This window comes from Pseudomonas sp. Pseusp49 (assembly GCF_059491875.1).
In genome coordinates this window covers 5,511,532-5,624,915 of record NZ_CP168514.1, presented here as the reverse complement: position 1 = coordinate 5,624,915, position 113,384 = coordinate 5,511,532, and the positions used below count along the sequence as shown (strand labels likewise).

103 protein-coding genes (2 of these 103 only partly in view) are annotated in these 113,384 nt (G+C 60.3%); 51 read left to right on the top strand and 52 right to left on the bottom strand.

Going from position 1 to position 113,384, the window contains the following annotated elements; genetic code table 11:
- Positions 1 to 93, top strand: partial view of a tRNA (guanosine(37)-N1)-methyltransferase TrmD gene (trmD, locus tag ACEN83_RS24990; RefSeq protein ID WP_007897583.1) — the 3' end only. The gene continues 660 nt to the left of window position 1, outside the view; only the last 93 of its 753 coding nucleotides appear in the window; its start codon lies beyond the left edge, outside the window; it ends in the stop codon at positions 91 to 93.
- A 45-nt stretch (positions 94 to 138) separates the two neighbouring features.
- Positions 139 to 489, top strand: a complete 351-nt coding sequence (gene rplS / locus ACEN83_RS24985; protein ID WP_003175895.1) for a 50S ribosomal protein L19 — start codon at positions 139 to 141, stop codon at positions 487 to 489.
- 198 nt (positions 490 to 687) lie between these two features.
- Here the strand turns inward: rplS and ACEN83_RS24980 are convergent, their stop codons facing one another.
- Entirely contained in the window at positions 688 to 2,499 is a 1,812-nt protein-coding gene (locus ACEN83_RS24980; RefSeq protein WP_495578705.1) for a cation:proton antiporter, read from the bottom strand.
- Positions 2,500 to 2,606: 107 nt separating this feature from the next.
- Here ACEN83_RS24980 and xerD point away from each other — a divergent pair, with 107 nt between their 5' ends.
- From xerD to ACEN83_RS24950, 6 genes are all read left to right on the top strand, one after another.
- Entirely contained in the window at positions 2,607 to 3,503 is an 897-nt protein-coding gene (gene xerD, locus ACEN83_RS24975) for a site-specific tyrosine recombinase XerD (protein ID WP_495578704.1), read from the top strand.
- A gap of 252 nt (positions 3,504 to 3,755) precedes the next feature.
- Entirely contained in the window at positions 3,756 to 4,487 is a 732-nt protein-coding gene (gene dsbC, locus ACEN83_RS24970; RefSeq protein WP_007971283.1) for a bifunctional protein-disulfide isomerase/oxidoreductase DsbC, read from the top strand.
- A gap of 133 nt (positions 4,488 to 4,620) precedes the next feature.
- On the top strand, positions 4,621 to 5,925 hold the full coding sequence (locus ACEN83_RS24965) for a homoserine dehydrogenase (protein WP_495578703.1): 1,305 nt from the start codon (positions 4,621 to 4,623) through the stop codon (positions 5,923 to 5,925).
- Between the two features lie 104 nt (positions 5,926 to 6,029).
- The gene (gene thrC / locus ACEN83_RS24960; RefSeq protein WP_007971289.1) at positions 6,030 to 7,439 is read left to right on the top strand and encodes a threonine synthase; all 1,410 of its coding nucleotides are present in this window, start codon (positions 6,030 to 6,032) and stop codon (positions 7,437 to 7,439) included.
- A 119-nt stretch (positions 7,440 to 7,558) separates the two neighbouring features.
- Entirely contained in the window at positions 7,559 to 8,914 is a 1,356-nt protein-coding gene (locus ACEN83_RS24955; protein ID WP_495578702.1) for a transporter substrate-binding domain-containing protein, read from the top strand.
- A 161-nt stretch (positions 8,915 to 9,075) separates the two neighbouring features.
- The gene (locus ACEN83_RS24950) at positions 9,076 to 9,363 is read left to right on the top strand and encodes a DUF3509 domain-containing protein (RefSeq protein ID WP_007971293.1); all 288 of its coding nucleotides are present in this window, start codon (positions 9,076 to 9,078) and stop codon (positions 9,361 to 9,363) included.
- A gap of 170 nt (positions 9,364 to 9,533) precedes the next feature.
- Here ACEN83_RS24950 and ACEN83_RS24945 read toward each other — a convergent pair whose 3' ends face one another.
- Positions 9,534 to 10,502, bottom strand: a complete 969-nt coding sequence (locus ACEN83_RS24945; RefSeq protein WP_495578701.1) for a TIGR02285 family protein — start codon at positions 10,500 to 10,502, stop codon at positions 9,534 to 9,536.
- The gene (locus ACEN83_RS24940) at positions 10,456 to 11,655 is read right to left on the bottom strand and encodes a CaiB/BaiF CoA transferase family protein (protein ID WP_495578700.1); all 1,200 of its coding nucleotides are present in this window, start codon (positions 11,653 to 11,655) and stop codon (positions 10,456 to 10,458) included. The genes ACEN83_RS24945 and ACEN83_RS24940 overlap by 47 nt, the downstream gene beginning before the upstream one ends.
- A gap of 147 nt (positions 11,656 to 11,802) precedes the next feature.
- Between ACEN83_RS24940 and ACEN83_RS24935 the strand changes: the two genes are divergently transcribed.
- The 3 genes from ACEN83_RS24935 (at position 11,803) to ACEN83_RS24925 (ending at position 15,475) form a co-directional block, all read left to right on the top strand.
- The gene (locus tag ACEN83_RS24935) at positions 11,803 to 12,345 is read left to right on the top strand and encodes a YaeQ family protein (protein WP_007971297.1); all 543 of its coding nucleotides are present in this window, start codon (positions 11,803 to 11,805) and stop codon (positions 12,343 to 12,345) included.
- A 66-nt stretch (positions 12,346 to 12,411) separates the two neighbouring features.
- Complete coding sequence (gene recJ / locus ACEN83_RS24930; RefSeq protein ID WP_495578699.1) at positions 12,412 to 14,121, top strand: single-stranded-DNA-specific exonuclease RecJ; 1,710 nt, start codon at positions 12,412 to 12,414, stop codon at positions 14,119 to 14,121.
- Positions 14,122 to 14,368: 247 nt separating this feature from the next.
- Complete coding sequence (locus ACEN83_RS24925) at positions 14,369 to 15,475, top strand: NADH:flavin oxidoreductase/NADH oxidase (RefSeq protein ID WP_495578698.1); 1,107 nt, start codon at positions 14,369 to 14,371, stop codon at positions 15,473 to 15,475.
- 67 nt (positions 15,476 to 15,542) lie between these two features.
- Here the strand turns inward: ACEN83_RS24925 and glpD are convergent, their stop codons facing one another.
- The 4 genes from glpD to ACEN83_RS24905 all read right to left on the bottom strand — a co-directional run bounded on the left by glpD (position 15,543) and on the right by ACEN83_RS24905 (position 20,610).
- On the bottom strand, positions 15,543 to 17,081 hold the full coding sequence (gene glpD, locus ACEN83_RS24920; RefSeq protein ID WP_495578697.1) for a glycerol-3-phosphate dehydrogenase: 1,539 nt from the start codon (positions 17,079 to 17,081) through the stop codon (positions 15,543 to 15,545).
- 246 nt (positions 17,082 to 17,327) lie between these two features.
- Positions 17,328 to 18,083: a DeoR/GlpR family transcriptional regulator gene (locus ACEN83_RS24915; protein ID WP_007971301.1), complete on the bottom strand. Its 756-nt coding sequence runs from the start codon at positions 18,081 to 18,083 to the stop codon at positions 17,328 to 17,330.
- Positions 18,084 to 18,178: 95 nt separating this feature from the next.
- Positions 18,179 to 19,684, bottom strand: a complete 1,506-nt coding sequence (glpK, locus tag ACEN83_RS24910) for a glycerol kinase GlpK (RefSeq protein ID WP_495578696.1) — start codon at positions 19,682 to 19,684, stop codon at positions 18,179 to 18,181.
- A 74-nt stretch (positions 19,685 to 19,758) separates the two neighbouring features.
- Entirely contained in the window at positions 19,759 to 20,610 is an 852-nt protein-coding gene (locus ACEN83_RS24905) for an MIP/aquaporin family protein (RefSeq protein WP_495578695.1), read from the bottom strand.
- Positions 20,611 to 20,958: 348 nt separating this feature from the next.
- Here ACEN83_RS24905 and ybaK point away from each other — a divergent pair, with 348 nt between their 5' ends.
- Positions 20,959 to 21,429 carry a Cys-tRNA(Pro) deacylase gene (gene ybaK, locus ACEN83_RS24900; RefSeq protein WP_495578694.1) on the top strand — a complete coding sequence of 157 codons (471 nt, stop codon included), beginning with the start codon at positions 20,959 to 20,961 and terminating at the stop codon, positions 21,427 to 21,429.
- 94 nt (positions 21,430 to 21,523) lie between these two features.
- On the top strand, positions 21,524 to 22,306 hold the full coding sequence (locus ACEN83_RS24895; protein ID WP_495578693.1) for a PhzF family phenazine biosynthesis protein: 783 nt from the start codon (positions 21,524 to 21,526) through the stop codon (positions 22,304 to 22,306).
- A gap of 145 nt (positions 22,307 to 22,451) precedes the next feature.
- Here ACEN83_RS24895 and ACEN83_RS24890 read toward each other — a convergent pair whose 3' ends face one another.
- Positions 22,452 to 23,561: an ABC transporter ATP-binding protein gene (locus ACEN83_RS24890; protein ID WP_007971311.1), complete on the bottom strand. Its 1,110-nt coding sequence runs from the start codon at positions 23,559 to 23,561 to the stop codon at positions 22,452 to 22,454.
- On the bottom strand, positions 23,558 to 24,478 hold the full coding sequence (gene argF / locus ACEN83_RS24885) for an ornithine carbamoyltransferase (RefSeq protein ID WP_126050859.1): 921 nt from the start codon (positions 24,476 to 24,478) through the stop codon (positions 23,558 to 23,560). Before argF ends, ACEN83_RS24890 begins: the two co-directional genes overlap by 4 nt.
- Before the next feature lie 541 nt (positions 24,479 to 25,019).
- On the opposite strand from argF, the gene ACEN83_RS24880 reads away from it, so the two are divergent.
- Together ACEN83_RS24880 and grxD are read left to right on the top strand one after the other, a co-directional pair.
- A complete protein-coding gene (locus tag ACEN83_RS24880) occupies positions 25,020 to 27,128 on the top strand; it encodes a molybdopterin oxidoreductase family protein (protein ID WP_495578692.1) in 2,109 nt (702 codons plus the stop codon).
- A 97-nt stretch (positions 27,129 to 27,225) separates the two neighbouring features.
- Positions 27,226 to 27,567: a Grx4 family monothiol glutaredoxin gene (gene grxD, locus ACEN83_RS24875; RefSeq protein ID WP_007971318.1), complete on the top strand. Its 342-nt coding sequence runs from the start codon at positions 27,226 to 27,228 to the stop codon at positions 27,565 to 27,567.
- 173 nt (positions 27,568 to 27,740) lie between these two features.
- Here the strand turns inward: grxD and bfr are convergent, their stop codons facing one another.
- Complete coding sequence (bfr, locus tag ACEN83_RS24870) at positions 27,741 to 28,214, bottom strand: bacterioferritin (protein ID WP_116581125.1); 474 nt, start codon at positions 28,212 to 28,214, stop codon at positions 27,741 to 27,743.
- A gap of 200 nt (positions 28,215 to 28,414) precedes the next feature.
- Positions 28,415 to 28,633, bottom strand: a complete 219-nt coding sequence (locus ACEN83_RS24865) for a bacterioferritin-associated ferredoxin (RefSeq protein WP_007971322.1) — start codon at positions 28,631 to 28,633, stop codon at positions 28,415 to 28,417.
- Positions 28,634 to 28,944: 311 nt separating this feature from the next.
- Here ACEN83_RS24865 and ACEN83_RS24860 point away from each other — a divergent pair, with 311 nt between their 5' ends.
- On the top strand, positions 28,945 to 29,547 hold the full coding sequence (locus ACEN83_RS24860; protein ID WP_007971324.1) for a peroxiredoxin: 603 nt from the start codon (positions 28,945 to 28,947) through the stop codon (positions 29,545 to 29,547).
- Positions 29,548 to 29,728: 181 nt separating this feature from the next.
- Here ACEN83_RS24860 and rnt read toward each other — a convergent pair whose 3' ends face one another.
- Together rnt and pyrC are read right to left on the bottom strand one after the other, a co-directional pair.
- Positions 29,729 to 30,406: a ribonuclease T gene (gene rnt, locus ACEN83_RS24855; protein ID WP_111279785.1), complete on the bottom strand. Its 678-nt coding sequence runs from the start codon at positions 30,404 to 30,406 to the stop codon at positions 29,729 to 29,731.
- A complete protein-coding gene (gene pyrC / locus ACEN83_RS24850) occupies positions 30,403 to 31,449 on the bottom strand; it encodes a dihydroorotase (RefSeq protein ID WP_495578691.1) in 1,047 nt (348 codons plus the stop codon). Before pyrC ends, rnt begins: the two co-directional genes overlap by 4 nt.
- A gap of 159 nt (positions 31,450 to 31,608) precedes the next feature.
- On the opposite strand from pyrC, the gene ACEN83_RS24845 reads away from it, so the two are divergent.
- Both ACEN83_RS24845 and ACEN83_RS24840 read left to right on the top strand, forming a co-directional pair.
- A complete protein-coding gene (locus tag ACEN83_RS24845; protein ID WP_495578690.1) occupies positions 31,609 to 32,514 on the top strand; it encodes a flagellar protein MotY in 906 nt (301 codons plus the stop codon).
- A gap of 129 nt (positions 32,515 to 32,643) precedes the next feature.
- A complete protein-coding gene (locus ACEN83_RS24840; RefSeq protein ID WP_007972320.1) occupies positions 32,644 to 33,861 on the top strand; it encodes an argininosuccinate synthase in 1,218 nt (405 codons plus the stop codon).
- Positions 33,862 to 34,012: 151 nt separating this feature from the next.
- Here the strand turns inward: ACEN83_RS24840 and ACEN83_RS24835 are convergent, their stop codons facing one another.
- Positions 34,013 to 34,723 (bottom strand): hypothetical protein, encoded by a 711-nt coding sequence (locus tag ACEN83_RS24835; protein WP_495578689.1) that lies wholly within the window; start codon positions 34,721 to 34,723, stop codon positions 34,013 to 34,015.
- A gap of 473 nt (positions 34,724 to 35,196) precedes the next feature.
- Here ACEN83_RS24835 and ACEN83_RS24830 point away from each other — a divergent pair, with 473 nt between their 5' ends.
- The gene (locus ACEN83_RS24830; protein ID WP_007972324.1) at positions 35,197 to 35,823 is read left to right on the top strand and encodes a response regulator transcription factor; all 627 of its coding nucleotides are present in this window, start codon (positions 35,197 to 35,199) and stop codon (positions 35,821 to 35,823) included.
- An 80-nt stretch (positions 35,824 to 35,903) separates the two neighbouring features.
- Here the strand turns inward: ACEN83_RS24830 and ACEN83_RS24825 are convergent, their stop codons facing one another.
- The 8 genes from ACEN83_RS24825 to metG form a co-directional block, all read right to left on the bottom strand.
- Positions 35,904 to 36,083: a PA3496 family putative envelope integrity protein gene (locus tag ACEN83_RS24825; RefSeq protein WP_007972325.1), complete on the bottom strand. Its 180-nt coding sequence runs from the start codon at positions 36,081 to 36,083 to the stop codon at positions 35,904 to 35,906.
- Between the two features lie 106 nt (positions 36,084 to 36,189).
- Entirely contained in the window at positions 36,190 to 36,828 is a 639-nt protein-coding gene (gene nth, locus ACEN83_RS24820; protein WP_008053529.1) for an endonuclease III, read from the bottom strand.
- Between the two features lie 25 nt (positions 36,829 to 36,853).
- Positions 36,854 to 37,438: an Rnf-Nqr domain containing protein gene (locus ACEN83_RS24815; protein WP_495578688.1), complete on the bottom strand. Its 585-nt coding sequence runs from the start codon at positions 37,436 to 37,438 to the stop codon at positions 36,854 to 36,856.
- Positions 37,431 to 38,042 carry an RnfABCDGE type electron transport complex subunit G gene (locus ACEN83_RS24810; protein WP_495578687.1) on the bottom strand — a complete coding sequence of 204 codons (612 nt, stop codon included), beginning with the start codon at positions 38,040 to 38,042 and terminating at the stop codon, positions 37,431 to 37,433. Before ACEN83_RS24810 ends, ACEN83_RS24815 begins: the two co-directional genes overlap by 8 nt.
- Positions 38,039 to 39,025, bottom strand: a complete 987-nt coding sequence (locus ACEN83_RS24805; protein WP_495578686.1) for an RnfABCDGE type electron transport complex subunit D — start codon at positions 39,023 to 39,025, stop codon at positions 38,039 to 38,041. Before ACEN83_RS24805 ends, ACEN83_RS24810 begins: the two co-directional genes overlap by 4 nt.
- Positions 39,012 to 40,025, bottom strand: a complete 1,014-nt coding sequence (gene rsxB / locus ACEN83_RS24800; protein WP_495578685.1) for an electron transport complex subunit RsxB — start codon at positions 40,023 to 40,025, stop codon at positions 39,012 to 39,014. Before rsxB ends, ACEN83_RS24805 begins: the two co-directional genes overlap by 14 nt.
- Entirely contained in the window at positions 40,022 to 40,591 is a 570-nt protein-coding gene (locus tag ACEN83_RS24795) for an electron transport complex protein RnfA (RefSeq protein ID WP_495578684.1), read from the bottom strand. Before ACEN83_RS24795 ends, rsxB begins: the two co-directional genes overlap by 4 nt.
- Before the next feature lie 183 nt (positions 40,592 to 40,774).
- The gene (gene metG, locus ACEN83_RS24790) at positions 40,775 to 42,826 is read right to left on the bottom strand and encodes a methionine--tRNA ligase (protein WP_495578683.1); all 2,052 of its coding nucleotides are present in this window, start codon (positions 42,824 to 42,826) and stop codon (positions 40,775 to 40,777) included.
- 200 nt (positions 42,827 to 43,026) lie between these two features.
- Between metG and apbC the strand changes: the two genes are divergently transcribed.
- Entirely contained in the window at positions 43,027 to 44,121 is a 1,095-nt protein-coding gene (apbC, locus tag ACEN83_RS24785; protein ID WP_495578682.1) for an iron-sulfur cluster carrier protein ApbC, read from the top strand.
- Positions 44,122 to 44,216: 95 nt separating this feature from the next.
- Here apbC and ACEN83_RS24780 read toward each other — a convergent pair whose 3' ends face one another.
- Positions 44,217 to 44,975, bottom strand: a complete 759-nt coding sequence (locus ACEN83_RS24780; RefSeq protein ID WP_126047359.1) for an SDR family oxidoreductase — start codon at positions 44,973 to 44,975, stop codon at positions 44,217 to 44,219.
- A gap of 166 nt (positions 44,976 to 45,141) precedes the next feature.
- On the opposite strand from ACEN83_RS24780, the gene ACEN83_RS24775 reads away from it, so the two are divergent.
- From ACEN83_RS24775 to groL, 4 genes are all read left to right on the top strand, one after another.
- Positions 45,142 to 45,873 carry a HugZ family pyridoxamine 5'-phosphate oxidase gene (locus ACEN83_RS24775; protein ID WP_007978561.1) on the top strand — a complete coding sequence of 244 codons (732 nt, stop codon included), beginning with the start codon at positions 45,142 to 45,144 and terminating at the stop codon, positions 45,871 to 45,873.
- A gap of 66 nt (positions 45,874 to 45,939) precedes the next feature.
- Positions 45,940 to 46,416 carry an FxsA family protein gene (locus tag ACEN83_RS24770; protein WP_218482088.1) on the top strand — a complete coding sequence of 159 codons (477 nt, stop codon included), beginning with the start codon at positions 45,940 to 45,942 and terminating at the stop codon, positions 46,414 to 46,416.
- A gap of 248 nt (positions 46,417 to 46,664) precedes the next feature.
- The gene (locus ACEN83_RS24765; RefSeq protein ID WP_007978564.1) at positions 46,665 to 46,958 is read left to right on the top strand and encodes a co-chaperone GroES; all 294 of its coding nucleotides are present in this window, start codon (positions 46,665 to 46,667) and stop codon (positions 46,956 to 46,958) included.
- A gap of 49 nt (positions 46,959 to 47,007) precedes the next feature.
- The gene (groL, locus tag ACEN83_RS24760; RefSeq protein ID WP_102698443.1) at positions 47,008 to 48,654 is read left to right on the top strand and encodes a chaperonin GroEL; all 1,647 of its coding nucleotides are present in this window, start codon (positions 47,008 to 47,010) and stop codon (positions 48,652 to 48,654) included.
- A gap of 147 nt (positions 48,655 to 48,801) precedes the next feature.
- On the opposite strand, the gene ACEN83_RS24755 is transcribed toward groL, so the two are convergent.
- Together ACEN83_RS24755 and ACEN83_RS24750 are read right to left on the bottom strand one after the other, a co-directional pair.
- On the bottom strand, positions 48,802 to 49,545 hold the full coding sequence (locus ACEN83_RS24755; protein ID WP_495578681.1) for a phosphatase PAP2 family protein: 744 nt from the start codon (positions 49,543 to 49,545) through the stop codon (positions 48,802 to 48,804).
- 54 nt (positions 49,546 to 49,599) lie between these two features.
- Positions 49,600 to 51,549, bottom strand: a complete 1,950-nt coding sequence (locus tag ACEN83_RS24750; RefSeq protein ID WP_495578680.1) for an LTA synthase family protein — start codon at positions 51,547 to 51,549, stop codon at positions 49,600 to 49,602.
- A 202-nt stretch (positions 51,550 to 51,751) separates the two neighbouring features.
- Here ACEN83_RS24750 and colR point away from each other — a divergent pair, with 202 nt between their 5' ends.
- The 5 genes from colR to ACEN83_RS24725 all read left to right on the top strand — a co-directional run bounded on the left by colR (position 51,752) and on the right by ACEN83_RS24725 (position 55,470).
- On the top strand, positions 51,752 to 52,435 hold the full coding sequence (gene colR / locus ACEN83_RS24745; protein ID WP_007978572.1) for a two-component system response regulator ColR: 684 nt from the start codon (positions 51,752 to 51,754) through the stop codon (positions 52,433 to 52,435).
- Positions 52,425 to 53,699 carry a sensor histidine kinase gene (locus ACEN83_RS24740; RefSeq protein ID WP_495578679.1) on the top strand — a complete coding sequence of 425 codons (1,275 nt, stop codon included), beginning with the start codon at positions 52,425 to 52,427 and terminating at the stop codon, positions 53,697 to 53,699. Before colR ends, ACEN83_RS24740 begins: the two co-directional genes overlap by 11 nt.
- Positions 53,700 to 53,853: 154 nt before the next feature.
- Positions 53,854 to 54,522, top strand: coding sequence for a class I SAM-dependent methyltransferase (locus ACEN83_RS24735; RefSeq protein WP_033048233.1), 669 nt, complete (start codon positions 53,854 to 53,856; stop codon positions 54,520 to 54,522).
- A 4-nt stretch (positions 54,523 to 54,526) separates the two neighbouring features.
- Positions 54,527 to 55,240: a lipopolysaccharide kinase InaA family protein gene (locus tag ACEN83_RS24730; protein WP_495578678.1), complete on the top strand. Its 714-nt coding sequence runs from the start codon at positions 54,527 to 54,529 to the stop codon at positions 55,238 to 55,240.
- Between the two features lie 2 nt (positions 55,241 to 55,242).
- Entirely contained in the window at positions 55,243 to 55,470 is a 228-nt protein-coding gene (locus tag ACEN83_RS24725; protein WP_015096670.1) for a hypothetical protein, read from the top strand.
- A gap of 238 nt (positions 55,471 to 55,708) precedes the next feature.
- Here ACEN83_RS24725 and ACEN83_RS24720 read toward each other — a convergent pair whose 3' ends face one another.
- The 7 genes from ACEN83_RS24720 to ACEN83_RS24690 form a co-directional block, all read right to left on the bottom strand.
- The gene (locus ACEN83_RS24720; RefSeq protein ID WP_495578677.1) at positions 55,709 to 58,735 is read right to left on the bottom strand and encodes a multidrug efflux RND transporter permease subunit; all 3,027 of its coding nucleotides are present in this window, start codon (positions 58,733 to 58,735) and stop codon (positions 55,709 to 55,711) included.
- Positions 58,736 to 58,748: 13 nt separating this feature from the next.
- Entirely contained in the window at positions 58,749 to 59,897 is a 1,149-nt protein-coding gene (locus ACEN83_RS24715) for an efflux RND transporter periplasmic adaptor subunit (protein ID WP_495578676.1), read from the bottom strand.
- Between the two features lie 178 nt (positions 59,898 to 60,075).
- Entirely contained in the window at positions 60,076 to 61,176 is a 1,101-nt protein-coding gene (locus tag ACEN83_RS24710) for a DUF1513 domain-containing protein (RefSeq protein ID WP_495578675.1), read from the bottom strand.
- A 14-nt stretch (positions 61,177 to 61,190) separates the two neighbouring features.
- Positions 61,191 to 62,255: an imelysin family protein gene (locus ACEN83_RS24705; RefSeq protein WP_495578674.1), complete on the bottom strand. Its 1,065-nt coding sequence runs from the start codon at positions 62,253 to 62,255 to the stop codon at positions 61,191 to 61,193.
- Positions 62,256 to 62,282: 27 nt separating this feature from the next.
- Positions 62,283 to 63,710, bottom strand: coding sequence for a di-heme oxidoreductase family protein (locus ACEN83_RS24700; RefSeq protein ID WP_495578673.1), 1,428 nt, complete (start codon positions 63,708 to 63,710; stop codon positions 62,283 to 62,285).
- Between the two features lie 291 nt (positions 63,711 to 64,001).
- Positions 64,002 to 65,345: an imelysin family protein gene (locus tag ACEN83_RS24695; protein ID WP_007978592.1), complete on the bottom strand. Its 1,344-nt coding sequence runs from the start codon at positions 65,343 to 65,345 to the stop codon at positions 64,002 to 64,004.
- Between the two features lie 231 nt (positions 65,346 to 65,576).
- Positions 65,577 to 67,628: a putative bifunctional diguanylate cyclase/phosphodiesterase gene (locus ACEN83_RS24690; RefSeq protein ID WP_116581104.1), complete on the bottom strand. Its 2,052-nt coding sequence runs from the start codon at positions 67,626 to 67,628 to the stop codon at positions 65,577 to 65,579.
- Positions 67,629 to 68,667: 1,039 nt separating this feature from the next.
- On the opposite strand from ACEN83_RS24690, the gene ACEN83_RS24685 reads away from it, so the two are divergent.
- A complete protein-coding gene (locus tag ACEN83_RS24685) occupies positions 68,668 to 68,931 on the top strand; it encodes a DUF6124 family protein (RefSeq protein WP_116581102.1) in 264 nt (87 codons plus the stop codon).
- Positions 68,932 to 69,110: 179 nt separating this feature from the next.
- On the opposite strand, the gene ACEN83_RS24680 is transcribed toward ACEN83_RS24685, so the two are convergent.
- The 3 genes from ACEN83_RS24680 to ACEN83_RS24670 form a co-directional block, all read right to left on the bottom strand.
- The gene (locus tag ACEN83_RS24680; protein WP_008022038.1) at positions 69,111 to 69,707 is read right to left on the bottom strand and encodes a superoxide dismutase; all 597 of its coding nucleotides are present in this window, start codon (positions 69,705 to 69,707) and stop codon (positions 69,111 to 69,113) included.
- A 164-nt stretch (positions 69,708 to 69,871) separates the two neighbouring features.
- Positions 69,872 to 70,474 (bottom strand): LysE/ArgO family amino acid transporter, encoded by a 603-nt coding sequence (locus ACEN83_RS24675; protein WP_015096661.1) that lies wholly within the window; start codon positions 70,472 to 70,474, stop codon positions 69,872 to 69,874.
- 6 nt (positions 70,475 to 70,480) lie between these two features.
- A complete protein-coding gene (locus tag ACEN83_RS24670) occupies positions 70,481 to 70,882 on the bottom strand; it encodes an ACT domain-containing protein (protein WP_495578672.1) in 402 nt (133 codons plus the stop codon).
- 96 nt (positions 70,883 to 70,978) lie between these two features.
- Here ACEN83_RS24670 and ACEN83_RS24665 point away from each other — a divergent pair, with 96 nt between their 5' ends.
- From ACEN83_RS24665 to ACEN83_RS24650, 4 genes are all read left to right on the top strand, one after another.
- Positions 70,979 to 71,878, top strand: coding sequence for a LysR family transcriptional regulator ArgP (locus ACEN83_RS24665; protein WP_116581099.1), 900 nt, complete (start codon positions 70,979 to 70,981; stop codon positions 71,876 to 71,878).
- A 96-nt stretch (positions 71,879 to 71,974) separates the two neighbouring features.
- Positions 71,975 to 72,967: an NAD-dependent epimerase/dehydratase family protein gene (locus ACEN83_RS24660; protein ID WP_015096658.1), complete on the top strand. Its 993-nt coding sequence runs from the start codon at positions 71,975 to 71,977 to the stop codon at positions 72,965 to 72,967.
- Between the two features lie 116 nt (positions 72,968 to 73,083).
- Complete coding sequence (locus ACEN83_RS24655; protein WP_116581097.1) at positions 73,084 to 73,956, top strand: ATPase; 873 nt, start codon at positions 73,084 to 73,086, stop codon at positions 73,954 to 73,956.
- Between the two features lie 298 nt (positions 73,957 to 74,254).
- Positions 74,255 to 75,103 carry a cache domain-containing protein gene (locus ACEN83_RS24650; protein WP_495578671.1) on the top strand — a complete coding sequence of 283 codons (849 nt, stop codon included), beginning with the start codon at positions 74,255 to 74,257 and terminating at the stop codon, positions 75,101 to 75,103.
- A 124-nt stretch (positions 75,104 to 75,227) separates the two neighbouring features.
- Here ACEN83_RS24650 and ACEN83_RS24645 read toward each other — a convergent pair whose 3' ends face one another.
- Together ACEN83_RS24645 and pobA are read right to left on the bottom strand one after the other, a co-directional pair.
- Positions 75,228 to 76,745 (bottom strand): MDR family MFS transporter, encoded by a 1,518-nt coding sequence (locus ACEN83_RS24645; RefSeq protein WP_495578670.1) that lies wholly within the window; start codon positions 76,743 to 76,745, stop codon positions 75,228 to 75,230.
- Between the two features lie 78 nt (positions 76,746 to 76,823).
- The gene (gene pobA, locus ACEN83_RS24640) at positions 76,824 to 78,008 is read right to left on the bottom strand and encodes a 4-hydroxybenzoate 3-monooxygenase (RefSeq protein WP_217838466.1); all 1,185 of its coding nucleotides are present in this window, start codon (positions 78,006 to 78,008) and stop codon (positions 76,824 to 76,826) included.
- A gap of 191 nt (positions 78,009 to 78,199) precedes the next feature.
- On the opposite strand from pobA, the gene ACEN83_RS24635 reads away from it, so the two are divergent.
- Entirely contained in the window at positions 78,200 to 79,096 is an 897-nt protein-coding gene (locus ACEN83_RS24635; protein ID WP_116581093.1) for a helix-turn-helix domain-containing protein, read from the top strand.
- Positions 79,097 to 79,105: 9 nt separating this feature from the next.
- Here the strand turns inward: ACEN83_RS24635 and ACEN83_RS24630 are convergent, their stop codons facing one another.
- Complete coding sequence (locus ACEN83_RS24630) at positions 79,106 to 79,282, bottom strand: hypothetical protein (RefSeq protein WP_007986083.1); 177 nt, start codon at positions 79,280 to 79,282, stop codon at positions 79,106 to 79,108.
- Positions 79,283 to 79,431: 149 nt separating this feature from the next.
- Positions 79,432 to 80,337, bottom strand: a complete 906-nt coding sequence (locus ACEN83_RS24625) for a LysR family transcriptional regulator (RefSeq protein WP_218279149.1) — start codon at positions 80,335 to 80,337, stop codon at positions 79,432 to 79,434.
- A gap of 105 nt (positions 80,338 to 80,442) precedes the next feature.
- Here ACEN83_RS24625 and ACEN83_RS24620 point away from each other — a divergent pair, with 105 nt between their 5' ends.
- A complete protein-coding gene (locus tag ACEN83_RS24620) occupies positions 80,443 to 81,327 on the top strand; it encodes an MBL fold metallo-hydrolase (RefSeq protein WP_495578669.1) in 885 nt (294 codons plus the stop codon).
- 224 nt (positions 81,328 to 81,551) lie between these two features.
- The gene (locus ACEN83_RS24615) at positions 81,552 to 82,166 is read left to right on the top strand and encodes an NAD(P)-dependent oxidoreductase (RefSeq protein WP_495578668.1); all 615 of its coding nucleotides are present in this window, start codon (positions 81,552 to 81,554) and stop codon (positions 82,164 to 82,166) included.
- Positions 82,167 to 82,273: 107 nt separating this feature from the next.
- On the opposite strand, the gene ACEN83_RS24610 is transcribed toward ACEN83_RS24615, so the two are convergent.
- The gene (locus ACEN83_RS24610; RefSeq protein ID WP_007978506.1) at positions 82,274 to 83,155 is read right to left on the bottom strand and encodes a LysR substrate-binding domain-containing protein; all 882 of its coding nucleotides are present in this window, start codon (positions 83,153 to 83,155) and stop codon (positions 82,274 to 82,276) included.
- 159 nt (positions 83,156 to 83,314) lie between these two features.
- Here ACEN83_RS24610 and ACEN83_RS24605 point away from each other — a divergent pair, with 159 nt between their 5' ends.
- The 6 genes from ACEN83_RS24605 (at position 83,315) to ACEN83_RS24580 (ending at position 90,856) form a co-directional block, all read left to right on the top strand.
- Positions 83,315 to 84,952, top strand: coding sequence for a 5-guanidino-2-oxopentanoate decarboxylase (locus tag ACEN83_RS24605; RefSeq protein WP_429561592.1), 1,638 nt, complete (start codon positions 83,315 to 83,317; stop codon positions 84,950 to 84,952).
- Positions 84,949 to 86,397, top strand: coding sequence for an aldehyde dehydrogenase family protein (locus ACEN83_RS24600; RefSeq protein ID WP_495578667.1), 1,449 nt, complete (start codon positions 84,949 to 84,951; stop codon positions 86,395 to 86,397). The genes ACEN83_RS24605 and ACEN83_RS24600 overlap by 4 nt, the downstream gene beginning before the upstream one ends.
- Positions 86,398 to 86,718: 321 nt before the next feature.
- Positions 86,719 to 87,822: an ABC transporter substrate-binding protein gene (locus tag ACEN83_RS24595; protein ID WP_104449254.1), complete on the top strand. Its 1,104-nt coding sequence runs from the start codon at positions 86,719 to 86,721 to the stop codon at positions 87,820 to 87,822.
- Between the two features lie 206 nt (positions 87,823 to 88,028).
- Entirely contained in the window at positions 88,029 to 88,937 is a 909-nt protein-coding gene (locus tag ACEN83_RS24590; protein ID WP_007978497.1) for an ABC transporter permease, read from the top strand.
- Positions 88,934 to 89,782 (top strand): ABC transporter permease, encoded by an 849-nt coding sequence (locus tag ACEN83_RS24585; RefSeq protein ID WP_007986104.1) that lies wholly within the window; start codon positions 88,934 to 88,936, stop codon positions 89,780 to 89,782. The genes ACEN83_RS24590 and ACEN83_RS24585 overlap by 4 nt, the downstream gene beginning before the upstream one ends.
- Before the next feature lie 18 nt (positions 89,783 to 89,800).
- Entirely contained in the window at positions 89,801 to 90,856 is a 1,056-nt protein-coding gene (locus ACEN83_RS24580) for an ABC transporter ATP-binding protein (RefSeq protein ID WP_495578666.1), read from the top strand.
- A 147-nt stretch (positions 90,857 to 91,003) separates the two neighbouring features.
- Here the strand turns inward: ACEN83_RS24580 and ACEN83_RS24575 are convergent, their stop codons facing one another.
- The gene (locus ACEN83_RS24575; protein WP_218482113.1) at positions 91,004 to 91,933 is read right to left on the bottom strand and encodes an AraC family transcriptional regulator; all 930 of its coding nucleotides are present in this window, start codon (positions 91,931 to 91,933) and stop codon (positions 91,004 to 91,006) included.
- Positions 91,934 to 92,295: 362 nt separating this feature from the next.
- Here ACEN83_RS24575 and ACEN83_RS24570 point away from each other — a divergent pair, with 362 nt between their 5' ends.
- Positions 92,296 to 92,649 (top strand): putative quinol monooxygenase, encoded by a 354-nt coding sequence (locus ACEN83_RS24570; RefSeq protein WP_495578665.1) that lies wholly within the window; start codon positions 92,296 to 92,298, stop codon positions 92,647 to 92,649.
- A gap of 41 nt (positions 92,650 to 92,690) precedes the next feature.
- Positions 92,691 to 92,921, top strand: coding sequence for a hypothetical protein (locus ACEN83_RS24565; protein WP_102698409.1), 231 nt, complete (start codon positions 92,691 to 92,693; stop codon positions 92,919 to 92,921).
- On the opposite strand, the gene ACEN83_RS24560 is transcribed toward ACEN83_RS24565, so the two are convergent.
- From ACEN83_RS24560 to ACEN83_RS24530, 7 genes are all read right to left on the bottom strand, one after another.
- A complete protein-coding gene (locus tag ACEN83_RS24560; protein WP_116581085.1) occupies positions 92,922 to 93,551 on the bottom strand; it encodes a flavin reductase family protein in 630 nt (209 codons plus the stop codon).
- 283 nt (positions 93,552 to 93,834) lie between these two features.
- Positions 93,835 to 94,026, bottom strand: a complete 192-nt coding sequence (locus ACEN83_RS24555; RefSeq protein WP_218482116.1) for a hypothetical protein — start codon at positions 94,024 to 94,026, stop codon at positions 93,835 to 93,837.
- A 223-nt stretch (positions 94,027 to 94,249) separates the two neighbouring features.
- Positions 94,250 to 95,569: an MFS transporter gene (locus tag ACEN83_RS24550; RefSeq protein WP_007978480.1), complete on the bottom strand. Its 1,320-nt coding sequence runs from the start codon at positions 95,567 to 95,569 to the stop codon at positions 94,250 to 94,252.
- A 242-nt stretch (positions 95,570 to 95,811) separates the two neighbouring features.
- Positions 95,812 to 97,143, bottom strand: coding sequence for a sigma-54-dependent transcriptional regulator (locus ACEN83_RS24545; protein ID WP_495578664.1), 1,332 nt, complete (start codon positions 97,141 to 97,143; stop codon positions 95,812 to 95,814).
- Positions 97,137 to 98,903: a sensor histidine kinase gene (locus ACEN83_RS24540; protein WP_495578663.1), complete on the bottom strand. Its 1,767-nt coding sequence runs from the start codon at positions 98,901 to 98,903 to the stop codon at positions 97,137 to 97,139. Before ACEN83_RS24540 ends, ACEN83_RS24545 begins: the two co-directional genes overlap by 7 nt.
- A 478-nt stretch (positions 98,904 to 99,381) precedes the next feature.
- Positions 99,382 to 99,600 carry a hypothetical protein gene (locus ACEN83_RS24535; protein ID WP_007978473.1) on the bottom strand — a complete coding sequence of 73 codons (219 nt, stop codon included), beginning with the start codon at positions 99,598 to 99,600 and terminating at the stop codon, positions 99,382 to 99,384.
- Between the two features lie 163 nt (positions 99,601 to 99,763).
- Positions 99,764 to 101,287: a fumarate hydratase gene (locus tag ACEN83_RS24530; protein ID WP_116581080.1), complete on the bottom strand. Its 1,524-nt coding sequence runs from the start codon at positions 101,285 to 101,287 to the stop codon at positions 99,764 to 99,766.
- Between the two features lie 446 nt (positions 101,288 to 101,733).
- Between ACEN83_RS24530 and ACEN83_RS24525 the strand changes: the two genes are divergently transcribed.
- From ACEN83_RS24525 to ACEN83_RS24515, 3 genes are all read left to right on the top strand, one after another.
- Positions 101,734 to 102,840, top strand: coding sequence for a GGDEF domain-containing protein (locus tag ACEN83_RS24525; protein WP_116581078.1), 1,107 nt, complete (start codon positions 101,734 to 101,736; stop codon positions 102,838 to 102,840).
- Positions 102,833 to 103,768, top strand: coding sequence for an iron-sulfur-binding ferredoxin reductase (locus ACEN83_RS24520; protein ID WP_495578662.1), 936 nt, complete (start codon positions 102,833 to 102,835; stop codon positions 103,766 to 103,768). Before ACEN83_RS24525 ends, ACEN83_RS24520 begins: the two co-directional genes overlap by 8 nt.
- 146 nt (positions 103,769 to 103,914) lie before the next feature.
- Positions 103,915 to 104,664 (top strand): enoyl-CoA hydratase-related protein, encoded by a 750-nt coding sequence (locus ACEN83_RS24515; protein WP_495578661.1) that lies wholly within the window; start codon positions 103,915 to 103,917, stop codon positions 104,662 to 104,664.
- 142 nt (positions 104,665 to 104,806) lie between these two features.
- On the opposite strand, the gene pyk is transcribed toward ACEN83_RS24515, so the two are convergent.
- On the bottom strand, positions 104,807 to 106,258 hold the full coding sequence (gene pyk / locus ACEN83_RS24510; protein WP_493726962.1) for a pyruvate kinase: 1,452 nt from the start codon (positions 106,256 to 106,258) through the stop codon (positions 104,807 to 104,809).
- A gap of 170 nt (positions 106,259 to 106,428) precedes the next feature.
- On the opposite strand from pyk, the gene ACEN83_RS24505 reads away from it, so the two are divergent.
- Positions 106,429 to 106,812 (top strand): tetratricopeptide repeat protein, encoded by a 384-nt coding sequence (locus ACEN83_RS24505; RefSeq protein WP_015096630.1) that lies wholly within the window; start codon positions 106,429 to 106,431, stop codon positions 106,810 to 106,812.
- Between the two features lie 234 nt (positions 106,813 to 107,046).
- Entirely contained in the window at positions 107,047 to 107,406 is a 360-nt protein-coding gene (locus ACEN83_RS24500) for a PilZ domain-containing protein (RefSeq protein WP_007978460.1), read from the top strand.
- Positions 107,407 to 107,424: 18 nt separating this feature from the next.
- On the opposite strand, the gene ACEN83_RS24495 is transcribed toward ACEN83_RS24500, so the two are convergent.
- The 3 genes from ACEN83_RS24495 to ACEN83_RS24485 form a co-directional block, all read right to left on the bottom strand.
- Entirely contained in the window at positions 107,425 to 108,747 is a 1,323-nt protein-coding gene (locus tag ACEN83_RS24495; RefSeq protein WP_495578660.1) for a DUF58 domain-containing protein, read from the bottom strand.
- A 215-nt stretch (positions 108,748 to 108,962) separates the two neighbouring features.
- Positions 108,963 to 109,964, bottom strand: coding sequence for an AAA family ATPase (locus ACEN83_RS24490; RefSeq protein WP_116581073.1), 1,002 nt, complete (start codon positions 109,962 to 109,964; stop codon positions 108,963 to 108,965).
- 264 nt (positions 109,965 to 110,228) lie between these two features.
- Positions 110,229 to 110,831 (bottom strand): class I SAM-dependent methyltransferase, encoded by a 603-nt coding sequence (locus ACEN83_RS24485; protein ID WP_007978448.1) that lies wholly within the window; start codon positions 110,829 to 110,831, stop codon positions 110,229 to 110,231.
- Positions 110,832 to 111,229: 398 nt separating this feature from the next.
- On the opposite strand from ACEN83_RS24485, the gene ACEN83_RS24480 reads away from it, so the two are divergent.
- A protein-coding gene (locus tag ACEN83_RS24480; RefSeq protein WP_495578659.1) for an SPM autocatalytic domain-containing protein crosses the window boundary here: on the top strand, positions 111,230 to 113,384 show its 5' end (the start). The gene runs 5,267 nt beyond the window's last position; only the first 2,155 of its 7,422 coding nucleotides appear in the window; the start codon lies at positions 111,230 to 111,232; the stop codon falls past the right edge of the window.

The window sequence follows — 113,384 nt, the reverse complement described above, 5'->3', positions numbered from 1 at the left end:
GAACGACGCGCCGATCTTCTGGAAAGCCGCTCGCTTTCTGGAGAAGAGAAGAAGCTGCTCGAGGAATACATCCGCGAGCGGGACGATAGTTAACAACGTATCGATGGTAGATCCGACGATTTACCTTAGGAGCACAGCATGACTAACAAAATCATCCTTGCACTCGAAGCAGAGCAGATGACCAAAGAGATCCCTACCTTTGCCCCGGGCGACACCATTGTCGTTCAGGTGAAAGTGAAGGAAGGCGACCGTTCGCGTCTGCAAGCGTTCGAAGGTGTTGTTATCGCCAAGCGTAACCGCGGCGTAAACAGTGCATTCACCGTTCGTAAAATCTCCAACGGTGTTGGCGTAGAGCGTACTTTCCAGACCTACTCCCCGCAAATCGACAGCATGGCTGTCAAGCGTCGCGGTGACGTACGTAAAGCCAAGCTGTACTACCTGCGCGACCTGTCGGGTAAAGCAGCTCGCATCAAGGAAAAACTGGCTTAAGTCCAGCTTCCGATGCAAAAAAAGCAGCCTGCGGGCTGCTTTTTTGTTGTCTGCGATTTAATGAGTTCTCCGGTTCATGGCCTGACGCAAGACCGAGTCGCGGCCATCGCGAGCAAGCTCCCACAGTGGATCTTCAGTGAGCGCAATATCTGTGAGCACTAAAGATCATTGTGGGAGTGAGCTTGCTCGCGATGGGATTTAGCCGGCGCCAACAGTCTCCGGCTGAATCAACGCCAACAACGTCCAGCCCGCCGCGGGCTTGATCGTGCTCTCCGGCGTCACCACATGCACCCAACCGCTGTCATCGCGCACGAACAGCAACGTCGCTCGCTCACCATGCAGTGCCTGGTAATCATCCCAGCCGAAGCCATCCGTCAATGTTGTGCTGTACAGTTCGGCCCCCTGGCTCAACTGGCTGGCGAGTTTGGCGTAGGTCAGCGCTTCGCTGCCCAGTTGATTGCCGCGATGTTCCAGGCTGGTGCGATGCTTGTCGGTGCGACGGCTTTCCTGGCCGCTACCCAGGCCGAACATGCGCTGATGGCCCAGTTCATGACGAAAGCGCATCAGCGCCAGGGTGTTCATTTCACCGGAGGGTGACAGCGCCAGCAAGTGCCCGAGGCCGACCAGGTCCAGGTGCGCATCGGCATGTTGCGACGCCGGATTGCCAAAATAGGTCGGCAAGCCTTCCATCCGGGCTGCGCGAATGTTTTCCCAGCTCGAATCTGTCAACAGTACGCGACTGCCCAGTTGCTGCAGGGCCTTGCCCAGTGTGCGAGCGGGTCCGTTGGCGCCGATGATCAGGAAGCCGCTCGGTGCCGGTTCCGCCACCTTCAGCAGGCGTGCCAGCGGTCGTGCCGTCGCGCTTTGCAACACCACCGTGCCGATGATCACCGCAAAGGTGAGCGGCACCAGCAGCAGTGCCCCCTGATGACCGGCCTCATGCAGGCGGATGGCGAAGATTGCCGACACCGCCGCTGCCACAATGCCCCGCGGGGCGATCCACGCCAGCAGCGCCCGTTCGCGCCAACCCAGGCTGGAGCCCGCCGTGCTCAGCAACACATTCAATGGGCGGGCGATGAACTGAATGACCAGCAACAAAATCAGCACCAGTGGCCCGAGGCCGATCATGGCGTTCAGGTCCAGTCGTGCCGCCAGCAGAATGAACAGGCCGGAGATTAGCAATACGCTGAGGTTTTCCTTGAAGTGCAGGATGTGCCGCACGTCGACGCCTTTCATGTTCGCCAGCCACATGCCCATCAGTGTCACGGCGAGCAGTCCGGATTCGTGGGTGACTTCGTTGGACGCAATGAAAATGCCCAGCACTGCCGCAAGCGCTGCCAGGTTGTGCAGGTATTCCGGCAACCACTGACGACGAATCAGGGTGCCCAGCAACCAGCCGCCAAAAATGCCGAAGAGGCTGCCACACAAGATTACGCCGCCGAAGGTCAGCAGACTTTCCTTGAGCCCGTTACCTTCGGCGCTGGCGATGATGAAGCTATAGACGACCACCGCCAGCAGTGCGCCGATGGGATCGATGACAATGCCTTCCCAGCGCAGGATGTTGGCAATCGAGGCTTTCGGTCGCACGACACGCAGCATCGGTACGATCACGGTCGGCCCGGTCACCAGGGTCAGGCTGCCGAACAGGATGGCGAGCATCCAGTCGAAACCCAGTAGCCAGTGAGTGGCGAGCGCAATGACCGCCCATGTGGAGAGCGCGCCAATCGTGACCAGGCGGTGGACGACGCTGCCGATCTCGCGCCATTCGGACAAGTGCAGGGTCAGGCTGCCTTCGAAGAGGATCAGCGCCACTGCCAGGGACACCAGCGGCATCAGCAATGGCCCGAACATTTCCTGAGGGTCGAGCAAGTGCAGCACGGGGCCGACCAGAATGCCGGTCAACAGCAGGAAAAGGATCGCCGGCAGTTTCAGGCGCCAGGCCAGCCATTGACAGAGCAGCGCCGCCGCACCGATTCCACCCAATGCCAGTAAGATCTGCTGTTCGCTCATTGCTGCTCCCTGTTCCTTGATTTGGCGGCCTATGAAAGACTAGCGGCCGTTTCCATGTCTGTTTCTAATTTTGTGCGCAGTCTCAAGGCTGCGTGATTTGAGTGCCCATGCCTGCCATCGATCACCCGCTGATAGACCAATTTCTCGATGCCTTGTGGCTGGAGAAGGGCCTTTCCGATAACACCCGCAATGCCTATCGCAGTGACCTGGCGCTGTTCAACGGCTGGTTACAGGACAAAGGACTGGAGCTGGTCAATGCCGGGCGCGAGTTGATACTCGACCACCTGGCGTGGCGCCTGGAGCAAAACTACAAGCCTCGGTCCACTGCGCGATTTCTCTCGGGGGTGCGTGGCTTCTATCGCTATCTGTTGCGGGAAAAGATGATCGCCGTCGATCCAACGTTACGGGTTGATATGCCGCAGCTCGGCAGGCCATTGCCGAAATCCTTGTCAGAGGCCGACGTCGAAGCGCTGCTGGCGGCGCCGGACTTGAGCGAAGCCATCGGTCAGCGTGATCGGGCCATGCTTGAAGTGCTGTATGCCTGCGGCTTGCGGGTGACCGAGCTGATCAGTCTGACGCTGGAGCAGGTCAATTTGCGTCAAGGCGTGTTGCGGGTGATGGGCAAGGGCAGCAAGGAGCGGTTGGTGCCGATGGGCGAGGAGGCGATTGTCTGGGTCGAGCGCTATATGCGCGATGCCCGCAGCGAACTGCTTGGCGGGCGTCCCAGCGATGTGTTGTTCCCTAGTCAGCGTGGCGAGCAAATGACCCGCCAGACCTTCTGGCACCGGATCAAGCATCAGGCCAAGGTCGCCGGGATTGGCAAGTCGCTGTCGCCGCACACGTTGCGCCATGCCTTCGCCACGCATCTGCTCAACCATGGCGCCGATTTACGGGTGGTGCAGATGCTCCTTGGCCACAGCGATCTGTCGACTACCCAGATTTACACGCACGTCGCCCGCGCCCGCTTGCAAGACCTTCACGCCAAACATCATCCGCGCGGATGACGGTGTTCCCCTGTAGGAGCTGCCGAAGGCTGCGATCTTTTGATCTTGAAAAAAACAAATCAAAAGATCGCAGCCTTCGGCAGCTCCTACAGAGAGCCTCATGTGTCGAGGTCAAAATGTCTTGCGTCAGGCGCATTCGGTCATGCGAACCTTATGTGATAGGCTTGGCCGGTTTGCACGATGGGCGGTTATGACCCGGTGTTTCGGCACGGGCGTTCTGATCGTCCCATATGTTCGCCTTCAGGAGTTCTCATGCGTCTGACCCAGATTTTCGCCGCTGCAGCCATTGCGTTGGTCAGCACCTTTGCCGTCGCCGATGACGCGGCCGACAAAGCCATTCGTAAAAGCCTGGAAAACCTCCAGCTCGAAGTGCCGGTAGAGACCATCACCGCCAGTCCGTTGCCGGGCCTGTACGAAGTCAAGCTCAAGGGCAGCCGTGTGCTGTACGCCAGCGCCGACGGCCAGTACGTGGTGCAGGGCTACCTGTTCGATCTCAAGGACGGCAAGCCGGTCAACCTGACCGAGAAGACCGAGCGCCTGGGCATCTCCAAGCTGATCAACGATATTCCTGTTGCGGAAACCGTGGTGTACCCGGCCATTGGCGAAACCAAGTCGCACATCACCGTATTCACCGATACCACCTGCCCGTACTGCCACAAGCTCCACGCCGAAGTGCCGGAGCTGAACAAGCGCGGCATCGAAGTGCGTTACGTCGCGTTCCCGCGCCAGGGCCTGGGCTCGCCGGGTGATGAGCAGCTGCAAGCCGTGTGGTGCTCGAAAGACAAGAAAGCGGCCATGGACAAAATGGTCGACGGCAAGGAAATCAAGGCCGCCAAGTGCGATAACCCGGTTTCCAAGCAGTTCGCTCTTGGCCAGTCGATTGGCGTGAACGGCACACCGGCCATCGTTTTGGCCGACGGACAGGTCATTCCGGGCTACCAGCCTGCGCCACAAGTCGCCAAACTGGCGCTGGGCGCGAAGTAAATTCGCATCGTCACGGGCAGCCATTGACGATCATGGTCCGGCAGCGACATCGCCGGGCCATTAATAGAGAGCCGCGAGCATGCGGCTGTTTTCACGGCCGGCCTTGAGTCGGCCGTTTTATGGGGAGTTCACAGTGAAACCGGTCAAAGTAGGCATCTGTGGGTTAGGGACCGTCGGTGGCGGTACCTTCAACGTACTTCAGCGCAACGCCGAGGAAATTGCTCGTCGTGCCGGGCGTGGGATCGAAGTGGCACAAATTGCCATTCGCACGCCAAAGCCTCAGTTCCAAACGACCGGTATTGCGATTACCAACGATGTCTTCGAAGTGGCCACGAACCCTGAGATCGACATCGTTATAGAGCTGATGGGCGGCTACACCGTTGCCCGCGAGCTGGTACTCAAGGCCATCGAGAATGGCAAGCATGTGGTCACCGCGAACAAGGCGCTTATTGCTGTTCACGGTAATGAAATTTTCGCCAAGGCACGCGAGAAAGGCGTGATCGTTGCGTTCGAAGCGGCGGTGGCTGGTGGCATTCCGGTGATCAAGGCGATCCGCGAAGGCCTGTCCGCCAACCGTATCAACTGGGTGGCCGGCATCATCAACGGCACCGGCAACTTCATCCTGACGGAAATGCGCGAGAAGGGTCGCACCTTCGAGGACGTATTGGCCGAAGCCCAGGCTCTGGGGTACGCCGAAGCCGATCCGACCTTCGACGTTGAGGGAGTCGACGCTGCTCACAAGCTGACGATCCTGGCGTCCATCGCATTCGGTATCCCGCTGCAATTCGACAAGGCTTACACCGAAGGGATCACCAAGCTGACCACCGCTGACGTGAACTACGCCGAAGCGCTGGGTTACCGCATCAAGCACCTGGGCGTGGCGCGCAGCACCGCGGCCGGTATCGAGCTGCGCGTGCACCCAACGCTGATCCCGGCCGATCGCCTGATCGCCAACGTCAACGGCGTGATGAACGCAGTGATGGTCAATGGCGACGCCGCCGGTTCGACCCTGTTCTATGGTGCCGGTGCCGGCATGGAGCCGACCGCTTCGTCGGTGATCGCCGACCTGGTGGACGTGGTCCGTGCCATGACGTCCGATCCGGAGAACCGCGTGCCGCACCTGGCGTTCCAGCCGGATTCGCTGTCGGCTCACCCGATCCTGCCGATCGAAGCCTGTGAAAGCGCCTATTACCTGCGCATTCAGGCCAAGGACCATCCGGGCGTATTGGCTCAGGTCGCGAGCATCCTCTCGGAGCGCGGCATCAACATCGAGTCGATCATGCAGAAGGAAGCCGAGGAGCACGACGGCCTGGTGCCGATGATCCTGCTGACCCACCGCGTGCTGGAGCAGCACATCAACGATGCCATTCAGGCACTGGAGGCTCTCCAGGGTGTGGTTGGACCGGTAGTCCGGATTCGCGTCGAACATTTGAATTAACACAGCGGCAAGCGGCAAGCTTCAAGCGGCAAGTTGAAAGCAGTTCGGCTTTTACTTGCAGCTTGAAACTTGAAGCTTGAAGCTCAAACCGAAGGTTTGCCCCTATGCGCTACATCAGTACCCGCGGCCAGGCACCGGCCCTGAATTTCGAAGACGTCCTGCTGGCAGGCCTTGCCACCGACGGCGGTCTGTACGTCCCGGAAAACCTGCCACGTTTCACCCAGGAGGAAATCGCTTCCTGGGCCGGCCTGCCGTATCACGAACTGGCCTTCCGAGTCATGCGCCCGTTTGTCACCGGCAGCATTCCAGACGCTGATTTCAAGAAAATCCTTGAAGAAACCTACGGTGTGTTCGCCCACAGCGCCGTCGCGCCGCTGCGTCAGCTGAACGGCAACGAATGGGTGCTGGAGCTGTTCCACGGCCCGACCCTGGCGTTCAAGGACTTCGCCCTGCAACTGCTTGGTCGCCTGCTCGACTACGTGCTGGAAAAGCGCGGCGAGCGCGTGGTGATCGTCGGTGCCACCTCCGGTGACACCGGTTCGGCTGCCATCGAAGGCTGCAAGCACTGCGAAAACGTCGACATCTTCATCCTGCACCCGCACAACCGCGTGTCCGAGGTGCAACGTCGGCAGATGACCACCATCTTCGGTGAGAACATCCACAACATCGCCATCGAAGGCAACTTCGATGACTGTCAGGAAATGGTCAAGGCCAGCTTTGCCGACCAGGGCTTCCTCAAGGGCACTCGCCTGGTCGCCGTGAACTCGATCAACTGGGCGCGGATCATGGCCCAGATCGTTTACTACTTCCACGCAGCCCTGCAGTTGGGCGGCCCGGCGCGCTCGGTGGCGTTCTCGGTTCCGACCGGCAACTTCGGCGACATCTTCGCCGGTTACCTGGCACGCAACATGGGCCTGCCGATCAACCAGTTGATCGTCGCCACCAACCGCAACGACATCCTGCACCGCTTCATGAGCGGCAATCAGTACGTCAAGGAAACCCTGCACGCCACGCTGTCGCCGTCCATGGACATCATGGTGTCGTCGAACTTCGAACGCCTGCTGTTCGACCTGCATGGCCGCAACGGCGCGGCAATCGCCGGCCTGATGGATTCGTTCAAGCAGGGCGGAGGTTTCAGCGTCGAGCAAGAGCGCTGGACCGAAGCCCGCAAGTTGTTTGACTCGTTGGCTGTGGATGATGCGCAAACCTGCGAAACCATCGCCGAAGTCTACGAGCAGACCGGTGAAGTGCTCGACCCGCACACGGCCATCGGGGTGAAAGCTGCACGCGAATGCCGCCGTAGTCTGGACATTCCAATGGTGATCCTGGGTACCGCCCACCCGGTCAAATTCCCGGACGCCGTGGAAAAAGCCGGTGTAGGAAAAGCGCTCGAACTGCCCGTACATCTTTCTGATTTGTTTGAGCGAGACGAACGTTGCACCGTATTGCCAAATGACCTGAAGGCCGTGCAGGCCTTTGTCAGCCAGCATGGCAACCGTGGCAAGCCGTTGTAAACGGTCAGCGCTGTTACATTTTGAAGCCCGTCTCCTGACGGGCTTTTTCATTTCTGCATGCACACTTGTCGTGTTCTCGCCGCGAAGGGACAGGCGAGTGGATCACCAAGGACATGGGAATGCGGTTTACAAGTGTGTTCAAGCCAGTCGCGCGCTGGCTGGTTTTATTCTGCATCGTGGGAGTCGTCGAATGGGGAGGGGCAAGCCCTGCATCGATTCAGGAGCGTGGGAAGGCTGCTGCCAGTTCAGCGGTCGTGCTGGATGAGCAGGAGCTGCAGTGGATAGCCAGCCATCCACGGGTCGTGGTCACGGCGCTGGAATACCCGTTGTACCAGTTCAAGGATGAGCATGGGCAATGGACGGGCCTGAACAGTGACCTGCTCAAGCGCATCAGTGACATGACGGGGTTGCAGTTCGTTTACGAAGAGTCTTTTTCCGTTGATCAGATGCTGGCTCGTCTGGAAAGCGGCGCGGCGGATTTGAGCACCACGCTGTCAATGAATGACGAACGCCGGACGTTTCTCGATTTCAGCCATGCGTACGGCGGTGCAGGATGGGTCTTTGTCGGGTTGGCCGGGGCACCGCCGGTGCAGTCGCTGGAGGATCTGGCGAAGCGGGTATTGGTGCTGCCGACCCGACATGCACTGGAAGCGATGATCCGTCGCGATTTTCCGTCCATCGAATTGCGTTCGGTCAAAACCTACGCCGAAGCCCATGCCTGGGTTGAAAGCGGCGAAGCCTATGCCACCATCGAAAGCGAAATCGGCGCCCGGCTTTTTCCGTCGGGCCGACTGCAGATCGGAGCTACGGTGCCGGACAAATGGGATGCGGATTATCTGGCGGTGCGCAAAGGTCAGCCGCAGTTGTTGAGCATCCTCAACAAGGCGCTTGAGGCCTTTCCTGCTCAGGAGTTGCGCGATCTTCGCCGCAAGTGGTTCGGTGGTGCTACCACGGTACAGGCGCCTGGCCTCTGGCAGCGGCTTGACCAGTGGGTCTGCTGGGGCATGTTTGTACTCAGCCTGTTCGGCCTGTTGTCCCTGCTCTGGAACCGACGGTTGGCGGTGGTCGTCAGGCAGCGGGTCGAGGCCCAAAGGAGCCTGCGCGATCAGCTTGCATTCCAGCATGCCCTGATGGATGCCATGCCCGACCCGATGTTTGTCCGTGACCTGCAAGGGCGCTTGATCATGTGCAACAAAAGTTATGAGGACGCCTTGTCGACACGTTTTGACCGGATGCAGGGGCGGCAGTTGGTCGAGGTCGATGTCATGCCCAGACAAACCGCGGAACTGTTGCATGCCGAGTTCATGGCGCAGTTGAGTACGCGCAGGACGCGCTTCTTCGAACGTCAATTGCTGTTCAAGGAGGGTGTCCGGGATATCTACCAGTGGACCGTGCCGTTTTACACGGCGGATGGCCAGATGAAAGGCTTGTTGGGAGGCTGGGCCGACATCGCCCGGCGTACCCGACAAACGTGACGGCCGGGTTTTTTCTCTGTCATGTTCGCCGTGCATGCTCTCTTGACTGCACGGCAGGTTCGCCTGCAGTCAGTCTCCAGAACTTTCTTCTCGGGCAAGTGGTCATCTGTTACAGGCATGCCCCTGGCACGTTGTTTTCGGACTAATGAGTGGTGATCGGGATGGAAAGTATCAGTCTGTTGCTCGGTGAAGCGCTGAGCCCGTATCAGGTCACATTGACCCCGTCAGGCATTCGTGGCGAATGTCGGGTGACCCTGAAAAATGCTATCGGCGCGACCGTGGTCGAGCGCGAGTTCAATCAGGCCCAGTTGAATGACAAGCGCCTGCTGACGGATGTGGTCGATGGTTTGCATCGCGACGTGCTGATCGCTGAAGGTCGCCTTGAGCCTTGTGTCATTGCGGCATTGCGTAATGCTGCCCGGGACAAGCTTCTGGCCAGCCGCAATTGAACGGATTTTTGTGGGAACCTTCCCACGCCCAGGTCAGTCAGACTTTGTAACAGCAGGATCAAGCATTGTGCTCCGGTGCTTGTAGCTTGCTGCTACTGGTCTCCAAGCAGACCACGTTTAACCCCGAGTCGTTTCCCCACTTCTCGGGGTTTCTTTTTGCCCGGGATTGATCATGGCTGCGCCAGATTGTCGAAAAACGCCTTGGTGTCTTTCAGGTATTCACTGCGGCTTTGCGGATCCAGCCAGGCGGCATAGGCCTCGTCCAGGCGCTCGCGGGGCAGGGTACGCAGCACCTGATTGATTTCGACAATGGCCTGTCGGCCCTTTGGCGTGTCGGTGCAACCGATGTAGCCGGACAGGTATTTGCCCGTGCCCCGGATTGGATAGAACTGCAATTCATCCTCGGCGATACCTTGCAGCGAAGCCTGGTAGCGGATCTCCGGGCGATAGCCCAGCAGCAGGCGCAAACGCCCAAGGCGCTGCATTTGCAGGAGGCTGCCCAAGGCGTCGTCGCCATAATGAGGTGTCAGCACGTCGGCGGGTGCTTGCTTGAGCAACCCGTCGAGGTATTCGCCGTAATTGCGCTCGGCGACGATCCCCAGTTTTTCGTTGCCGCTGGCGAGCAACTTTGCGAGGTCCACTTCGCCATCTTTGATAAAGGGGGCCAGTACCTTCTGGTCAGCGCGCCGCACGGCCAGGCCATTGCTCATGGCACGGAAGACCGGGATGGAAAAGGCGATCCACTGTTCCCGTTCCTTGCTCCAGTTCAGCGCCGCGTCGCAGACGAGGGACGGTTCGTGAAGCATTTGCAGGCCACGCGCACGATTGACCCTCATCACGCTGTGCTGGTACTGCGGCATGCCGGCAATCAACAGGGGAAGCAGTTGATCGATGACGCCCTGGCCCTTTTTCGGTCCGTCGAAGATCGTCAACGGCGGCAGGTCGCGTTTGAGCCAGATCAGGGTTTCCCTGGATTGCGCCAGGGCTGACGGGACCGGTTCAATGAGCAGGAGCAAGGTCGCCAGCACGCAAAGCAAGCAACCGGCCCGAGACCGGCAGTACCGAATGGCCCATGCAGGCAGTCGCCTCAGCTCAGATGGCTCCGTCTTTGCGCAACTGTGCGATCTGCGTCGCGTCATAGCCAAGTTCCTGGAGTACCTGTGCGTTGTGCTCACCCAGTTGTGGCCCGACCCATTCACATTCACCGGGTGTCTCTGAGAGTTTCGGCACGATTCCCGGCATCTTGAAGTCTTTACCGTCCGGCAGTTTGGCCTGCAGGAACATTTCACGCGCCAGGTACTGAGGGTCATTGAACATATCTTCGGCGCTGAAGATCCGGCTGGCCGGCACGTCGGCCTGATTGAGCAGCGCCAGCACCCTGTCCAGCGGCAGCGAATTGACCCAGCGATCGATGACGCCATAGAGCTCGTCGCGCCGCGCATCACGACCATCGTTGCTGGCAAGCAGAGGGTCATTGGCGAGGTCTTCCCGGCCAATGATCAGCATGAAACGTTTGAAAATGGCGTCGCCATTGGCGCCGATCTGCACGTGCTTGCCGTCGGCGCTGGTGTGGATCGAGGACGGGGTGATGCCCGGCATGATATTGCCCGTGCGTTCGCGGATAAAGCCGAACACGTCGAATTCCGGGACCATGCTTTCCATCATGGCGAAGATGGCTTCGTACAGCGCCACGTCCACCACTTGCCCCTGGCCGCCGTTGACCTCGCGATGACGCAGGGCCATCAATGCGCCGATCACGCCCCAGAGCGCGGCAATCGAGTCACCGATGGAAATGCCGGTGCGCACCGGTGGCCGGTCTTCGAAGCCGGTGATGTAGCGCAGGCCGCCCATGGACTCACCGACCGCGCCAAAGCCGGGCTGGTCTTTCATCGGGCCGGTCTGGCCGAAACCCGACAGCCGTACCATGACCAGTTTCGGGTTCAAGGCGTGCAGGACGTCCCAGCCCAGGCCGAGTTTTTCCAGGACGCCGGGACGAAAGTTCTCGATCAGAATGTCGGCTTCACCGAGCAACTGTTTCAGGATCGCCTGACCGTCGGGGTGCTTGAGATTGAGGGTCAGGGACTTTTTGTTGCGCGCCTGGACAAACCACCACAACGAAGTGCCTTCATACAATTTGCGCCATTTGCGCAATGGATCACCGCCGTCCGGGGATTCGACCTTGATCACATCGGCACCGAATTCAGCGCAAATGCGCGAAGCAAACGGGCCGGCAATCAAGGTGCCCAATTCGATGACTTTCAGACCGGAAAGCGGTTTGGCGGTGAACGGCATGCGGGATCCTGCTGGACAAGGGATGGGCGAATACAGCGTTTTAACATAGCCGACTGTCAGGCGCTTCAGGTTGATCACCTTCAATTCGTTGATTGCCCGTCGCATCGGTTAGACTTGCCGCCTTTCCTCGTATCAAGAAGCCCGTTCATGGCCCAGCCGTCCACGACCTACAAGTTTGAACTGAACCTCACCGACCTCGACCGCAGCGTCTATGAGAGCGTGAAGCAGACCATCGCCCGTCACCCTTCGGAAACCGAAGAACGCATGACTGTGCGCCTGCTGGCCTACGCCCTCTGGTACAACGAACAGCTGTCGTTCGGCCGTGGCCTGTCGGAAGTGGATGAACCGGCCTTGTGGGAAAAAAGCCTGGATGACCGCGTCCTGCACTGGATCGAAGTCGGCCAGCCGGATGCCGAGCGCCTGACCTGGTGCTCGCGCCGCACCGAGCGCACCAGCCTGCTGGCCTACGGCAGCCTGCGGGTGTGGGAAGGCAAAGTGGTGCCTGCGGTGAAAAACCTGAAAAACGTCAATATCGCTGCCGTGCCTCAGGAAGTCCTGGAGACCCTGGCCAAAGACATGCCACGCGTCATCAAGTGGGACGTGATGATCAGCGAAGGGACGATCTTCGTCACCGACGACCGTGGTCAGCACGAAGTTCAGTTGCAGTGGCTGGCCGGTGAGCGCGGCTGATTTCTCGCCGCTTCAGCGCGTCACCCGGTTTTATCCTACGTATTGAAGAGAAGCATCTTTCACCCCATGCGCATCGAACCTCGCCTGCTGCCCGACACCCTGCCATTCCTCGGTGATATTCCGCCACTGCTAACCCGCCTGTATGCGGCGCGGGGCGTGCAATCCGAGGCGGAACTGGACAAGAGCCTGGCGCGGCTGATTCCGTTTCAGCAGCTCAAGGGCATTGATGCCGCCGTGGATTTATTGGTGACGGCGCTCGAACAGCGCCAGCGCATCCTGATCGTCGGCGACTTTGATGCCGACGGCGCAACGGCCAGCACCGTGGGCACGCTGGGTCTGCGTTTGCTGGGGGCGGCGCATGTCGATTATCTGGTGCCGAACCGTTTCGACTACGGCTACGGCCTCACCCCGGAAATCGTCGCGGTCGCGCTGGAGCGCCAGCCGCATTTGCTGATTACCGTGGACAACGGCATCTCCAGCGTCGAAGGCGTGGCAGCGGCGAAAAAGGCCGGGCTCAAGGTACTCGTCACCGACCACCACTTGCCCGGCGACGAACTGCCGTTGGCCGACGCCATCGTCAATCCGAACCAGCCAGGTTGCGCGTTCCCGAGCAAGGCCCTGGCCGGTGTCGGGGTGATTTTCTATGTGTTGATGGCCCTGCGTGCGCGATTGCGCGAGCTCGGCTGGTACGCCAGCAAGCCGCAGCCGAATATCGGCGAACTGCTCGATCTGGTGGCCTTGGGCAGCGTGGCCGACGTGGTGCCGCTGGATGCCAACAACCGGATTCTGGTGCATCAGGGCCTCGAGCGGATTCGCGCCGGACGTGCCCGACCGGGAGTCAAGGCGATCCTCGAGGTGGCCAAGCGTGACCATGCGCGCATCACCTCCACCGACCTGGGTTTCATCGTCGGTCCACGCCTGAACGCCGCAGGGCGCCTGGATGACATGAGCCTGGGCATCGAATGCCTGTTGACCGAAGACGCAGCCCTGGCCCGTGAGATGGCGGCTCAACTGGACGGCATGAACCAGGATCGCAAGTCCATCGAGCAGGGCATGCAGCGCGAAGCGCTGGCCCAGCTCAAGGATCTGCCGGTGGAGTCGATGCCGTTCGGCTTGTGCCTGTTCGATCCCGAGTGGCATCAGGGCGTCATCGGCATCCTCGCGTCACGGATGAAAGAGCGTTATTTCCGCCCGACCATCGCCTTTGCCGATGCCGGTGACGGCCTGCTCAAGGGGTCTGGGCGTTCGGTCCAGGGCTTTCACATCCGCGACGCCCTGAGCGTGGTGGCGGCGCAGCATCCGAATCTGATTACCAAGTATGGTGGCCACGCAATGGCGGCCGGCCTGACGCTGCCGGAAGCGAATTTTCCCTTGTTCGCCGAGGCCTTTGACGCTGAAGTGCGCCGCCAACTGCGCGAAGAAGACCTGACTGGCCGCTTGTTGTCGGACGGCACCCTGGCAGTGGAGGAGTTTCACCTGGAACTGGCCCGCGCCCTGCGGCATGCCGGCCCTTGGGGGCAGCACTTCCCGGAACCGTTGTTTCATGGGGTGTTCCAGTTGGTCGAGCAGCGCGTGGTGGGCGAACGGCACCTCAAAGTGGTGCTGAAAAGTGAATGTGGTTCGGTGAAGCTCGACGGCATTGCCTTCGGGATCGACCGCGACATCTGGCCGAATCCGACCATCAAGTGGGTGGAACTGGCCTACAAGCTCGACCTCAACGAGTTTCGTGGCAACGAGACGGTTCAACTGATGATTGCCCATATCGAACCGCGATAAGACATTTAAGATCAAAAGATCGCAGCCTTCGGCAGCTCCTACAGGGGTATGTCGATCCATGGAGGAGCTGCCGAAGGCTGCGATCTTTTCGCCATTGTCGACTAGGCTCTAATCACTGCTTGATTTTGGTCTTGTGACGTCTTGTCGAATTTTTTGCCCGCGGGGGCGGGTGTTGTACCTTTTTCCTGTCACTCGTCGACTATTCAAACAGAACCTGGAGCCTGCCCACTGATTCGAGAGGTGCCCCATGAGTCTGCTGCTTGAACCCTTTACCCTTCGCCAATTGACCCTGCCCAACCGCATCGCGGTATCGCCGATGTGCCAGTATTCCAGCGCCGACGGCCTGGCCAATGACTGGCACCTGGTCCACCTCGGCAGCCGCGCAGTCGGCGGGGCCGGGCTGGTGTTTACCGAAGCCACGGCGGTCACCGCCGACGGACGTATCACGGCTCAGGACCTCGGTCTGTGGAATGACGAGCAGATCGAACCCCTGCAACGCATCACCCGTTTCATCAACGCCCAGGGTGGCGTTGCCGGCATTCAACTGGCCCATGCCGGGCGCAAGGCCAGTACCTATCGGCCATGGCTTGGCAAGCACGGCAGCGTCAAACCCGACGAGGGCGGCTGGGTGCCGGTCGGGCCTTCACCGATTGCGTTCGACCCACAGCACACCCAACCCAGACAACTGGATGAAGGCGAGATCGCCCAAGTGATCCAGGCCTTTGTCGATGCGGCAAAGCGCTCGCTGACGGCCGGTTTCAAGGTGGTCGAAGTGCACGCCGCCCATGGCTACCTGCTGCATCAGTTCCTGTCGCCGTTGAGCAATCAGCGTCGCGATCAATATGGTGGTTCGTTCGAAAATCGCATTCGGCTGGTGCTGCAAGTCACCGAAGCGATACGTGCGGTCTGGCCTGAAGAGTTGCCGGTGTTTGTCCGGGTATCGGCCACCGACTGGGTCGAAGACGGCTGGAACCCCGATGAAACCGTGGAACTGGCGCGTCGCCTCAAAGCCTTGGGCGTGGACCTGATCGACGTCTCGTCGGGCGGAACGGCGGTGAATGCCGAAATTCCTACAGGCCCCGGTTACCAGACCCGCTTCGCCGAACGTGTGCGCAAGGAGTCGGGCATGGCCACCGGCACGGTCGGCATGATCACCGAGCCGGCCCAGGCCGAGCACATCCTGCGCACCTGCCAGGCGGATATCATCTTCCTGGCCCGTGAATTGTTGCGCGATCCCTACTGGGCGCTGCATGCCGATGATGACCTGGGCGGGCACAAGGCCGTGTGGCCGGCGCAGTATCAGCGGGCGACTCACCGTGAGCAGCCGATTCACGAATCGGATTTGCGCGACTGAAATCCATCGATACGAAAAAGCCCCTGAATCGCGAGATCCAGGGGCTTTTGTTTATGCCGGTGACCGATCAGGCCGCTTCGATCTTGCTGCGGTTCTGCTCGACCTGGTTCAGGTAGTCCTTGAGCTTGTCCTGCTCGGCTACTGTCGTGAACAAGCCGAGCTTGCTGCGACGCCAGAGGATGTCTTGGGCGCTGGTGGCCCACTCCTCGCTGCACAGGTAGTCGACTTCACGGGTGTAGAGGCCGCCGCCGATATGCTCGCCCATGTCGCTGAGGTCTTGTACACCTTCAAGCATGCGCCAGGTACGGCTGCCGTAGGTGGTGGCCCAGCGGCGCGCGATCTCGCTCGGTACCCAGTCGAACTGGTCGCGGATACGCGAGCTCAAGGCTTGCGGGGTGGTCATGTCTTCACCGCCCGGCAGCGGGGCGCTGGCGGTCCAGCTCGGCTTGATGTGCTTGAAGTACGGTGCCAGTTGCGCCAGCGCCGACTCGGCCAGTTTGCGATAGGTGGTGAGCTTGCCGCCGAACACCGACAGCAATGGGGCTTCCTCGCCACTGCCCGACAGCGCCAGGGTGTAATCGCGGGTCACGGCCGATGGGTTGTCGGATTCGTCGTTGCACAGCGGACGCACACCGGAATAGCTGTGCAGGATGTCGTCGCGGCTGATCTGCTTTTTGAAATGGGCGTTGACCACGTTCAACAAGTAGTCGGTTTCGCCGTCGGTGATTGCAACGGCAGCCGGATCGCCGGTGTACTCGCGGTCCGTAGTGCCGATCAGGGTGAAGTGGTTCAAGTACGGAATGGTGAACACGATGCGCTGATCTTCGTTTTGCAGGATGTGCGCGTGTTCGCCGTCATACAGCTTCGGCACGATCAGGTGGCTGCCCTGGATCAGGCGGATGCCGTAAGGCGATTCCATCTTCAGGTCGTCGCGAATGAACTTGGCGACCCATGGCCCGGCCGCATTGACCAATGCCTTGGCGCGAATCGAAAACAGGCTGCCATCGCTACGTTCCAGATGCAGGTGCCACAGGCCCTTGGTTCGGCGTGCGCTGACGCAGCGGGTTTGAGTGTGAACGTGGGCGCCTTGTTCCCGGGCGGCCATGGCGTTCAACACCACCAGGCGCGCATCGTCGACCCAGCAATCGGAGTATTCGAAACCTTTGGTGATCTCGCTTTTCAGCGCGCTGTCGGGGCCGAACTTCAGGCTTTTCGAGCCCTGGAGTTGCTCGCGCTTGCCCAGGTTGTCATAGAGGAACAGCCCGGCGCGGATCATCCATGCCGGACGCAGATGCGGGCGGTGTGGCAACACGAAGCGCATTTGCTTGACGATGTGCGGTGCCTTGGCCAACAGCACTTCACGCTCGGCCAGGGCTTCACGCACCAGGCGAAATTCGTAATGTTCGAGGTAGCGCAGGCCGCCGTGGATCAACTTGCTGCTGGCCGACGAAGTATGGCTGGCCAGATCATCCTTTTCGCAAAGGAACACCGAAAGACCGCGACCGGCGGCATCTGCTGCGATCCCCACGCCATTGATCCCGCCACCGATGACGGCGATATCGTAGACCTCGGCGAGAGGGGGCGTAGGCAAGGTGGAAGTGGGCATCGGCAAGGCCTCGGAATTCTTTGATGTTCTGTATTTGAATTCGAACATTAATGTTCATTTGCGAAAATACTAGCCCATAAAGAGGCGCGCAGCCAGTCGACTTCGATTGAAAATACTCATCGAAGGGCCGTTAAAGGAAAATTTACGAACATAAAAGCAAAAGATCGCAGCCTTCGGCAGCTCCTACAGAATTGAGTGCATCTGTAGGAGCTGCCGAAGGCTGCGATCTTTTAAGGCCGAAAGGGCTTAAACGACTTCCAATCGAACCTTGTGCTGGTTCAACAGTTGCGCCAGCGCCGGGGAAGGCTGCTGATCGGTGACCAGGCAATCGACCAGGCTGATCGGTCCCAGGCGAATCATGGCATTGCGCCCGAATTTGCTGGAGTCGGCCGCGAGTATCACTTGTCGGGCATTGGCGATGATCGCCTGGGATACCCGCACTTCCTGATAATCGAAGTCCAGCAGGCTGCCGTCCTCATCGATACCACTGATGCCGACCAAGGCAAAATCGACCTTGAACTGGTTGATGAAGTCGACACTGGCCTGACCGACCACGCCGCCGTCGCGCCGCACGTTGCCACCGGTCAGCAGCACGTCGAAGTCGTCCTTGGCGCTGAGCATGGAGGCCACATGCAGGTTGTTGGTGATGATCTTCAGGTGGCTGTGGTTGAGCAGCGCCCGGGCGATGGATTCGGTGGTGGTGCCGATGTTGATGAACAACGAGGCATGGTCGGGAATCTGCGCGGCGATGGCTTCGCCGATACGCTGTTTTTCATCGCGCATCTGATCGGCGCGCATGGCGTAGGCGGTGTTTTCGACACTGGAGTCATAGGCGGCGCCACCGTGGTAGCGACGCAACAGGTTGGCTTCCGCGAGCTGATTGATGTCGCGGCGGATGGTCTGCGGTGTAACGACGAACAACGTGGCCATTTCCTCGATGCTGACATAGCCGCGTTCGCGAACCAGCTCGAGGATTTGCTGCTGACGGGGAGGCAGATTCATGGGGCGTCCTTTGGGCTGCCGTGCAAAATTTGCCCATGATGCCGCAGGAATCCACTCCCTACCAGTTACATGCAGATACGAGCCCGTATCCCGGCTTATTCAGCCTCGTCTTCAACCGCCCAATCGCGGGTACGGCTGACGGCTTTTTTCCACCCGGCGTAGAGTTTTTCCTTCGCCGCTTCATCCAGCGTCGGCTCGAACCGGCGCTCGATCACGGCCTTGCCACGCAACTCTTCCAGGCTGCCCCAGAAGCCACAGGCCAGGCCTGCCAGGTAAGCGGCGCCGAGTGCTGTGGTTTCGCGCATTTGCGGGCGCTCGACCTGCGTGCCGAGGATGTCGGCCTGGAATTGCATGAGGAAGTTGTTGGCCACCGCGCCGCCGTCCACGCGCAGCGCTTTCAGACGCTCTCCGGAGTCCTGCTGCATGGCGTCCAGCACGTCGCGGGTCTGGTAGGCAATCGACTCCAGCGCGGCACGAATGATGTGGTCCACGCGAACGCCGCGGGTCAGGCCGAACAATGCGCCTCGGGCGTACGGGTCCCAGTACGGTGCGCCCAGACCGGTGAAGGCCGGCACCAGGTACACGCCGTTGCTGTCCTTGACCTTGTTGGCGAAGTATTCGGTGTCGTGGGCGTCGTTGATGATCTTCAGCTCGTCACGCAGCCACTGCACGGTGGAGCCGCCGTTGAACACTGCACCTTCCAGTGCATAAGCCACTTCGCCGCGAGGGCCGCAAGCGATGGTGGTCAGCATGCCATGCTTGGATTTCACCGCTTTGTCACCGGTGTTCATCAGCAGGAAGCAGCCGGTGCCGTAGGTGTTTTTCGCCTGGCCTGGTTCGACGCACATCTGGCCGAACAGGGCGGCCTGCTGGTCACCGGCGATACCGCCGATGGCGATGCCGCTTTTGGTGTGGCCGTAGATTTCCGAGGACGATTTAACTTCCGGGAGCATTTCGCGTGGGATATCCAGCACCTCCAGCATCTTCGCGTCCCACTCCAGGGTGTGGATGTTGAAGAGCATGGTGCGCGAGGCGTTGGTGTAGTCGGTGACGTGCACCTTGCCGCCGGTAAATTTCCAGATCAGCCAGCTGTCGACGGTGCCGAACAGCAGTTCGCCGTTGCGCGCACGTTCGCGGCTGCCTTCGACGTTATCGAGAATCCACTTGAGCTTGGTGCCGGAGAAGTAGGGGTCGGTGACCAGGCCGGTGGTGTCGCTGATGTATTGCTCGTGGCCGTCGCGCTTGAGCTGCTGGCAGATCTCGGTGCTGCGTCGGCACTGCCAGACGACGGCGTTGTAGATCGGGCGACCGGTGTTCTTGTCCCAGACCACGGTGGTTTCGCGCTGGTTGGTGATGCCGATGGCCGCTACCTGGTCGTGGTGCAGGCCGGCTTGTGCCAGGGCCTCGACCATCACGGCGCTTTGGGTGGCGAAGATCTCCATCGGGTCATGCTCGACCCAACCGGCTTGCGGGTAATGCTGGGCGAACTCCCGTTGGGCGGTGCAGACCACGTTCGCGTCGCGGTCGAAAATGATCGCGCGGGAGCTGGTCGTACCCTGATCGAGGGCAATGATGTAGTTCTTATTCTGTGTGTCGGTCATGTCGATTGCCTTGGACGAAAAAAGGGAGTGAGGTCTGGCGCGTGATCAAAGGGCAGGGGCACGCGCCAACGGTATCAGGACGTTCTGGGTTTGCCGTCAATGGCAGGTCGCTCATCCTTTGTAGCAGGTACGGCGCCGGGCAGATGGCGGGCAATCAGCCCGCGATAGGCGACGGCGCCGAGGCAGGCACCGACAATCGGCGCAAAAACAGGAATCAGGAAGTACGGAATATCGCGTCCGCCAGTGAAGGAAATTTCACCCCAGCCAGCGAAGAAAGTCATCAGTTTAGGGCCGAAGTCCCGCGCAGGGTTCATGGCAAAACCGGTCAGCGGTCCCATCGAGCTACCGATCACCGCGATCAACAGGCCGATCAGCAGCGGTGCCAACGGGCCTTTTGGCAGGCCATTGTTGTCGTCGGTCAGGGACATGATTACGCCCATCAGGATGGCCGTAATGATCACCTCCACCAGAAATGCCTGGGCGGTGGTCAGCGCAGGATTCGGGAAGGTGGAGAACACGGAGGCCAATTCAAGGCTGGCTTGCGTGCCACGAACCATGTGCTGCGTTTGTTCGAATTCGAAGAATAGATTGCTGTAGAGCGTGTAAACCAACAACGCGCCACAAAAGGCGCCTGCCACTTGGGCGAGTACGTAGAAAGGCAGTTTGCGCTTTTCGAAGTCCGCAAAAATGCTCAGGGCAATGCTGACGGCAGGGTTCAGATGAGCCCCGGAAACCCCGGCGGTGAGGTAGATCGCCATGCTGACGCCGACGCCCCAGATAATGCTGATTTCCCACAAACCAAAACTGGCACCCGCGACCTTGAGCGCGGCAACACAACCGGTACCAAAAAAGATCAGCAGCGCCGTACCCAGAAACTCGGCCATGCATTGGCTCGAGAGCGACGGTTGTTGTAAAGCAGTAGTCATTGAAACCTCATTTTTTTTGTTGTCTGGCGCGTTCTTGCCTTCATGGTCAACGCGCGTTTTTCACCGAGGCAGGATCCCCATCCTGGTCGCGGTTTACTGCCGGGTACAGCGGTAGGACGTTTCGTGCAGTTTCAGAAACGAAAAAATATAGACAAGAAACGCTGCTGTCAAAGGTCGAAAGTGAACCGTCAGTCACAAAAAAACTATTCGTTGCTTGAATGAATGAGTCATTGCGCAATGGGATGGCCAGGCAATGGCGTTATGAATGCGCCGCCGTAGAGCCTTTTGACGATCAATGTCCTAGAATCCGGCGCAGTATTTTCTTCTGCCGCCCAGTCTGGAGCTGCCATGACCCCCGCATTGGATTTATTGAAAAAGGTTCGGGCCGAACATCGCGTACACAGTTACGAACATGACCCGAAGGCCGCTTCCTATGGTCTGGAGGCCGCGGAAAAACTCGGGCTCGACCCGGCGCAGGTGTTCAAGACTTTACTGGCGGCCAGCGAGAAAGGTGAGTTGCTGGTGGCTGTGGTGCCGGTTGTCGGTAGCCTGGACTTGAAAGGGCTGGCCCAAGCCGCTGGCGTGAAGAAGGTCGAAATGGCCGATCCGGCATCAGCACAGCGCTCTACGGGTTATCTGTTGGGCGGGATCAGCCCGCTGGGGCAGAAAAAGCGTTTGCGTACCTTCATTGATAACTCGGCCCAGCCCTTCGCCAGCATTTTTGTCAGTGCTGGCCGGCGTGGACTGGAAGTCGAACTGGCGCCGGCCGTGCTGGCCGAACACACCCAGGCGAAGTTTGCCGATATCGGCCGTGCGTGAGCGCAGCGCTGTATGGTGAAAATCAGCCGGTTCTGTCACTGGTGCCGGTTAGGTCGACGCTGCATGCTCGGCGATCTGACAAAGGGAGAAGGTTATGCAGTTGGAGTTTCATCAGGTCGACGCGTTCAGCAATCAACCATTCAGCGGCAACCCGGCGATGGTCTATCGGCTCGATACCTGGCTCGCCGATGAATTGATGCAGAGGATTGCCGCCGAGCACAACCTCGCCGAAACGGCGTTTGTCGTGCGCGAAGGGCAGGGCTGGCACATCCGCTGGTTTACACCGACCACCGAGGTACCGTTGTGCGGTCACGCGACACTGGCCAGTGCCCATGTGTTGTTTGAGGTCTATAAAGAGCCGGTCGAGCGCCTGGACTTTATCTGCAAATCCGGCCCGTTGAGCGTGACCCGTGAGGATGGACGACTGTGGCTGGATTTCCCGTCGATCACTGCGTCGCCGGTGAGCGTAACCTCGGACATCGAGCGTGCACTGGGCGTGAAGGCTGTCGAGGTACTGGCTTCGAATGAGCTGTTCGTGGTGCTGGAGTCGGAACAAGCCGTGCTCGACTGCAAGCCGGACATGGTGGCCCTGGCGAAACTGCCATGGTTGGGTGCTATCGTGACGGCGCGGGGCGAGCAGCACGATTTCGTGTCCCGGTACTTCGCCCCGGCGATCGGCATCAATGAAGACCCGGTGACCGGATCGACCCATTGCCTTCTGATTCCGTATTGGTCGAAGCGATTGGACAAGTCGAACCTGACGGCCTGTCAGCGTTCGACGCGAGGCGGGGAGTTGTTCTGTCGACTGGAAGGCGAGCGGGTGAAGATCGGCGGGGATGCGACGCTGGTTGCCAGTGGTACGCTGATGCTGGGCTAACTCAAATCCAATTGTGGGAGCGGGCTTGCTCCGGGCGGCGTTCCGACGAAGGCGGACTGTCAGTTAACATCATCATCGACTGACACTCCGCCTTCGTCGGAACGCCGCCCGGAGCAAGCCCGCTCCCACATTTGATCCATGTTTGTCAGTTGGCCGTGCTGTAGCGCCGGACACCCGATTCAACGGCGGGAATCTGCGCAGCCGTGCTGCCGGACGCCTGGAACAACACCAGGTGTTCAGCCGCGACACGAATGCCCACATCCGCCCCGACCTGACGATCGACATGGCTCGGGAAGATCGATTCCAACTGCGCGCCTGTCGGCAGCTGCAAGCGATATAGGGTGGATGCACCGAGGAACGTCTTGCCGGCGATTCGCGCCTTCAGTGCGCTGTCCGGCGCATAGACGATATCGTCCGGACGCAGCAGCACGTCCACGGCGCCGCCTACCGGCCAGGTGTAGGCCCGGTTGCCGCGCAATTCACCCAGCTCGGTTTGTACCGACTCCGGGCTGCTCAACTGACCGCGAATGAAATAGCCCTGGCCGATGAAGCTGGCGACAAAGGGCGTCAGTGGTTCGTGATACAGGTTGTAGGGCGTATCCCACTGTTCCAGTCGACCTTCCTTGAACACGCCAACGTGGTCGCTGACCGCGAAGGCTTCTTCCTGGTCGTGTGTCACCAGAATCGCGCTGGTGCCACGGGCCTTGAGGATGTCACGTACTTCATGGCTGAGCTTGCGGCGCAATTCGCCATCGAGGTTGGAGAACGGCTCGTCGAGCAACAGCAGTTGCGGTTCCGGCGCCAGTGCGCGGGCCAGGGCGACACGTTGCTGCTGCCCACCGGAAAGCTCGTGGGGGAAACGCTTGCCGAGGTTCTTGAGGTTGACCAGTTCCAGCAGCTCTTCGGTCACGCGATCCTTTTGCGGATGCTTGCGAATGCCGAAGGCGATGTTGTCGGCCACGCTCAAGTGCGGGAACAGCGCGTAGTCCTGGAACACCATGCCGATGCGGCGTTTCTCCGGGGCGAGGGTGAAGCCGGCGCTGGAGATGGTCTCGCCGGCCAGCTGGATTTCGCCTTCGTGTACCGGTTCGAAACCGGCAATCGCCCGCAGAGTGGTGGTTTTGCCGCAGCCGGAAGAGCCCAGCAGGCAACCGATGTCACCGGCGTTCAAATGCAGGTTCAGGTTCTGCACCACGCGTTGGTCTTGATAGCCGCAGGCGAGGTTGCGCAGGTTAAGCAGTAATGGCTGGCTCATGCGTGGTGATACGCCGGTTCGACGAGGAATTCGAGCAGGGCTTTTTGCGCATGCAGACGGTTTTCGGCTTGATCCCAGGCCACCGAGCGTTTGTCGTCGAGCAGGTCGACGCTGATTTCCTCGCCACGGTGCGCCGGCAGGCAGTGCATGAACAGCACGTCGTCAGCGGCCAGGTCGAGCAGGGCGCGATTGACCTGGTACGGTGCGAACAGCTCCAGGCGCTTGGCGGTTTCCTCTTCCTGGCCCATGGAGGTCCAGACGTCGGTGCTCACCAGGTGTGCACCGCGCACGGCGTCTTTCGGGTCGCGAACGATGGAGACCCGATCGCCGGCCTTGGCCAGGAACACCGGGTTGGGCTCGTAGCCTTCCGGGCAGGCAACGCGCAACTGGAAGTCGAACTGGATCGCCGCTTCTATATAGCTGTTGCACATGTTGTTGCCATCGCCGATCCAGGCCACGGTCTTGCCCTGGATCGAGCCGCGGTGTTCGAGGAAGGTCTGCATGTCGGCCAGCAACTGGCACGGGTGCAGGTCATCGGACAGGCCGTTGATCACCGGTACGCGGGAGTTGGCGGCGAATTCGGTCAGGTTGCTGTGGGCAAAGGTACGGATCATCACCGCGTCGAGCATGCTCGACATGACGATGGCACAGTCGCCGATCGGTTCGCCACGGCCCAGTTGGGTATCACGTGGCGACAGGAAGATCGCCTGGCCGCCGAGCTGGATCATGCCGGCCTCGAAGGAGATCCGGGTGCGGGTCGAGGATTTCTCGAAAATCATCCCCAGGACGCGGTTTTTCAGAGGCTCGAACAGTACGCCGCGGTTACGCAGGTCCTTGAGCTCAACGCCTCGACGGATCACGCTGACCAGCTCTTCGGGCGTGCAATCCATCAGGGAGAGAAAGTGCCTTGCGCTCATCATTGACTACCTTTTTGCTACAAACCGCAGATGCTCAAAGCCTTGTTTGACGGAACAACGGGCGAGACCTGCGGCGTAAGCCGCACGGGGCGACGAAATAGGGGAAGGCGCGATCTTATAATTAAATGTCGCGTCTTACCAATAGGGCTACAGTTTTTAGGGAGTTTCAGAGGTGCTACGGATTCACCGAGGTAGCGCTTTTGAAGCCTGTTTCCTGAAAGCAGCGGTTCATTTGTACACCGGCCTCTCGGGGCTTGGCAATCAGGCGGGGCGGCAATGGTGCGCTGACAGTCGGTTTCTGACCTGTCATTCATCCCTGCCGGGCCCGACGAACATTGGTCCCTGATCGGCGAGCCGACCCTTCAGGGCATCCAGTTGCAGGGCGCCGCCCAGGCTACCTTCGAACTGGGCTCTGGCGGCCATCGGCTGGCCTGATAACCCTCGATTCACAAGACGAACGTCGCTGGCGTGGCGTCGGGTCTGGCGCCATAGTTTTGTTTCCGCGGCCATCGGTGCCCGCCCATGACAAGACAGACTGGCCATGACCAAGACTCTCCATCACCGTGCGTGCCATTTGTGCGAAGCCATCTGTGGCCTGACCATCGAAACCACCGAGGTCGAAGGCGGCAGCGTGCAGATCACGTCGATCAAGGGCGATCCCCAGGACGCGTTCAGCCGTGGCCACATTTGCCCCAAGGCCGTGGCCCTGCAAGATATCCAGAACGATCCGGACCGGCTGCATCAGCCGATGCAGCGGGTGGGCAATGAATGGCAGCCCATCGAGTGGGACGCGGCATTCAACCTGGTGGCCGAGCGCCTGGCGGCGATTCAGGAGCGCCATGGGCAAAACGCCGTGGCGGTCTATCAGGGCAACCCGAGCGTGCACAATTACGGGCTGATGACCCACAGCAATTACTTCCTCGGCCTGCTGAAAACCCGCAACCGGTTTTCCGCGACGTCGGTCGATCAATTGCCCCATCACCTGACCAGTCATTTGATGTACGGCCACGGTTTGCTGCTCCCGATCCCGGACATCGATCACACCGATTTCATGCTGATCCTGGGCGGCAACCCGCTGGCTTCGAACGGCAGCATCATGACCGTGCCCGACGTGGAAAAGCGCTTGAAGGCGATACAGGCCCGGGGTGGCAAAGTGGTGGTGGTTGACCCTCGCCGCAGTGAAACGGCGGCGATTGCCGATCAGCATCTGTTCGTGCGCCCGGGCGGTGATGCTGCGCTGTTGTTCGGGTTGCTCAACACCTTGTTCGCCGAAGGCCTGACCCGCGACGGCCATCTGCCGGTAGACGGTCTGGAGGACGTGCGGGAGGCTGTCGCGCCGTTCACCGCCGAGGCCATGAGTCCGTTGTGCGCCGTGCCGGCCGAACAGATCCGCCAATTGGCGCGAGACTTCGCCGCGGCGCCCTCGGCTGTCTGTTATGGCCGCATGGGCGTCTCGACCCAGGCCTTCGGAACACTTTGTCACTGGGCGGTGCAGTTGATCAATCTGGTCACCGGCAACCTCGATCGCGTGGGTGGTGCCTTGTGCACTGAACCGGCGGTGGATCTGGTGGCGACGACTTCGGGCGGGCATTTCAATTTGTGGCAGAGCCGGGTTTCCGGGCGTCCGGAATACGCCGGAGAGCTGCCAGTCTCGGCGCTGGCCGAAGAAATGCTCACCGAAGGACAAGGGCAAGTCCGGGCGCTGATCACCGTGGCGGGCAATCCGGTGCTGTCCACGCCCAATGGCCGACAGCTCGAGCAGGCACTGGACGGGCTGGATTTCATGGTCAGCATCGACCTGTACATCAATGAAACCACGCGCTACGCCGACCTGATCCTGCCGTCCACATCGGCGCTGGAAAACGATCATTACGACACCACATTCAACCTGTTCGCGGTGCGTAACGTCAGTCGTTTCAACCGCGCAATCCTCGCCAAGCCCGAAGGGGCATTGCACGACTGGGAGATCTTCGTCGGGCTGGCCAAGGCGTTTGCCGCCAGGACCGGCAAAGAGTTGAAACCTACCATCGCCCCGGCGCAAATGATCGATCGCGGCCTGCGCATGGGAATGTACGGCGACACCTCGGAGCACAAGCTATCGCTGGCGACTTTGTTCGATCATCCCCATGGCGTCGATCTTGGTGCGCTCAAGCCTAACCTTGCACCGCGCCTGAAGACTGCCAATCAACGCATCCAGGCCGCGCCTGCGGCGATTCTCGCTGACCTGGCGCGCTTCGCCGCCTTGAAGGCGCCGGCCGCCGACGAGTTGTTGATGATTGGCCGCCGGCATGTACGCAGCAACAACTCATGGATGCATAACTATCATCGGTTGGTGAAGGGCAAGCCACGACACCAGTTGTTGATGCATCCGGACGATCTGGCCAGTCGCGGGCTCAGTGACGGACAGCGCGTTCGGGTCAGTTCGCGGGTGGGTGTGATCGAGGTCGAAGTGCTGGGCAGTCTTGATATGATGAAAGGCGTGGTCAGCCTGCCGCACGGCTGGGGCCACGCGCGGCCGGGCGTGCAGATGTCGATTGCCAGCAGCCAGCCCGGCTCCAGCGCCAACGACCTCACCGACGAATGCCGGATTGACGAATTGTCGGGAAATGCCGCGCTCAATGGCGTGCCAGTGACCGTGGCGGCGGCTTGAATCAGTCTGACGGAGAGACCGAGCAGGGCGCTCGGCTTTCCGTTACAATGCGCCACCGTGCCGACCCATGAGTCGGAAAGTTCAGCCGAGGTGCTCCATGGATATCATCGAAACGATTAAAGAGCAGATTGCCAACAACACCATTCTGCTTTACATGAAAGGCTCGCCAAATGCCCCGCAGTGCGGCTTCTCCGCGAAAGCTGCACAGGCCGTGATGGCGTGTGGTGAAAAGTTTGCGTACGTGGACATCCTGCAGAACCCGGAAATCCGCGCCAACCTGCCAAAATACGCCAACTGGCCAACCTTCCCGCAACTGTGGGTTGCCGGTGAGCTGGTCGGCGGTAGCGATATCATGACTGAAATGGCTGCTGACGGTTCGCTGCAGAGCCTGATCAAGGACGCCGCCGCCAAGGCCGCTGCTCCAAAGACCGAAGCCTGATTCGGGCGGCTCCCCTGTAGGAGCTGCCGAAGGCTGCGATCTCTTGATCTTCAGCATTAAAAAAGCCCCGCCACTCGAAAGAGGGCGGGGCTTTTTATTGTGTCTGTTGGGGCTGTCGCCGACGGCGATCTTTTGATCCTGCAAAATCAAAAGATCGCAGCCTGCGGCAGCTCCTACTCTTCGCCCATCTGCGATTGCAGATAGTTTTCGATACCGATCTTGTCGATCAGGCCCAATTGGGTTTCCAGCCAGTCGATATGTTCTTCTTCGGACTCGAGGATATCTTCAAGCAGCTCACGACTGCCGAAGTCGCCAACTGTTTCGCAATGCGCGATGGCTACCTTCAGGTCGGCATGGCCGGTTTTCTCGATACGCAGGTCGCACTCCAGCATTTCCTTGGTGTGCTCGCCGATGTGCAGCTTGCCAAGGTCCTGGACGTTCGGCAGGCCTTCAAGGAACAGGATCCGCTTGATCAGCTTGTCCGCGTGCTTCATCTCGTCGATGGATTCGTGGTACTCGTGCTTGCCGAGCTTGTTCAGGCCCCAATCTTCGTACATGCGCGCATGCAGGAAGTATTGATTGATCGCGACCAGCTCATTGGCAAGGATCTTGTTGAGATGCTGGATGACTGTAACGTCGCCTTTCATGATGGGGTCCTGCCCTTTATTAGCTGTCAATAGAACAGAGAGTTTGAGCCGCGTATTTAATAGTGTCAAACCTAAGTTATTGAAACTTAAATGAAAATTAATCGGAATAAGAATGTTTGTGTTCCGCGTCTAGAGCATAACTAGTTGATTTTGAGACATAAAAAAACCGGACATATGTCCGGTTCTTTGAAATTCGATAGTTAAGCCGCTGTAAATTCTGCTGGATAGGGAATTGCAGCCTGGGCCGTTTGCAGTTTGGTCAGGGTCTCGCGGACCACTTCCTTGGCAAGGCAGGCACATTTTCCGCATTGACTGGCAACGCCGGTAGCCGCACGGACTTCCTTGTAGCTGCAGCATCCTTCATAGATCGCATCGCGGATTTGACCGTCGGTGACGCCAGTGCAAAGGCAGACATACATAAGGAAGGACCGTCGCTGATTGTGACTCAATTGCGATGGATCTTAATGTTAACGAGAATGATTGTCAAAGTGGTTTCAGAGTACTTTTCGTCATAAGCGAGGGTGGCTGACGAACGGTCTATACGGCAAACCGGTGATACAAAACCGTCGGGGATTTCATCGTACCGGGAAAAAACAGCTAAGCCAGCTCAAATACGCGGTGTATGATGACCGGTCTTTTGCGACCGGGGTTCGTGTCACAGGGCTGTCGCCTCAGGGTGGCAGGCTGATGCGAACCCTGTTTCTCACGCTATTACACCAGGAGATATCCAATGAGCGTACTCGTAGGCAAACAAGCCCCTGACTTCACCGTACCGGCCGTACTCGGCAATGGCGAGATCGTAGACAGCTTCACCCTGTCTTCGGCGATCAAAGGCAAATACGGCCTGGTGTTCTTCTACCCGCTGGACTTCACCTTCGTTTGCCCGTCCGAGCTGATCGCTCTGGACAACCGCATGTCTGAGTTCAAGGCGCGCAACGTTGAAGTGGTCGCCGTGTCGATCGACTCGCACTTCACCCACAACGCCTGGCGCAACACCCCGGTCAACAATGGCGGTATCGGCGAAGTCCGTTACACCATGGCTGCCGACATCAAGCAGGAAATCATGAAGGCCTACGACGTTCAGTCCGCTGACGGCGTGGCGTTCCGTGGCGCGTTCCTGATCGACGACAAAGGCGTTGTCCGTTCGCAGATCATCAACGACCTGCCGCTGGGTCGTAACATGGAAGAGCTGCTGCGTCTGGTCGACGCTCTGCAATTCCACGAAGAGCACGGCGAAGTCTGCCCTGCCAACTGGAAGAAAGGCGACAAAGGCATGAACGCTTCGCCAGAAGGCGTTGCGGCTTACCTGACCGAGCACGCTGCCGCTCTGTAAGGCGCACGCTGCAGGTAAAAAAAACCGGCCATCGAGGCCGGTTTTTTTATGTGCGGGATAAGCTTGGAACACCTGTAGGAGCGAGCTTGCTCGCGATGGACTCAAGAACACCGCGGGGAGCCAGAACGCCCGCGTCATCGTTAACGACCATCGCGAGCAGGCTCGCTCCTACAGAAAGCCATCAATCGTCGAAGTCTTCCCAGCCACCCATCTGTTTCCAGCGATTGACGATGCCGCAGAACAGCTCTGCCGTCTTCTCGGTGTCATAGCGCGCCGAGTGGGCCTCGCGACCGTCGAAGTCGATGTCCGCTGCCTGACACGCCTTGGCCAGCACGGTCTGGCCATAGGCCAGGCCAGCAAGCGTCGCGGTATCGAAACTGGAGAACGGATGGAACGGATTGCGCTTCATGTCCAGACGCGCAACCGCCGCGTTCAGGAAGCCCAGGTCGAAGCTGCTGTTATGCCCGACCAGGATCGCCCGTTTGCAACCGTTGGCCTTGAGGGCCTTGCGCACGCCGCGGAAGATATCGTTCAGGGCAGACTCTTCACTCACGGCCATGCGCAGCGGGTGATCGAGCTTGATCCCGGTGAATTCCAGGGCCGCCGCTTCAATGTTCGCGCCTTCGAATGGCTCGACACGGAAGAAGTAGGTGTGATCCGGGTAGACAAAACCCTTTTCATCCATGGCGATGGTGGTCGCGGCGATTTCCAGCAGGGCGTCGGTGGCCGAGTTGAAGCCACCGGTTTCTACGTCGACGACAACCGGCAGGTAACCACGAAACCTGGCAGCCATTGGATGACGGGAGCCGCCACCGCCGCCATTACCTTCCAGTTCGTCGTCGAAATGGTCTTCACTCACGCGTGTTCCTCCAGCAGGCGCCAGCGCAGTTTTTCACCGGCGCGCAGCGGGATAACGGTCAGCTCGCCAAACGGCAGGCTGGCAGGGGCGGTCCATTCTTCGCGGACCAGGGTGATGCGATCGGTGTTGGCCGGCAGGCCATAGAAACGCGGGCCGTTGAGGCTGGCGAAGGCTTCGAGCTTGTCCAGCGCATTGCGCTGTTCGAATGCTTCGGCGTACATCTCGATCGCCGCATAAGCGGTGTAGCAGCCGGCGCAACCGCAAGCGGCTTCCTTGGCGTGCTGGGCGTGGGGGGCCGAGTCGGTGCCGAGGAAGAATTTTTCGCTGCCGCTGGTGGCGGCGTCGAGCAGGGCTTCCTGGTGCGTATTGCGCTTGAGGATCGGCAGGCAGTAGAAATGCGGCCGAATCCCGCCCACCAGCATGTGGTTGCGGTTGTACAGCAGGTGATGCGCAGTGATGGTCGCGCCCACGTTGGCCGAAGCCGAGTTGACGAACTGCACGGCGTCAGCGGTGGTGATGTGTTCGAACACCACCTTGAGCGCCGGGAAACGCTCGACCACACGACGCATGTGCTCGTCGATGAAGATTTTCTCGCGGTCGAACACGTCGACATCGCCACGGGTGACTTCGCCGTGGATCAGCAGCGGCATCCCGACTTCGGCCATGGCCTCGAGTGCAGGAAAAATCTTGTCGATGCTGGTAACACCAGAGTCCGAGTTGGTGGTCGCGCCGGCCGGGTACAGCTTGGCGGCGTGCACGAATCCGGTGGCCTTGGCCTCACGGATCTCTTCAGGCTGGGTGCGGTCGGTCAGGTACAGGACCATCAGCGGCTCGAACGGGCTGCCGGCCGGGCGGGCAGCGAGAATCCGCTGGCGATAGCCGTCGGCTTCAGCCGCGTTGCGCACCGGTGGAACCAGGTTGGGCATGATGATGGCGCGGCCAAAGGTGCGCGCGACATCCGCGACGGTATTGGTCAACACGGCACCATCGCGAAGATGAATGTGCCAGTCGTCGGGACGCAGCAGGGTCAGGCGGTCGGACATGAGGGGATTCCAGGCGGGTCAAACTCAAGGGAATGCTACCGGAAAAGACTCTTGCAGGCACTCGCTATCAAGTTTTGCCGCCAGCTTCCGATATCCAACAGGTATGCCGTAAACATGTGTGTGTCGGTCTTTTTGTTGTAGAAGCCAGTGGAGCCTCCCGTGCGCCAGCGTTATTTAGCCTTGCTCAGTGTGTTTGCCAGCCTTCCCGCGATGGCGCTCACTTTTCAGACCCGCCTGGAGAGCATTGAGTGGACGGTCGAAGGCGACAAGTTCGAATGCCGCCTGGCGCAGCCGATTACCGACTTCGGTTCGGGTGAGTTCGTGCGCAAGGCCGGTGAGCAGGCAACATTTCGTCTGAAAGCCTATAACCCGATGATGGGCGGAGGTTCGGCGACCTTGCTGGCCGCTGCCGCACCCTGGCAACCGGGGCGTGACGATATCAACCTGGGCACGGTAAGAATCGGCAGCGGCAACGTGTTGTTCAACAGTTCACAGGTGCAGGCCGGACGCCTGATCAGCGGTCTGATGGACGGTCGCAGCCCGGTGGTTCGCCATTCATCGGGAGATGGCCGGGTGTCGGAAGTGCGCTTGCTGCCGGTCAGGTTCACCCAGGCGTTTGCCGATTATCAAGGCTGCGTGGCCAAACTGTTGCCGCAGAACTTCGAGCAGGTGAAACAATCCCAAATCGGCTTCCCTGGTGGCGGTATCGAGCTCGACAATGCCGCGAAAGCCAAGCTGCAGGTCATGCTGGAGTACATGAAGGCTGATCCGACGGTCAACCACATCGAGCTCGACGGTCACTCCGACAACAGCGGCAACCGCCTGACCAATCGCGACCTGTCGCGGCGCCGGGCCCTGGCAGTGATGGAGTTCTTCAAGGCCAACGGCATCCAGGAGTCGCAAATCACCTTGCGTTTCCATGGTGAACGTTATCCGCTGGCGCCCAATACCAACAATGCCAACCGTGCGAAGAATCGTCGGGTAGCGGTACGCCTGGAGCGGGGAGCGCCCGCGGAACAAGTCGCCCCGCAAGCAACGAAAACGGCCAATTCGGCAACTTCCTGACTCTTCGGTCATCGTCGCGCTCTCGACAGATTCTGTCGCTTGGTCGTCATAAGCTGTCGCGCCTCTGTAAATTATCCTGCATGAGCGGTAGACTTCCCGGCTTTCCGTAGAACCCCGTGGAGTGATGGCATGGCGGACGTAAACAAGGTCGTTCTGGCGTATTCCGGCGGCCTGGACACTTCGGTGATCCTCAAGTGGCTGCAGGATACTTATAACTGTGAAGTGGTGACCTTCACCGCTGACCTGGGTCAGGGCGAAGAGGTCGAACCTGCACGCGCCAAGGCTCAGGCCATGGGCGTCAAAGAGATCTACATCGACGACTTGCGCGAAGAGTTCGTGCGCGATTTCGTTTTCCCGATGTTCCGCGCCAACACCGTCTACGAAGGCGAGTACCTGCTGGGTACTTCCATCGCTCGTCCGCTGATCGCCAAGCGCCTGATCGAAATCGCCAACGAAACCGGCGCTGACGCCATTTCCCATGGCGCCACCGGCAAGGGCAACGACCAGGTTCGTTTCGAATTGGGCGCGTACGCCTTGAAACCTGGCGTGAAAGTGATTGCCCCCTGGCGTGAGTGGGACCTGCTGTCCCGTGAAAAGCTGATGGACTACGCCGCGAAGCACGCGATCCCGATCGAGCGTCACGGCAAGAAGAAGTCCCCGTACTCCATGGATGCCAACCTGCTGCACATTTCCTATGAAGGCGGCGTGCTGGAAGACACCTGGACCGAGCACGAAGAAGACATGTGGCGTTGGACCGTTTCCCCGGAAAACGCTCCAGACAAGCCGCAGTACCTGGAACTGACCTACCGCAACGGCGATATCGTCGCGCTGGATGGCGTCGAAATGACGCCGGCCACCGTGCTGGCGACCCTGAACCGTATCGGTGGCGAGCACGGTATCGGTCGTCTCGACATCGTCGAGAACCGCTATGTGGGCATGAAGTCCCGTGGCTGCTACGAAACCCCTGGCGGCACCATCATGCTGCGTGCCCACCGTGCGATCGAATCGATCACCCTGGACCGCGAAGTGGCTCACCTCAAAGACGAGTTGATGCCCAAGTACGCCAGCCTGATCTACACCGGCTACTGGTGGAGCCCTGAGCGTCTGATGCTGCAACAGATGATCGATGCGTCCCAGGTCAACGTGAACGGCGTTGTGCGCCTGAAACTGTACAAGGGCAATGTGATTGTCACTGGCCGCAAGTCCGACGACTCGCTGTTCGACGCCAACATTGCTACTTTCGAAGAAGATGGCGGCGCGTACAACCAGGCGGATGCTGCGGGCTTCATCAAGCTCAACGCCCTGCGCATGCGCATTGCGGCGAACAAAGGCCGGAAGCTGTTCTGAGACCTTTGAACTCGTGATGGAAACCTGACCTCGTCCTCGACGAGGTCAGGCACCTGAAAACGGGGTGTGTTGCCAGTTACTGCGTTGTCGGTGATATTCGTTGCCGCTGACGGTTTCCTGTCTCTTGCTCCTTCCGATGGCCTGTCCTGTTCTACGCGTTGTTGTTTGCCGGTTGTCCGGCTTGATCAATGACCGTCAACCGGTGCGAGACCGGATCGTAGGCAATGTAAAAGGCGGGGCAGTGCTTCCTGGTCTGCCTGGAATGCTTGAGCGCACTGGCCTTCAGTAAAGTCTCTGAAATGGCACAAGTGACAAACAGAATCACGTACGCCATCTTTTCCCGCGGCTTCTGGATTTTTTCCAGCAGCGTTTCAAATTCGACCTCCTGGCTCATCCAGCGTGTATCAACGATGCAAAGGTCTTTTACATATTCCGGTAACTGAAGTTGATGCTGAACGTAGACGGTGCTGTGCAGACCTATCTCCGTTGGCGGGTCCTGTGCACCGCAGGGCGACCGAGCTGACGACTGGCCATTTGTTGACGTTTCCATAGCGGGATTCGCAGGCGGCTTCCCGGATACTTTTTTTTCCGATCGCCCAGCATCTTCCATTACCTTCATGAAATGTTTTCCCTTTTCAAAGTCGGAGGGCGCATACAGTGATCGGTAGTTGAAGTTAAGTGTCGCGAAAAAAAGCAAAAGTAAATAAAACGGAAAGCTGATCAGAAACCAGACATAGAGTTCTCTTTCCTCTTGGTTAAGGAAGGGCAGAGAAACGGCGGCCGAGGTTTCAGAGAGTGCTGCGAATATCGCAATGATAGTCATTGGGTTGGTGATTAGCTTTCTGTCATGTTCTGTGCTCATGTTGAATTCTCATTTATTGAATGTTTTTGAGGTGTGGTTGATGTAGTTGCTTTAGAGTTTTTTTGAGGATTACTGGTGGTGTTTTAATGATTGCTCAAAAAATATAATTTGCTGTAAGAGTAATTGGATGTCTGGTGTGTGATATTTCTGGTGTGAATGTTGAGTGTGTAAATATCAGTTACGTTTTAGCGCGGAAGTAGATACTTGTGTTTGTCAGGGCGCAGCTTTTTACGCTGGCTTTTGGAAAATTCTGGTTGTAAATCGATAGGGCCGATTGCTGAAAACTGCGCCGCCATGACGCTGATACAGTTTTCAACTCATTCCGTTCGAGGGATTTTTGTAGGAGAAATCCGTGTTGTTTGTAGGGTATGTCTCTTGGTGTGGGTGGTTGGAAGGGGCGACATGCCATGGGTGAAACGACTAGGCTATTGTGCGGGCTCTAAAAATTCGAACAGCGAAAATTGGACTTGCCCATGAATAAAGTGCTGATCGTGGATGATCACCCCGTCATTCGTCTTGCGGTACGTATGCTAATGGAACGTCATGGCTACGAAGTTATTGCAGAAACCGATAATGGTGTGGATGCACTGCAACTAGCTCGTGAACTTACGCCGGATATTGTCATTCTGGATATCGGGATTCCGAAGCTGGACGGATTGGAAGTCATCGCGCGTTTGTCGTCGACCTCAATGCCGATGAAAGTGCTGATCCTGACTTCCCAGGCACCGGGGCATTTTTCCATGCGTTGCATGCAATCCGGTGCAGCCGGTTATGTCTGCAAACAGCAAGACCTGACGGAGTTGCTCAGTGCAATAAAGGCCGTGTTGTCAGGCTACAGTTACTTTCCCAATCAAGCCTTGCATACCGTGCGTTGCAGTTTGGGGAACGCCAGTGAGGCCGACATGGTTGATCGGTTGTCGGGGCGGGAAATGATGGTCTTGCAGCAATTGGCCAGAGGGAAGACCAATAAGGAAATTGCCGATGGAATGTTTTTGAGCAATAAAACAGTCAGTACTTACAAGACCCGCCTGTTGCTCAAGCTCAATGCACGGTCCCTGGTCGATTTGATCGAACTGGCACAACGCAATGGTCTGGTGTGATGGCGCATCTGCGCGACGAGGGGTGTTTACCGAAGTATGGCACTAAAAAAAAAGCCTCCGTTTCGGGAGGCTTTCAGGTGTCATAAGTCAAAATCGTAGTCGGCCAATTGCTTTTGCAGTCGGCGCTCCTCCAGCAGATTGTCGATGGTGCGGCGTTTGCTCAGATTAGTTTTCGCTACTTCAACCACCGGCTCGGCGTCATCGGTTTCGGCGGTGGTGAAGTCGTCTTCTACGTCCAATTGCTCTTTGCCAGTACTCATTTAGTTACTCCAGGCTAAGAAGGCCTTTGGCGCTCCTTATATCGACAATCTCCCGGCGGGTAAAAAAGATTTTTTCAATCGACAAATCAATAATCCTAATAGCGCCTCAATCATCGGAGGTTTTGTGCTTGTATTCGCACAAGTCTTCGATCCGGCAGCTTCCGCATCGGGGCTTGCGGGCGAGGCAGACATAGCGGCCGTGAAGGATCAGCCAGTGATGGGAGTCGAGCAGGTACTCCCTGGGCACGAATTTCATGAGTTTTTTCTCGACTTCCACCACATTCTTGCCAGGCGCAATGCCGGTGCGGTTGCTGACCCTGAAAATGTGTGTGTCGACAGCCATGGTCAGCTGACGGAATGCCGTATTGAGTACCACATTGGCGGTTTTGCGGCCGACGCCGGGCAGCGCTTCCAGCTCTTCGCGGGTTTGCGGCACTTCACCGGCATGACGCTCGACCAGCAAGCGGCAGGTTTCGATCACGTTTTTCGCTTTGCTGTTGTACAGGCCGATGGTCTTGATGTATTCCGACAGTCCCTCGACACCCAGGGCATGGATCGCTGCCGGGGTATTGGCGACCGGGAACAGTCTGGCGGTGGCCTTGTTGACGCCGACATCGGTCGACTGCGCCGAGAGAATCACGGCAATCAGCAATTCGAACGGTGAGGAATAGGCCAGTTCGGTCTTGGGTTCCGGGTTGTCTTCGTGCAGCCTGCGGAAAATTTCCAGACGTTTTGCGGCATTCATGGGCAGTGCGTTTCCTCGTGGGCAATCAATGGGTGGGTTTGGGGCGCCAGGCCTGCCAGGCGGCGATCAGGAGTCCGAGCAGAATGAACCCGCCAGGGACCAATGTGGCCAGGTGCAGACCGCCATCGGCCACCAGCACCCAGCCTTGCCAGTCAGCTTGCGTTGCACCGGACAGCCACGACAGTCGGTTTCCGAGGGTTGCGTTGCCGATGAGTTCGCGCAGCAGTCCCATAGCGATCATCAGCGTGACAAACAGGCCACTGAGTTCCAGGCGCTGGCGCCAGCCGTTCTGAAAGTACCCGGTGTGCTCCAGTACGACGCATTGCAAGGCGATCATGGCGCCATAAAACCCCAGATGCTGCTGCCATTGCAGCGACCAGGCTTGTGCCATGAGTTCCGCGCAACTGGTGAGCGTGGCGGCCAACAGAACGCTGGCCGTCAAGCGGGCCGCCGGGACCAGTCGGGGGCGCAGGACGCCCATGGCCAGGCTGAACAACTGGGTCACCACCATGAACATCAGGCACAGGCCAAGTGCGGCCATCAGCGAGTGGGTGGCGCCGATCAGCGGCGTCAGCATCAGGGCGTTGCGCAGCGTCGATGAGTTATCCATGGGCAGGGTCCCCGAGCAGTTGTTGCCGGTGTTCATCAAAGTAGCGCAAGGCGTCGTGCACGGCATTGATCACCGCTCTTGAGGTGATGGTTGCGCCTGCGATCTGATCGAACTGCCCCTGATCCTTTTTCAGCGCCCAGCCGCTGTCAGCGGGTTCTGTTCGGGATTTTCCGGAAAAAATCTGCAGCCAGCCATTGGGCCAGTCGGCGATCCGTGCCCCCAGCCCAGGTGTCTCCGACTGTTTGAGGGTTTTGACGCCCAGCAACCTGCCATTGGCATCGACAGCGATCAGTAGCTCGATGGCACCGGTGTAGCCGAGGGTTTGACTGCGCAGCAACAGCGCGACGGGTTGCTCGCCCCGGGTCGCCAGATAGCCACCCAACAAGGTGCTGTTTGCCAGGGTGGTTGTTTCGATCCAGATGGGGTGGTCGAGTGGTTGATTGTCGTAGCTGTCTGACGGTATCAAGTCGAGCAGATTCCGGCTGTCGAGCAGGTGCTGTTCGGCTGCAATGCGCGGCGCGCTGCCGAGTTGCACGAAGTACGTCACACCCATGCCCAGTGCGGCCAAAAAAACCAGAAGCGCGATGCTTGATGTCCGGCTCATGACGCCTCCGGCTGTTGTCTGGCCGCCACGAACCGCTCCAGCGCCGGCACGCACAGGTTCATCAACAGCACGGCAAAGGCGATGCCGTCCGGATAGCCGCCCCAGGTACGAATCAGATAAGTCAGGAGCCCGACGCCGACGCCGAACAGCAGTTTTGCCCCAGGGCTTCTGGCGCCGGACACCGGTTCGGTAATGATGAAGAACGCCCCCAGCATGGTCGCGCCGGTCAGCAGATGAAACAGCGGCGAGCCATGGGAATCGGAGCCCGAACCGTTCCAGCACAGCAGGCTGATGACGAACAGACTGGCCAGCATGCCGACCGGGGCATGCCAACTGATCACTTTTCGTTGCAGGAGAAACATTCCGCCCGCCAGAAACGCCAGGTTCACCCACTCCACACCGCGTCCGCCGTAGTGGCCGAATGCCGGATTGCCGGCAAACAGTTCATCCATGGTCAGGCTTTTGTTGATCCGCAGGCTGTCCAGTGCCGTGGCCTGCACCCACGCATCCGGTGCCTGGCCGACACCGAACACTTGCTGCAAGCCACTCAACAGGTCCATGACATGGGGCGATGGCCAATGGGTCATGGGTTGGGGGAAGGCCACCAGCACCAAAGCAAATCCGAGCATCGCCGGGTTGAAGGGATTTGAGCCGACGCCGCCATACAAGTGTTTGCCAAAAATCATCGCAAAGGCAGCGGCACTGAGGGGCAGCCACCATGGGCAGTAGGGCGGCAGCGCCAGGGCCAGCAAGGTGGCACTGACCAGCGCGCTACCGTCACTCAGGGTTGGCACCAGCGGTCGCTTGCGCCATTGCACGACGGCCGCTTCAACGGCCAGCGCAGCAGCGGCCGCCAGAACCAGGTTGATCAACACGCCCCAGCCGTATAGCCAGAACGCGGCGAGCACTCCCGGCAGCGTAGCCAGCAGTACCAGCTTCATGGCCTGCTGCAGGCGCTCATCAACGGTTTCAAGGGCTGGCATGGGCGTTCACCTGGCGTTCGGCTTCGCCGAGTGCGCGCTCCAGGGCTTCGATGTGCTCCGCCGGTGCTTCGTTGGCCTGAGCCTTCTTGAGTTCGGCACGGCGCATGGCCAACTGGATCTTGGCCCGTTTCAGATCGGCATCATTTGCCGACACCGTTGCGACCGTCGGCGCAGTGGCAGGTGGCGCGGCGCTTTCCAGTTGCGCCAGGTTTAGTTCGGCGTCTTCGAACTGCTGTTGCAGGACAATCAACTGCGATTGCTGTTCGAAGGTCGGTGGATGTCCGAAGGCTTTCAGCGACTTGTGCAGCTGCGCCCGACTCATCGCCACATCGATCTTCGCCTTTTTCAGCGCGGCATCGGCAGTGGCGGCTTTCTGTGCGCGGACGCGCTCGAGGGCGGCCTGTACCGGGTCGACTGTCGCTTCGCTAGGTTGCGTGGCACGTTGTCGGGCCTGGCGTTCGGCGATTTTCTGTTGCTCTTCGCGCTGCAAGCGGGCATTGCGCTGTTCGAAGCGGCGCCGCGCGTGATCGCGCTTGAGGGCACGGGCCTGCTGCGCTTGCGGTGTGAGGGCCAGGCCCCCGACCACCGGCAATACAGTGTCCAGCGGCAGCGGGCGCATTTCGATGCAGTCTACCGGGCAGGGTGCTACGCAGAGGTCGCAACCGGTGCACTCATCGATGATCACCGTGTGCATCAGTTTGGCCGCCCCGACGATGGCATCGATCGGGCAGGCCTGAATGCACTTGGTGCAACCGATACACTCGGCTTCGCGGATATAGGCGATCTGTGCACGTGCCGAGCCGCGGGTGATGTCCAGCTCCAGTACCGGCACCTTCAGCAACTCGGCCAGGGCCGCGATGGTTTCGTTGCCGCCGGGCGGGCACTTGTTGATCGGCTCGCCGCTGGCAATGCCTTCGGCGTAGGGCTTGCACCCGGGGTGGCCGCACTTGCCGCATTGGGTTTGCGGCAAGAGTGCGTCGATGAGTTGAATCAGACTCATGTTTTGATCAGTCCGCTGAATCCGAGAAAAACCACTGCGATCAGGCCGGCACCGATCAGGTCGATCGGCAGGCCGCGAAAGGGCAGGGGCACATCGTTGTCGGTCGTGCGTTCACGCAAATCAGTGAACAGGCTCAACACCAGCCAGAAACCCAACCCGGAACCCAGGCTCAAGGCTGTGGCGTGAAACAAGCCTTTGTCCTCCTGAACATTGAGCAAGGCCACGCCGAGTACGCCGGCATTGCCCAGCAGCAACGGCCAGAGGCCTTCGAACGACAGTGTCGAAAACACCCGCGCCAGCAGCTTCAGCAACGGGCCGATCAGCAACACGCTCAATGGCAGAAACACAAACAGACGCAGCGCCGTCAATTGCAGCGGCATCAGCAGCCAGTGATAGAGCGCGTAACCGAGCATGCCCACGATCAGCATCAGGCACGTCGTCGCAATGCCCAAGGCATGGACCTGACGGCGCTGGCCGGCCAACAGCGGATCGACGCCCAGCGGCCAGTGCAACACGAGGTTGTTGATCAAGGCTGCACTGATAAGCGTCAGAAGCGTTTCGGTCATGATCGTCCCTATCCGATGCTGGATAACTCTGCAGGAGCTGCCGCAGGCTGCGATCTTTTGATCTTGCTCTTACAAAAGCCAAGATCGCAGCCTGCGGCAGCTCCTACAGGAGTCAGTATGGGCCAGACATGAAAATCCCACAGTCGCGCCAGGCACGACTGTGGGATCGGTTTGCCGCAGATCTTACTTGATGCGCTGACCCGGCTTGGCGCCGCTGTCAGGGCTGAGCAGGTAGATCTCTTCACCGCCAGGACCGGCTGCCATCACCATGCCTTCGGAGATGCCGAACTTCATTTTCCGTGGCTTGAGGTTGGCGATCATCATGGTCAGGCGGCCATCGAGCTTGGACGGGTCCGGGTACGCGCTCTTGATCCCGGAGAACACGTTGCGTTGCTCGTCACCGATGTCCAGGGTCAGGCGCAGCAGCTTGTCGGCGCCTTCCACGTGTTCGGCCTTGACGATCAGCGCGACGCGCAAATCGACTGCCGCGAAGGTGTCGAACTCGATTTCCGGCGACAGAGGATCCTTGGCCAGTTCGCCATTGCCGGCAGGTGCGGCTGCGCCGGTGTCGGTCTGGCTGGCGGTCAGGTCTTCTTTCGAGGCGTCGGTCATGGCTTGTACCTTGATCGGGTCGATGCGGGTCATCAGCGGCTTGAACTCGTTCAACTGATGGTTGGCGAGCAAGGTCGCGTGGTCGTTCCAGGTCAGCGGTGCGACGTTGAGGAACGCCTCGGCGTCGGCGGCCAGCAGCGGCAGCACAGGCTTGAGGAAGATCACCAACTGGCGGAACAGGTTGACGCCGGTGGCGCAGATCGCCTGGACTTCATCCTGCTTGCCTTCCTGCTTGTTCAGCGACCACGGAGCCTTGTCGGCGATCCAGGCGTTGGCGCGGTCGGCCAGGCCCATGATCTCGCGCATGGCGCGGGCGAAGTCGCGGGCTTCGTAGGCGTCGGCAATGCCTGGCGCGGCGGCCAGGAATGCGTCGGTCAGTTCAGGTGCGGCGTTGGTGTCGACCATTACGCCAGCATTGCCTTTGTGAATGAAGCCGGCGCAACGGCTGGCGATGTTGACGACCTTGCCCACCAGGTCGGAGTTGACCTTCTGCACGAAGTCCTCGAGGTTCAGGTCGAGGTCGTCGACGCCACGGCCGAGCTTGGACGCGTAGTAGTAGCGCAGGTATTCCGGCGACAGGTGATCCAGGTAGGTGCGGGCCTTGATGAACGTGCCGCGGGACTTGGACATCTTCTGGCCGTTGACGGTCAGGTAGCCGTGCACGTTGATCCCGGTCGGCTTGCGGTAGCCGGCGCCTTCGAGCATGGCTGGCCAGAACAGGGCGTGGAAATTGACGATGTCCTTGCCGATGAAGTGGTACAGCTCGGCGGTGGAGTCCTTGCCCCAGAACGCGTCGAAGTCCAGTTCCGGCGTGCGGTTGCACAGGTTCTTGAAGCTGGCCATGTAGCCGATCGGCGCATCCAGCCACACGTAGAAGTATTTGCCCGGCTCGTCGGGGATCTCGAAACCGAAGTACGGCGCATCGCGGGAGATGTCCCACTGTTGCAGGCCGGCATCCAGCCATTCGGCGATCTTGTTGGCCACGGCATCCTGCAGGGTGCCGCTGCGGGTCCAGGTTTGCAGCATGGCCTGGAAGTCCGGCAGCTTGAAGAAGAAGTGCTGGGAATCCTTGAGCACCGGGGTGGCGCCGGAGATCGCCGACTTCGGATCCTTCAGGTCGGTTGGCGCGTAGGTCGCGCCACATTTTTCGCAGTTGTCGCCGTACTGGTCTTCGGTGCCGCATTTCGGGCAGGTGCCCTTGATGAAGCGGTCGGCCAGGAACATTTTCTTTTCCGGGTCGAAATACTGGGTGATCGAGCGCGTGGCGATGTGCCCGGCGTCACGCAGCTTCAGGTAGATCTGGCTCGACAGCTCACGGTTTTCTTCGGCGTGAGTGGAGTGGAAATTGTCGAAGTCGACCAGGAACTCGGCAAAGTCGGCGCTGTGTTCGGCCTGGACGTTGGCGATCAGTTGTTCCGGGGTGATGCCTTCCTTTTCCGCGCGCAGCATGATCGCCGAACCGTGGGCGTCGTCGGCGCAGACATAGATGCATTGATTGCCGCGGTGCTTCTGGAAGCGCACCCACATATCGGTCTGGATGTATTCCAGCATGTGGCCAAGATGGATCGAACCATTGGCATAGGGCAGGGCGCTGGTGACGAGGATCTTGCGTGGCTCGGACATGGGGCTCGGCTACTTGATGAAACGGAGGTCGGCCACTATAAAGCGCTGGCGCATATTTTTCATCCTGTGAGCCTGTTTCATTGGATGAGCAGCCAGAAAAGATCGCAGCCTTCGGCAGCTCCTACAGGAGCTGCCGAAGGCTGCGATCTTTTGAGGTACGATAGCCATCATCTTTTCCAGTCCCGTTTTCGGAGTTGCCCATGAGCGCCGTCAATCGCGCAGCGGTGGAAGCCGTCCTTCGCCAATACACCGACCCTTACCTGAACCAGGACCCGGTCAGCGCCGGGTGCGTGCGCAACATCGACATCCAGGGCGACCGCGTCAGCGTCCAGCTCGAATTGGGTTACGCCGCCGGTCTGTTCAAGAGCGGCTGGGCGCAGATGCTGGAAATGGCCATTCAAGGTCTGGATGGCGTGTCGAGTGCCAAAGTCGATATCACCAGCGTGATCGCCGCGCACAAGGCCCAGGCGCAGATCCCGGGGCTGGCCAACGTCAAGAACGTCGTGGCCGTGGCGTCCGGCAAGGGTGGCGTGGGCAAATCCACCACCGCGGCCAACCTGGCCCTGGCCCTGGCCCGCGAAGGCGCCAAGGTCGGGATTCTCGATGCGGACATCTACGGTCCGAGCCAGGGCATCATGTTTGGTATCCCGGAGCGCACCCGACCTGAGGTCAAGGATCAGAAATGGTTCGTTCCGCTCAAGTCCCATGGCGTCGAAGTGATGTCCATGGCCTTCCTCACCGATGACAACACACCAATGGTCTGGCGTGGTCCGATGGTCTCCGGTGCCTTGCTGCAACTGGTGACCCAGACCGCGTGGGGCGATCTGGATTACCTGGTCATCGACATGCCGCCGGGTACCGGTGACATCCAGCTGACCCTGGCGCAGAAAGTGCCGGTGGCCGGTGCGGTCATCGTGACCACCCCGCAGGACCTGGCTTTGCTGGACGCGCGCAAGGGCGTGGAAATGTTCCGCAAGGTCAACATTCCGGTGCTGGGCGTGGTGGAAAACATGGCCGTGCACATCTGCTCCAACTGCGGACATGCCGAGCATCTGTTCGGTGAGGGCGGTGGCGTGAAGCTGGCCAACCAGTATGGCGTCGAGCTGCTGGCCTCGTTGCCGCTGTCGATGGTCATCCGCGAACAGGCCGATGGCGGCAAGCCGACGGTGATCGCCGAGCCTGACAGCCAGATCTCCATGGTTTACCAGGAGCTGGCCCGTCATGTCGGTGCACGGATCGTATTGCAGGAAGCTTTGACGCCGGCGATGCCGAACATCAGCATCAGCGACGATTGATTCCTGTTAAAAGATCGCAGCCTGCGGCAGCTCCTACAGGGGATTGATGTTCACCCTGTAGGAGCTGCCGAAGGCTGCGATCTTTTGATCTTGCCTTAGATCCGCAACCCGCCATCCATCTCCAGAATCCGACCGGTGTAATAGTCGTTCTCGAAGATGTACGCCGCCGAATGGGCGATCTCTTCCGGCTTGCCCATACGCTTGAGCGGAATGCCGGCAGTCATTTTTTCCAGCGCTTCAGGCTTCATGCCCAGGGTCATCTCGGTTTCGATGAAGCCCGGTGCAATGCCGGCCACGCGAATGCCGTAGCGCGCCAGTTCCTTGGCCCAGGTCACGGTCGCCGCAGCGACACCGGCCTTGGCCGCCGAGTAGTTGGTCTGGCCGATGTTGCCGGCACGGGAAATCGACGAGATATTGATGATCGCGCCGCTGTTGTTCAGCTCGACCATTTTCGCCGCGACTTCACGGGTGCACAGGAACACGCCGGTCAGGTTGACGTCGATGACCGACTGCCACTGGGCCAGGCTCATCTTGGTCATTTCGCCATCCTTGACCTTGAGCAACAGGCCGTCACGCAGGATCCCGGCATTGTTGATCAGGCCGTGGATCGCGCCGAAATCTTCGGCGACCTGGGCGACCATGTGGGTCACTTGCTCTTCGTTGGCGACGTTGCACAGGTAAGCTCGGGCTTCGACACCCTTGGCCTTGCAGGCCGCGACAGCGGCGTCGAGTTTTTCCTGATTGAGGTCGACCAGGGCGAGCTTCGCGCCCTTGCCGGCGAAATACTCGGCCATGGAGCGACCTAAACCCTGGCAACCGCCAGTGATAATGATTACTTTGTCAGTGAGTTGCATTCGCATGTCCCCCGGTAGCAGGTCTGAGTGGTTTCCTTGTAGAGAGCCTCTCGATCTGCGCCTGATGTGGCCCGGCTGCACATGAGAACTGCCCCCGATGGCATGCTGGGACTTTCACCAGCAGCTTGTCCGTTTTTATGACGGATTCTATTTAAGGAGTCATAAATTGAGCGTTGAAGCGGCTAAGCATGCACGAGAATTGCTCCTCAAGGAATACCGTGGAGTGCTCTCGACGCACTCCAAGTCAATGCCCGGTTTTCCGTTCGGCTCCGTGGTTCCGTACTGCCTGGATGAGCAGGGCCGGCCGCTGATCCTGATCAGCCGCATCGCCCAGCACACGCATAATCTGCAGAAAGACCCGAAATGCTCGCTGTTCGTGGGTGAGCGTGGGGCTGAGGATGTGCAAGCCGTTGGTCGCCTGACCTACCTGGCTGAGGCACAGCAGCTCGAAGACGAAGCCGCCATAGAAGCCGCCTCCGAGCGTTACTACCGCTACTTCCCGGAGTCGCAGGGTTATCACAAGGCCCACGATTTCGACTTCTGGGTGCTCAAGCCGGTGCGCCACCGTTACATCGGTGGTTTTGGCGCGATTCATTGGGTCAACGACCTGACCCTGGCCAACCCGTTCGCCGGCAAGGCCGAAGTGAGCATGGTCGAGCACATGAACGCGGATCACGCCAAGGCCATCGCCCATTACGTCGAGCTGGCCGGGCTGCCGAAAAACGTGCCGGCGCAAATGGCCGGCATCGATACCGAAGGCATGCACCTGCGTATCGGCCAGAGCCTGTACTGGTTGCCGTTTCAAGCTCCTTGTAATACGCCGACACAAGTCCGCGAAGCCTTGGTTTCTCTGGCTCACGCCGAACATTGGCCGAAAAATGAAGTGGCCGACGCTTGAATTCACGAAACGGCGACGTCATCTAAGGTGAACTGGCAAGGCATTCTTGCGTTGAGGAACCATTTGATGCGCCCTTTTTTGTTGCTCTTTCTGCTGTTCCCGGTGTTGGAGCTGTTCGTATTCGTCAAGGTGGCAGGGTCCATCGGGTTTTTCCCGGCCCTGCTGCTGATCATTCTCGGCTCGATGTTCGGTGTGTTCGTGCTGCGCATCGCCGGCCTGGCCACGGCCCTGCGTGCCCGTGAAAGCCTGAACCGCGGTGAGTTGCCGGCCCAGACCATGCTCGAAGGCCTGATGCTGGCTTTGGCCGGTGGCCTGCTGATTCTTCCGGGTTTCATCAGCGATGTGATCGGCCTGATCATGCTGCTGCCGTTCAGTCGCCGTCTGCTGGCGGGCAAGATGCGCCAGCGCGCCGAAGAGCAGGCCATGCGTCAGCGCGCGTTCGCCGACGACCTCCAGGCCCGTGGCGGTCCAGCCCCCCGCGAGCCTTTGGGGCGTGAACCGAATGTGATCGAAGGCGAGTTCGAACACCGCGACACCAAGTAAAACGCCCATCGACACGGCACCTTCGGGTGCCGTGTTCGTTTGCGGGGCATCGAGCTGAAAATTTTTCGCTGCCCGCCCTTGTAATAAGCTTATGCGCCCTTATGTAACGGTCACCGCAAGGTTTCTGGCGAACACGCCAGACAGACTTCCGCGGTTCGCTTGACGAACCGCAACCGGCACCGCCGGCCTTTGTTAAACCCGCCGGGACTACACCGGCCGATGAAAACCACAATTAGGAGAGATCGACAATGAAGCTTCGTCCTCTGCATGACCGCGTCGTCATCCGTCGCAGCGAAGAAGAAAAGAAAACCGCTGGCGGTATCGTCCTGCCAGGTTCGGCTGCTGAAAAAGCCAACAGCGGCGAAATCCTCGCTGTAGGCACCGGCCGCGTACTGGAAAGCGGTGAAGTGCGTGCACTGTCCGTGAAAGTGGGCGACAAGGTTGTGTTCGGTCCTTACTCCGGCAGCAACACTGTGAAAGTCGACGGCGAAGACCTGCTGGTAATGAGCGAGAACGAAATCCTCGCTGTTATCGAAGGCTGATTACCCGCTCATTTTCCCGCTACTTCAAAGTATTTAAGGAATATCGATCATGGCTGCTAAAGAAGTTAAATTCGGCGATTCCGCCCGCAAGAAAATGCTCACCGGTGTCAACGTCCTGGCTGACGCAGTAAAAGCGACCCTGGGCCCGAAAGGCCGTAACGTGATCATCGAGAAGAGCTTCGGCGCTCCGACCATCACCAAGGACGGCGTTTCCGTAGCCAAAGAAATCGAACTGGAAGACCGTTTCGAAAACATGGGCGCGCAACTGGTCAAAGACGTTGCCTCCCGTGCCAACGATGACGCAGGCGACGGCACCACCACCGCTACCGTTCTGGCTCAGTCGATCGTCAACGAAGGCCTGAAAGCCGTCGCTGCCGGCATGAACCCGATGGACCTCAAGCGCGGTATCGACAAAGCGACCATCGCGATCGTCAAAGAGCTGAAAGCCCTGTCCAAGCCATGCGCCGACACCAAGGCTATCGCTCAGGTAGGCACCATCTCCGCCAACTCCGACAACTCCATCGGCGACATCATTGCCGAAGCCATGGAAAAAGTCGGTAAAGAAGGCGTGATCACCGTTGAAGAAGGCTCGGGCCTGGAAAACGAACTGTCGGTTGTTGAAGGCATGCAGTTCGACCGTGGCTACCTGTCCCCGTACTTCGTCAACAAGCCAGAGACCATGGTCGCTGAGCTGGACGGCCCGCTGATCCTGCTGGTCGACAAGAAGATCTCGAACATCCGCGAAATGCTGCCAGTACTGGAAGCCGTTGCCAAAGCCGGCCGTCCACTGCTGATCGTGGCCGAAGACGTTGAAGGCGAAGCCCTGGCGACTCTGGTTGTGAACAACATGCGTGGCATCGTCAAAGTCGCAGCCGTCAAGGCGCCAGGCTTCGGCGACCGTCGCAAGGCCATGCTGCAGGACATCGCCGTTCTGACCGGCGGTACCGTGATCTCCGAAGAGATCGGCCTGAGCCTGGAAAGCGCAACCCTGGAAAACCTGGGCAGCGCCAAGCGCGTGACCCTGTCCAAGGAAAACACCATCATCGTTGACGGTGCTGGCGTACACGGCGACATCGAAGCACGCATCGCTCAGATCCGTGCCCAGGTTGCCGAGACTTCCTCGGACTACGACCGTGAAAAACTGCAAGAGCGTCTGGCCAAGCTGTCCGGCGGCGTTGCAGTGATCAAGGTTGGCGCTGGTTCCGAAGTTGAAATGAAAGAGAAGAAAGCCCGCGTTGAAGACGCCCTGCACGCTACCCGTGCAGCCGTCGAAGAAGGCGTGGTACCTGGCGGTGGCGTGGCCCTGATCCGTGCTCTGGAAGCACTGACCGAACTGAAAGGCGACAACGCCGATCAGGACGTGGGTATCGCTGTTCTGCGTCGCGCTGTTGAAGCGCCACTGCGCCAGATCGTTGCCAACTCCGGCGACGAGCCAAGCGTAGTCGTCGACAAGGTCAAGAACGGCGAAGGCAGCTTCGGCTACAACGCTGCGACTGGCGAATACGGCGACATGATCGAAATGGGCATCCTGGACCCAACCAAGGTTACCCGTTCGGCTCTGCAAGCTGCAGCCTCGATCGGCGGTCTGATCCTGACCACCGAAGCTGCTGTTGCTGATGCACCGAAGAAAGACGGCGGTGCTGGCGGCGGTATGCCAGACATGGGCGGTATGGGCGGCATGGGCGGCATGATGTAAGTCAGCCTTACCCCTGTACGAAAAAACCCCGCCTGCGAAAGCAGGCGGGGTTTTTTATTGCCGGTCAAAAGATCGCAGCCTTCGGCAGCTCCTACAGGAACGCGATCCCCTGTAGGAGCTGCCGAAGGCTGCGATCTCTTGATCTACTCAGGCGGTGACCGGTGCCGCTTCGGTTATCTGCTCAGTCTTTAATCCCGGCCGATACAGAATCCAGTAATACGACCCCAGGCAAATCAGCCAGCAGAACACCGCCGTCCACACGTTATGTGAGAAAAAGTGCGCCCCCTGCATCATCCGCCCGATGGAAAACACTGAACCCAGGGCAAATGCAAAGACAAATGCCGCACGAGCCATGCGCGGGCGACGGTCACGCAGTACGAAAAACAGGGCAAACAGGGTGAAGCCGGTGGCCGCATGGCCGCCAGGCCAGCAGCGTCCCGGTTTAGCGGTATGCGGGCGAGGGCTCAACAGTTCGCTGTACGTCTCATGACCGCCGAATTGCTCAAGGCTCCATGGGCATTGCACCGCCGTCACCGCTTTCATTGGCGTGACAAAGGAGGTCGCCAGGCCCAGGGACAACACCAGGCAACCCAGTTCCCGCTTGTACGGTTTGAGCCTGGCCATGAAGAACGAGGCGATGAAGCCGAGGACGGCAAACACCGAGAAGGCGATGACGACTTGCTTGGCGCGATCGTGCAGGATGTTTTCCAGGAAGTAACTGTGCCGTCCGATGAAGTCACCCGCGACCGGGTCGTAGAACAGCTTGGCAAGGTCCATGTCCAGTGAGGTCAGTTCGAGCAACACGAGAATGATCGCCGCAACGGCGGGAACCCCCAGGCACACCCAGAAGTTGAGTGGGCGCGGGGCAGGGCGGACAGCGGTTGATGACATGGTGGATCCTGAACAAAGGAAAAAGCCCCGGGGCATCAGCCCGGGGCGATTCGGTTAACGTTCGCCGACTTGACCGGCACCCTCCTTGGGCGCCTTCCAGCCAAGTAGCTGTTGCTTGAAGCCATAACTGGCGGTTTGGTAATAAGTGATGGCGCGGGTGATCAACGGGTCATTGGCGGTCGACCGGGACTCGCGGCTTTCGGTCAGCGCGTCATCGTGGCGACGCAATCCCTGGCGAGGGCTCAAAATCGCCAGGTCCTTGCCGTCGAACAACCCCAGGTGCTGGTAGTTACCGACGACCACCCGTGGCGGCAGCGGGTTATCCTGCAACAGGTTACGTCCAAAGAATGTCGATTCATAATCCAGATTGAGCAGGCCGAGCAAGGTCGGCGCCAGATCGATCTGGCTGGCCAATTGTGCAGTTTCCCGAGCCTCGATCAACTTGGGTGCATAGATGAACAGCGGAATCTGATAGTTGGCGATGGGCAAGTCTTCCTTGCCGGCGCTGCCTGCGGTGTGGTCCGCGACAAAGACGAAGATTGTATTGTCAAACCAGGGTTTCTGACGCGCCTGATCGAGAAACCGACCGATGGCGTAGTCGGTGTATTTCACCGCGCCGTCACGGCCGTTGCCGGACTTGATGTCGATCCGGTTGTCCGGATAGGTGTAAGGGCGATGGTTGGACGTCGTCATCAACTGCAGCAGGAATGGCTGCTGTTTGGCATAGTCGGCATCGGCCAGTTTCAGTGTCTGATTGTAGAGATCTTCGTCTGCCATGCCCCAGGCATTCTTGAAGTGAATCTCCGACTCCTCGACGCTGCTCTGGTCTACGACGCGATAACCATTGCCACTGAAGAACGCATTCATGTTGTCGAAATAACCGCGGCCGCCGTAAACAAATACGCTGTCATAGCCCACGGCATTGAGTTGCTGGCCAAGGCTGGCAAAACCGCTTTCACGACCCACACGCTTGACGATCGAGCGACCGGGCGTTGGCGGAATCGCCAGAGTGATGGCTTCCAGGCCGCGATCGGTGCGGGTGCCGGTGGCGTAGAAGTTATTGAAATACAGGCTCTGTTGGCGCAAGGCATCAAGGTTGGGCGTCAGGTTGCGGGTGTCGCCGTTGCTGCCCATGTACTTGGCGCTGAAACTTTCAATGGTGACCAGCACGATGTTGGGCTTGCGCAACGTGCCCGGGTTATCGATTTGCCGACGGATGTCCTGCGGGTCCTGACCCACGAAGCGGGCATCGGGTTCTGCCAGTTCTGTACGAATCTGCTGGGCAACCACTGCCGACGGCAGCGTGCTGTAGAACTGTGGGTAGTCCAGTTCGTTGTTACGGAACGCGGCGAAAAACTGGTAGGGACCGTTGCTCGCCAGTTCGTTCTGATAGGCGTTGCCGCCCTGGGCGCGCGGGGCGTCCTGGCTGAGCAGTTGCAGGCTCAGGCCGGCGACGATCAACAAACCGAGAGCATTGAGCAGGCGGCCACGCAGCGGCGGTAACGGCGCATCGAGTGCAGCGTTGAAAGCTTTACGCAATACAAGACTCAGGACCACGGCCAGCACGGCGAGGATGCTCAGCAGCGTGCCGATCGGGTACGACTCCAGCAGGTTGTTCAGTACTTCGTCGGAATACACCAGATAGTCGACGGCGATGAAGTTGAAGCGCACGCCGAACTCATCCCAGAACAGCCACTCGGCCACCGCGGTGAACAGCATCGCGAACAGACTGACGGTCAGCAGACCTTGAAGGAACCAGCGATGGCCACGGGTGCGCCAAAGAGCCGGCGGGCACAGCAACAGGTAGAGCCCCATGGGCAGTGCCGCGTAGGCAATGAAACCAAGGTCGTAGAGCAGCCCGATACCGAACACCGACAGAAATCCGCTGCCGGCCTCATCCAGATGCGTGAGGAGCAGGACTGTTCGAGTCAGAAAAAATATCGCCAGCCAGGTGCCGCTGACCAGTAACAAAAAGCGCATGGGGGCTGTCTTCAAATAGTCCATTTTTTTTATTCCTTATTATCAATCGCGTGACAGTCTTCACCGGCCGCTGTTGTCAGCGCGTGAATCGATAGTGAAAAACTTGTCAATCATACATTTTGGTTGAGCAAATTGATTCACCCACAGCCTTCCCCTAGCCGTGAGCCACACTTGGCCTTAAGCTGCGCGGGCCACGACGGCCGTTACTGTGGACGGAGAGATACCCATGCGAATTCTATTGGTTGAAGACAACCGCGATATCCTGGCCAACCTGGCCGATTACCTGGGGCTCAAAGGCTATACCGTGGATTGCGCTCAGGATGGTCTGTCGGGCCTGCATCTGGCGGCCACCGAGCATTACGACTTGATCGTGCTCGATATCATGTTGCCCGGCATCGACGGCTACACCTTGTGCAAGCGCCTGCGCGAAGATGCCCGCCGCGAAACGCCGGTGATCATGCTCACGGCTCGCGATCAACTGGACGACCGTCTGCAAGGCTTCAAGTCCGGCGCCGATGATTACCTGATCAAGCCGTTCGCCCTGTCGGAACTGGCAGCGCGTATCGAAGCGGTCATGCGCCGGACCCAGGGCGGCGGGCGGCGGACCTTGCAGGTCGGCGACCTGAACTATGACCTCGACACCCTGGAAGTCACCCGCGAAGGCCGATTGCTGAAACTCAATCCGGTTGGCCTGAAATTGCTCGCCGTGTTGATGCAGAAAAGCCCGCATGTGTTGCGTCGTGAAATTCTTGAAGAGGCGCTGTGGGGGGACGATTGTCCGGACAGCGACAGCCTGCGCAGCCATGTCCACCAACTGCGCCAGGTGATCGACAAGCCGTTCGCCAAGCCATTGCTGCAAACCGTGCACGGTGTGGGATATCGCCTGGCCGAGGGGCGTGATGGAGTTTAAGCAGAGCCTTTCCCAACGCATCATCATTGCCTTTGCGCTGATGAGCGCACTGGTGGCGGGTGCCTTTGCCATGGGCATCGTGGCGACCGTGCACCTGGTGGAGGAAAAACTGATTTCGGCAGGCCTGGGCGGTGATTTGCAGCGCCTGTTGCTGATGGACAACGTCACGGACTGGAGCCATCGTCCCGAACCCGACCAATTGTTCTACTTCAGCAACGGGCCCGGCGATTTCAGGTTGCCCAAGGATTTGCGCCATCTGGAGCCGGGTTTTCACGAAGTCTTCCGTGAAAACCTGTCGTACCACGCCATGGTCGAGATCGTCGACGGCCGACGTTACGTGCTGTTGCAGGACCAGAGCGACTTCGAAGAGCGCGAGCGGGTGCTGTTTGCCGTGGTGCTGGTGGGTTTTGTACTGAGCCTGGCGCTGGCCGTGTTTCTCGGCTGGGTCCTGGCACGCAAGGTCATGGCACCGGTGGTGCGGCTGGCCCGCCAGGTACGCCATCGCGATCAACTGCTCGGCCTGGCCCCCCCTTTGGCCCCGGATTATGCCGCCGACGAAGTGGGCGAGTTGGCCGTGGCCTTCGACGCTACCCTCGGGCGCTTGCGTCAGGCCCTGACCCGTGAGCGCTTGTTTACCAGCGACGTCAGCCACGAATTGCGCACGCCCCTGATGATATTGGCCAGTTCCTGCGAGTTGTTGCTGGAAAACCCTGGTCTCGATCAGCGTGGCCGCGCCCAGGTCGAGCGCATTGCCCGGGCATGTGAAGAAATGCGTGAGCTGGTGCAAACCTTCCTGATGCTGGCCCGTGCCCAGCGCGAAGACGCCAGCATGTCGCCGCAGCAGTCCCTGGGACAGGTGGCCGAGGGATTGCTCGGCCTGTGGCGCGAGCCCATTGAAAGCAAAGGGTTGAAGCTGATTTTCGAACCGGGCAAGCCTGAGCCCAAGGGCTACAATGCAACACTGCTGCACGCTGTGATGGGTAACTTGCTGCGCAACGCCTTGCATTACACCGAACGGGGCTTCATTCGCCTGAGCCTGACGGGTACGGGCTTTGTGGTCGAGGACAGTGGGGTGGGGATTCCCGAGGAGAAACGCGAGGCGATGTTCGAACCTTTTGTTCGAGGCAACGAAAAGCGTGGGGAAGGTCTGGGTCTTGGGCTTTCACTGGTGCAGCGGATCTGTGAAAACCAGGGCTGGAGCGTCAGCCTGACGACGATGGAGCCCAGTGGCTGCCGTTTTCAGGTGGAGCTATCCCGAACTTGATCCGTTGAGTCGGCCGTCCAGAAAACCCCATCTATTCAGTAAAACCCTGTAATAATTGCGGGTTTCCCATAACGATATTTTCACAAATGGATGACCAGTCGCCGACACCGCAAAATCTAAGGTAGTTGCTATCAGAAGTTCAGGAGACCTGATGATGGACGGCCCGATCAAACTCGATTTTTCAGAAAAGTACGACGATCAACACGCGCAACGCTATTTGCGCAAACACCAGGAAGGTCTCGGCCGTCGATTGTCCCATTGGCGTGACGAACAACTGGCGCGCAAGGCGCTGGCCTTGGTTGGCGAGCCTGGTCTGGTCCTCGATTTGCCTTGTGGTGCAGGGCGTTTCTGGCCCTTGTTGGCGGAAAAATCCAACCGTGTGATCATCGGTGCCGATAATTCGGAATCCATGCTGAAGATCGCAACCCAGGCGCAACCGGCCGATGTGGTGAAGCGGGTACAACCCTTGCACACATCGGCATTCGACATCGCCTTGCCGGACAACGCCGTCGACAGCATTTTTTGCATGCGCTTGCTCCACCACATCGGTGAAGCCGAGCATCGCATGGCTATCCTGCGTGAATTCGAGCGGGTTTCCCGCGACAGCGTGATCATTTCGCTGTGGGTCGATGGCAACTTCAAGGCCTGGAAACGCAAGCGTTCGGAGAAAACCCGTGGGCAGGAAGGTTACCAAAACCGGTTTGTGTTACCGGCCGCTACCGTAGAGAAGGAATTTGAGCAGGCGGGTTTCCGCATCCAGGAACAACTGGACTTTTTGCCGCTCTATGCCATGTGGCGAGTTTACGTATTACGCAAGAGGTAACAGGATGGCAGTGCAGTGTGCAGCAGAAACGGAAGTCGTTCCCCAGGACCGCTTCGATTACTTCTGGAATCAGCGCGGTGAATGGGTGGAAGAACCCAACGTCCGTCGCGGCGGGGAAAGCGGTGTTCAACGCCTGATGGGCAGTGATGGTCAACTGCTCTACGTCAAGCGCCAGACCGGGCATATCCATCGTAGCTGGCAGCACCCTTTCGGGCGGCCTACGGTACTGCGCGAGCATACCGCGCTCACCGGTGTGACGGTGCTTGGCGTACGGGTTCCGGAAATCGTTTTCTGTGGGGCACAGCGCGATCCCGTGCACAAATGGCGTGCCTTGCTGGTCACCAAGTCGCTGGACGGCTTCGAGGAAATCGATCGCTGGTACGCCGCTGGTGGTCGCGAGCGTCATGGTGAGGCCATTCACGACCGAGTGCTCAAGGACCTGGCTGAAAACCTGGCTCGCATGCACAAGGGCCGCTGGCAGCACGGTTGCCTTTACGACAAGCACGTATTCGTTCGCGTGACCGGTGAGGGTGAGACGGCCAAGGTCGAAGTGGCCCTGATCGATCTGGAGAAATGCCGACAGCGTTTGACGGCCCGTCGCGCAGCTCTCCATGACATGAAACAGTTGCGTCGCCACTCGTCGTTCAGCGATGCAGACTGGAAAAAGCTCGTCTACTTTTATGAGACGGCGTTTGGCAGCGCTATCAAGGGTTTATAGCGATGAAACTCGAAATTGCACGAGGTTTGTTTCTGGTAGGAGCCTTGGCAGTTGCATCGATCGCGATGGCAACCTGGGAGCAACCACGCCCCCAGGTTCTCAGCTCGATAAGCGCAGAAGAACATTGTCCGTTGCCGCGGGTTGCGAAGGCATCCGTGGCCACTCGACCCGATCATGATTTATTGTTATTCATGTTCGGACTTTCTCAGGGATTGAGGCCGCAAAGTTGAATCGATTGAAGCCAAAATGAAAGGCCTCGCAATTGCGAGGCCTTTTTTTTGGGTTCTTCACGCAATCGCGGGAACACCAATATAGGGTTGCCGGATTGCCCACTGCGCAGAGCATGCATTCCCCTGTAGGAGCTGCCGCAGGCTGCGATCTTTTGATCTTGATCTTCAGCAATCTCCAGATCGCAAAAGCAAGATCAAAAGATCGCAGCCTGCGGCAGCTCCTACAGGTTTTTCTGAATCAGGGTTTATCCGGTTTGGCCAGCATCGTATAGATGCAAGGCAACACAAACAGGGTGAACAACGTGCCGATCGACATGCCGGTCGCGATGACCGTGCCGATGTCGAACCGGCTGACCGCGCCAGCACCGGTGGCGATGATCAAGGGCACCATGCCGAACACCATCGCCGCGGTGGTCATCAACACCGGACGCAGGCGGATGGCCGCCGCTTCCTCCACGGCTTCCCGCGCCGTCAGGCCCTTGTCCTTGCGTAGCTGGTTGGCGAACTCGACGATCAGAATGCCATGCTTGCTGATCAACCCGATCAACGTCACCAGACCGACCTGGGTGTAGATGTTCATGCTCGACCACCCCAGGAACAGCGGAATCAACGCGCCGCAGATGGACAGGGGCACGGTGACCAGGATCACCAGCGGGTCGCGGAAGCTTTCGAACTGCGCCGCCAACACCAGGAAAATGATCGCCAGTGCCAGGGCAAAGGTGACCCACAGGGCGCTGCCTTCCTGTACGTACTGCCTCGACGCGCCGGCGTAGTCGAAGGCAAAACCGACCGGTGCTTCTTCGCGGGCGATCTGGCGCACGAGGTCGATGGCTTCCCCCATGCTCACCAGCGGCACGCCGGACAGGATGGCGGAGTTGAGTTGCTGGAACTGGTTCAGCTGTCTCGGTCGAGCGCGGTCGGTGACGGTGATCAGGGTCGACAATGCCAACAGCTCGCCCTGGGTGTTTTTCACGTAGTAATTGTTCAGCCAGTCCGGATTGTCGCGGAACGTTCGCTCGACCTGGGCAATGACCTTGTAGCTGCGACCTTCGATGGTGAATCGGTTGATCTCGCCTTCACCCAACAGAGTTGCCAGGGTTCCCCCCAGATCCTGCATGGAAACCCCCATTTGCGCTGCCTTGGCGCGGTCGATGTCCACCACCACTTCCGGCTTGTCGAAGGCCAGGTCAACGTCGACAAAGGCAAACTTGCCGGATTCCATCGCCCGTTTTTTTACCCGGTCGACCACTTGCAGCAGCAGTTCGTAATCGTTGGAGGAGTTGATGACGAACTGAAACGGCAAGCCTTCGCCGGTGCCTGGCAGGGACGGCAGGTTGAAGCCGAAAATCTGCAACCCCGGGATGCTTTCCAGTTTGGCCTGAACCTCGGGCAGGATCGCCATCTGACTGCGACTACGCTCGTTCCAGGGCTTGAGCAGGAAACCGCCGATGCCCGATTGCACGCCGTTGAATCCGTTGATCTGGAATGACGAGTAGTACTCGGGAAACGACTTGAAGATCGCAACGAACTCGTCGGTGTAGGTGTTCAGGTAGTCGAGGTTGGTCGGTTGAGGGGCGTTGGCAATCATGAAAATGATGCCCTGGTCCTCATCCGGCGCCAGTTCCGATTTGGTGAACTTGAGAAGGACCGGAATCAGGCACAACACGATCACGGCGAACACCAGCACCACCGGGCGGGTGTTGAGGGTGCCGTGGAGCATGCTCTGGTAGCGTCGCTTGAGGCGTTCGAAAATCATGTCGAGGCGATGGGCCAGGCCGCTGGGGTTCTCGTCGTGACGCAGCAGAAACGCACACATCATTGGCGACAGGGTCAGGGCGACGATGCCGGAAATCACCACCGCGCCGGCCAGGGTCAGGGCGAACTCCTTGAACAGCGCCCCGGTCAGGCCGGTCAGGAAGCCGATCGGCGCGTACACCGCCGCCAGGGTGATGGTCATCGAGATCACTGGCATGGCGATTTCCCGTGCGCCTTCAATGGCGGCGTCCAGCGGTGTCTTGCCTTCCTCGATGTGGCGATGAATGTTTTCCACCACCACGATGGCGTCATCCACCACCAGGCCGATGGCCAATACCATCGCCAGCAGGGTGAGCAGGTTGATCGAGTACCCCATCATCTGCATGAAGAACATGACGCCAATCATCGACAGCGGGATGGTCACCACCGGGATCACCACCGAGCGCAGGGCACCAAGGAACAGGAACACCACCACGATCACGATCAGCACCGCTTCGAACAGCGTTTTCACCACTTCGTCGATCGAGGCCTGGATGAACAGCGTGGCGTCGTAGGCGATTTCACCCTTGAGGTTCGGCGGTAGCTGGGCCTCAAGTTCCGGCATGATCTTGCGCACTTCCTTGATCACATCCAGCGGGTTGGCGGCAGGTGTCGCCTTGATGCCGATGTACACCGAAGGGGTGCCACCGAAGGAGCTGATGGAATCGTAGTTTTCCGCACCCATTTCCACGCGCGCCACATCCCGCAGCAGCACACGGCTGTCGCCATCGACCTTGAGCGGAATCGCCCCGAAGGCCTCGGCGGACTTGAGTTCGGTATTGGCGTTGATGCTGGTGACCACGTATTCGCCTTTCACCTCGCCGGCGGCCGAGAGGAAGTTGTACTGGCGCACCGCGTTGGTCACATCGCTGGCACTGAGGCCGAAACCCGCGAGCTTCACCGGATCCAGCCACAGGCGCATGGCAAATACCTGGTTGCCGAGGATTTCGGCCTCGGCCATGCCGGGCAAGGTCGCCAGTTTGGGCTGGATCACCCGCGACAGGTAATCGGTAATCTGCGGGTTGCTCAATTCCTTGCTGAAGAAACTCATGTACATCAGCACTGACGCATTGGCAGATTCTTTGCTCAGCACCGGGTCTTCTGCGTCCTGGGGCAGCTGGTTCTTGACCTCGTTGGCCTTGGCCAGCAGTTCGGTAAACAGACGGTCGCTGTTGGAGCCGACGCGCGCGTAGATCGAGATCACCGAAAAGTTCTGGCGACTCACCGAGGTCATGTAGTCGATACCCTCGGCGCTGGCGAGGCTTTGCTGCATCGGTTGGGTAATGTAGCCCTGGATGGTCTCGGCGTTGGCCCCGGGGTAGGCGGTGGTCACCGTGATCAGGGCGTTTTCCATTTGAGGGTACTGGCGCAGCGGCAGCTTGCTCCAGGCCTGGAAGCCCAGCAGCACAATCAGCAGGCTGACAACGGTTGCGAGAACCGGGCGGCGAATGAACGGATCGGTAAAAGCCATAGGGATTCCTTGATCAGTCCGCGCGAGGCGGGCTGTTCTGCCCGGCCAGGGTCTTGTCGTCGCTGATGGCAATGTGCGCGCCGTTATCCAGTTTGAGCTGGCCGGCGGTCACCACTTTCTCGCCGTTCTGCACGCCTTTGGTGATCATCACCTGCCCATCGCGGCGTTCGCCGGTTTCGACAAATCGCCGTTCGGCGATCAGCACCGGCTGGCCCTTGTCATCCTTTACCGGGCTGCCGTCTTCGGCCTTCTTTTGCACGGCCACATACACCGAGTTGCCGTAGAGCGTGTAGGTAATCGCGCTTTCCGGCACCACGATGCGCGGTTGCGGGTCGGGCAGGAGCACCTGGAGGTTGGCGAACATGCCTGGCATCAACTTGCCATCGGGGTTGGCCAGGGTGGCGCGGACCTGCACGTTACGGGTGCTGTTCTCGACTTTCGGGTTGATAGCACTGATGGTGCCCGGGTACTCCTGGTTCGGATACGCCGCGACAATGACCTGCACTGGCTGGCCGAGTGCAATCTTCGGCACCGACTGTTCGGGCACAAAAAAGTCGACATACAGGCTGCTGAGGTCTTGCAGGGTGGCGATCATGGTGCCGCTGGCAAGATAGTCGCCAACGTCTACGTGACGAATGCCGATGGTCCCGCTGAAGGGCGCGACGATGCTTTTTTTGCCGAGCGCAGCCTTGAGTTGATTGACCGTGGCCCGGCTCTTTTTCAGCACCGCCGAAAGCCGGTCGAACTCGCCTTTGGAAATGGCCTGGCTGCCGACCAGTTGGCTACCGCGACCGTAATCGAGCTGGGCCAGCCCGAGGTCGGCCAGAGCCGTTTCCAGCAGGGCGCTTTCAACGGCGCTGTCGAGGCGCAGGAGTGGTTGACCGGCCTTGACCTTTTGCCCTGACTCGAACTGCAAATCGATGACGGTGCCATCGGTCTCCAGACTCAGGTCCACGCCCTGCAATGCCTTGAGCGTGCCAACGGTAGGCAGGCGGGCTTGCCACGGACGCTCGGTGGCGGTGGCCACGGCAACGCTGATGGCCGGTCTGGGGGCAGAGAAGCCTTGAACCATCGTGTAGATCGAGAAGGCTTTGTAGGCGGCCAGGACCAGCACAATCAGTAGTACCACACCCAACATGATCAGCATGCGGCGACGCAGCATATTCCAGTTCCTTGGAGAAAATCAGGTGAGACAGCAGGGCACATTACCGGGAGTGTAGAGGTAATCCAACTGCCGTTTTTACAGGTTGTGAGGTATTAGAGGGGGGAAAGCCTGAAAAGATTCGCCGTCTCGGGTCGCGCCTGCGGGGTGTACGAAAGGCGGCGATCTTTTCAATGATTCAGGCCATCAGATGCAGATGGTTGTCCCAGAGCCCTGCGGGTAGCTCCAGCGGTTTGGCGACCAGGTTTGTCTGGCGGCAGTCGTAGTAACGGCAGCGCCCCTGGCCCGATGTCACGACAAAACCATCGGCCACGGCGCCGACCCCGGCGCAGTCGGGCAGGGGGGCATCCAGGCGTACTTCACCGCTGTCCAGGTCCCAGATGAAGAAACGATTGCCCCGCGGCGCAGTCAACGCGACCAGGCGCAAGTCGTTGTGCACCGCGACGCTGGCGGTGTAGTGCCCCATGGCCTGCAACTGGTGCTCGGGCACCGGGAACGCCACGAAAGGCTGGCCGGGACGCTTGATCGCCAACAGCTCCGACGACTCGTGGGCCGCGCCCATGAACTGTTGGCTGGCGACGATGGTGCCGTCGCTGGCGATGGCCAGATGGCGCACGCTGTTCATCTGCTGGGCGAGGGTTTCCTTGCTCAGCAGGGTGCCGTCACGTTGCATCAGGACCAGGCTCGGTTCCATGGCGTTGAGGTTCATCTCCACCCGGCTTTCGGCCTCGGTGCGAATCCCGCCGTTGGCCACCACCAGGGTTTCGCCATCGGGCATCCACGACACCTGGTGCGGACCCAGGCCGTGGGTGGAAATCTCGCCGCTGTGCACCAGCCTTTCGCCTTCGAACTTATACACGCCGAGCAGGCCGCGCCCCGGGTCGGTGGTGTCATTTTCGGTGGCGTACAGCCAGTCGCCGCTGTGGTGAATGACCGCGTGTCCGTAGAAGTGCCGGTTGGGCTGCGACACCACGGTTTGCAGGAGCGTGCCGTCGCGCAGGTCGATCAGGTAACTCTCGGTACCCGGACGGCGGGCGACGAACAGCGCAATGGGCAGTGTCGGGTGGTTGATGATGTCGTGGCAACGCTGGTCGACCCGGGTGGCGAACGCCTGGGTGCCATCGAGCCGATAACCGACGGCGTAATGCTGGCCATCGGTATCGTCCCGTGCCGAAAGCAACAACGGACTTTTGTCCTTTTGCTTGAACAGCGTCCAGCCGCCCAGCGTCACCGCACCCAGCAGCAAACTCCCTAATGTCATAACCTGGCGTCGCAGCATGGAACTGGCCCTCATCAGTCACCGTCGTTGGCGTTGAAGCCCAGCTGGATGCCCAATGCCTTGGCCAGATCGGCCTCGTGCAGGCGATGGACGACGTTGAGGCTGTCATACAGCTCGTTGAGTTGCTGGCGGCCGGCCTCGTCATTGAGCATGTCGGTCAGCGTGCGCTGGTTGCCGGCAAACAGTTTCAGCGAGGCGGCATAGGCGGCATCGATCTTGTCGGCCAACGGCTTCTGCTCGCTCGGCAACAGACCGCGCAGGCCTTTGTTATCCACACCTTCCCAGACCGTTTTGGCAGCCGCGAGGCTGGCTTCGAGGCTGGTCAGGGACGACTGGCTGCGCCAGGCATCGGCCTGGAACGGTTGCGGCACGCCCTTGCTCTGACGACCCATCGGCGTGCCGAGTTTTTTCTTCAGGGTGTCGATGGCGGTGACTTGAACCCGCAGCAGATCGGCGATCGCTTCGTGGGAGTCGGCGTAACGCTGGTTCGGGAATTTGCTCATCTGCGCGAGCATGCCGTCAGTGTTGTTCCAGGTTTGCAGAATGTCTTCGGCCAACTGTTTCTGGCGTTCGCCGATGGCAATCAGCAGTGGGCAGTATTTGCTCTTCTGCTCAGCGTTGGCCACGTCAGGCTTGCTGTCGAACAGAATGTATTCGTAGGCCGAGAGGCCTTGCACCACGACACTGGACTTGGCCAGGGCGGCGGCATCGATCTGCGGCTGGGCGCTGACCAGTTGCTCGACCTGACGGCCGACCAGGTTTTTCTTGTCCGGCCAGAACTGCACTTGCCACGAACGGTTGCCTTCGGCCAACGGCCCGATCAGCAGCGGTTGCAGCTCGGCCCAGGCTTTTTGCGCATGCAGGAAGTCGGCACGGGCGGTTTCCAGGGTTTCCTTGCCTTCGCAGTAGGCGAGGGCGCTGACTGCCAATTGACGGTCGGCTTCAACCCAGCGGGTGTAGGTCGGCAGGATCACCGACTTGGCGATGGCCGCCGACGTGACCGCCTGCGGATCCTGGGGCGAGCAGGCGCCCAGGGCGAGGGCGGCAAGGCTGGTGAACAACAGTTTGGGACGGAACATGTCGGGCTCCCGCGAGTGGAATGCGTGTTAAAGGGAATTCAGGAACGCCAGCAGCGCGGCGCGCTGCTCGGCATTGAAAGACAAAACCTTCTGCTGCGCCGCTGTCGCCTCGCCGCCATGCCAGAGCACGGCTTCGAGCAGGTTGCGGGCGCGGCCGTCGTGCAGGAACTGGGTGTGGCCGCTGACCGCCTGTGTCAGGCCGATGCCCCACAACGGCGGGGTGCGCCATTCGCGGCCACTGGCCTGGAATTCGCTACGGTTGTCGGCCAGGCCGTCGCCCATGTCATGCAGCAGCAGGTCGCTATAGGGGCGAATCACTTGATTGGCCAGCTCAGGTTCGGCGGCGTTGGCGGCGGTGGTGTACTTCGGTGTGTGACAGGACTGGCAACCGGCCTGATAGAACAAGGTCTTGCCGGCCAGCACTTCAGGTGCGTTGACGTCACGACGGGCCGGTACGGCGAGATTACGGCTGTAGAACAGCACCAGGCGCAGGATGTTATCGCTGACTTCCGGCTCGCCATCGGGGCCGTTGCCACTGGGTGCCTGTTTGCAGGCCGTTTGCGCGTCCGTGCAGTCATCAAAGGGCCGCAGGCTGGTCGTGAGGCCCATATCGCCCGAAAACGCGTGAACATTCTGTTGATTGAGGTTCGGTTGTCCGGCTTTCCAGCCAAACCTTCCCAAAACCGTCTTTTGGCCGGCGTCATCCCAGACCCGGTTCGGTCGTCCGCTGATGCCGTTGTTCGCCTTGGCCTGTGCCTCGGCGTTGGCCAGGATCGCCTCGTCAGGGATCGCCTCGAGCAAGCCCAGGCCAATCATCGGCGGCGCTACACGCGCCGAAAAACGGGTATCGGGGTGCATCGGGCCGTAGCCCAGCTGGGTGATGTTCAGGCTCGGTTTGCGCAACTCGACTTCGGTGCCGTCCTTGAAGCGAACCGGCACGGCGGTGTAATCGACCCGCACTTTGCCTTCGGGGGCCACGCCGGGTACGGCCATGTCCTGGAACTGACCGCCGTAGACGGGCTCCGGCACCACGCCGATCTGCTCGATGACCTTGGCATACGCCGGAGCGTCGGGAATCGACAGGCGTACCAGCATCGACACGGCGTTCACATCGTCCGCAGTCGGTGGATGACCGCGGCCGTCCTTGATGTGGCAGCCCTGGCAGGCATTGGTGTTGAACAACGGGCCGAGACCATCGCGCGCGGTCGTCGTCGAAGGAGCGATCACCCAAGGGCTGCGGAAGAAACTGTTGCCGACGCTGAAATCCACACGCCGGGACGGCGGCAGGTTCGCCGAGGGCATGGAAAACGCGTTCTGATCGGTCTTGCGCACCGTGGCACTGCCGCCGGAGCGGGCTTCACCGGGTTCTGCCTGGGTGAATTTCGGGGCGTCATCGCAGGCACTCAGGCCCAGGGCCAGAAACAGTGCGGACAAGCGAAGAGGCAGCGAGGGCATCAGGGATCCTGCAAGACGAGCAAAACAAGGGCGCAAAGTCTAACAGGGGATAGGAATTTGAATAAGAGGAATTATCGTTTGCTTTGATTTGCCGCAGTTTTGCGGGGCAAACCATGCAATCGCGTTTTCCTGTAGGAGCTGTCGAGTGCAACGAGGCTGCGATCTTTTGATCTTGCTTTTAAAAATCAAAAGATCGCAGCCTCGTTGCACTCGGCAGCTCCTACAAGATGAATTGTGTTGCGGCAAAAAAAGGCGACCCGAAGGTCGCCTTTTTCATTCAGTCAGCGTTGATCAGAATTCGTGATCAGCGTTGTCCGGGTTCAGGTCGTTGATGCCCAGTTTGCCAGCGGCGGCTTCGATCGAACCGGTCTGCTTGACCAGGGCGGCGATGGCGTCACGGACGATCTGGTTGCCTGCGGTGTTGCCGGCAGCGATCAACTGGTCGTAGTGCTCACCCTTGTTGGCGTGATCAACCATGATCTGGATCTTGGCTTCGGTTGCGGCCAGGTCGTCTTTGAGCGCGGTGTCGGCAGCCGGGTCGGCCTTGGCCACCAGGGACGACAGGCTGGCGCCGGTCATTTTGGTGCCGTCGACACGGGTGTATTCACCCAGGTACACGTTACGGATGCCCTTGGCATCGTAGAAGTGCGAGTTGTGGGTGTTGTCGCTGAAGCAATCCTGCTCGTCTTCAGGGGAGTTGGCTTCCAGGGAAACCTTCATGCGCTCGCCCGCCAGTTCGCCCAGGGACAGGCTGCCCATGCCGAACAGCATTTTGCGCAGGCCGGTTTCAGCCGGTTCAGCTTCCAGGGTGGCGCGGTAGTTGTCGGCCACGTTCGGCTTCCAGTTACCGACCATTTCTTCCAGGTCGCTGACCAGCAGCTGAGTCACGGACTTCAGGTAGGCACGACGACGATCGTTGTGACCGCCGGTAGCCCCTTTGCCTTCCAGGTAGTCGGAAGCCGGACGGTTGCCGGCGCCAGGGCCGGTGCCGTTCAGGTCCTGGCCCCAGAGCAGGAATTCGATGGCGTGGTAACCGGTGGCGACGTTGGCCTCGGAACCGCCCAGCTCGTTCAGGCTGGCGAGTTTTTCCGGGGTGATGTCTTTGACGTCGACCTTGTCTTCGCCGATCTGCACTTCAGTGTTGGCGATGATGTTGGCGGTGGCGCCCGGGTTGCCCAGGGCGTGCTCGTAGGACTTGTCGACGTAGTCGATCAGGCCTTCGTCCAGTGGCCAGGAGTTCAACTGACCTTCCCAGTCGTCAACGATGGTGTTGCCGAAGCGGAACACTTCGCTCTGCAGGTAAGGCACGCGAGCGGCAACCCAGGCAGCCTTGGCGGCTTTCAGGGTGTCGTCGTTCGGCTTGGCGAGGAAGGCGTCTACGGCGGTTTGCAGGGTTTTCGCGGTGGATTCGGCATCGCTGTAAACGGCGAAAACGATGTCGGCGTAGTGAGCGACAACGGCTTTGGCGGCGGCTTCGTCGACTTTACCGGCAGCGGCAGGTGCAGCAGCCGGGGCGGCCGCAGTGCTGGCGGCTGGCGCAGGCGCGGCAGCTTTTTCTTTGTCACCTTCGCCACAACCGGCGAGGGAAATAGCGATGGCCAACAGACTGGCGGTAGCCAGAGGCATACGAATCATGGCGAACATCCTGCTTGGATAGGGGTGGAGTGGCGCTATGCGCACGCAAAACTGCGACATAATGCAAATCTTTCGCATTATGTGTAAAGGGTTGTAGGTGGAAATATTTCTTATTCACGAATCCCTGTAGGAGCGAGCCTGCTCGCGATGGACGTCAACGATAACGCTGGGAACCTGATACCCCGCGGTGTTCTCAAGTTCATCGCGAGCAGGCTCGCTCCTACAGGGGGATTACAAAATAGCCGCGTTACTGCGTTGGGCCTGCTTGAGGTAAACGCCCAGTTCCCGCGCCGGCAATGGCTTGCTGTAGTGATAACCCTGACCTTCGTGGCAGCCTTCGGAAATGATGTAGGCCTCCTGTTCGGCGGTTTCCACACCTTCGGCAATCACCTGCATGCCCAGGCTCTTGCCCAGCTGGATGATGGCGCGAACGATGGTCGCATCGTCGTCGTCATCGAGCAGGTCCTGAACGAAGCTCTTGTCGATCTTGATCTTGTCCAGCGGCAGGCTCTTGAGATAGCTCAAGGATGAATAGCCGGTTCCAAAGTCATCGATGGCGATCAGCGCACCGGAGCGGCGTAGGCTGAGCAAGTGCTGGGCTGCGGTGCTGATGTCTTCCATCAGGCCGGTCTCGGTGACTTCCAGTTCCAGGCTGCGTGGCGGCAGGCGGTACATTTGCAGCAGGTTGTTGACCACCCGTGGCAGTTCGGCGTGGTGCAATTGAACCGTGGACAGGTTGACCGCCATGCGCAGGTCACTGAAGCCCTGGTCATGCCACTCGCGTAATTGTTTGCAGGCCTGGTCCAGCACCCATTCGCCGATGGCAATGATGGTGCCGTTCTGTTCGGCCAGCGGGATGAACAAGTCTGGCGGTACCAGGCCGTGCTCGGGGTGCTGCCAGCGAATCAGGGCTTCGACGCCCACTACGCGGTTGTCCCGGTAACTGATCTGCGGCTGGTAGACGAGGTAGAACTGATTGCGGACCAGCGCATCGCGCAGGTCTTTTTCCAACTCGCGGCGGCGGCGCATTTCGGTGTCGACGCTGGCGATATAGAACTGATAGCGGTTGCGCGAGCGGGTCTTGGCCAGCGTCATGGTCTGCTCGGCCTTTTGCAGCAGCTTCTCGGTGCTGTCGCCATCCTCGGGGAACAGGGTGATGCCGATGGTGGCGCGCAGACGGATCTCCTGATGGTCGAGGGCAAACGCCGCTTCCAGATCATCGAGAATGCTTTGTGCCAGCTCGGCGGCTTCGTAGGGTTGTTCGATATCGGCCTGGACCAGGGCGAACTGGTCGCCACCGAGGCGGGCGAGGGCACCCAGGCGACCGCTATGGCCGCGCAGGCGATCGGCCAGGGCCAGCAGCAACTGGTCGCCGGTCTGGTAGCTGAACTGCTCGTTGATGCCCTTGAAATCGTCGAGGCCGACACACAACACCGCGACCCGGCGCTGCAACCTGCCGGCGTCGATGAGGATCTTGTCCAGTTGCTGCTGCAATTGCTGCCGGTTCGGCAGTCCCGTCAGGAAATCGTATTGGGACATGCGCAACAGGCTGTTTTCCGCCTCGTGGCGCAGGTGGGTATTGCGTTCGATAGACTCGAGCAACTGGTTGGCAGTGTTGATCCAGATGCCCAGTTCGTTTTTCTCGTGGCCCTTGAGCAGCGGAATCTTGTGTTCGCTGGGACGATCCGGATTGATTTCCGTGAGGTGCTCGATGATCCGCGACAGCGGCTTGGTCAGCAGCCAGTGATAGACCAGATACAACACCAGCCCCATGGCGAGCGCGCGCAGTACGCCGGAAATGAAGATGATCACCGAGCTGACAATGAACCCTTGGCCGTAGGTGGCGGTATCGAGGGTGATGCTCAGGTCGCCGTAATACTCGCTGTAAGGCCCGCGACCGACCAGTTGGGTGGTGAAGGTGCGTTCCTGGCCGAGAATCAGGTCGGTCAGCCAGCGGCTGTGGGAGTGCTGCAATTCGCGGGTTTTTTGCGCGAGCATGGCTTCGTTGGGATGGCCGATGGAGGCCTTGCGCACGGCGGCGTCCTGAAACAGGCCTTCGATCACCTGCATGCCCATTTCCCGGTCCAGGCTGTAGACGGCCTGGGTCGAGGGGTCGCGAAACATGTCGAGGATGCGTTCGGCATCGCTGGCGACGGCCTGGCGTGTTTTATAGGCATCGAACACAATCTGCGCGCAGCTCAAGACCACGCCGACGATCAATGCCGACAGGAGCACGACCCGGAGCAACTTCACCGACAAGCTGTTCTTGAGTTCCAGCTTCAAAGGGATATTCCTTGTTCCGTGCGGGTAGTATCAAGTTGCCATGAGTATTGGCAATCCCGTGATGGCAGTCAAAGGGACAATCATCCTTGGGGGATTTTGCCTGCAGCTTGGCTGATTTGCAGTTGTCTTGACGAGTTAGCCTATTAGCACTGTGTCGGTTGTCGAGTCCTTCAACTTTAGGGGTGAGGGTGGGGATATTTTCCTTTTGTTTGATGTTAGCCGTCTGTGGCGGGGGGGCAAGGGGCTCTAGGCTTGTTTCGTTGTTGGGTTTTTAACCGGGTACATATCCATTTCTTTGGTAACGGCGGCTTACGGTTCCGCTCTTACAGCGGGTCACTTTTGGCAAACGCCCCAAAAGTAACCAAAAGGTCTCGCCCCTTACGTACGGCCCCTCGCTGAGGCTCGGGGTTCCTTCGCTCCGGCATTCATCAGGGGGCATTGCCCTCCGGTCGGCTTCGCTTCGACCTACATGCAATGAGTTCGACTGCGTCGAACGGCGCTGCGCGCCCATCCCCGGATGAACACCTCCACTCAGCCTGCCGAGGGGGCGGGTGGATCAAGATCAAGAGCTGCAGGCGAGCTAACGCTCGGCCTGTAGGAGCTGCCGAAGGCTGCGATCTTTTGATCTTGATCTTCCGCCCACTCGACATTGTCAAAAATCAAAATCACCCATGTGGGAGTGCCGCCAAGGACGCTCCGCGTTCCGCTTTTGCGAGATGGCGCGGTGTAGGAAAGCGCCAGAAGTTTCCCACGCTGTTTTCAGGTTGCCCGTCGGAAGTGGACTCAATAGCCTCTGACTGTCGCTGAAAACTCAGCGATCGGGTGTGAGAACCCGGCAAGTCATAGTCATCCAGTGCCAGTATCCGCATAATTGCCGCCAGCTTTTCCGCTGTCTGTAAATGCGTTATGGCGGCTGTGTGCGGGCAGACTTTTGTCTGGCCGGGTGCCTATGACCGGTTTTCTCACCTCGCACATAGCTGCCACCTCTTTGCCGTGTGAGAACGGCTATGGGTGGCACCCACCGCATAGGAATATTTCAGTGGATAAGTTAATCCCCGATCCCCCCAGCAGCACCACCAAACCCTACAGCCCCCACACCATGTTCATGATCGTTCCCGACATGGACACTGAAACCCTTCTTGCCCACGCCTGTGAATCACTGGCTTCAGCCAATGTCCTGGCGAGTGATTTCGCCACCTACCTGAGTGGCCCGCAGCGCAACACAGCGTTGGCCATTTCGCAGATTGTCATGTTGGCGGAGCTGGCGGTGAGTCGCGCGTTGGATAACCTCGATCCGCAGTAGTTGGCAGGCTAACCGCGTCATCGTTCTTCGCGAGCAAGCCCGCTCCCACACTGGATCGGGTCGTATACAGATCAAATGTGGGAGCGGGCTTGCTCGCGAAGGGGCCCTGTCGAACGCTGAAAAATCCCGGGCAATAAAAAACCCGGCTGAAAAGCCGGGTTTTTTGACTGGCGTCGAGCTTAAGCGGTGAAGGTTTTGCCTTCGAACTGCTCAGCCACGAATTTCCAGTTGACCAGGTTCCAGAACGCTTCGACGTACTTCGGACGCAGGTTGCGGTAGTCGATGTAGTAAGCGTGTTCCCAGACGTCGCAGGTCAGCAGCGGGGTGTCGCCGTTGGTCAGCGGGTTGCCGGCGCCGATGGTGCTGGCCAGGGCCAGGGAACCGTCAGCCTTCTTCACCAGCCAGCCCCAGCCGGAACCGAAGGTGCCGATGGAAGTCTTGCTGAACTCTTCCTTGAACTTGTCGAACGAACCGAAAGCTGCATTGATGGCTTCAGCCAGTGCGCCGGTTGGTTGACCGCCGGCGTTTGGCGCCAGGCAGTTCCAGTAGAAAGTGTGGTTCCAGACCTGTGCGGCGTTGTTGAAGATACCGCCCGAGGAAGTCTTGACGATTTCTTCCAGGGTCTTGCCTTCGAACTCGGTGCCTGGCACCAGGTTGTTCAGGTTCACGACGTAGGTGTTGTGGTGCTTGTCGTGGTGGAATTCCAGAGTTTCCTTGGAAATGTGCGGCTGCAGGGCATCGTGTGCGTACGGCAGTGGCGGCAATTCGAAAGCCATGATGATTCTCCTAATCAGGTCAGTTGCGGTGAGCGCAAGGCCGATCACGGGCGGCCAGACAAGCGCCGGGGAGTTTGTACTCTTTGCGGCGCAGGGAGTCGGATCATAGCACCGGGGGGACGGCATAACCACGCAACAACTGTGTGGAATAGAGGTTCCGCGAATCAGATGGCCGCGATCAACTGCAGCGCTACGGCAAACATCATCACCGCCACCAACAGATCGAGAATTCGCCAGGTACCGGGGCGGGCGAGCCAGGGTGCCAGCCATGCCGCACCCAGCGCCAGGGTGAAGAACCACAGCAGCGAGGCACTGGCCGCGCCGACCACATAAGCGCCGGGCTCGGTTTGTTGCGCGCCCAGGGAGCCGATCAGCAAGACGGTGTCCAGGTAGACGTGCGGGTTGAGCAAGGTCACCGCCAGCGCGCTGAGCATGACCGCCCGCAGCGAGCGTACGGTCTGACCCTCGCCCTGCTCAAGGCTCTGTTTCGAAAAGGCCCGGCGCAGTGCCTGGGTGCCGTACCACAACAGAAACGCTGCACCGCCCCAGCGGGCGATGGCCAGCAAGGTCGGGTTCTGTGCCAATACCGTCGCCAGGCCGAACACCCCGGCCGCCACCAACAGGGCGTCGCAGGCCACGCAGAGTGCCGCGACCGGCAGGTGATGTTCACGCCGCAGGCTTTGCGCCAGGACAAACGCATTCTGGGTGCCGATCGCCATGATCAAGCCAAAGGCCACCAACAGGCCGTTCATATAACTTTGCCACATGATTTTTTACTCCGCGTTGGCTGCCAGATCCCGCAGCACCTGCAGGGCACGGTCGGCGTCGGCCTGGCCGACAAACAAATGGTCGTGGTAGTAGCCGGCAATCACGTTGCAACTGATGCTGGCCTTGCCCAATGCCGTGGCGAAGGCGGCGGTCAGGCCGACCGATTCGAGTGCCGAATGCACGTTCAGGGTGATCCAGGCGGCGATGTAGTCGAAGCTGAACCCGGCTTTTTCGGCTTGGGCGCGTTCGAGGATCACGGTCAGGCCTTCCTGCTCGCGGAAGCTGCCGACAATCTCCAGGCCCGCAGGCAACTGGCCGTCGCGCAGGGTGCAGAACACGTATTCGCCAGCATTGAGTTGCGGACTCATGCTGCGCAGCAGTGTCGCCAATGAAGTTTCGCCAGCCATGGGGGTGATCCTTGTTCAAGAGTTCTTGCTGGTCATTGTCCCTGTGAAGGCTGTATAAGAAAAACCAATCTTGCTGATCGCTCATTAGGAAAACTGATGTTCGACTATAAATTGCTTTCTGCCCTGGCCGCCGTGGTCGAACAGGCCGGCTTTGAACGGGCGGCCCAGGTGCTGGGCTTGTCGCAGTCGGCGATATCCCAGCGCATCAAGCTGCTGGAAGCGCGGGTTGGCCAACCGGTGCTGGTGCGGGCCACACCGCCGACGCCGACGGAAATCGGTCGGCGGTTGCTCAACCACGTGCAGCAGGTGCGCTTGCTGGAGCGGGATTTGCAAAGCCTGGTGCCGGCACTGGATGAAGAGGGCCTGCCGGAACGCCTGCGGATCGCCCTGAACGCCGACAGCCTGGCCACCTGGTGGGCGCAGGCAGTGGGAGAGTTTTGCGCGCAACAGCATCTGTTGATGGATCTGGTGGTCGAAGACCAGACCGTCGGCCTCAAGCGCATGCGCGCCGGCGAGGTGGCAGCCTGTGTCTGCGCCAGCGAACGTCCGGTGGCGGGCGCGCGTAGCGTGCTGTTGGGGGCGATGCGTTACCGTGCGCTGGCCAGCCCGGCCTTTATTGCCCGGCATTTTCCGCAAGGCGTACGCGCCGATCAGTTGGCCCGCACTCCGGCGCTGGTGTTTGGCCCGGACGATTTCCTGCAGCATCGGTACCTTGCGTCCCTCGGCGTCGAGGGTGGTTTCGAGCACCATTTATGCCCGTCTTCGGAAGGCTTCATTCGATTGACCGAAGCCGGTCTGGGCTGGGGCCTGGTTCCGGAACTGCAGGTACGCGAGCAGCTTGAAAGGGGCGTATTGCGGGAGTTATTGCCAGATAAGCCGATCGATGTGCCGCTGTACTGGCATCATTGGCGTAATGGCGGTCAGTTGCTGGGGCTACTCACCGATCAATTGGTCAGCGCATCGAAGCAATGGCTGGTGCCTTGGAAGCAGCCTTAAGCGTCAAGCTGCAAGCTGCAAGTGATGCGCTTGCGGACCGTTTTTAACTTGCAGCTTGCCGCTTGAAGCTCGTGGCTGCATTTGTTGGAGCAATTCATGAAAATTCTGGTTACCGGCGCAAGCGGCTTCATCGGCGGACGCTTTGCGCGTTTTGCCCTGGAGCAGGGCCTGGACGTGCGGGTCAACGGTCGCCGGGCCGAAAGTGTGGAGCATCTGGTTCGCCGCGGAGCCGAGTTCATCCAGGGGGATTTGAGCGACCCGGAACTGGCGCGCGAACTGTGTTCGGACGTCGAGGCCGTGGTGCATTGCGCCGGTGCCGTCGGTTTGTGGGGACGTTATCAGGACTTCCATCAAGGCAACGTCCAGGTCACCGAGAACGTGGTCGAGGCCTGCCTGAAGCAACGGGTACGGCGACTGGTGCATTTGTCGTCGCCGTCGATCTATTTCGATGGTCGAGATCACCTGGGCCTGACCGAAGAGCAGGTGCCCAAGCGCTTCAAACACCCATACGCCGCCACCAAGTACCTGGCCGAGCAAAAAGTCTTCGGCGCCCAGGAGTTCGGTCTCGAAACCCTGGCCCTGCGCCCGCGTTTCGTGACCGGGGCCGGCGACATGAGCATCTTCCCGCGCCTGTTGAACATGCAGCGCAAGGGGCGCCTGGCAATCATCGGCAACGGTCTGAACAAAGTTGACTTCACCAGCGTGCAAAACCTCAACGAGGCGTTGCTCAGCAGTTTGCTGGCCAGCGGTTCCGCGCTGGGCAAGGCTTACAACATCAGTAACGGCACGCCGATTCCGTTGTGGGACGTGGTCAATTACGTCATGCGCAAAATGGACGTCCCACAGGTCACCCGCTACCGCTCCTATGGTCTGGGCTACAGCGTGGCAGCGCTCAACGAGGGCGTGTGCAAGATGTGGCCGGGGCGTCCCGAACCGACGCTGTCGCGCCTCGGCATGCAAGTCATGAACAAAAATTTCACCCTGGACATCAGTCGCGCCCGGCATTATCTGGATTACGATCCCAAAGTCAGCCTCTGGACGGCGCTCGATGAATTCTGTGGCTGGTGGAAGGCGCAGGATATTCGCTGAGGCTCGAACAACGCGCCATTTCTGAACCGGATACGGGCTTGGGGGTCAATGGTTGCGGCTGTGGGGTTTATACTGCGCGGCATAAAGCCATTATGTGATTCACTAAGGTTGATTCAATGTCCATGCGAAACGATGCCAACGACGACTTCGACGATGTACCGAGCCTGCGTGCAGACGTTCTCGATGACGATTATCCGCCGACTGTTCGCACGGTCGTGCATTCGCGCACGGCGCCGGTGGTGAAGGTCAAGGCGGCGAGTACCGGTCCCCTGTGGGCGTTGGTCGGGGCGTTGTTCTTTGCGTTCGCGGGCCTGGCCTGGTGGAGCTTTCAGCAGATCTCCCTGATGGAACAGCAACTGGTGGCGACCCAGGAAAGTTTCGCCCGGATCAGCGAGGAAGCGGCGGGGCGCCTGCAGGATATTTCCGGAAAGGTTGTGGCCAGCCAGACCAGTGTCACCAGCGACAGCGAGGCCTTGAAGCTGCAGATCCGCCAGTTGGAAGGCAAGCTCCAGGACCAGAGCACCCAGCAGCAGGGTGTGGCCGGCCAGGCCTCGGAACTGGACAAGCGACTGGCGCAAATGACCGCGCAAACCACCGAAGTGGACAAGCGCCTTGCACTGCTGACTGCCCAGGACACTGAGCATCAGGCGGTCAATGCGCAGTTGCAGGCCGAGGTCAAAGCCTTGAGTGCTGAAGTGGCCGCCCTGAAAAGTGCTCCGTCCGAATCGGAAAAATTCGATGCACAGTTGAAAAGCCTGGGGGCCGACATCGTCGCTCTGAAGAAACAAGGCAACCCGAGCGCTGCCATCGAGCGTCTCGAGCAAGACATCGTCGTGCTCAAGAGCGTGCAGGACAACCGTCCGGCCGCCGCACCGGGCGCGACCAATACCGCCGAGTTCGATGCCTTCCGCAGCCAGGTCACCCGCAACATCAATACCCTTCAGGCGCAGATCCAGAACCTGCAACAGCAACTGCGCGCCCGGCAGTAAAACAAGCACTTGTGGCGAGGGAGCTTGCTTTGGGGAGGGAGCTTGCTGTGGCGAGGGGGCTTGCTGTGGCGAGGGGGCTTGCCCCCGCTGGGTGGCGAAGCCGCCCCAAATCCATTCGCCGCGGTTTGCCAGATAAATCCCGGCACCTGATTTACGACTGCTGCGCAGCCGAACGGGGGCAAGCCCCCTCGCCACAAAAGCCCATCGCACCACAGCACTCCGTGTTTTCCTGAATCTCCATGCCTCCCCCCATTGCCGTCTACGCTCTTGAAACACCATCAGGAACGAGGGATGCGCAATGGGGTTTCTGCATAAGTCCGCCTTGCTATGCGGCGTGTTGTTACTGTGCCTGGGCCAGGCACAAGCCGCCGGGACGGAAAAGGACGACAGCAAGGCGGCCATCGCCCTGCTGGAAAAAGCCTTGGCCTACTACCACCAGAACGGCGACAAGGCCTTGGCGGCGTTCAGTCGCCAGGGCGAGTTTGTCGACAAGGATCGTTACGTCTTTGTGCTCGACACCAAGGGCGTGATGCTTGCCAGCGGCGGACCGTCGTCGGCGTTGATTGGCCGGGACGTATCGGAAGTGCTTGGGCCGGACTTGCAGAAAACCTTCAAGGACGCCCTGAAAGTACCGGAGGGCAATGGCATTCAGCAGGCGGAGTATCGCTGGCAGAACTGGAACGACGGCAAGGTCGAGCGCAAGCATGTCTACTACCAGCGCATCGGCCAACGGATTCTGGCGGTCGGTTATTACCTGCCCCGGGCCTCTGCTGAACAGGCCATGGCCTTGCTGAACAAAGCGGCAATCGATCTGGCCAAGGACGAAAAGGGCACCCTGACGGCGATCAATTCCCTCAAGGGCGGCTACCTGCAGGATGACCTGTATGTGTTTGTCGTCGACCTGGACACCCGGCGTTATGTGGCCCACGGCACCAACCTGCGGCTGATCAATACCGATTTCAGCAAGATCGAAGACCCGGAAGGCAAGCCGGTGGGCGAGCCGATTCTGGCGTTGATGGCCAAACAGGATTACGGCGAATACGAATACCGCTGGAAAAACCCGGTGACCGGCAAGGTCGAGAACAAGCATGCCTACCTGAAGAAGGTTGGGCATTTTCTGGTGGCTGTGGGGTATTACAGCCCTTGATTTTAGGGTTTCAATGAGGACGCCTTCGCGAGCAAGCCCGCTCCCACATTAGACCGAGTTCTTCATCAGCACGCGGTCTAATGTGGGAGCGGGCTTGCTCGCGAATACAGGCAACGCGGTCTACCTATCGAACCTTGTCCTCGCGCCCGCGCAACAACATGTTCGGCATGGCAATCGCCGCCGCCAGCCCCAGCAACGACACCACCGCACTGACCGTCAGCAAGTGCCGGAACGTCAGCAGCAATTCAGCACGCAAGGCGTTCTGCGCCTCACCCGGTGCGGCGTTCAATCCGTCGAGCAACACATTCCCCGAACGGCCTTCGGCAATCAGCGACGAGCCGGCCAGGTGCGCAAAACTTGAATCCTGCAACAAGGCCAACAGCAGCGCCGACATCAACGCCACACCCACGGCACCCCCCAGCGAACGGAACAGGTTGGTGGTGCTGGTAGCGACACCTATGTCCCGCTGGTCCACCGAGTTCTGCGTGCCGACCAATGACGTAGGGAACTGCATGCCGGAGGAAATCCCGCAGAGCAGCATGAACAAGCTGCTCACGAAGAACGCCTGCGGCGGGCTGAACGCCATGCCGATAATCGCGATGGGCATCAGCGCGGCACCGGTGAGGATCATCGGTTTGTAGCGTCCGGTCACCGAGGTGCGGCGGCCGGCGAAATACGCGCCAATCGGCAAGCCCATGGCCAGCGGCAGCAGATGCAGGGCGGCGCTGTCGGCCCCGGCGCCGGTGACGCTCTGGAAGCGCAACGGCATCAACACGATCAGCGAGATGGCCTGGAAACTGGTGAAGAAAATCGTGCACCAGCACAGGATCGCATGGCGGTTGGCGAACAGATGCATGGGCAGCAATGGCTCCTGTGCCCGCCGCTCGTGAACGACGAACAGCCCCAGCACCAATACCGCACAAGCGAGCAGCGCCAGCACTTCGGCACTGCGCCAGGAATGACCCTGACCGACCTGCGTGATGCCCAGCAACAATGCCGTCAGCCCGATGATCATCAACACGGTGCCCAGGTAATCGATGACCGGTTTGCGTTGCGGAACCGGCAGGCCCACCAGCGTGCGATAAGCCACCAGCCAGGCACCCAGGCCCAGCGGCAGGTTGATCAGGAATACCCAGCGCCAGGACAGGTATTCGGTCATGTAGCCGCCGAGCACCGGGCCGGCCACGCTGGCCACGGCATACATGCTGCTGAAATAACCCTGATAACGACCGCGTTCCCGTGGCGGCACGATGTCACCGATGATCGCCTGGCTCACCGAAATCATCCCGCCGGCCCCGATGCCCTGGATGATCCGCGCCAGAACCAGTTGCTCCATGCTCTGGGCCATGCCGCAGAACACCGACGCCAGGGTGAACAGGCCCATGCCGAACAGCATCAACTTGCGCCGCCCGTACAGGTCGCCCAGTTTGCCGTAGATCGGCACCGCCACGGTCATGGCCACCATGTAGCCGGAAATCACCCAGGCCAGCAGGCTGACGTCCTTGAACTGTGCGGAGATGGCCGGCATCGACACGGCGACGATGGTCTGGTCCAGCGCCCCGAGAAATATTGCCAGCATCAGCGCGATCAGCACGCTGCGGATGGCGGGTTTGGGCGTTTCAGGCTGATGGAGATTGGTCACGGGAAAACCTGCGGGCATTGATTGACCCGCACGAGGCAAGGCGAGCGGGGATGCTCGCCAGTGTAAGTCGATAGCAGGCTATTCGATAGCCTCATAAGGAAGCCCGACGTAGTTTTCCGCAATGGTTTTTCGACCCGCCTCGGAGCCGATGAAATACTCCAGTTCCGACTCGGCAATGCGCTGGCTAAAGGCATCGTGGTCTTCGAAACGGTGCAGCATCGAGGTCATCCACCAGGAAAAACGCTCGGCTTTCCACACCCGGCGCAGGCAGATTTGCGAGTATTTCTCCAGCAGATCAACGCGGTTTTCACGGTAAACCTTGAGCAGGATATTGAACAGCGTACTCACATCGCTGGCTGCCAGGTTCAGGCCCTTGGCGCCGGTGGGCGGAACGATGTGCGCGGCATCGCCGACCAGGAACATGCGCCCGTATTGCATCGGTTCGACCACGAAGCTGCGCAGCGGTGCGATGCTTTTTTCGATGGACGGGCCGGTCACCAGTTTGTCTGCCAACGCTTGTGGCAACCGCGTCTTGAGTTCATCCCAGAAGCGTTGATCCGACCAGTTATCGACATGATCGCTGGTGGGCACTTGAAGGTAGTAACGGGTGCGTGTCGGCGAACGCATGCTGCACAGGGCAAAGCCGCGCTCATGGCGGGCGTAGACCAGTTCGTCGTGGACCGGCGGGGTATCGGCCAGGATCCCGAGCCAGCCGAAGGGGTAGATCCGTTCGAAGACTTTCAGGCTGTCGGCGGGAATCGATTGCCGCGCCACGCCATGGAAGCCGTCACAACCGGCGATGTAGTCGCAATCGAGTCGCCAGGTCTCGCCATCCTTCTCAAAAGTGACAAAGGCTTCGTCGGTTTTCATTCCGTGGGGAACGACGTTGGCTGCCTGGTAAATCGTCTGCGCGCCGGCCTCCCGACGGGCGGCCATCAGGTCGCGGGTGACCTCGGTCTGGCCGTAGATCATCACGGTTTTGCCACCCGTGAGGGCGTGCAGATCGATGTGCACCTGGCGCCCGTCGAGGGCCAGTTCGAAGCCGCCATGCACCAGTCCCTCGGCGTCCATGCGCTGACTCACGCCGGCCTGGCGCAACAGCTCTACCATGCCTTGTTCAAGCACGCCGGCGCGGATTCGGCCGAGTACATAGTCCGGGGTCTGACGTTCGAGAATGAGGGTGTCGATACCGGCGTTGTGCAGCAATTGGCCGAGCAGCAAGCCAGAGGGGCCGGCGCCAATGATGGCGACCTGGGTTTTCAGCGTTTTCATTGTTTTTATGACTCGCAAGCTTCACGCGACCAGGGGCGGTGAATGATTTTTATGGATCGAGTGCTTGCATTTTTCCCTTGCGAGTCTGTCAATTGAAGGTGAAAACTGAGCCGAAAGCTGTACATTCTGCCAATCGGTGCGATTATCGCCCGCCATCAAACTCCGAGGCCTGGATTGAAGTGATGAACAAGCCTGACCTGCCTTCGATTCCGGTGTTCAAGCTCTACGGTGAAAGCCTGGATTGGCCGACCCCGGACTTGCTGCACTGTGAGACCATTTCCAAACGCAGCCGCGAACATCATTGGGAAATCAAACCCCACCGCCACGCTGATTTGTGCCAACTGCTCTTCGTATTCAAAGGTCAGGCAGAGCTTGAAATCGAAGGCAAACGTACGCAACTGGTGGAACCGGGAATCCAGATCCTGCCACCGCTGTCGGTGCATGGCTTTCGCTTTTCCGAAGACGTGGAAGGCTTTGTCGTGACCCTGGCCGCGCCGCTGATCGCCCATCTGCAGATGCAGTTGGGCCACTCGGTCAATGCCCTGGCCCAGGCCGAAAGTTACCCGGCAGGCACGGACGCCGAGTACCTCAACAGCCTTTTCAGTGCCTTGCAGAGTGAATACAACAGCCATCAACCGGCGCGGGAAATGCTCATGCATTCGCTGGTCAGCGTGATCGTGGTGTGGGTCAGCCGCCAGGTGATCCAGCGTCGCACCGCCATGGCGCGACCGCAGCGGGCCCGGGAATACCTCAACGGCTTTATTCAACTGGTGGAAGAGACTTATCGCCAGCACGTCAAGGTCGAGGATCTGGCGCACCGGTTGGGGATTTCCGTGTCGCACCTCAACGGCACCTGCCGTGAGCTGGCGGGGCAACCGGCGTTGCAGATCATGCACGAACGGCAATTGCTGGAGGCCAAGCGCTTGCTGACCTACACCAGCATGACCATTTATGAAATGTCCGACGTGTTGGGGTTTTCCGATCCGACCAACTTCACGCGCCTGTTCCGGCGTCGTGTCGGGATTTCGCCCAAGGCCTTCCGCGACCGCTTGAAGGCCGATCAGGACAACGAAGCCTGACCCCCTTCGTTACCGGAGGGCGTTGAGGGTAGCGTTGTGGGGAATGCAGCGCTCGAAATTGCAGCTCGCGTATTCACGGGGCAGGTTGCGCAGTTGCTCGACGCGCCAGGCGGCAGCGCCATACAGCCCGAGCGTGACCGCGCAGGTGATGAAGATCGCGAGGTATCTTCTTGTTCTGATGTTCATGGCGTTGACCTCTGAACGAATACCTTTCGGTATTACATTGAGCATAGGTCAGTGTGTAGGAGCTGCCAAAGGCTGCGATCTTTTGATCTTGCTTTTAAAAGATCAAGATCAAAAGATCGCAGCCTGCGGCAGCTCCTACACGGGCAGGGTTACAGGCCGATGTCCCATTCGGGCTCCTGTGGAAATCTGAGCACCAGAAAATCCAGCAAGCTGCGCAGCGCCGCCGGCATGTGCTTGCGCGAGGCATACACCGCATACACGTTCATTTGCCGGGGTTCGGCCGCCGGCAGCAGACGAATCAATTCGCCGCTGTGAATGTGCACGCCGGCCTGGTAGGTGGGCAGCATCGCCACCCCGGCGCCGGCGATCGTGGCGCGCAACAGCGTGCTGGCCTCGTTGGCGCTGATGTTGCCCTGCACCGGTACTGAAACCTGCTCGCCGTCCTGCTCGAAATGCCAGAGGCTTTTGCCGAAGTAGGAGTGGGTCAGGCAGTTGTGCAGGCTCAGGTCCTCGACCCGTTGCGGCGCCGGATGTTCGCGCAAGTAGGCAGGGGAAGCGCAGATCACCGAACGGCAAACCGTCAGGCGGCGGGCGATGAGGTTCGGGTCCAGATCGTTGCTGGTGCGGATCGCCAGGTCGATACGCTCGTCCACCAGGTTCACGGTGCGGTCGAGCATCTGCATGTCGACGCTGACGCCGGGGTAGCGCTTGACGTACGCGGCCATGGCATCGGCCAGTTGCGCCTGGCCGAACGAGGTGCTGACGCTGATCCGCAGCAGGCCGCGCGGTGCGTCATCCGGTTCGCTGACGGCGGCTTGCATGTCGCTGGACAAGTCGAGCATCTGCCGGCAGCGGGGCAGGATTTCGTTGCCGGCGGCGGTCAGGCTCAACTTGCGTGTGGTGCGGTGCATCAGGCGCGCACCGACCCAATCTTCCAGTTCCGCCAGATACCGCGACACCACCGGCCGTGACAGCTCCAGGTGATCGGCTGCGGCCGACTGGCTGCCGAGGTCGACCACCGTGACGAACACACGCATTGCTTGAAGACGATCCATGATTTGCCCGCTTTCAGAAACAAACTATGTTCAAGCATCGCATTTTTTGTACCGAGTCAGGCAACTAAGCTCTGTTCCATCACCAAACAAGGCATGGAGCAACAAATGATCGGTTTCACCACCCTCAAGCGCGTTTTACTGGCAAGTGCCGCCTTCGGTTTCGCCGCCCATGCAGCCGCCTCGACCCTGACGCTGGATGTCTACAACCCTGGCGAAAAAGCCATTTTCCCGGTGACCTCGGTGCTGGTCAGCGGCGAAAAGGAAGCGATTCTGGTGGATGCCCAATTCGGCAAATCCCAGGCCGAGCAGGTGGTGGAAAAAATCCGCGCCAGCGGCAAGCAACTGACCACCATCTACATCAGTCACGGCGACCCGGACTACTACTTCGGCCTCGACACCCTGACAGCCGCGTTCCCCAAGGCCAGGGTCCTCGCCTCGCAGCCGACCGTTGATCACATCAAGCAAACCGTCGACGGCAAACTGGCCTTCTGGGGGCCGAAAATGGGCGCCGATGTGCCGGCCAAAACCATCGTGCCGGACGTGCTCAAGGGCGACAGCCTGATCCTCGAAGGGCAGAAGTTGCAGGTGCTTGGACTTGAGGGGCCGCAGCCGGATCGCAGCTTTGTGTGGATTCCGTCGATCAAGGCGGTCGTCGGTGGTGTTGTGGTAGCGCAAAACATCCACGTGTGGATGGCTGACACGCAAACGCCGCAGTCCCATGCCGATTGGTTGGCTACGCTGCATTCTATTGAAACCCTGAAACCGCAGGTCGTGGTGCCGGGTCATTACCTTGGCGAGAGCGGTCGCTCCCTGGCTGCCGTGCAGTTCACCGCCGCTTACATCAAGGCCTTCGACGAAGAAACCGTCAAGGCCAGGGACGCTGCTGAACTGATTGCGGCAATGAAGAAACGCTTCCCGGCACTGGGCGATGAAAGCTCCCTGGAACTGAGCGCCAAAGTCGCCAAGGGCGAGATGAAGTGGGGGGAGTGAATCTTTGAAATGAGCGGGGGCTTTTGTGGCGAGGGAGCTTGCCTGTGGCGAGGGGGCTTGCCCCCGTTGGAGTGCGAAGCGCTCCCCTGCATTTTTCAGCTACATCGCATGAAGCGGATTTACGACTGCTGCGCAGCCGAACGGGGTGGTGCGGCTTTCCGACAAGCCCCCTCGCCACAATAGGCTGGGCTGCTTTTCAAATTTGTTATCCACAGGAGAGCCTCATGAGCAACATCGCAATCATCGGTGCCACCGGTCGTGCCGGTAGCCAACTGCTGGAAGAAGCCCTGCGTCGCGGTCACAGCGTTACCGCGATCGCCCGCAACACGGCGAAAATCGGCCAGCGTGCCGGTGTGGTCACACGCAACGTCGACGCTCTGGATGCCAGTGCATTGCAAGCGGCCCTCGAAGGGCATGACGCAGTCATCAGCGCCGCACATTTCGCAACGCTACCTGCCAGCGCCGTCATCGGGCCGGTGAAGAAAGCCGGAGTCAAACGCTTGCTGGTAGTGGGTGGCGCCGGGTCGCTCTTGTTGCCCGATGGCACTCGGGTGATCGATAGCGAGGGTTTCCCTGAGGCTTACAAGGCAGAGGCCAGCGCTGGTGCCGAGTTCCTCGCAAACTTGCGTGAAGAGCGGGATCTGGACTGGACCTTCCTGTCGCCTTCGGCCGAATTTGTCGAAGGCGAGCGCACCGGGACATTCCGCCTCGGCCAGGATAATTTGTTGGTGAGCAGCGAAGGGCGTAGCTGGATAACCTTTGCCGATTATGCGATTGCGATGCTCGACGAAGTCGAAGCGCCAAAGCATTCACGACAGCGCTTTACAGTCGGCTACTGACACCGCAACCCCTGTAGGAGCTGCCGCAGGCTGCGATCTTTTGATTTTGCTTTTTTAAAAACAAGATCAAAAGATCGCAGCCTGCGGCAGCTCCTACAGGTGGCGGTTCAGCGAGACTGCGCCTGCTCCACCAGCCACCCCATCAATTCACGCAACTTCGGCGAAGGTCCGGGTTTTTCGGGGAATACCAGGTAATACGCCAGTCCTGTTGTGACCTTCAATTCGAATGGCATGACCAGTCGTCCGGCATTCAGGTCATCGCCGATCAGCGACCAGTCGCCAATCGCCACCCCCGTTCCCTGGGACGCCATCGACATCGCCAGGTCCAGTGTTTCGAAATGCTGGCCCTTGCCGACATTGGTCAAATTCACATCCGCGGCCTTCAACCAGGCCTTCCAGTCCCGTTCATCGCGGGTCGGGTGCAGCAGCAGGTGTTGTTGCAGATCGGCAGGTGTCTGCAGGGGCATGGGGCCTTCGAGCATCGGTCTGGAACACACCGGCGTGAGTTGCTCGTCGAAGAGTTTTTGCGACATCAATGAATTGTCCGGCGGTGCGCCGTACATCACCGCCGCATCGAACTGCTCGAGATGAAAATCCACGCCGTGCTTGACTGTGGTGGTCAGTTCCACCGGCACGTCCGGGCGTTCCCTTTGCCATTGCAGCAGGCGCGGCAGCAACCAGCGCATGACGCAGGTCGGTGCCTTGAGTTGCAGGGTTTCGCGCTTCTCGCCGATCTGCTCCACGGCCTCGTCGATCAGGCCGAAAATCTGCTGCACCCGTGGCAGCCACTCCCGTCCTTCGGCGGTCAGGTCCAGGCCTCGGGCCTGGCGAATGAACAGCTCATAACCCAGGTGATCTTCCAGCCCGGCGATCTGCCGGCTGACCGCGCCCTGGGTGATGTGCAGTTGTTCGGCGGCCCGGGTGAAATTGCAGCACTGCGCGGTAATCAGAAAAGTGTGCAGCGCCGGCAGGGGAGGCAGTCGTTTCATTGGGATCCAAGGTATGACGTGAGGACATGGCTAGTATGACTTTTTATCCATTGTTGCGGCTACGTGTCGCCCGTTCCAATGAGGCCATTCCCGGGCCTGCCAATCCATCATAAACACAGCGCATGCCCGGCGTCTCAAACGAACAAAAAGGGCAAAGACATGGCGACGTGCGGCGAAGTATTGGTCAAGTTACTCGAAAACTACGGAGTCGAGCAGGTGTTCGGCATTCCGGGGGTTCATACCGTGGAGCTGTATCGCGGGCTGGCCCGTTCGAGCATCAACCACGTGACGCCGCGCCATGAGCAGGGCGCCGGCTTCATGGCCGACGGCTACGCCCGCACCAGCGGCAAACCGGGCGTGTGCTTCATCATTACCGGCCCTGGCATGACCAACATCACCACCGCCATGGGCCAGGCCTACGCCGATTCGATCCCGATGCTGGTGATCTCCAGCGTGCAATCGCGCAGCCAGTTGGGCGGCGGTCGTGGCAAGCTGCATGAACTGCCGAACCAGGGCGCACTGTGCGCCGGTGTCGCGGCGTTCTCCCACACCCTGATGTCGGCTTCGGAATTACCGGTTGTGCTGGCTCGCGCCTTTGCGCTGTTCCAGGCAGGCCGTCCGCGTCCGGTGCACATTGAAATTCCATTGGACGTGTTGGTCGAAGACGCTGACGAGCTGCTCAGCAGCCTGCCGGTCAACATCGACCGCGCCGGTGCTTCGCCGAGTGCCGTGTCGCGCATGACCGAATTGCTGGCCAACGCCAAGCGTCCGCTGATTCTCGCTGGTGGCGGTGCCATCGACGCGGCGCCCGAGCTGACCGAACTGGCCGAACTGCTGGACGCACCGGTCGCACTGACCATCAATGCCAAGGGCATGCTCGCCTCCGGCCACCCGTTGCTGATCGGCTCGACCCAGAGCCTGGTCGCCACCCGTGCGCTGGTCGCCGAGGCCGACGTGGTCCTGGCCATCGGCACCGAACTGGCCGAGACCGACTACGACGTGACCTTCGCCGGTGGCTTCGAAATTCCTGGCAAGTTGCTGCGCGTGGACATCGACCCGGACCAGACCGTGCGCAACTACCCGCCGCACGTGGCACTGGTGGCCGACTCGCGCAACGCTGCCCAGGCTTTGCTCAGCGCCTTGTCGCATAAATCCCTGGCCGAGCGCCGCAACGATTGGGGCCAGGTACGGGCCGCCCGTCTGCGTGAAGACCTGGCCGCGACCTGGGACGCACCGACCCTGGCCCAGACCCGTTTCCTCGAAACTGTCCTGCACGAACTGCCGGACGCGGTGTTCGTCGGTGATTCGACCCAACCGGTCTACACCGGCAACCTGACGTTCAATCCGGAGCGCCCGCGTCGCTGGTTCAACTCGTCCACCGGTTACGGCACCCTCGGTTATGCCTTGCCGGCAGCGATTGGCGCCTGGCTCGGCGGCAGCACTGAAAGCGGCAGCCGCCCACCCGTGGTGTGCCTGATCGGTGACGGCGGCCTGCAGTTCACCCTGCCGGAACTGGCCAGCGCCGTTGAAGCGCGCACTCCGGTCATCGTGCTGCTGTGGAATAACCAGGGCTACGAAGAGATCAAGAAATACATGGTCAACCGTGCCATCGAGCCGGTCGGCGTGGACATCTACACCCCGGACTTCATCGGTGTGGCCAAGGCCTTGGGTTGCGCGGCCGAAGCCGTCAGCAGTGTCGAGCAATTGCGCGGCGCATTGCGTGTGGCCCACGATCGCCAGGGCCCGACCCTGATTGAAATCGACCAGGCCGAGTGGATGAAGGCGGTGTCGAAATGACTTTCCCGACTACCCTGGATGGCCTGTACATCAATGGCCAATGGTCGGCCGGCAATGAACACCTGCGCGTCATCAACCCGGCGACCGAGGCCCTGTTGACCACGGTCAATGGCGGCGATGAGCGTGCGGTTGATCAAGCGGTGAGCGCGGCGACCCAGGCGTTCGCCGGCTGGTCGAAAACCACCGGCGCCGAACGCGCTGCCATCCTGCGCAAAATCGCCGCGGGCGTGCAGGCCAACCGTGAAAAACTGATGCACTTGCAGTCGAGCAACAACGGCAAGCCGCAATTCGAAGCCGCGATCGACGTCGATGACGTGATCGCCACGTTCGAGTACTACGCCGGTCTGGCCGAAGGGCTGGACGCCAAGCAGGACAGCGCCATCGAACTGCCGAGCGACGACTTCAGTGCGCGCCTGCGCCGTGAGCCGTGCGGCGTAGTCGGCCTGATCGTGCCGTGGAACTTCCCGATGGTCACCACCGCCTGGAAACTCGCCCCAGCCTTGGCCGCCGGTTGCTGTGTGGTGCTCAAGCCTTCGGAAGTGACGCCGCTGCCAGAACTGGAGCTGGCAACGATCATCGCTGAGGCCGGCTTGCCGGCAGGCGTGTTCAACCTGGTGTGTGGCACCGGCCTGGCTGTTGGCGCGCCATTGTCGGCGGATCCGCGTATCGCGAAAATTTCCTTCACAGGCAGTAATGCCGTTGGTGTGCAGGTCATGCAGCGGGCGGCGGAAACCGTCAAAGGCGTGAGCCTGGAACTGGGCGGCAAATCATCGCTGCTGGTGCTGGCCGATGCCGATCTCGACCTGGCGGTGGAAGTGGCTTGCGGCGGTGGTTTCTTCAACGCCGGGCAGATGTGCTCCGCCACCAGCCGCGTGCTGGTCGCCGATGAACTGGCCGATGAATTCCTCAGCCGCGTTAAGGCCCGTGCCGAAGCGATTCGCGTGGCCGACCCGTTCGACCCGAACGTGGAAATGGGCGCGCTGGTCAATCAGGCGCAATACCAGCGTGTCCTGGGTCACATCGATCGTGGTTTGAGCGCTGGCGCCAAACTGGTTTGCGGTGGCAATCGCCCGGCGGACCTGCCGCGCGGATATTTTTTGCAGCCGACGGTTTTCACCGAAGTGCCCCTCGACAGTGCGTTGTGGTGTGAAGAGATTTTCGGCCCGGTGATCTGCGTGCGCAGTTTCGCCTCTGAAGCCGAGGCGATTGCCCTGGCCAACGACAGCCAGTTCGGCCTGGTCGCCAGTGTGGTCACGCGCAATGCCGAGGCTGCCGACCGCGTCGCCAACGCTCTGCAGGCGGGGCTTGTGTGGATCAACGCACCGCAGGTGATCTTCCCGCAGACCGCCTGGGGCGGCTACAAGCAGAGCAGCATCGGCCGCGAATTGGGGCCGTGGGGCTTGCAGGCTTTCCAGGAAATCAAACACGTGATCCGGGCTGTCTGACACCGATCACCTGTAGGAGCGAGCCTGCTCGCGATGGACGTCAACGATAACGCGGGGTACCTGAATGAGCGCGGTGCCCTTGCGTCCATCGCGAGCAGGCTCGCTCCTACAGAAAAGCCATCCGCATGCCCCGAAAGAAGGCATGCGCTGGCGTCATGGCTTCAATGAATTTTTATCGATAGTCAGGTGTTTTACACAACCTCAGGATGAACTCACTGGTTCAGCCAACCCCCCGAAAATAGAGGGGCCAACGCTAATCCAGTCGCGCGGATGCAACAGTTTCGACCTGCCTTATACCTACAAAAACAAAGGGAGTCCGTAATGGGCGAGCATGATCTGAACAGACGTCAATTTATCAAGACCGTGGGCGTAGCCTCGGTTGCAGCAGCGGCCATGAGCATGCCGTTCATCAAGGCCAATGCCAGCGACACACGTTTTGCCGGCAAGACCCTGCGTTTGCTGACCTGGTCCGATGACACCGGCCTGGCTGCACTGCGCAACATCGCCGCGACTTTCGAAGACAAGTACGGCTGCAAGGTCATCGCTGACCGCACCGGCAGTACCTCGGAAATGGTCGCCAAACTCAAGGCCGGCGGTGATCGTCCGCAGTACGACATCATCACCCTTGCAGGCGTGGGCGCCGAAGGTCTGGCCGCCGCCAACCTGCTGGAAAAACCCGACCTCAACCGTATTCCCAACCTGGTCGATGTACCGGAGAAGTACCGCACCGGCGCCAATGGCCACGGTATCGGTTACCTGCTGTGGTGCAACAGCCTGGTCTACAGCACCCGCACCCAGAAAGAAGCTCCGACCAGCTATGCGGCCCTGTGGGACCCGGAACTGGCCCCGAACATCTTCCTGCCGCCGCCGAACTGGACCGAGGCCATGGACCTGATCATCATCGCCGCCAAACTGGCCGGTGGTGACGAGCACAACATTGAACCGGGCTTCAAGAAACTCGCCGAGCTGAAAGATCGTGTGGTGACCCTGGGTGAAAACCCGAACCAGATCGCCGAACTGTTCCGCACCGGCTCCCTGGACATGGGTGGCCTGTACGCACCGGCGTTCTTCCCGAAACAGATCCGCGATCCGAACTACGGTCTGGGCGCGACCTTTGGCATGAAGGAAGGTTTCTACACCGACCTGATGCTGTCGGTGATGCCGAAGAACCGTCCGGGCGATACCGACATGGCCTATGCCTTCATCAACCACTCCCTGGACCCACTGGTGCAGGGCAAGATGGCTGAAGACATCTACAACGGCCCGGTCAACGCCAAGGCGATCATCTCCGCCGAAGCGCGCAAGAGCCCGTACATCCTCACGCCGGAGCAGATTGCCGAGAAGGCGATCATGCACGACAACGCCTTCCTGGCGACTGTGCATGACCAATGGATTCGTCGTTACACGGAAATCTTTTCTTCCTGATCTGAATAGCGGGGAGGTTCTTCGAACCTCATCGCGGCACAGGTCTGAAGGTTGACTGGATACTCCTGTAGGAGCTGCCGAAGGCTGCGATCTTTTGATCTTGATCTTTGAAAATCAAAAGATCGCAGCCTTCGGCAGCTCCTACAGGGACCGGCTACCACACCCGCATTCCTGCGCTTGATCTTCCATTGACGAGACCCTTTGCTATGGAACACCAACCTCTGACCCATCCGGTGAGTGCCGCCCCCGTGCGCGCTGCTCGGGGTGTTTCGCCAACGACGCGCGCCTGGTTTTTCCTCACGCCGTCGATGCTGTTTCTTGGCGTACTGATTGCCGCGAGCCTCTTGGTACTGCGCATGAGCGTGGGCACCAAAGGCGCGGAATGGTCCGGGTTCAGCCTGGCCAGCTACGCCCAGTTGCTGGAACCCTATTATCTCAAGTCGCTGATGCTGACCCTGCGCCTGGCGCTGATCAGCGCGGTGATCGCAGTGATTCTGGCGATCCCGGTGGCCTACACCATGTCGCGCCTGACCTCGCCGTTCGTGCGACGGATCTTCCTGGCGGCGGTATTGCTGCCGTTGCTGGTCAACCTGCTGCTGCAAAGCTACGGCTGGCTGGTGATCCTCGGCCCAGGCGGCATGCTCAACCAGACCCTGATGGGCCTGGGCCTGATCAAGCGCCCGATCATGCTGTTGTACAACCAGAACGGCGTGTTGATGGGCCTGGTGCAAACCGCCTTCCCGCTGGCTGTGTTGCCGATCGCCAGCGCCATGCGCGGCGTCGCCCGCAGCTACGAAGAAGCCGCGGCCACCCTCGGCGCCAGTCGCTTCCAGGTGTTCCGCCAGGTGGTATTGCCGATGAGTCTGCCGGGGATCATTACCGGTGCGACCCTGGTGTTCGCCTACAACGCCAGCAGTTTCGTGGTGCCCTTGCTGCTCGGTGGCCGGCGCGTGCCGATGCTGGCGGTGATGGTGCATGACCAGATCGCCCCGCTGATGAATTGGCCCGCCGCGTCCGCCGCCGGTGTGGTGCTGATCGTCACCACCCTCGCGATCATGACCTTGTCCGAATACATCACTGGCCGTCGTCGGCGCATGCTGGAGGCTTCCCAATGAGCACCCTGACCAAGAAACGTTATGGGCTGTTGCCCGGCGAGACCGGCAAGTTCGCCGGCATCCTTTCCGGCTTCATCCTGCTGCTGGCAGTGCTGCCGATCCTGACCATGATCGTCATGTCGTTCAGCGGCGCGTCGAACCTCGACTTCCCGCCGAGCAGCTACAGCCTGCAATGGTACAAGGCCGCCTGGCATACCTTCGTGTCGCCGGACGCCAGCGATGTGCTGAGCCTGGGCAAAGCCATGACCACCAGCCTGATGGTGTCCTGCCTGACCATGGTGTTCGCGACCATCATCGCCGTACCGGCGGCGTATGCCCTGACCCGTTGCGAGTTCCGTGGCAAGGCCGTGGCCCTGCAATTGATGTCGTTGCCACTGGTATTCCCGATGGTGGTATTGGGGCTGGCGTTGCTGCTGGTGTTCGACAGCCTGCCGTTCCAGATGACCACCTCGCGCCTGGTGATTGCCCACGTGATCCTGGCGCTGCCATTCGTGGTGAAGAACTGCACGGCCGCGATGCTCTCCATCGGCAGCGAAGTCGAGGAGGCCGCGCAGATGCTCGGTGCTTCACCGCTGCGGGCGATTGTCGATGTGGTGGTGCCGTTGATGAAGTCGGGGATCCTGGCGGGCATGCTGCTGGCGTTCATCGTCTCGTTCAACGAATTCACCGTGACCTATTTCCTCTACACCATTGATGTGATGACCGTGCCGATCTGGATGTACAGCCGCACCGTGTCCTCGCTCGACCCAACCGTATTTTCGTTTGCCGTGCTGATCGTGCTGATCGACTTCGTCCTGATCTGGGCGCTGGAGAAGCTGGTTGGTGAAGGTGGCGTTTCGTTCTGATTTCTTGAGGTACTTCAAATGTCTGGTCTGATTCTGGAAAACGTCGAGAAACATTACGGCTCGGCCTGCGCGGTAACCGATGTGAACCTGCACTTGCCCGAGGGCAAACTGGTGTGTTTCCTCGGCCCTTCGGGCTGTGGCAAAACCACGTTGCTGCGCATGATTGCCGGCCTTGAAACCCTGACCGGCGGCGAGATCCGCCTGGACGGTGAAGACATCGGTCACACCCCGGCGCACCTGCGCAACTTCGGCATGGTGTTCCAGTCCCTGGCGCTGTTCCCGCACATGACCGTGGGTGAGAACATCGCCTATCCGCTGAAACTGCGCGGGGTCAGCAAGGCTGACCAGCAGGCGCGGGTGGTGGAGTTGCTGGAACTGATCCAGTTGCAAGCGATGATCGATCGTCCGGTGGCCAAGCTCTCCGGTGGACAACGCCAGCGTGTGGCGATTGCCCGGGCGATTGCCAACCACCCGAAAATCCTCCTGCTCGACGAACCGTTGTCGGCGCTGGACGCCAAGCTGCGCGAGTCGATGCAGGTGGAAATCCGTCAACTGCAACAGCGCCTGAACATCACCACCATCATGGTGACCCACGACCAGCGTGAAGCCATGACCATGGCCGATATCGTGGTCGTGCTGGGTGAGCATCGGGTGCAGCAGGTCGGCACGCCGATTGAAATCTACCGGCACCCGGCCAACGAGTTCGTCGCGGACTTCATCGGTTCGGGCAACATCTTCCCGGCCACGGCGCTGGGCAACGGCAAGGTCAGCCTGCCGGGTGGCGATGCGCTGCAAGTGCCGATCTGCACGAGCGTTGCGGCAGGGGAAAAGGTGAAGATGCTGATTCGTCCCGAAGACCTGCAACTGTCGGCGCCGCAGGTGACGGCGGGCAACCGCTTGCTGGGCAAGGTGACCTTCGTGCGCGATATCGGCGCGACCATCGAGACCACGGTTGAGTGTTCCGGGGTGTCGTTTACCGCGCTGAGCACGCCGTGCCAGGGCTTTGGCCTGAGCGTCGGTCACCCGGTGTCGGTGACCTTGCCGGCGGAGGCTTGCCGGGTACTGGGGGCCTGATTTTCAGGGGCTACTGTGCAGCCCATCGCTGGCAAGCCAGCTCCTACAAGGGCCGTCGGTGTTCACACAATTGGGTGTTCACCAATATTCCCCTGTAGGAGCTGGCTTGCCAGCGATAGCGCCATCCGCAACACCACACCCTCCTGATCAGACCGTCAGCCGCAACCGCGCCAGATCCCTTAGCGGCGGCGCGCCGAACAACCGGCTGTACTCCCGGCTGAACTGCGAAGGGCTTTCATACCCGACGCGATACCCCGCCGCCGAAGCTTCCAGCCCCTCGGCCAGCATCAACCGCCGTGCTTCCTGCAGGCGCAACTGCTTCTGATACTGCAACGGACTCATCGCCGTCATCGCCTTGAAGCGGTGATGCAGGGTCGACACGCTCAGGTTCACTTCCTTCGCCAGATCATCGATGCGCAACGGCTGTTCGAAATTGCCATTGAGCCATTTGATCGCCTGGCTGACGCGATGGCTCTGACTGTTGGCGATGGCGATTTCGTACAGTCGATGCCCTTGCTTGCTGCGCAACAGTCGATAGAGGATCTCCCGGCGAATCAGCGGCGCGAGCATCGCGATGTCTTTCGGCGTGTCCAGTAGCCGTGCCAGGCGCAGCACGGCATCCAGCATGGCCGTGTCGAGCCGCTCGACATACAGCCCGCGCCCGGTCGGCCGGGAGGGCACGCCGAGGGGGCCGGCGTCGGCGATCAGCGCGGTGATTTCCGCCGGATCGATGTCCAGGCGCAGGGCCAGGATCGGTTCTTCGGCCGAGACATCCACCACCCGTCCACTGAGCGGCATCGAGACCGAGACCACCAGGTAGTTCAACGGGTCGTAGTTGAAGTACTCGTTGGCCAACTGAACTTCCTTGCGCCCCTGGGCCATGATGCACAGTGCCGGTTGCGCCAGCACCGGGGCAAACTCGTGGGACTGGCTGTGGCGGGACATGAACAGCGAGCCGATGGCCGTGGCATAACTGCCATCTTCGGCGGTGTTGCGGCGGATGATCGCCGCCAGTTCCGCGCGCTGCTTTTCCATGTCGGTGTCCAGCGGGGCTTGAAAGTGATCGAGCGACGTCATGCGCGGCATCCTCGGCAGGCATGGAGGGAATGGAGCAGAGCATAAGTTTGTGCAAGCGGCAGCGGTAGACACATCCTGCCGGATGCTTGCCTGATTCTGCCTGGGGTGACTTCCAGCCAGCGCATCACAGGCAGTCCCTGCCTCCCACCAACCCCTGTAGGCGCTGCCGAAGGCTGCGATCTTTTGATTTTGTTTTCAAGATCAAATGATCGCAGCCTTCGGCAGCTCCTACAGGAAGTTTCGCAGGATCGTGCAATGCACCGGCAGGAATCGACTAACGGCACCCGGGCCGTGGCCCTTAACCTTTGATCCTGTCGCAGCCCGTCCCACGGCTGCCACGCGACTCCCCGGGAGGGTTGAACATGTCCAAGCAGATCCCCGTCAGTCATATGGCCTTCGTTCGGGCGCGCGCCGGGCGCTCGACGGAACTCGGTGTGCGCCTCAGCGCCCTGATCGAACCGTCCCGCGCAGCGCCAGGCTGCCTGAGCTTCGCCTTGCAGCATTCGCAGTGCGATCCGGAACTGTGGCTGGTGTCCGGTTTCTGGAGCGATCAACAGGCCATGACCGCCTACTTCAGCACGCCGGCGATGGAGATTTTTGCCGAGCTGGTGCAGGAACTGGTGGTCAACAGTCTGGATTTCCACACCTTCAAGGAGGTTTCATCGGCGCAGGCCCTCGGTCAGTCCGGACTGACGGTACACAAACTGGCCGGTTGAGGGTTTAATGACGGCATTCTCAACCAGCCAGGATTCGCGACATGGCACGTAAAGCCTTTGATCACTTCGAAGCTGTTTCCGCTGTAGTACCGGGCGAGGGCGGCTACCACGCCGCTATCGCCGTCAAAGCGCTGGGTGGTGCCGGCGCCCCGCGGTTTCACAAAGTGCTGGAAGGCCAGACCTTCAAAACGGCCCACGAGGCCGATGATGCGGCCGCCAGGGAGCTGACCCGCCTCAAGGACGTCAAGGAAAACACCGACCTGCTCTGGTGATCACTTCACCGCCCCCGGGCGGTACATCTTGAACAACGCCTCAGGCCCCAGCTGGAAATAATCCGCCGGCCCGCCGCCGCGCAGAATCGGTTCTGCTGCGGCGGTGTCGTATACCCCGTCCTTCAACAGCCATTTGGCGATATGCACGGCGACCACTTCGCCGAGGATCAGCCAGCTCGGCACCACATTGCCGTCCGCCCGCTGCAACTGGATGATCTGCGTGACCTTGCACTCGAAGGACACCGGGCTTTCGGCCACCCGTGGTACCTGAATGACCTTCGAGGCAACGGTCGTCAGGCCGGCCAGTTCGAACTCGTTGACCTCAGGCCTGACCATGGCGCTGCACTGGTTCATCTGCTCGGCCAGTGGACGGGTGGCCAGGTTCCAGGCGAATTCGCCGGTCTGTTCGATGTTGTTCAGGCTGTCTTTGCGTCCGACGCTGGAAAAACCAATGATCGGCGGGATGTAGTTGAAGGCGTTGAAGAAGCTGTAGGGCGCCAGGTTCAAGCGGCCCTCGGCATCCTGTGAAGAGATCCAGCCGATGGGACGCGGGCCGACGATGGCGTTGAACGGATCGTGGGGCAGGCCGTGGCCGTTGGCGGGTTCGTAGAAGTGGATGTCGTCGGGCATTGGGCTGTGTTCCAGAACGTGCGGGAGACGCTCATGGTGCAAGCACGCGGCGCAGATTTCCAGTCGGATTCGGTACCTGGATTGATTAGATCGCTCTGTGGGAGCGGGCTTGCTCGCGAAAGCGGTGTGCCAGTCACATTGATGTTGGATCTGCCGCCGTCTTCGCGAGCAAGTCGAATCGTCGCACCGCCGCTCCCACTGGTTTTATGTGATTACCAGGCTTTGTGTTCCTCCAAAAAAGACTAAGCCCGGCCGAAGCCGGGCTGTGAATTTCCCTCCACATTCAGCCGATAGCTTCAGCGCTGCCGGTTTTGTCGAAGCCATCGGCGGCATAGGTGCCCGAATGGGCGTGTTCGATGGCCGCGCTGGTGCCGGAGCCGTAGGAGGCCGAACCGGTCTTGTCGTAGCCGTCGGCTGCAAAGGCATTGGCAGCCAGCACGGAAAGGGTCAGGGCGAGGATCAATCGGGTTTTCATGGCAGGTACTCCAGGTACGTTCGCTATGGGTACGTTCAGGCACTCCTTCGAGGCCTGTAACGGATATACGTGCGTCCTGTCGATCTGGATGCACTCAGCTGCAGGCTGCTGCCGGTGCATTAACCGATGATTATCCTGGTGGAGGGGGAGACGAATGGGGCCCTTCGCGAACCCGTTCGCGAAGGGCCTGGCGCTCACCGTTGCAGTGAGCGCCGGTCGGCGATCAGTCGGTGACAATCCGCGAATGTTTGCGGGTGTCTTTCATGGTGATGTACACCAGCAACGACACGGCAATACACGCGGTCACGTACCAGTAGTAACCCGTCTCCATGCCGATGCTCTTGAACCACAGCGCGATGTACTCAGCGGTGCCGCCGAAGATCGAGACGGTCAATGCGTACGGCAGGCCCACGCCCAGGGCGCGGATTTCGGTCGGGAACAGTTCGGCTTTCACCACGGCGTTGATCGAGGTGTAGCCGCTGACGATGATCAGCGCCGCCATGATCAGGAAGAACGCGCCCCACCAGGTGGTGATGGTGTGCAGGGTAGTCAGGATCGGTACGGTGAACAGGGTGCCCAGGATGCCGAAGGCAATCAGGATCGGCCGGCGACCGATTTTATCCGACAGCCCGCCGACGATCGGTTGCAGGCACATGAACAGGAACAGCGTGGCGGCGGAAATGGTGGTGGAGTCGGAAATGCTCATGCCGACGGTGTTCACCAGGTATTTCTGCATGTACGTGGTGTAGGTGTAGAACGCCAGGGTGCCGCCCATGGTCAGGCCGACCACGGTCATCAGTTCCTTGGGGTGACGCATCAAGGTGCGCATCGCGCTTTCCTTGGCCTTTTCTTTCTTGGTGAAGGACTCGGTCTCTTCCATGCCGCGACGCAGGTACAACGCCACCACGGCACACAGCGCGCCGATGGCGAACGGGATGCGCCAGCCCCAGGCGTAGAGCTCTTCGGTGGTCAGCAATTGTTGCAGCACGATCAGTACCGCCAGGGCGATGAGCTGGCCGGAGATCAGGGTCACGTACTGGAAGCTGGAGTAGAAGCCGCGACGTTCCTTGGTCGCCATTTCGCTGAGGTAAGTGGCGGAGGTGCCGTATTCGCCACCCACCGACAGGCCTTGCAGCAAGCGCGCGAACACCAGCAGGATCGGCGCACCGATGCCGATGACTTCATAGCTCGGGCTCAGGGCGATCAGCAGCGAACCGAAGCACATCAGGTACACCGAGGCCATCAGGGCCTTTTTGCGCCCGACCTTGTCGGCATACAGCCCCATCAGCCAGCCACCGATCGGACGCATCAGGAAGCCCACGGCGAAGATCGCGGCGGTGTTGAGCAATTGGGCGGTAGTGTCGCCCTTGGGGAAGAACGTCTTGGCGAAGTACAGGGAGAAGGCGGCGTAGACGTACCAGTCGTACCACTCGACCATGTTGCCGACGGAGCCGCTGAAGATCGATTTGATGCGGCTGGACGTGGTTCTTTCTTTGGCCGGCACGGCAGCCGACCCAAGCGGCAGGGAGTTGGAGTTATCCATTGAAGGATCCTTCATTTAATTGTTTTTGTGGAGCGCGGTTAAACGCAGCCTGCAGGGGCTATAGCAGGAGCTGTGCCAAGGGGGAGAGGGCCGGTTTAGAGGGGTGGTGGTGTTTGGGTGAGCGGAAATCCGCTTGTGTGTGGGGGTGGATGAGCGGAAATCCGCCGAAAAGATCGCAGCCTTCGGCAGCTCCTACAGGGTGGTAGGAGCTGCCGGAGGCTGCGATCTTTTGATCCTGAAAATCATTCCCCGAGAAACATCTCCCGGCTCAACCCATGCCGCTGCATCTTTTCATTGAAGGTCCGGCGCGGCAGTTGCAGTTCTTCAAGCACCGCTTTCACATCGCCCTTGTGCCGGGTCAATGCCGCACGCAGGCATTGCGCCTCGAAAGCCTCCTGCTGCGCCGCCAGTGACTGACCGGGCTCGATCCCTGCCGGTACAGGCTCACCAAGCCCCAACACCTGACGCTCGGCGACGTTCGCCAGTTCGCGCACATTACCCGGCCAGTCGTGGCTCAGCAGGTGACTCAACTGCGCACCACTCAGCGGTGGAAATTTACGTCCCAGCCGTTCAGCCGCGTTTTGCGCGAAGGATTCGAACAGCAACGGGATGTCTTCACGGCGTTCGCGCAAGGGTGGCAGGCGTAGTTCAGCGACGTTCAAGCGATAGGCCAGGTCTTCGCGAAAACGTCCGGCCCGCGCTTCGTCGAGCAGGTCCGGTTTGGTCGCGGCAATGATGCGCAAATCCACGCGAATGCTCTGGTTCGAACCCAGTCGCTCAAGCTTCTGCTCTTGCAACACCCGCAGCAATTTCACTTGTTGGGCCAGCGGCATGCTTTCGATTTCATCGAGAAACAGCGTGCCACCGTCGGCGTATTCGAGTTTGCCGATGCGCTTGCCGGACGCCCCGGTGAACGCACCGCTCTCGTGACCGAACAGTTCGGCCTCGAACAGCTGCTCGGGGATGGCCGCGCAATTGAGTGCGACAAAAGGCTTGTCGGCTCGCGGCCCGAAGTCATGCAGGCAGCGTGCGACCAGCTCCTTGCCGCTACCGGTTTCCCCGCGAATCAGCACGTTCACCGGCAGGGCTGCCAGGTCCAGCACCTGCCGGCGTAGGGTCTGCAGGCCACGGGACACTCCGAGCAGCGTGGCATCGAGTTTGGCGCGGTTGTCCGCCTGCTCGTGCAGTGCGCGGTTTTCCAGCACCAGCCGGCGCTTGTCGAGGGCGCGGCGCAGGCTGCCGAGCAGGGTTTCCGGGCTGAAGGGCTTTTCGAGGAAATCGTAGGCGCCGTCGCGCATGGCCTCGACAGCCATCGGTACGTCGCCGTGGCCGGTCAACAGGATCACCGGCAAATCGGCGTCCCGGCGTTGCACCTCGGCCAGCAGTTCCAGGCCGGTCATGCCGGGCATGCGCACATCGCTGAGAATCACCCCGGCAAAGTGCCTGGGCAATTGCGCCAGGCATTCATCGGCGCGGCTGAACAACTGCACCTCGAATCCCGACAGGCTCAACCATTGCTCGACGGCACTGCGGATGCTGCTTTCGTCGTCGACCACCATCACTGAGTTCAGCATGGTTCATGCACCTCCAGGTCGATGGGCAAGGTCACGGTAAACACGGCACCCTTGTCATGATTGTCGGCACTCAAGCGCCCGCCGGATTCGTGAACGATGGCGAACGATACGGCCAAACCGATGCCCAGGCCATCGCCCACCGGTTTGGTGGTGAAGAACGGATCGAAGACCTTGGGCAGGTTCTCTTCGGCGATACCGCCACCGTTGTCGATCACGTTCAAGCGCCACAATTGTTCGTCGGCTTCGAGGCGGATTTCCAGGCGTTTGCAGGGTTTGTCCTGCATCGCATCGAGGGCGTTGCGCAGCAGGTTGATCAGCACCTGTTCCAGGCGAATCGCATCGCCGCGCACCCAGGCCGGGCGGGTCAGGTGCAACACGGTGCTGACCTGTTCGTCGCGCAGACGGGTGTCGAGCAGTTGCAGCGACTGGTCCACCACCGCCGCCAGGTCCAGGCGTTCGCGCAAGCCGCTGGGGCTTTTGCGGGCGAAGGTTTTCAGGTGGCCGGTGAGGGCGGCCATGCGCGTGAGCATTTCATCCACCGGTTTGAGCGCCTTGTAGGCGTCGTCGACCCGGCCGTGGTCGAGCAGCAGGCGCAAGGTCGCCAGCTGCATGCGCTGGGCGGTGAGCGGCTGGTTGATCTCATGGGCCAGGGCGGCGGACATCTGCCCCAGCGCCGCGAGTTTGGCCGACTGCACCAGGCCCTCCTGGGCGGTGCGCAGGTCGCGGGTACGCTCTTCCACCAGTTGTTCGAGTTCTTCACGACTGCGCTGGCGCAGCTTGGCCAGGCGCCAGCGCTGATTGAGAAACAGCAGCAGGAACACCAGGGTCAGCCACAAGCCGGCCGCAGCGAGGGCGGCATTGCGGCTGTCTTCGAAGGCGACTTGCGGGCGACGCAGCAGATGCAGGGTCCAGCCCTCGGCAGTCAGCGGCAGGGATTCCCACAGGTAATCCGCCTTGCCGTCCGGGCCATCGACCCGCGCCAGGTCACTGTTTTCGTCGAAACGCCGCAACGATTGAAACTCCAGCGGCGTCAGCGGCTGCTTGTCGTACTGGCGGGTGGCCTTGAGTTCGGCGTGATCGCTGTCGCTCAGCGGCTTGAGCAGGCGATAGCGCCAGCCCGGCTGGTTGGCGATGAAGATGATCCCGCGCGCGTCGCTGACCAACAGCGTGTCGCTGCCCTGGCGCCACTCGCGCTCCAGCTCGGGAAATTCCAGTTTCACCACCATGGCGCCGAGGAACTGCCCGTCGTCATCGCTGACCGCGCTGGAGAGGAAGTAGCCGGGAATCCCGCTGGTCACGCCTACCGCGTAAAAACGTCCGGTGCCCTGGGTGCGGGTCTGGTTGAAATAGGGACGGAAACCGTAGTTGTGGCCGACATAACTGCTGGGCAAACGCCAGTTGCTCGCCGCCACCGCGAGGCCGGTGCGATCGAGCAATTCCAGGGTCGAGGATTCGGCGGCGCCGTTGATCTTTTCCAGTTTGCGGTTCAACGCATCCTGCTGCCCGGGACTCACCGCCCCCTTGAGCGCCGAGCGCAACTCCGGGTCCAGCGCCAGCACGGCGGGCAGGGCGCGGTAACGTTCGATCAGGGTATGCAGCGATGTGGCATAAAGCGCCAGTTGCTGATTGGCTCGGGCGGCGTCTTCGACCATTGACTGGCGCACGGCGTGGCGCATGGCCAGGGTCGCGGCGATGGCGGCGCCGGCGATGATGAGCAAGGTGTAGAGCGTCAGGCGCAGGGATCTGGAGGTCGGGAGCATCGAACGTAAATCGGACAAAAGATAGGAGGCGCAAGATAGCATGCGGACTATCTTGCGCCAGATCTCATCTCACTGCTCCCGAGTGGATACCTTGAGCTTTCAACGATTTACGTTTCGTCTCATCTGTTCCAGTTCATCTGTCAGTTTCCCCAACGAAACTACCGAGCTCCCGGAGTTACTCAGATCATCATAGTTCAGGTGTGCTTCATGCATTCTGTTGGCTAGCCCGGTCTGGTCAGACGGTTGGTCACCAGTATCCTGATTGGCTCCACGGGTTCGCTAGAGGGTGAACCGGTGAAAACGCATGAGAGTTTCACGGAGAAACATTTCACATGCTCAGGGGAAGTTCGGCGGGTAAGTGGCTGCTTATGAGTCGCCTTTTACAGCGTTATCCCGAGAACATTCCCAAGCAGTTTCACTGCGAAACGCTTCGACTGACCAGCACTCACACATGTACCGCCCTCGAGAATGGCGCGTATCAAAATAACCCCGCTTGGATTTTCTGCTGCAGCAGCGCAGCGAGTTCACGGCAGGGGTATTGGGCTTGCAGCTCCCAGGCTTTACAGCCGAGTGCATGTTGAAAGGCTCCGGCGTCCATGAGGTCCTGAACGCTCCCGCACAACCGACAGCGCACCAGCGGGCCGTCGAGCGTCCAATGCTTATTCCAGGCTTCCAGCGGCAGGTAGGTAACGGACATTCAAAACTAGGCCTTTGGCGAGGCACGATAGGGGCTTCGTGCGCTTAAAACCACTCACTGAAAGTGATGGTAGGCCAGTCCCCGGGGGTTGGTGATTAGAAGGTAAAAAAAAACCGCGCTGTCATACAAACAGCGCGGCTTTTTTTAGTCAGCGGTCAAGTGCTTACTGCACTTCCACCGCCAGGCTGTCACTGATCTTTTTCTGCCAGATGGCAGGACCTGTGATGTGTACGGACTCGCCCTTGCTGTCGACCGCTACGGTCACCGGCATGTCCTTGACCTCGAACTCGTAGATCGCTTCCATGCCCAGTTCGGCAAACGCCAGAACCTTGGACTTCTTGATCGCCTGGGCGACCAGGTAAGCGGCGCCGCCGACGGCCATCAGGTACACGGCCTTGCTGTCCTTGATCGCGTCGATCGCGGTCGGGCCGCGTTCGGACTTGCCGATCATGCCCAGCAAACCGGTCTGCTCAAGGATCTGACGGGTGAACTTGTCCATCCGCGTGGCGGTGGTAGGGCCTGCCGGGCCAACCACTTCGTCACCGACCGGATCGACCGGGCCGACGTAGTAGATGAAGCGACCCTTGAGGTCCACCGGCAGGGTTTCGCCCTTGTTCAGCATCTCGACCATGCGCTTGTGCGCAGCGTCGCGACCGGTGAGCATCTTGCCGTTGAGCAGGACGGTTTCGCCCGGCTTCCAGCTCTGCACGTCTTCCGGGGTCAGGGTGTCGAGGTTGACGCGACGGGCCGACGGCCCGGCTTCCCAGACGATTTCCGGGTAGGCGTCCAGCGGTGGCGCTTCCAGCGAGGCCGGGCCGGAACCGTCGAGCACGAAGTGCGCGTGACGGGTGGCGGCGCAGTTCGGGATCATGCACACCGGCAGCGAAGCGGCGTGGGTCGGGTAGTCCATGATCTTTACGTCGAGCACGGTGGTCAGGCCACCGAGGCCCTGGGCACCGATGCCCAACTGGTTGACCTTCTCGAACAGCTCCAGGCGCATTTCTTCGATGCGGTTCTGCGGGCCGCGAGCTTTCAGCTCGTGAATGTCGATGGATTCCATCAACACTTCCTTGGCCATGACGGCGGCTTTCTCGGCGGTGCCGCCGATACCGATGCCGAGCATGCCCGGTGGGCACCAGCCGGCGCCCATGGTCGGAACGGTCTTGAGCACCCAGTCGACGATCGAGTCGGACGGGTTGAGCATGGCCATCTTCGACTTGTTCTCGGAACCGCCGCCCTTGGCCGCCACGTCCACTTCCACGGTGTTACCCGGAACGATGGAGTAGTGGATGACGGCCGGGGTGTTGTCCTTGGTGTTCTTGCGAGCACCCGCCGGGTCGGCGAGGATCGAAGCACGCAGGACGTTTTCCGGTAGGTTGTAGGCGCGACGCACGCCTTCGTTGATCATGTCGTCCAGGCCCATGGTGGCGCCATCCCAGCGCACGTCCATGCCGACACGGACAAACACGGTGACGATGCCGGTGTCCTGGCAGATCGGGCGGTGGCCGGTGGCGCACATGCGCGAGTTGATCAGGATCTGCGCCATGGAGTCACGGGCCGCTGGCGATTCTTCGCGCAGGTAGGCTTCGTGCATCGCCTGGATGAAATCCACGGGGTGGTAGTAGGAAATGAACTGCAGGGCGTCGGCAACGCTCTGAATCAGGTCGTCTTGCTTGATCACGGTCATGAGTCGCGCTCCTCTAAAAGACGGGAACATTCTGTAGGGCAGCTACAAGCCATAAGCGGCAAGCGGCAAGCTGAAGCAATACGCGTATTGCTCTGAACTTGTCGCTTGAAGCTTGAGGCTTGAGGCTGACCCTCAAGGTCACAAGGCACGCCGGGCATGCTGGCGCGACGCTAAAAAGGCGCGGCAGTATACCGCGCCTCGGTTCCGTAAACACCCGCCGGTGGTCAAACCTTGGTCTCATTGTCGTCCCCCGTCCCTGTAGGAGCTGCCGAAGGCTGCGATCTTTGAAGATCAAGATCAAAAGATCGCAGCCTGCGGCAGCTCCTACAGGGGAATCGAGTCATCCCGAAAATTGAATGGTCATTTATCGGTCACGCCACTAAAGTGACATACGGTCTGTAGAGTAGGACGCTCTGTCAGTCTCCTTTCATTTGGTGAGTCAACGATTGACCCATAACGCCATCCAGCGCCTGTTGCTCAAACGTTTCGCCCTCGCGGCCGGCACCTATGCCCTGGCATTGCTGTTGCTGTGGCTGGCGTTTTTTACCGGTCACTACGACGCGCCGCTGGCCAGTGTCGCCATCGGCAGCGCACTGGTCGTGACCAGCCAGGCCGTCCTGTTCGCGGTGTTCTACAGCGGCTGCAACCTGCGTTTCGCCGACCCCAGCCTGACCGAGGCGCAAGTATTGCTGGGGCTGGGCTGGCAAACCTGGCTGATCGCCCATCTGGACGAAGCCCGGGGTGCGTTCCTGGTGTTTTACGTCCTTATCCTGTTGTTCGGCCTGTTCCATCTGTCGCGCCGGTCCTTTGTGCGATGCGCCTTGCTGGTGTTCTTCAGCTTTAGTGCGATCACCCTGTGGGAGGGCTACCACTTCCAGTTGCCCGACCCGGCCATGGCAGTGTTGCAGGTCTGCGTGCTGTTCATCGTGCTGGTGTGGCTGGTGTTGTATGCCCGCTACGTCCAGGCTTCGCGACAACGCATGCGTCAGCGGCGTTTTGCCTTGCAGGCGCACCAGGACACCTTGCGCGGGATGATGCGCCAGCTCGAAGACCTGGTGGCCACCGACGAGCTCACAGGCCTGTTCAATCGCCGGCATTTCCTGCGCCTGGCTTCCCGCGAGCTAAACGCCATGGAAGCCGGTGTCGTGCATGGCCTGGCGCTGATTGACCTCGACCATTTCAAACGCATCAACGATCTGCACGGGCATGCCGCCGGTGATCAGGTGCTGCAGGCCTTTGCCGGCGTTGCCACCGCATGCCTGCGTGACAGCGATGTTCTGGCTCGCTACGGCGGCGAAGAATTCGTGGTGCTGCTGCCCGATTGCGATGCCGACAGTCTGACTTCGTGCTGCGAACGGCTGCGCATCGCCTTCACCGATGTCGAGTTGATCGGTCTGAATGTGCGCAACCTCAGCCTGTCCGCCGGCATGACCCTGTTGGAGTTGGGCGACGACCTCGATGACGCGCTGCAACGGGCCGATCAGGCGCTCTATCGGGCCAAGCGTGACGGCCGTAACCGATGCGCGGCGGCGTGGGAGAACGTCGATGCCTGAGTTGCGGGTTGGCGAGCGCCACTGGTCGGTAGCGGCGGGCAGCAATCTGCTCGACGCGCTGAATCAGAACGGCGTACCGGTGCCTTACAGTTGCCGCGCCGGCAGTTGCCATGCGTGCCTGGTGCAGTGTGTGCGGGGCCTGCCGAGCGACAGCCGGCCGGATGCCCTGAGTGCGCAGCAGCGAGAACAGGGTTGGCGCCTGGCGTGCCAGTGCCAGGTGGTCGAGGACTTGCAGGTGCATGCTTTCGACCCGCAGGTCGATGGTCAACCGGCCGAGGTCGCCGCCGTCGATTGGCTGAGCACCACGGTGCTGCGCTTGCGGGTGATCGCGCAGCGACCGTTGCGCTACAGCGCCGGCCAGCACCTGGTGTTGTGGGCGGGTAATGTGGCACGGCCGTATTCCCTCGCCAGCCTGCCGCAGGAAGACCGTTTTCTCGAGTTTCATCTCGATTGCCGCCAGTCCGGGGAATTCAGCGATGCCGCCCGGCAAATGCGCATCGGCGATCCGATCCGTCTCGGTGAATTGCGCGGCGGTGCCCTGCATTATGATCCGGACTGGCACACCCGGCCGTTGTGGTTGATGGCGGCCGGCACCGGGTTGGGGCCATTGTTTGGTGTGCTGCGCGAAGCGCTGCGCCAGGATCACCAGGGCGCCATTCGTGTCATCCACCTGGCCCATGATGCCGATGAACACTACCTGGCCAAGCCTCTGCAGGCCATGGTCGCCAGCCGTCCGAACCTGAGTGTCGAACTCTGGACCCCGGCCGAGTTGCCAGCGGCTTTGGCGCAACTGCGGCTTGTTTCCCGGCAAACCCTGGCCTTACTCTGCGGAGCCCCCGACAGTGTCGATGCCTTTGCCCGGCGCCTGTACCTGGCGGGACTGCCGCGCAATCAACTGCTGGCCGATGTGTTCCTGCCCCGTGGTTGAGCGCTGAATCCGCTGTTGTGGCGAGCGAGCTTGCTCGCGTTTGAGTGCGCAGCGCTCACAGGTTTTTGGGGCTGCTGCGCAGCCCGGCGCGAGCAAGTTCGCTCGCCACAATGAAATCTTCTGACTTCGCACCGCTGAGTCCTGCCATGACCGATGCCATCCAAGTTGAACGCGAACGCGGCCTGTTGACCCTGCGCCTGAATCGCCCGGACAAGAAAAACGCCCTGACCCGCGCCATGTACAGCCAACTGGCCGAGGTGTTGAAACGGGCCGACAGCGACCCCGAGATCAATGCCGTACTGATCAGCGGTTCTGCCGAATGCTTCACCGCCGGCAACGACATCGCCGACTTCATCCAGCAACCGCCGACCAGCCTCGACAGCCCGGTGTTCCAGTTCATGCTCAACCTGCTCGAGTGCCGCAAACCAGTGGTCGCCGCCGTGGCCGGGGCGGCGGTGGGCATTGGTACGACGATGCTGCTGCACTGCGATCTGGTCTACGTCAGCCGCGATGCGCGCCTGCGCATGCCGTTCGTCAATCTCGGGTTATGCCCTGAGTTCGGTTCCAGCCTGATCCTGCCGCGCTTGCTCGGGCAGGCCAAAGCGGCGGAGTTGTTGCTGCTGGGTGAAGGTTTCAGCGGTGAACAGGCGGCTGCCTGGGGTATTGCCAATGAGGCCTTGGGCAGTGGCGAAGAGGCCTTGGCCAAGGCGCGGGAGATGGCCTTGCGCTTTGAGTCGTTGCCGCCGGAAGCGGTGCGGATCAGCAAGCAACTGATGAAAGCGCCGGATCGGGAGCAGTTGCGCAAGGTGATCGAAGAGGAGGGTGCATTGTTCACCCAGCGGTTGCGTTCGCCGGAAGCCTTGGCGGCGTTGACCGGGTTCATCAAGCGGCATTGAATTTAGCGGTGAATTCGAAAAGATCGCAGCCTGCGCATTTCAATGTAGGAGCTGCCGCAGGCTGCGATCTTTTGATTTTCAAAACATAAAAAAAGCCCCGCCATTCACATGGCGGGGCTTTTGTTTTTCAGCAACCGGTCACTCAGACCATCGGGTCGCCAACGTGCAGGATCTTCATGCCGTTGGTGCCGCCGGTGGTGTGGTAGCTGTCACCCTTGGTCAGGATGACCCAGTCGCCTTTCTGTACTACGCCGCGCTTGACCAGCTCGTCGATCGCCTTCTGGCTGACTTCGTTCGGTGCCAGCGAAGCCGGGTCGAACGGGATGGTGTACACGCCACGGAACATCGCCGCGCGAGCCTGGGCTTCGCGGTGCGGGGTGAACGCGTAGATCGGTACCGAGGAACGGATACGCGACATGATCAGCGGGGTGTAGCCACTTTCGGTCAGGGCGATGATCGCCTTCACGCCCGGGAAGTGGTTGGCAGTGTACATGGTCGCCAGCGCAATGCTCTCGTCACAGCGCTGGAACTCCTTGCCGATGCGGTGGCTGGAGGTCTTGCTGGTCGGGTGCTTTTCGGCACCGACACAGATCCGCGCCATGGCCTGAACGGCTTCCAGCGGGTACAGGCCAGCGGCGCTTTCGGCCGAGAGCATCACGGCGTCGGTGTAGTCGAGCACGGCGTTGGCCACGTCGGACACTTCGGCGCGGGTCGGCATCGGGTTCTGGATCATCGACTCCATCATCTGGGTCGCGACGATCACTGCCTTGTTGTGGCGGCGTGCGTGCAGAATGATCTTCTTCTGGATGCCCACCAGTTCGGCGTCGCCGATTTCCACACCCAGGTCACCACGGGCAACCATCACCGCGTCGGATGCCTTGATCAGGCCGTCGAGGGTTTCGTCATCGGCCACGGCTTCGGCGCGTTCAATCTTCGCCACCAGCCAGGCAGTGCCGCCGGCTTCGTCGCGCAGTTGACGGGCGTACTCCATGTCGGCGGCGTCACGCGGGAAAGACACCGCGAGGTAGTCGACTTCCATTTCCGCAGCGAGCTTGATGTCGGCCTTGTCTTTTTCAGTCAGGGCCGGAGCGGTCAGGCCGCCACCGCGACGGTTGATGCCTTTGTGGTCGGACAGCGGGCCGCCGATGGTCACGGTGCAGTTCAGTTCGGTGGTGGTGGCGGTATCGACGCGCATCACCACGCGGCCGTCGTCGAGCAGCAGCTCGTCACCTACGCCGCAGTCCTTGACCAGGTCCGGGTAGTCGATGCCGACCACTTGCTGGTTGCCTTCGGTCAGGGGATGGCTGGTGGAGAAGGTGAATTGATCACCGATCTTCAGCTCGATCTTCTTGTTGGCGAACTTGGCGATACGGATTTTCGGGCCTTGCAGGTCACCCAGCAGGGCGACGAAGCGGCCGTGCTTGGCGGCCAGGTCACGCACCAGCTTCGCGCGAGCCTTGTGCTCGTCGGGGGTGCCGTGGGAGAAGTTCAGGCGGGCGACGTCCAGGCCAGCCAGAATCAGCTGTTCGAGAACTTCCGGCGAGTTACTGGCCGGGCCAAGGGTGGCGACGATTTTGGTACGACGGACGGACATGCAAAGACTCCTGAGTTCAAGCGCTGAGTGAGGCTACTATGCTCCGAAGGTGTAGTCATTGTTCGTATGCACTACTTTTTTCTTTCTTTATTGAACCTGACAACTTTGCGCCAGGCAGCCTGAAGATTTCCGCCCACGGGTCGATACAGCGTTCAAGACAGGAGATCCCCATGCGATTCGTACTCATTGCTGCCCTTGCCGTCGGCGCCCTCAGTGCCACGGGCTGCACCCGTTGGGCAATGAACCATCACTTGAACAATGCCTACAGCGCCTATGACCGGGGCAATTGCGAGCAGGTGATGCTCGAACTGTCCAAGGTCGAACGCGACAGCCGCGCGCGGCCTTACGTGTGGCCGGAAGTGTCGATGATGCGCGGCCAGTGCCTGGAGCGGCAGAAGATGTTTATCGACGCGGCCCAGACCTACCAGTTCATTATCGCCGCCTATCCGCAAAGCGAATACGCCTACCGCGCCCGCGCCCGCCTGGAAACCTTGCAGAGCCTGGGCCACTACCCGCTACGCAGTGCCGCGGCGGTAAAACCGACGCAGTTCTGATAGCCGGCGAGCAGTCCATCGCTGGCTCCCCGGCGGCGCTGAGCTATAGTCCAATGAACCGGTTTTAGAGCCTTGTCTCTGAACCGGGGCAACACCTGTGACCGGCATTAGCGGGACTCAGCGCCGTAAGGACTGGCGCACCGGAAACGGGGAGAGCGGGCCACTACTCAATGCGCGCCCGTTCCGAAGCAGTAGTGCGGCTCTGCTTAAGAGCCTTGCATAGCGAAAACGCACATGTTCACCGACCGCCGAATCGAGCGGCATCAACTGCCGTATTTCCTGAAAGTGTTCAACGGCATCACCGGCAAACCCATCGGCTACCTGGGCAATGTCTCCGAAGACGGGCTGATGCTGATCAGCCAGCTGCCGATGATGATCGGCGCGGACTTCAACCTGCGCCTGAAAATTCCAGCCACCGAAGGCGGCCAGCGGATCATCGACCTGCAGGCCTGTTGCCTGTGGTGCCACGAAGACGCGACCCCCCAACATTACGACGCCGGTTTCAGCCTGCAACGGGCACCGCCGGAGTATGGGCAATTGGTGAAGGCGTTGAAGCAGTACTTCAGTTTTCAGTCGTTGCCGGCTTCGGCTTGAGATGACTCGGGCTCAAACTCAAGCTCTTTTCCAGCCCAGATACCGCGTCACCAACGCCGCCCCCAAATTGCCGGGTAGCGCATCCATCACCAGAACTCCATGAGCGTTCAAGCGCTCATGGAGTTCGGCGCGTGCATTGAGGTAGTCCACGGTCCCGCAATAGGCCAGCGCCTCGGGCAAGGTCTGTACCGGTGCCTGACGCAGGGTGTCGAGCACGTCCTCGCGCAGGCTCGCGACCAGCACCTGGTGCTGCTGGCTCAGGCGCTTGACCGCCGGGAGCAACTCATCGTCGTCCTCTTCGCGCAGGTTGGTCACCAGCACCACCAGCGCCCGGCGTTTTTGCCGTGCCAGCAGTTGCGTAGCAGCGGCTTGGTAGTCGGCGCTGCGTTGGCTGCTGTTCAAGTCATAGACGCTATTGAGCAGTGTGTTGAGATGGCTGGTGCCTTTTACCGGCGCAAGATAGCGCGGCTGTTCGCTGGCAAAGGTACTCAGGCCCACCGCGTCGCCCTGGCGTAGCGCGACGTAGCTGAGCAGCAAACAGGCATTAAGCGCATGGTCGAAGTGCGACAGCTCGCCGTCCTGGCTGCGCATGTGCCGGCCGCAGTCGAGCATGAAGATGATCTGCTGGTCGCGTTCGTCCTGATACTCCCGGGCAATGGGCGAGCGCTGGCGGGCGGTGGCTTTCCAGTCGATCTGGCGCAGGCTGTCGCCTTCGCGAAATTCCCGTAGCTGATGAAACTCCAGACCCAGGCCACGACGCTGGCGTTGACGTACGCCGAGCTGGCTGAGCCAGTTATCCACAGCCAGTAACTGGCCGCCATAGAGGCGGGCGAAGTCGGGATAGACACGGGTGTGGTCCGCGACATCGAGAATGCGTTTGTCGGACCACAAACCCAATGGGCTCGGCAGGTTGATTTCGCAGCGCTCAAAACTGAAGTGCCCGCGTTTTAGCGGACGCAGCCGGTAGTCGATTCGGCTGTGCCGGCCCGGTTGCAATTGGACAGTCAGCGGCAGGTGTTCGAAGTCCAGGCCCGAGGGGACATGGTCGAAGATCTGTACGCTCAGAGGTTGTGAAAAGTCGTGCTCAAGGATCAGTTGTACATCGCTCCAGCGACCGAGGGCCAGACTACCGGGTATCTCACGGCTCAGCCGGGGCGAAGGTAGTCGCTTCAGCCGAAAGGCATCGAGCAGGGCCAGGAGCAGCAATGCCAACAGCAGTCCCCAATTGATCTGCGTGACAGTCGTTGGCATCGCCAGCTCCAGTGCCTGCAGACTGCCGAGCACGATGCCGATGGCCAGTAGCGACATTAACCAGATCAATAGCAGGCGCGAGGGTTTCATGATTGGGCACCTGAAAGATCGCAGCCTGCAGCTCCTACATTGATCGTGTACACCTGTAGGAGCTGCCGAAGGCTGCGATCTTTTCGTTTGACGGGGCTCATGATTGAGCACCGTGTCGTGTGCATAAAAGATCGCAGCCTGCGGCAGCTCCTACATTGATCGTGTTCACCTGTAGGAGCTGCCGAAGGCTGCGATCTTTTCGTTTCAGCACGGTTTCACTGCCGCGGCGCCGGTACTTGGTCGAGCATCTGCCGGAGCACCTGATCGACATCCAGCCCTTCGATGTCCAGCTCCGGTGCGATGCGCACACGATGACGCAACACGGCCAGGGCGCAACCCTTGATGTCGTCCGGAATCACGAACTCCCCGCCGCGCAGCAGCGCACGGGCACGGGCACACCGCACCAGCGCGATGGACGCGCGCGGGCCGGCGCCGAGGGTCAGGCCTGGCCAGCTGCGGGTGGAGCGGGCCAGGCGCACGGCGTAATCGAGCACCTGATCGTCCAGCGCCAGGTCGCTGGAAATGCGTTGCAGGGCCAGCACATCCCTGGCCTGCAACAAGGTGCGCATGGGTTGGACATCGAGCATGTCGGCCCGGGTCGAGCGGCTGACCTGACGGACCATGTTCAATTCTTGCTCGGCGTCCGGATAATCCATGCGCACCTTGAGCATGAAGCGATCCAGTTCGGCTTCCGGCAGTGGGTAAGTGCCTTCCTGTTCGATCGGGTTCTGCGTGGCGAGCACCATGAAGGGTTGCGCGATCGGCAATGGCTGGCCTTCGAGGGTGACTTGCCGTTCCTGCATGGCTTCGAGCAGCGCCGCCTGGGTTTTCGCCGGGGCGCGGTTGATCTCGTCGGCCAGTAGCAGGTTGGTGAACAGCGGCCCCTTGCGCAGCTTGAATTGCTCGGTCTGCAAGTCATACACCGCGTGCCCGGTGACGTCGCTGGGCATCAGGTCCGGAGTGAACTGGATGCGCGCGAACTCACCGCCGAAGCAGCGGGCGAGGGCGCGTACCAACAGGGTCTTGCCCAGCCCCGGCACGCCTTCGAGCAATACGTGGCCGCCAGCGATCAGCGCGGTCAGCACGTCGTCGATCACGCTGTCCTGGCCAATCACGGCTTTTTGCAATTCTTTGCGTACGGCCTGGGCCAGATGGCCGGCACGCTGGCGTTGTTGAGCGACATGCCTTGCTGCGTCGGGCTCGATCAGTTCACTCATTTTTTCCGGAACCCTGTTAACAGTTACATGCGGTTTCTTTTTTGGGGGGATGCCACCAAGGGCGATGTTTATCCGCTTGTGATTGTAGATACAGATCCATCACGCGGCTCGGGAATGAAGTCGAATACGTACAACCTGGGTGGCAGGCAGCAACACCTGATTGCCGCCAAAGTCAGCATGGCCGCTGATGGGGGGGAGGGGGCAGGCTGCCGGAGCTCTGAGACGAGGCGGGCCCGGCATGCCAGGCCCGTGCTTCAGCAGGGGTCAGGCAGGGAAATGCTGGTTGGCGATCGCCACTACTTCTTGCTCGGAGATCGGCGCAAGTGCCGCCACCGCCCACAGGTCATAGGCCGGATGGGCACGCTGGATCGGCAGGACCATGTCGAAGCCGGCCGCTTGCAGGGAGCCGGTCAGGACCTTCTTGGTGAAACCGCAACGGTGCGCCATGAACACGTTGCCGTTGGCCATGGCCGGGCGATGGCCGTAGAGGATGTCGATGGGCGCGATCGGGCCCGCCGGCGAAAGGTAGGCCTCGTCGGTCAGTTTGTCTTCGGCCACCAGGGCGCACACCGATTGCAGGTCCGGGCAGGTGATGATCACGAAGCCGCCAGGCTTGAGGACGCGCTTGAACTCCGCCAGGGCTACCGGCACTTCATGGGGATAGAGATGCTCGATGTTGTGGCTGGAGAACAGCGCATCCACCGAAGCGTCCTTGACCTGGGACATGTCGGTCATGGTGCCGACGATGTCCGGGTTGACACTCTCATCGATATCGAAGCGCAGCTCCTGCCACTGCTCTGAGGCGAAGCCCTTGGTCGTGCTGTTCTTGCTCTTTGGACCGCAACCTACATGGAGGAAGGTTTTCACAATCAGTTACTCGATCAAGGCCCTTGCCGGATGGCAAAAGGGGAAATGGGGGCATGTTCCGCTGACCAATGCCTGCCAACGGACGCCCGCGCACACTAGGGGAAGTGTTGGGCAAGGGTCAAGGTCATGGCAGCACAATGGCGTGCCGCCTGGTCGCTCGCAAGGAGTGGCGTAATCCACGAGTAGTGGCTATATGATATTGTCGCTTTACTATCTAAGCCTATAAAGCCAAGTTTTTTTATAACTAAAATTTTATAAAAGGCAAAAAGCCATCAAAAAAGATTCTTAATGTTTTTACCGAATGTGTCGCTAATGACACGAGGGCTACCAAATTTTCGCCCAAGGCTACGGCGACAACGCTGGCAGCGCCGTAAATGACCCCTATATAGGATGCGTCCATGAGCTTCATTTCTTCGTTGACCCCAGCGCAAGTCGCTGCCTTGAGTACAACCACCATTGCCGGGCTTGCGACCCAGGACATTGTTGCCTTGAGCACCGCTCAGATCGCCCAGATGACCGTTGCGCAGATCGCAGTCATCACCGCGCCCAACATTGCCGCGTTTACGACCGTGCAGGTACCGGCACTGACGACAGCGCAGGTGGTAGCCCTGACCACCGCTCAGGTCACCGCACTGAAAACCACGCAGATCGCTGCGCTGACAACAACGCAAGTCGCTGCCTTCGAAACAGCGGATATTGCTGTGCTGCCTGTCGCCTCGCTCGTCAGCCTGACCACGGCCCAGACCGCCGCACTGACCACCGCACAGGTCGTGGCCTTGACCTCCGCTCAGATGGCCGGGCTGAAAACCACGCAAGTCGCCGCGCTGACCACCACACAAGTGGCGGCCATCGAAACCGCTGACATCACCGCGCTGTCCACCGCCAGCGTTGCGGCCCTGACCACCGCCCAGGTCGCTGCACTGACCACGGCGCAGGTCGCGGCACTCAAGTCGACCCAGGTCGCGGCCCTGGAAACCGCTGACGTGGCCGCCTTGACCACGGCTCAAGTGGTGGCCCTGAGCACTGCCCAGGTGGCTGCGCTGACCACCGCGCAAGTGGCGGCATTGACCACCACTCAAGTGGCGGCCATCGAAACCGCTGACATCGCCGCCTTGCCAGCGACCAGCATCGCAGCCCTGACCACCGCGCAGACCGCTGCCCTGACCACCGCCCAAGTGGTGGCATTGACCACTGCCCAGGTGGCCGCGCTGAAACCGGCGCAAGTGGCTGCCCTGACCACCACGCAAGTGGCGGCCATGCAGGCCGCGGATGTCGCCGCACTGACCACCGCCGGCATCGTGGCCCTGACCACCGCCCAGGTGGCGGCGCTGACCACTGCACAAGTCGCCGCGCTGACCCCGGCCCAGGTCGCGGCCATGGAAACCGCTGACGTGGCGGCACTCACTACCGCCCAGGTAGTGGCACTGACCACGGCACAAGTGGCTGCGCTGACCACCGCCCAGGTGGCTGCGCTGACCACCACGCAAGTGGCGGCCATGGAAACCGCTGATATCGCCGCGTTGACCACCGCCAGCGTCGTGGCCTTGACCACCGCCCAGGTCGCTGCACTGACCACGGCCCAGGTGGCAGCCCTGAAGGCGCCCCAGATCAGCGCTCTGCAGACTGTCGATGTTGCCGCGCTGACCACCGCCCAGGTGGTGGCCTTGACCACGGCACAAGTCGCCGCGCTGACTACCGCCCAAGTGGCTGCATTGACCACCACGCAAGTGGCGGCCATCGAAACCGCTGACATCGCCGCATTGACCACCGCCAGCATCGCGGCCCTGACTACCGCGCAGGCCGCTGCCCTGACCACCGCCCAGGTGGTGGCGCTGACCACGGCCCAGGTGGCCGCGCTGAAACCGGCCCAAGTGGCTGCGCTGACCACCACGCAAGTGGCGGCCATCGAAACTGCCGATATCGGCGCGCTGACCACTGCCAGCGTCGTGGCCCTGACCACCGCCCAGGTGGCGGCGTTGACCACGGCGCAGGTGGCGGCCCTGAAGGCGACCCAGATCAGCGCCCTGGAAACCGCTGACGTGGCGGCCCTGACCACCGCCCAAGTGGTGGCACTGACCACGGCACAAGTCGCTGCGCTGACCACGACGCAAGTGGCGGCATTGACCACCACGCAGGTGGCGGCCATCGAAACCGCTGACATCGCCGCCTTGCCAGCGACCAGCGTCGCGGCCCTGACCACCGCGCAGACCGCTGCCCTGACCACCGCCCAGGTAGTGGCCCTGACCACGGCCCAGGTGGCCGCGCTGAAACCGGCGCAAGTGGCTGCCCTGACCACCACGCAAGTGGCGGCCATGCAAGCCGCGGATGTCGCCGCGCTGACCACCGCCAGCATCGTGGCCCTGACCACCGCCCAGGTGGCGGCGCTGACCACGGCACAAGTCGCCGCGCTGACCCCGGCCCAGGTCGCGGCCATGGAAACCGCTGACGTGGCGGCGCTCACTACCGCTCAGGTAGTGGCACTGACCACGGCACAAGTCGCCGCGCTGACCACCGCCCAGGTGGCGGCCCTGACTACCACGCAAGTGGCGGCCA

What these genes read in the sequence shown, in the direction of transcription:
- ACEN83_RS24905 (WP_495578695.1), bottom strand. Translation starts at nt 20,610, where the DNA reads ATGACTACTGCTTTACAACAACCGTCGCTCTCGAGCCAATGCATGGCC.
- ACEN83_RS24720 (WP_495578677.1), bottom strand. Translation starts at nt 58,735, where the DNA reads ATGGCTTTTACCGATCCGTTCATTCGCCGCCCGGTTCTCGCAACCGTT.
- rplS (WP_003175895.1), top strand. Translation starts at nt 139, where the DNA reads ATGACTAACAAAATCATCCTTGCACTCGAAGCAGAGCAGATGACCAAA.
- ACEN83_RS24585 (WP_007986104.1), top strand. Translation starts at nt 88,934, where the DNA reads ATGAGCACCCTGACCAAGAAACGTTATGGGCTGTTGCCCGGCGAGACC.
- ACEN83_RS24890 (WP_007971311.1), bottom strand. Translation starts at nt 23,561, where the DNA reads ATGAGCCAGCCATTACTGCTTAACCTGCGCAACCTCGCCTGCGGCTAT.
- ACEN83_RS24590 (WP_007978497.1), top strand. Translation starts at nt 88,029, where the DNA reads ATGGAACACCAACCTCTGACCCATCCGGTGAGTGCCGCCCCCGTGCGC.
- ACEN83_RS24915 (WP_007971301.1), bottom strand. Translation starts at nt 18,083, where the DNA reads ATGAATCTGCCTCCCCGTCAGCAGCAAATCCTCGAGCTGGTTCGCGAA.
- ACEN83_RS24735 (WP_033048233.1), top strand. Translation starts at nt 53,854, where the DNA reads ATGGACGGCCCGATCAAACTCGATTTTTCAGAAAAGTACGACGATCAA.
- ACEN83_RS24580 (WP_495578666.1), top strand. Translation starts at nt 89,801, where the DNA reads ATGTCTGGTCTGATTCTGGAAAACGTCGAGAAACATTACGGCTCGGCC.
- ACEN83_RS24535 (WP_007978473.1), bottom strand. Translation starts at nt 99,600, where the DNA reads ATGTCCGTTACCTACCTGCCGCTGGAAGCCTGGAATAAGCATTGGACG.
- ACEN83_RS24825 (WP_007972325.1), bottom strand. Translation starts at nt 36,083, where the DNA reads ATGAGTACTGGCAAAGAGCAATTGGACGTAGAAGACGACTTCACCACC.
- ACEN83_RS24980 (WP_495578705.1), bottom strand. Translation starts at nt 2,499, where the DNA reads ATGAGCGAACAGCAGATCTTACTGGCATTGGGTGGAATCGGTGCGGCG.
- glpK (WP_495578696.1), bottom strand. Translation starts at nt 19,684, where the DNA reads ATGACCGACACACAGAATAAGAACTACATCATTGCCCTCGATCAGGGT.
- ACEN83_RS24675 (WP_015096661.1), bottom strand. Translation starts at nt 70,474, where the DNA reads ATGTGGCAAAGTTATATGAACGGCCTGTTGGTGGCCTTTGGCTTGATC.
- ACEN83_RS24660 (WP_015096658.1), top strand. Translation starts at nt 71,975, where the DNA reads ATGAAAATTCTGGTTACCGGCGCAAGCGGCTTCATCGGCGGACGCTTT.
- ACEN83_RS24955 (WP_495578702.1), top strand. Translation starts at nt 7,559, where the DNA reads ATGCGGTTTACAAGTGTGTTCAAGCCAGTCGCGCGCTGGCTGGTTTTA.
- ACEN83_RS24740 (WP_495578679.1), top strand. Translation starts at nt 52,425, where the DNA reads ATGGAGTTTAAGCAGAGCCTTTCCCAACGCATCATCATTGCCTTTGCG.
- ACEN83_RS24530 (WP_116581080.1), bottom strand. Translation starts at nt 101,287, where the DNA reads ATGACCGTGATCAAGCAAGACGACCTGATTCAGAGCGTTGCCGACGCC.
- ACEN83_RS24595 (WP_104449254.1), top strand. Translation starts at nt 86,719, where the DNA reads ATGGGCGAGCATGATCTGAACAGACGTCAATTTATCAAGACCGTGGGC.
- ACEN83_RS24695 (WP_007978592.1), bottom strand. Translation starts at nt 65,345, where the DNA reads ATGATTCGTATGCCTCTGGCTACCGCCAGTCTGTTGGCCATCGCTATT.
- ACEN83_RS24605 (WP_429561592.1), top strand. Translation starts at nt 83,315, where the DNA reads ATGGCGACGTGCGGCGAAGTATTGGTCAAGTTACTCGAAAACTACGGA.
- ACEN83_RS24865 (WP_007971322.1), bottom strand. Translation starts at nt 28,633, where the DNA reads ATGTATGTCTGCCTTTGCACTGGCGTCACCGACGGTCAAATCCGCGAT.
- ACEN83_RS24650 (WP_495578671.1), top strand. Translation starts at nt 74,255, where the DNA reads ATGGGGTTTCTGCATAAGTCCGCCTTGCTATGCGGCGTGTTGTTACTG.
- ACEN83_RS24625 (WP_218279149.1), bottom strand. Translation starts at nt 80,337, where the DNA reads ATGGATCGTCTTCAAGCAATGCGTGTGTTCGTCACGGTGGTCGACCTC.
- ACEN83_RS24700 (WP_495578673.1), bottom strand. Translation starts at nt 63,710, where the DNA reads ATGCCCTCGCTGCCTCTTCGCTTGTCCGCACTGTTTCTGGCCCTGGGC.
- ACEN83_RS24730 (WP_495578678.1), top strand. Translation starts at nt 54,527, where the DNA reads ATGGCAGTGCAGTGTGCAGCAGAAACGGAAGTCGTTCCCCAGGACCGC.
- ACEN83_RS24830 (WP_007972324.1), top strand. Translation starts at nt 35,197, where the DNA reads ATGAATAAAGTGCTGATCGTGGATGATCACCCCGTCATTCGTCTTGCG.
- dsbC (WP_007971283.1), top strand. Translation starts at nt 3,756, where the DNA reads ATGCGTCTGACCCAGATTTTCGCCGCTGCAGCCATTGCGTTGGTCAGC.
- ACEN83_RS24655 (WP_116581097.1), top strand. Translation starts at nt 73,084, where the DNA reads ATGTCCATGCGAAACGATGCCAACGACGACTTCGACGATGTACCGAGC.
- ACEN83_RS24670 (WP_495578672.1), bottom strand. Translation starts at nt 70,882, where the DNA reads ATGGCTGGCGAAACTTCATTGGCGACACTGCTGCGCAGCATGAGTCCG.
- ACEN83_RS24620 (WP_495578669.1), top strand. Translation starts at nt 80,443, where the DNA reads ATGATCGGTTTCACCACCCTCAAGCGCGTTTTACTGGCAAGTGCCGCC.
- ACEN83_RS24520 (WP_495578662.1), top strand. Translation starts at nt 102,833, where the DNA reads ATGCCTGAGTTGCGGGTTGGCGAGCGCCACTGGTCGGTAGCGGCGGGC.
- pyrC (WP_495578691.1), bottom strand. Translation starts at nt 31,449, where the DNA reads ATGTCCGACCGCCTGACCCTGCTGCGTCCCGACGACTGGCACATTCAT.
- ybaK (WP_495578694.1), top strand. Translation starts at nt 20,959, where the DNA reads ATGACCCCCGCATTGGATTTATTGAAAAAGGTTCGGGCCGAACATCGC.
- ACEN83_RS24630 (WP_007986083.1), bottom strand. Translation starts at nt 79,282, where the DNA reads ATGAACATCAGAACAAGAAGATACCTCGCGATCTTCATCACCTGCGCG.
- ACEN83_RS24770 (WP_218482088.1), top strand. Translation starts at nt 45,940, where the DNA reads ATGCGCCCTTTTTTGTTGCTCTTTCTGCTGTTCCCGGTGTTGGAGCTG.
- ACEN83_RS24945 (WP_495578701.1), bottom strand. Translation starts at nt 10,502, where the DNA reads ATGACGCGACGCAGATCGCACAGTTGCGCAAAGACGGAGCCATCTGAG.
- ACEN83_RS24795 (WP_495578684.1), bottom strand. Translation starts at nt 40,591, where the DNA reads ATGACCGAAACGCTTCTGACGCTTATCAGTGCAGCCTTGATCAACAAC.
- ACEN83_RS24545 (WP_495578664.1), bottom strand. Translation starts at nt 97,143, where the DNA reads ATGCTGAACTCAGTGATGGTGGTCGACGACGAAAGCAGCATCCGCAGT.
- ACEN83_RS24515 (WP_495578661.1), top strand. Translation starts at nt 103,915, where the DNA reads ATGACCGATGCCATCCAAGTTGAACGCGAACGCGGCCTGTTGACCCTG.
- ACEN83_RS24940 (WP_495578700.1), bottom strand. Translation starts at nt 11,655, where the DNA reads ATGCCGTTCACCGCCAAACCGCTTTCCGGTCTGAAAGTCATCGAATTG.
- ACEN83_RS24725 (WP_015096670.1), top strand. Translation starts at nt 55,243, where the DNA reads ATGAAACTCGAAATTGCACGAGGTTTGTTTCTGGTAGGAGCCTTGGCA.
- ACEN83_RS24815 (WP_495578688.1), bottom strand. Translation starts at nt 37,438, where the DNA reads ATGGATAACTCATCGACGCTGCGCAACGCCCTGATGCTGACGCCGCTG.
- groL (WP_102698443.1), top strand. Translation starts at nt 47,008, where the DNA reads ATGGCTGCTAAAGAAGTTAAATTCGGCGATTCCGCCCGCAAGAAAATG.
- thrC (WP_007971289.1), top strand. Translation starts at nt 6,030, where the DNA reads ATGCGCTACATCAGTACCCGCGGCCAGGCACCGGCCCTGAATTTCGAA.
- ACEN83_RS24895 (WP_495578693.1), top strand. Translation starts at nt 21,524, where the DNA reads ATGCAGTTGGAGTTTCATCAGGTCGACGCGTTCAGCAATCAACCATTC.
- ACEN83_RS24555 (WP_218482116.1), bottom strand. Translation starts at nt 94,026, where the DNA reads ATGAAAACCCGATTGATCCTCGCCCTGACCCTTTCCGTGCTGGCTGCC.
- glpD (WP_495578697.1), bottom strand. Translation starts at nt 17,081, where the DNA reads ATGCCCACTTCCACCTTGCCTACGCCCCCTCTCGCCGAGGTCTACGAT.
- ACEN83_RS24755 (WP_495578681.1), bottom strand. Translation starts at nt 49,545, where the DNA reads ATGTCATCAACCGCTGTCCGCCCTGCCCCGCGCCCACTCAACTTCTGG.
- apbC (WP_495578682.1), top strand. Translation starts at nt 43,027, where the DNA reads ATGAGCGCCGTCAATCGCGCAGCGGTGGAAGCCGTCCTTCGCCAATAC.
- ACEN83_RS24750 (WP_495578680.1), bottom strand. Translation starts at nt 51,549, where the DNA reads ATGGACTATTTGAAGACAGCCCCCATGCGCTTTTTGTTACTGGTCAGC.
- ACEN83_RS24505 (WP_015096630.1), top strand. Translation starts at nt 106,429, where the DNA reads ATGCGATTCGTACTCATTGCTGCCCTTGCCGTCGGCGCCCTCAGTGCC.
- ACEN83_RS24495 (WP_495578660.1), bottom strand. Translation starts at nt 108,747, where the DNA reads ATGAAACCCTCGCGCCTGCTATTGATCTGGTTAATGTCGCTACTGGCC.
- ACEN83_RS24835 (WP_495578689.1), bottom strand. Translation starts at nt 34,723, where the DNA reads ATGAGCACAGAACATGACAGAAAGCTAATCACCAACCCAATGACTATC.
- ACEN83_RS24840 (WP_007972320.1), top strand. Translation starts at nt 32,644, where the DNA reads ATGGCGGACGTAAACAAGGTCGTTCTGGCGTATTCCGGCGGCCTGGAC.
- ACEN83_RS24560 (WP_116581085.1), bottom strand. Translation starts at nt 93,551, where the DNA reads ATGCCCGACGACATCCACTTCTACGAACCCGCCAACGGCCACGGCCTG.
- colR (WP_007978572.1), top strand. Translation starts at nt 51,752, where the DNA reads ATGCGAATTCTATTGGTTGAAGACAACCGCGATATCCTGGCCAACCTG.
- ACEN83_RS24610 (WP_007978506.1), bottom strand. Translation starts at nt 83,155, where the DNA reads ATGAAACGACTGCCTCCCCTGCCGGCGCTGCACACTTTTCTGATTACC.
- ACEN83_RS24935 (WP_007971297.1), top strand. Translation starts at nt 11,803, where the DNA reads ATGGCCCAGCCGTCCACGACCTACAAGTTTGAACTGAACCTCACCGAC.
- ACEN83_RS24615 (WP_495578668.1), top strand. Translation starts at nt 81,552, where the DNA reads ATGAGCAACATCGCAATCATCGGTGCCACCGGTCGTGCCGGTAGCCAA.
- ACEN83_RS24665 (WP_116581099.1), top strand. Translation starts at nt 70,979, where the DNA reads ATGTTCGACTATAAATTGCTTTCTGCCCTGGCCGCCGTGGTCGAACAG.
- nth (WP_008053529.1), bottom strand. Translation starts at nt 36,828, where the DNA reads ATGAATGCCGCAAAACGTCTGGAAATTTTCCGCAGGCTGCACGAAGAC.
- ACEN83_RS24810 (WP_495578687.1), bottom strand. Translation starts at nt 38,042, where the DNA reads ATGAGCCGGACATCAAGCATCGCGCTTCTGGTTTTTTTGGCCGCACTG.
- ACEN83_RS24565 (WP_102698409.1), top strand. Translation starts at nt 92,691, where the DNA reads ATGGCACGTAAAGCCTTTGATCACTTCGAAGCTGTTTCCGCTGTAGTA.
- ACEN83_RS24635 (WP_116581093.1), top strand. Translation starts at nt 78,200, where the DNA reads ATGAACAAGCCTGACCTGCCTTCGATTCCGGTGTTCAAGCTCTACGGT.
- pyk (WP_493726962.1), bottom strand. Translation starts at nt 106,258, where the DNA reads ATGTCCGTCCGTCGTACCAAAATCGTCGCCACCCTTGGCCCGGCCAGT.
- ACEN83_RS24880 (WP_495578692.1), top strand. Translation starts at nt 25,020, where the DNA reads ATGACCAAGACTCTCCATCACCGTGCGTGCCATTTGTGCGAAGCCATC.
- ACEN83_RS24710 (WP_495578675.1), bottom strand. Translation starts at nt 61,176, where the DNA reads ATGCTGCGACGCCAGGTTATGACATTAGGGAGTTTGCTGCTGGGTGCG.
- rsxB (WP_495578685.1), bottom strand. Translation starts at nt 40,025, where the DNA reads ATGAGTCTGATTCAACTCATCGACGCACTCTTGCCGCAAACCCAATGC.
- ACEN83_RS24950 (WP_007971293.1), top strand. Translation starts at nt 9,076, where the DNA reads ATGGAAAGTATCAGTCTGTTGCTCGGTGAAGCGCTGAGCCCGTATCAG.
- ACEN83_RS24860 (WP_007971324.1), top strand. Translation starts at nt 28,945, where the DNA reads ATGAGCGTACTCGTAGGCAAACAAGCCCCTGACTTCACCGTACCGGCC.
- recJ (WP_495578699.1), top strand. Translation starts at nt 12,412, where the DNA reads ATGCGCATCGAACCTCGCCTGCTGCCCGACACCCTGCCATTCCTCGGT.
- ACEN83_RS24705 (WP_495578674.1), bottom strand. Translation starts at nt 62,255, where the DNA reads ATGTTCCGTCCCAAACTGTTGTTCACCAGCCTTGCCGCCCTCGCCCTG.
- ACEN83_RS24500 (WP_007978460.1), top strand. Translation starts at nt 107,047, where the DNA reads ATGTTCACCGACCGCCGAATCGAGCGGCATCAACTGCCGTATTTCCTG.
- argF (WP_126050859.1), bottom strand. Translation starts at nt 24,478, where the DNA reads ATGAGCGCAAGGCACTTTCTCTCCCTGATGGATTGCACGCCCGAAGAG.
- ACEN83_RS24540 (WP_495578663.1), bottom strand. Translation starts at nt 98,903, where the DNA reads ATGCTCCCGACCTCCAGATCCCTGCGCCTGACGCTCTACACCTTGCTC.
- bfr (WP_116581125.1), bottom strand. Translation starts at nt 28,214, where the DNA reads ATGAAAGGCGACGTTACAGTCATCCAGCATCTCAACAAGATCCTTGCC.
- grxD (WP_007971318.1), top strand. Translation starts at nt 27,226, where the DNA reads ATGGATATCATCGAAACGATTAAAGAGCAGATTGCCAACAACACCATT.
- ACEN83_RS24550 (WP_007978480.1), bottom strand. Translation starts at nt 95,569, where the DNA reads ATGGATAACTCCAACTCCCTGCCGCTTGGGTCGGCTGCCGTGCCGGCC.
- ACEN83_RS24925 (WP_495578698.1), top strand. Translation starts at nt 14,369, where the DNA reads ATGAGTCTGCTGCTTGAACCCTTTACCCTTCGCCAATTGACCCTGCCC.
- ACEN83_RS24765 (WP_007978564.1), top strand. Translation starts at nt 46,665, where the DNA reads ATGAAGCTTCGTCCTCTGCATGACCGCGTCGTCATCCGTCGCAGCGAA.
- ACEN83_RS24680 (WP_008022038.1), bottom strand. Translation starts at nt 69,707, where the DNA reads ATGGCTTTCGAATTGCCGCCACTGCCGTACGCACACGATGCCCTGCAG.
- ACEN83_RS24575 (WP_218482113.1), bottom strand. Translation starts at nt 91,933, where the DNA reads ATGACGTCGCTCGATCACTTTCAAGCCCCGCTGGACACCGACATGGAA.
- ACEN83_RS24715 (WP_495578676.1), bottom strand. Translation starts at nt 59,897, where the DNA reads ATGCTGCGTCGCCGCATGCTGATCATGTTGGGTGTGGTACTACTGATT.
- ACEN83_RS24490 (WP_116581073.1), bottom strand. Translation starts at nt 109,964, where the DNA reads ATGAGTGAACTGATCGAGCCCGACGCAGCAAGGCATGTCGCTCAACAA.
- ACEN83_RS24600 (WP_495578667.1), top strand. Translation starts at nt 84,949, where the DNA reads ATGACTTTCCCGACTACCCTGGATGGCCTGTACATCAATGGCCAATGG.
- xerD (WP_495578704.1), top strand. Translation starts at nt 2,607, where the DNA reads ATGCCTGCCATCGATCACCCGCTGATAGACCAATTTCTCGATGCCTTG.
- ACEN83_RS24570 (WP_495578665.1), top strand. Translation starts at nt 92,296, where the DNA reads ATGTCCAAGCAGATCCCCGTCAGTCATATGGCCTTCGTTCGGGCGCGC.
- metG (WP_495578683.1), bottom strand. Translation starts at nt 42,826, where the DNA reads ATGTCCGAGCCACGCAAGATCCTCGTCACCAGCGCCCTGCCCTATGCC.
- ACEN83_RS24780 (WP_126047359.1), bottom strand. Translation starts at nt 44,975, where the DNA reads ATGCAACTCACTGACAAAGTAATCATTATCACTGGCGGTTGCCAGGGT.
- ACEN83_RS24805 (WP_495578686.1), bottom strand. Translation starts at nt 39,025, where the DNA reads ATGCCAGCCCTTGAAACCGTTGATGAGCGCCTGCAGCAGGCCATGAAG.